The sequence below is a fragment of the Dactylosporangium sp. NPDC051541 genome, from assembly GCF_044454505.1.
Lineage (GTDB): Bacteria > Actinomycetota > Actinomycetes > Mycobacteriales > Micromonosporaceae > Dactylosporangium.
On record NZ_JBITDU010000002.1, the window covers coordinates 657,828 to 771,755 of the forward strand.

The 113,928-nt window shown below is 72.8% G+C and carries 101 protein-coding genes (2 of these 101 running past the window's edge); 47 read left to right on the forward strand and 54 right to left on the reverse strand.

The genetic code is table 11. The annotated features are described in order from the left end of the window. On the forward strand, nucleotides 1–949 hold the 3' portion of the coding sequence (locus ACIA8L_RS11140; RefSeq protein ID WP_395902956.1) for an RDD family protein. The gene continues 584 nt to the left of window position 1, outside the view; only the last 949 of its 1,533 coding nucleotides appear in the window; its start codon lies beyond the left edge, outside the window; its stop codon occupies nucleotides 947–949. Nucleotides 950–961: 12 nt separating this feature from the next. Here the strand turns inward: ACIA8L_RS11140 and ACIA8L_RS11145 are convergent, their stop codons facing one another. After that, a complete protein-coding gene (locus ACIA8L_RS11145) occupies nucleotides 962–1,513 on the reverse strand; it encodes an AAA family ATPase (RefSeq protein ID WP_395902958.1) in 552 nt (183 codons plus the stop codon). Between the two features lie 57 nt (nucleotides 1,514–1,570). On the opposite strand from ACIA8L_RS11145, the gene ACIA8L_RS11150 reads away from it, so the two are divergent. Next, nucleotides 1,571–2,131 carry a TetR/AcrR family transcriptional regulator gene (locus ACIA8L_RS11150; protein ID WP_395902960.1) on the forward strand — a complete coding sequence of 187 codons (561 nt, stop codon included), beginning with the start codon at nucleotides 1,571–1,573 and terminating at the stop codon, nucleotides 2,129–2,131. Between the two features lie 55 nt (nucleotides 2,132–2,186). Here the strand turns inward: ACIA8L_RS11150 and ACIA8L_RS11155 are convergent, their stop codons facing one another. Beyond that, a complete protein-coding gene (locus ACIA8L_RS11155; RefSeq protein WP_395902962.1) occupies nucleotides 2,187–2,978 on the reverse strand; it encodes an SDR family NAD(P)-dependent oxidoreductase in 792 nt (263 codons plus the stop codon). A gap of 62 nt (nucleotides 2,979–3,040) precedes the next feature. Here ACIA8L_RS11155 and ACIA8L_RS11160 point away from each other — a divergent pair, with 62 nt between their 5' ends. Beyond that, nucleotides 3,041–3,556, forward strand: a complete 516-nt coding sequence (locus tag ACIA8L_RS11160; RefSeq protein ID WP_395902964.1) for a DUF2199 domain-containing protein — start codon at nucleotides 3,041–3,043, stop codon at nucleotides 3,554–3,556. 205 nt (nucleotides 3,557–3,761) lie between these two features. Continuing rightward, nucleotides 3,762–5,411: a methyl-accepting chemotaxis protein gene (locus ACIA8L_RS11165; RefSeq protein ID WP_395902966.1), complete on the forward strand. Its 1,650-nt coding sequence runs from the start codon at nucleotides 3,762–3,764 to the stop codon at nucleotides 5,409–5,411. Nucleotides 5,412–5,413: 2 nt separating this feature from the next. Here the strand turns inward: ACIA8L_RS11165 and ACIA8L_RS11170 are convergent, their stop codons facing one another. Continuing rightward, nucleotides 5,414–6,313 (reverse strand): zinc-binding dehydrogenase, encoded by a 900-nt coding sequence (locus tag ACIA8L_RS11170; RefSeq protein WP_395902968.1) that lies wholly within the window; start codon nucleotides 6,311–6,313, stop codon nucleotides 5,414–5,416. On the opposite strand from ACIA8L_RS11170, the gene ACIA8L_RS11175 reads away from it, so the two are divergent. Beyond that, a complete protein-coding gene (locus ACIA8L_RS11175; protein WP_395902970.1) occupies nucleotides 6,306–6,758 on the forward strand; it encodes an SRPBCC family protein in 453 nt (150 codons plus the stop codon). The genes ACIA8L_RS11170 and ACIA8L_RS11175 overlap by 8 nt on opposite strands. Before the next feature lie 30 nt (nucleotides 6,759–6,788). Beyond that, nucleotides 6,789–7,586: a TetR/AcrR family transcriptional regulator C-terminal domain-containing protein gene (locus tag ACIA8L_RS11180; protein WP_395902971.1), complete on the forward strand. Its 798-nt coding sequence runs from the start codon at nucleotides 6,789–6,791 to the stop codon at nucleotides 7,584–7,586. A gap of 106 nt (nucleotides 7,587–7,692) precedes the next feature. Here ACIA8L_RS11180 and ACIA8L_RS11185 read toward each other — a convergent pair whose 3' ends face one another. Beyond that, nucleotides 7,693–9,159, reverse strand: a complete 1,467-nt coding sequence (locus tag ACIA8L_RS11185) for a cryptochrome/photolyase family protein (RefSeq protein WP_395902973.1) — start codon at nucleotides 9,157–9,159, stop codon at nucleotides 7,693–7,695. Between the two features lie 160 nt (nucleotides 9,160–9,319). On the opposite strand from ACIA8L_RS11185, the gene ACIA8L_RS11190 reads away from it, so the two are divergent. Further along, nucleotides 9,320–10,123: an RNA polymerase sigma factor SigF gene (locus tag ACIA8L_RS11190; RefSeq protein ID WP_395902975.1), complete on the forward strand. Its 804-nt coding sequence runs from the start codon at nucleotides 9,320–9,322 to the stop codon at nucleotides 10,121–10,123. Between the two features lie 225 nt (nucleotides 10,124–10,348). On the opposite strand, the gene ACIA8L_RS11195 is transcribed toward ACIA8L_RS11190, so the two are convergent. From ACIA8L_RS11195 to ACIA8L_RS11205, 3 genes are all read right to left on the reverse strand, one after another. After that, nucleotides 10,349–11,539, reverse strand: coding sequence for a right-handed parallel beta-helix repeat-containing protein (locus ACIA8L_RS11195; protein ID WP_395902977.1), 1,191 nt, complete (start codon nucleotides 11,537–11,539; stop codon nucleotides 10,349–10,351). Between the two features lie 77 nt (nucleotides 11,540–11,616). Further along, complete coding sequence (locus tag ACIA8L_RS11200) at nucleotides 11,617–12,045, reverse strand: carboxymuconolactone decarboxylase family protein (RefSeq protein ID WP_395902979.1); 429 nt, start codon at nucleotides 12,043–12,045, stop codon at nucleotides 11,617–11,619. Nucleotides 12,046–12,112: 67 nt separating this feature from the next. Then, a complete protein-coding gene (locus tag ACIA8L_RS11205) occupies nucleotides 12,113–13,303 on the reverse strand; it encodes an NAD(P)H-binding protein (protein ID WP_395902981.1) in 1,191 nt (396 codons plus the stop codon). 59 nt (nucleotides 13,304–13,362) lie between these two features. On the opposite strand from ACIA8L_RS11205, the gene soxR reads away from it, so the two are divergent. Both soxR and ACIA8L_RS11215 read left to right on the forward strand, forming a co-directional pair. After that, nucleotides 13,363–13,758 carry a redox-sensitive transcriptional activator SoxR gene (gene soxR, locus ACIA8L_RS11210; RefSeq protein ID WP_395902983.1) on the forward strand — a complete coding sequence of 132 codons (396 nt, stop codon included), beginning with the start codon at nucleotides 13,363–13,365 and terminating at the stop codon, nucleotides 13,756–13,758. Beyond that, a complete protein-coding gene (locus ACIA8L_RS11215) occupies nucleotides 13,755–14,957 on the forward strand; it encodes a nucleoside 2-deoxyribosyltransferase domain-containing protein (RefSeq protein WP_395902985.1) in 1,203 nt (400 codons plus the stop codon). Before soxR ends, ACIA8L_RS11215 begins: the two co-directional genes overlap by 4 nt. 232 nt (nucleotides 14,958–15,189) lie before the next feature. Here the strand turns inward: ACIA8L_RS11215 and ACIA8L_RS11220 are convergent, their stop codons facing one another. From ACIA8L_RS11220 to ACIA8L_RS11240, 5 genes are read right to left on the reverse strand one after another with little or no spacing between them, the layout of a single operon-like run. Beyond that, nucleotides 15,190–16,986 (reverse strand): hypothetical protein, encoded by a 1,797-nt coding sequence (locus tag ACIA8L_RS11220; protein WP_395902987.1) that lies wholly within the window; start codon nucleotides 16,984–16,986, stop codon nucleotides 15,190–15,192. Beyond that, nucleotides 16,977–17,297: a hypothetical protein gene (locus ACIA8L_RS11225; protein WP_395902989.1), complete on the reverse strand. Its 321-nt coding sequence runs from the start codon at nucleotides 17,295–17,297 to the stop codon at nucleotides 16,977–16,979. Before ACIA8L_RS11225 ends, ACIA8L_RS11220 begins: the two co-directional genes overlap by 10 nt. Before the next feature lie 20 nt (nucleotides 17,298–17,317). Continuing rightward, nucleotides 17,318–18,313, reverse strand: coding sequence for a PfkB family carbohydrate kinase (locus ACIA8L_RS11230; protein WP_395902990.1), 996 nt, complete (start codon nucleotides 18,311–18,313; stop codon nucleotides 17,318–17,320). A gap of 47 nt (nucleotides 18,314–18,360) precedes the next feature. Continuing rightward, nucleotides 18,361–19,563, reverse strand: a complete 1,203-nt coding sequence (locus ACIA8L_RS11235; protein WP_395902992.1) for an NAD(P)-binding domain-containing protein — start codon at nucleotides 19,561–19,563, stop codon at nucleotides 18,361–18,363. Then, nucleotides 19,556–20,104 (reverse strand): OsmC family protein, encoded by a 549-nt coding sequence (locus ACIA8L_RS11240; protein WP_395902993.1) that lies wholly within the window; start codon nucleotides 20,102–20,104, stop codon nucleotides 19,556–19,558. Before ACIA8L_RS11240 ends, ACIA8L_RS11235 begins: the two co-directional genes overlap by 8 nt. Before the next feature lie 56 nt (nucleotides 20,105–20,160). Between ACIA8L_RS11240 and ACIA8L_RS11245 the strand changes: the two genes are divergently transcribed. From ACIA8L_RS11245 to ACIA8L_RS11280, 8 genes are all read left to right on the forward strand, one after another. Then, entirely contained in the window at nucleotides 20,161–21,336 is a 1,176-nt protein-coding gene (locus tag ACIA8L_RS11245) for a homoserine O-acetyltransferase (RefSeq protein WP_395902995.1), read from the forward strand. After that, entirely contained in the window at nucleotides 21,333–22,700 is a 1,368-nt protein-coding gene (locus ACIA8L_RS11250) for an O-acetylhomoserine aminocarboxypropyltransferase/cysteine synthase family protein (protein WP_395902997.1), read from the forward strand. The genes ACIA8L_RS11245 and ACIA8L_RS11250 overlap by 4 nt, the downstream gene beginning before the upstream one ends. After that, nucleotides 22,700–23,179, forward strand: a complete 480-nt coding sequence (locus ACIA8L_RS11255) for a CoA-binding protein (protein WP_395902999.1) — start codon at nucleotides 22,700–22,702, stop codon at nucleotides 23,177–23,179. Before ACIA8L_RS11250 ends, ACIA8L_RS11255 begins: the two co-directional genes overlap by 1 nt. After that, nucleotides 23,176–24,444: a PhzF family phenazine biosynthesis isomerase gene (locus tag ACIA8L_RS11260; RefSeq protein ID WP_395903001.1), complete on the forward strand. Its 1,269-nt coding sequence runs from the start codon at nucleotides 23,176–23,178 to the stop codon at nucleotides 24,442–24,444. The genes ACIA8L_RS11255 and ACIA8L_RS11260 overlap by 4 nt, the downstream gene beginning before the upstream one ends. Before the next feature lie 12 nt (nucleotides 24,445–24,456). Next, entirely contained in the window at nucleotides 24,457–25,782 is a 1,326-nt protein-coding gene (locus ACIA8L_RS11265; RefSeq protein WP_395903003.1) for a DNA polymerase IV, read from the forward strand. A gap of 19 nt (nucleotides 25,783–25,801) precedes the next feature. Next, on the forward strand, nucleotides 25,802–26,854 hold the full coding sequence (locus tag ACIA8L_RS11270; protein WP_395903005.1) for a spore photoproduct lyase family protein: 1,053 nt from the start codon (nucleotides 25,802–25,804) through the stop codon (nucleotides 26,852–26,854). 15 nt (nucleotides 26,855–26,869) lie between these two features. Continuing rightward, entirely contained in the window at nucleotides 26,870–27,541 is a 672-nt protein-coding gene (locus tag ACIA8L_RS11275) for a GPP34 family phosphoprotein (RefSeq protein WP_395903007.1), read from the forward strand. 141 nt (nucleotides 27,542–27,682) lie between these two features. After that, nucleotides 27,683–28,696, forward strand: a complete 1,014-nt coding sequence (locus tag ACIA8L_RS11280; protein ID WP_395903009.1) for a serine hydrolase — start codon at nucleotides 27,683–27,685, stop codon at nucleotides 28,694–28,696. Nucleotides 28,697–28,777: 81 nt separating this feature from the next. Here ACIA8L_RS11280 and ACIA8L_RS11285 read toward each other — a convergent pair whose 3' ends face one another. Together ACIA8L_RS11285 and ACIA8L_RS11290 are read right to left on the reverse strand one after the other, a co-directional pair. After that, complete coding sequence (locus ACIA8L_RS11285; protein WP_395903011.1) at nucleotides 28,778–29,524, reverse strand: class I SAM-dependent methyltransferase; 747 nt, start codon at nucleotides 29,522–29,524, stop codon at nucleotides 28,778–28,780. 90 nt (nucleotides 29,525–29,614) lie between these two features. Next, nucleotides 29,615–31,609: an AAA family ATPase gene (locus ACIA8L_RS11290; protein ID WP_395903013.1), complete on the reverse strand. Its 1,995-nt coding sequence runs from the start codon at nucleotides 31,607–31,609 to the stop codon at nucleotides 29,615–29,617. A 105-nt stretch (nucleotides 31,610–31,714) separates the two neighbouring features. Between ACIA8L_RS11290 and ACIA8L_RS11295 the strand changes: the two genes are divergently transcribed. The 3 genes from ACIA8L_RS11295 (at nucleotide 31,715) to ACIA8L_RS11305 (ending at nucleotide 35,529) form a co-directional block, all read left to right on the forward strand. After that, nucleotides 31,715–32,734, forward strand: coding sequence for an NAD-dependent epimerase/dehydratase family protein (locus ACIA8L_RS11295; RefSeq protein WP_395903015.1), 1,020 nt, complete (start codon nucleotides 31,715–31,717; stop codon nucleotides 32,732–32,734). Beyond that, nucleotides 32,731–33,237, forward strand: coding sequence for a hypothetical protein (locus ACIA8L_RS11300; RefSeq protein WP_395903017.1), 507 nt, complete (start codon nucleotides 32,731–32,733; stop codon nucleotides 33,235–33,237). Before ACIA8L_RS11295 ends, ACIA8L_RS11300 begins: the two co-directional genes overlap by 4 nt. A 66-nt stretch (nucleotides 33,238–33,303) precedes the next feature. Beyond that, complete coding sequence (locus ACIA8L_RS11305; protein WP_395903019.1) at nucleotides 33,304–35,529, forward strand: helix-turn-helix domain-containing protein; 2,226 nt, start codon at nucleotides 33,304–33,306, stop codon at nucleotides 35,527–35,529. A 173-nt stretch (nucleotides 35,530–35,702) separates the two neighbouring features. On the opposite strand, the gene ACIA8L_RS11310 is transcribed toward ACIA8L_RS11305, so the two are convergent. Further along, the gene (locus ACIA8L_RS11310) at nucleotides 35,703–36,257 is read right to left on the reverse strand and encodes a hypothetical protein (protein ID WP_395903020.1); all 555 of its coding nucleotides are present in this window, start codon (nucleotides 36,255–36,257) and stop codon (nucleotides 35,703–35,705) included. A 154-nt stretch (nucleotides 36,258–36,411) separates the two neighbouring features. On the opposite strand from ACIA8L_RS11310, the gene solA reads away from it, so the two are divergent. Beyond that, nucleotides 36,412–37,503 (forward strand): N-methyl-L-tryptophan oxidase, encoded by a 1,092-nt coding sequence (gene solA / locus ACIA8L_RS11315; protein WP_395903022.1) that lies wholly within the window; start codon nucleotides 36,412–36,414, stop codon nucleotides 37,501–37,503. Continuing rightward, nucleotides 37,503–38,945: an MFS transporter gene (locus ACIA8L_RS11320; RefSeq protein WP_395903024.1), complete on the forward strand. Its 1,443-nt coding sequence runs from the start codon at nucleotides 37,503–37,505 to the stop codon at nucleotides 38,943–38,945. Before solA ends, ACIA8L_RS11320 begins: the two co-directional genes overlap by 1 nt. On the opposite strand, the gene ACIA8L_RS11325 is transcribed toward ACIA8L_RS11320, so the two are convergent. The 3 genes from ACIA8L_RS11325 to ACIA8L_RS11335 all read right to left on the reverse strand — a co-directional run bounded on the left by ACIA8L_RS11325 (nucleotide 38,878) and on the right by ACIA8L_RS11335 (nucleotide 41,930). After that, complete coding sequence (locus tag ACIA8L_RS11325) at nucleotides 38,878–39,282, reverse strand: VOC family protein (RefSeq protein WP_395903026.1); 405 nt, start codon at nucleotides 39,280–39,282, stop codon at nucleotides 38,878–38,880. The two genes, ACIA8L_RS11320 and ACIA8L_RS11325, sit on opposite strands and share 68 nt — an antisense overlap. A gap of 104 nt (nucleotides 39,283–39,386) precedes the next feature. Further along, on the reverse strand, nucleotides 39,387–41,264 hold the full coding sequence (locus ACIA8L_RS11330; protein WP_395903028.1) for a hypothetical protein: 1,878 nt from the start codon (nucleotides 41,262–41,264) through the stop codon (nucleotides 39,387–39,389). Between the two features lie 324 nt (nucleotides 41,265–41,588). Beyond that, nucleotides 41,589–41,930 (reverse strand): ArsR/SmtB family transcription factor, encoded by a 342-nt coding sequence (locus ACIA8L_RS11335; RefSeq protein WP_395904188.1) that lies wholly within the window; start codon nucleotides 41,928–41,930, stop codon nucleotides 41,589–41,591. Nucleotides 41,931–42,102: 172 nt separating this feature from the next. Between ACIA8L_RS11335 and ACIA8L_RS11340 the strand changes: the two genes are divergently transcribed. Further along, nucleotides 42,103–42,921: an LLM class flavin-dependent oxidoreductase gene (locus tag ACIA8L_RS11340; RefSeq protein WP_395903030.1), complete on the forward strand. Its 819-nt coding sequence runs from the start codon at nucleotides 42,103–42,105 to the stop codon at nucleotides 42,919–42,921. A gap of 190 nt (nucleotides 42,922–43,111) precedes the next feature. Then, nucleotides 43,112–43,270 carry a hypothetical protein gene (locus ACIA8L_RS11345; RefSeq protein ID WP_395903032.1) on the forward strand — a complete coding sequence of 53 codons (159 nt, stop codon included), beginning with the start codon at nucleotides 43,112–43,114 and terminating at the stop codon, nucleotides 43,268–43,270. A 60-nt stretch (nucleotides 43,271–43,330) separates the two neighbouring features. On the opposite strand, the gene ACIA8L_RS11350 is transcribed toward ACIA8L_RS11345, so the two are convergent. The 3 genes from ACIA8L_RS11350 to ACIA8L_RS11360 form a co-directional block, all read right to left on the reverse strand. Further along, nucleotides 43,331–44,290 (reverse strand): AraC family transcriptional regulator, encoded by a 960-nt coding sequence (locus tag ACIA8L_RS11350; RefSeq protein ID WP_395903034.1) that lies wholly within the window; start codon nucleotides 44,288–44,290, stop codon nucleotides 43,331–43,333. Nucleotides 44,291–44,340: 50 nt separating this feature from the next. After that, the gene (locus ACIA8L_RS11355; protein ID WP_395903035.1) at nucleotides 44,341–44,541 is read right to left on the reverse strand and encodes a hypothetical protein; all 201 of its coding nucleotides are present in this window, start codon (nucleotides 44,539–44,541) and stop codon (nucleotides 44,341–44,343) included. A gap of 140 nt (nucleotides 44,542–44,681) precedes the next feature. Beyond that, entirely contained in the window at nucleotides 44,682–46,445 is a 1,764-nt protein-coding gene (locus ACIA8L_RS11360; protein ID WP_395903037.1) for a thiamine pyrophosphate-dependent enzyme, read from the reverse strand. A gap of 117 nt (nucleotides 46,446–46,562) precedes the next feature. Between ACIA8L_RS11360 and ACIA8L_RS11365 the strand changes: the two genes are divergently transcribed. Beyond that, nucleotides 46,563–47,906 carry an MFS transporter gene (locus ACIA8L_RS11365; protein WP_395903039.1) on the forward strand — a complete coding sequence of 448 codons (1,344 nt, stop codon included), beginning with the start codon at nucleotides 46,563–46,565 and terminating at the stop codon, nucleotides 47,904–47,906. On the opposite strand, the gene ACIA8L_RS11370 is transcribed toward ACIA8L_RS11365, so the two are convergent. Continuing rightward, entirely contained in the window at nucleotides 47,903–48,565 is a 663-nt protein-coding gene (locus ACIA8L_RS11370; RefSeq protein WP_395903041.1) for a tetratricopeptide repeat protein, read from the reverse strand. The genes ACIA8L_RS11365 and ACIA8L_RS11370 overlap by 4 nt on opposite strands. A gap of 47 nt (nucleotides 48,566–48,612) precedes the next feature. Here ACIA8L_RS11370 and ACIA8L_RS11375 point away from each other — a divergent pair, with 47 nt between their 5' ends. From ACIA8L_RS11375 to ACIA8L_RS11400, 6 genes are all read left to right on the forward strand, one after another. Then, entirely contained in the window at nucleotides 48,613–49,389 is a 777-nt protein-coding gene (locus ACIA8L_RS11375) for an inositol monophosphatase family protein (RefSeq protein WP_395903043.1), read from the forward strand. A gap of 49 nt (nucleotides 49,390–49,438) precedes the next feature. Next, the gene (locus ACIA8L_RS11380) at nucleotides 49,439–49,870 is read left to right on the forward strand and encodes a hypothetical protein (RefSeq protein ID WP_395903045.1); all 432 of its coding nucleotides are present in this window, start codon (nucleotides 49,439–49,441) and stop codon (nucleotides 49,868–49,870) included. Next, a complete protein-coding gene (locus ACIA8L_RS11385) occupies nucleotides 49,867–51,096 on the forward strand; it encodes an NRAMP family divalent metal transporter (protein ID WP_395903047.1) in 1,230 nt (409 codons plus the stop codon). The genes ACIA8L_RS11380 and ACIA8L_RS11385 overlap by 4 nt, the downstream gene beginning before the upstream one ends. A gap of 2 nt (nucleotides 51,097–51,098) precedes the next feature. Further along, the gene (locus tag ACIA8L_RS11390) at nucleotides 51,099–51,509 is read left to right on the forward strand and encodes a hypothetical protein (RefSeq protein WP_395903049.1); all 411 of its coding nucleotides are present in this window, start codon (nucleotides 51,099–51,101) and stop codon (nucleotides 51,507–51,509) included. Beyond that, nucleotides 51,496–51,792: a PRC-barrel domain-containing protein gene (locus ACIA8L_RS11395; protein WP_395903051.1), complete on the forward strand. Its 297-nt coding sequence runs from the start codon at nucleotides 51,496–51,498 to the stop codon at nucleotides 51,790–51,792. Before ACIA8L_RS11390 ends, ACIA8L_RS11395 begins: the two co-directional genes overlap by 14 nt. A 62-nt stretch (nucleotides 51,793–51,854) precedes the next feature. Beyond that, the gene (locus ACIA8L_RS11400) at nucleotides 51,855–52,505 is read left to right on the forward strand and encodes a hypothetical protein (protein WP_395903053.1); all 651 of its coding nucleotides are present in this window, start codon (nucleotides 51,855–51,857) and stop codon (nucleotides 52,503–52,505) included. Here ACIA8L_RS11400 and ACIA8L_RS11405 read toward each other — a convergent pair. The 9 genes from ACIA8L_RS11405 to ACIA8L_RS11445 all read right to left on the reverse strand — a co-directional run bounded on the left by ACIA8L_RS11405 (nucleotide 52,439) and on the right by ACIA8L_RS11445 (nucleotide 61,868). Continuing rightward, complete coding sequence (locus ACIA8L_RS11405) at nucleotides 52,439–53,812, reverse strand: FAD-dependent oxidoreductase (RefSeq protein ID WP_395903054.1); 1,374 nt, start codon at nucleotides 53,810–53,812, stop codon at nucleotides 52,439–52,441. The genes ACIA8L_RS11400 and ACIA8L_RS11405 overlap by 67 nt on opposite strands. 104 nt (nucleotides 53,813–53,916) lie before the next feature. Further along, nucleotides 53,917–54,873 carry an NAD(+)/NADH kinase gene (locus ACIA8L_RS11410; protein WP_395903056.1) on the reverse strand — a complete coding sequence of 319 codons (957 nt, stop codon included), beginning with the start codon at nucleotides 54,871–54,873 and terminating at the stop codon, nucleotides 53,917–53,919. 4 nt (nucleotides 54,874–54,877) lie between these two features. Further along, nucleotides 54,878–55,528: a phosphoribosyltransferase gene (locus ACIA8L_RS11415; protein ID WP_395903058.1), complete on the reverse strand. Its 651-nt coding sequence runs from the start codon at nucleotides 55,526–55,528 to the stop codon at nucleotides 54,878–54,880. Between the two features lie 109 nt (nucleotides 55,529–55,637). Then, nucleotides 55,638–57,149 (reverse strand): hypothetical protein, encoded by a 1,512-nt coding sequence (locus tag ACIA8L_RS11420; RefSeq protein ID WP_395903060.1) that lies wholly within the window; start codon nucleotides 57,147–57,149, stop codon nucleotides 55,638–55,640. Nucleotides 57,150–57,308: 159 nt separating this feature from the next. Continuing rightward, a complete protein-coding gene (locus tag ACIA8L_RS11425) occupies nucleotides 57,309–59,036 on the reverse strand; it encodes an Hsp70 family protein (protein ID WP_395903062.1) in 1,728 nt (575 codons plus the stop codon). A gap of 21 nt (nucleotides 59,037–59,057) precedes the next feature. Continuing rightward, nucleotides 59,058–59,948 carry a Ku protein gene (locus ACIA8L_RS11430; protein WP_395903064.1) on the reverse strand — a complete coding sequence of 297 codons (891 nt, stop codon included), beginning with the start codon at nucleotides 59,946–59,948 and terminating at the stop codon, nucleotides 59,058–59,060. Nucleotides 59,949–60,015: 67 nt separating this feature from the next. Next, nucleotides 60,016–60,741 (reverse strand): hypothetical protein, encoded by a 726-nt coding sequence (locus ACIA8L_RS11435; protein WP_395903066.1) that lies wholly within the window; start codon nucleotides 60,739–60,741, stop codon nucleotides 60,016–60,018. Next, on the reverse strand, nucleotides 60,734–61,252 hold the full coding sequence (locus ACIA8L_RS11440; protein ID WP_395903067.1) for a SigE family RNA polymerase sigma factor: 519 nt from the start codon (nucleotides 61,250–61,252) through the stop codon (nucleotides 60,734–60,736). Before ACIA8L_RS11440 ends, ACIA8L_RS11435 begins: the two co-directional genes overlap by 8 nt. A gap of 4 nt (nucleotides 61,253–61,256) precedes the next feature. Then, nucleotides 61,257–61,868, reverse strand: a complete 612-nt coding sequence (locus ACIA8L_RS11445) for a TetR/AcrR family transcriptional regulator (protein WP_395903069.1) — start codon at nucleotides 61,866–61,868, stop codon at nucleotides 61,257–61,259. A 71-nt stretch (nucleotides 61,869–61,939) separates the two neighbouring features. Between ACIA8L_RS11445 and ACIA8L_RS11450 the strand changes: the two genes are divergently transcribed. After that, nucleotides 61,940–63,376, forward strand: coding sequence for an MDR family MFS transporter (locus tag ACIA8L_RS11450; protein WP_395903071.1), 1,437 nt, complete (start codon nucleotides 61,940–61,942; stop codon nucleotides 63,374–63,376). Here the strand turns inward: ACIA8L_RS11450 and ACIA8L_RS11455 are convergent. Continuing rightward, the gene (locus ACIA8L_RS11455) at nucleotides 63,264–64,514 is read right to left on the reverse strand and encodes an MFS transporter (protein WP_395903073.1); all 1,251 of its coding nucleotides are present in this window, start codon (nucleotides 64,512–64,514) and stop codon (nucleotides 63,264–63,266) included. The genes ACIA8L_RS11450 and ACIA8L_RS11455 overlap by 113 nt on opposite strands. Before the next feature lie 74 nt (nucleotides 64,515–64,588). Here ACIA8L_RS11455 and ACIA8L_RS11460 point away from each other — a divergent pair, with 74 nt between their 5' ends. Continuing rightward, nucleotides 64,589–65,506, forward strand: a complete 918-nt coding sequence (locus ACIA8L_RS11460) for a LysR family transcriptional regulator (RefSeq protein WP_395903075.1) — start codon at nucleotides 64,589–64,591, stop codon at nucleotides 65,504–65,506. A gap of 171 nt (nucleotides 65,507–65,677) precedes the next feature. Next, entirely contained in the window at nucleotides 65,678–66,454 is a 777-nt protein-coding gene (locus ACIA8L_RS11465) for an ATP-binding protein (RefSeq protein WP_395903077.1), read from the forward strand. Here ACIA8L_RS11465 and ACIA8L_RS11470 read toward each other — a convergent pair. The 4 genes from ACIA8L_RS11470 to ACIA8L_RS11485 are packed head-to-tail and all read right to left on the reverse strand — an operon-like array spanning nucleotide 66,445 to nucleotide 69,927. Then, nucleotides 66,445–66,597, reverse strand: a complete 153-nt coding sequence (locus ACIA8L_RS11470) for a hypothetical protein (RefSeq protein WP_395903079.1) — start codon at nucleotides 66,595–66,597, stop codon at nucleotides 66,445–66,447. The two genes, ACIA8L_RS11465 and ACIA8L_RS11470, sit on opposite strands and share 10 nt — an antisense overlap. A 2-nt stretch (nucleotides 66,598–66,599) precedes the next feature. Beyond that, nucleotides 66,600–68,219, reverse strand: a complete 1,620-nt coding sequence (locus ACIA8L_RS11475; RefSeq protein WP_395903080.1) for an ATP-binding cassette domain-containing protein — start codon at nucleotides 68,217–68,219, stop codon at nucleotides 66,600–66,602. Further along, entirely contained in the window at nucleotides 68,216–69,247 is a 1,032-nt protein-coding gene (locus tag ACIA8L_RS11480; protein WP_395903082.1) for an ABC transporter ATP-binding protein, read from the reverse strand. The genes ACIA8L_RS11475 and ACIA8L_RS11480 overlap by 4 nt, the downstream gene beginning before the upstream one ends. After that, nucleotides 69,133–69,927: a hypothetical protein gene (locus ACIA8L_RS11485; protein ID WP_395903084.1), complete on the reverse strand. Its 795-nt coding sequence runs from the start codon at nucleotides 69,925–69,927 to the stop codon at nucleotides 69,133–69,135. The genes ACIA8L_RS11480 and ACIA8L_RS11485 overlap by 115 nt, the downstream gene beginning before the upstream one ends. 246 nt (nucleotides 69,928–70,173) lie before the next feature. Between ACIA8L_RS11485 and ACIA8L_RS11490 the strand changes: the two genes are divergently transcribed. Next, the gene (locus ACIA8L_RS11490; protein WP_395903086.1) at nucleotides 70,174–71,526 is read left to right on the forward strand and encodes a serine hydrolase domain-containing protein; all 1,353 of its coding nucleotides are present in this window, start codon (nucleotides 70,174–70,176) and stop codon (nucleotides 71,524–71,526) included. A gap of 285 nt (nucleotides 71,527–71,811) precedes the next feature. Further along, nucleotides 71,812–72,342, forward strand: coding sequence for a hypothetical protein (locus tag ACIA8L_RS11495; protein WP_395903088.1), 531 nt, complete (start codon nucleotides 71,812–71,814; stop codon nucleotides 72,340–72,342). A 560-nt stretch (nucleotides 72,343–72,902) separates the two neighbouring features. On the opposite strand, the gene ACIA8L_RS11500 is transcribed toward ACIA8L_RS11495, so the two are convergent. Together ACIA8L_RS11500 and ACIA8L_RS11505 are read right to left on the reverse strand one after the other, a co-directional pair. Then, a complete protein-coding gene (locus ACIA8L_RS11500; protein WP_395903090.1) occupies nucleotides 72,903–75,713 on the reverse strand; it encodes a hypothetical protein in 2,811 nt (936 codons plus the stop codon). After that, nucleotides 75,710–78,556: a hypothetical protein gene (locus ACIA8L_RS11505; RefSeq protein ID WP_395903092.1), complete on the reverse strand. Its 2,847-nt coding sequence runs from the start codon at nucleotides 78,554–78,556 to the stop codon at nucleotides 75,710–75,712. Before ACIA8L_RS11505 ends, ACIA8L_RS11500 begins: the two co-directional genes overlap by 4 nt. A 145-nt stretch (nucleotides 78,557–78,701) precedes the next feature. On the opposite strand from ACIA8L_RS11505, the gene ACIA8L_RS11510 reads away from it, so the two are divergent. The 5 genes from ACIA8L_RS11510 to ACIA8L_RS11530 are packed head-to-tail and all read left to right on the forward strand — an operon-like array spanning nucleotide 78,702 to nucleotide 82,507. After that, nucleotides 78,702–79,598 carry an ATP-binding cassette domain-containing protein gene (locus ACIA8L_RS11510; protein WP_395903094.1) on the forward strand — a complete coding sequence of 299 codons (897 nt, stop codon included), beginning with the start codon at nucleotides 78,702–78,704 and terminating at the stop codon, nucleotides 79,596–79,598. After that, nucleotides 79,595–80,356, forward strand: a complete 762-nt coding sequence (locus ACIA8L_RS11515) for an ABC transporter permease (RefSeq protein WP_395903096.1) — start codon at nucleotides 79,595–79,597, stop codon at nucleotides 80,354–80,356. Before ACIA8L_RS11510 ends, ACIA8L_RS11515 begins: the two co-directional genes overlap by 4 nt. A 17-nt stretch (nucleotides 80,357–80,373) precedes the next feature. Further along, entirely contained in the window at nucleotides 80,374–81,525 is a 1,152-nt protein-coding gene (locus ACIA8L_RS11520) for a sensor histidine kinase (protein WP_395903098.1), read from the forward strand. After that, the gene (locus ACIA8L_RS11525) at nucleotides 81,522–82,199 is read left to right on the forward strand and encodes a response regulator (protein ID WP_395903100.1); all 678 of its coding nucleotides are present in this window, start codon (nucleotides 81,522–81,524) and stop codon (nucleotides 82,197–82,199) included. The genes ACIA8L_RS11520 and ACIA8L_RS11525 overlap by 4 nt, the downstream gene beginning before the upstream one ends. Before the next feature lie 38 nt (nucleotides 82,200–82,237). Then, a complete protein-coding gene (locus ACIA8L_RS11530; RefSeq protein ID WP_395903102.1) occupies nucleotides 82,238–82,507 on the forward strand; it encodes a hypothetical protein in 270 nt (89 codons plus the stop codon). Here ACIA8L_RS11530 and map read toward each other — a convergent pair whose 3' ends face one another. Next, nucleotides 82,508–83,281, reverse strand: a complete 774-nt coding sequence (map, locus tag ACIA8L_RS11535; protein ID WP_395903104.1) for a type I methionyl aminopeptidase — start codon at nucleotides 83,279–83,281, stop codon at nucleotides 82,508–82,510. It abuts the gene before it with no gap. A gap of 66 nt (nucleotides 83,282–83,347) precedes the next feature. On the opposite strand from map, the gene ACIA8L_RS11540 reads away from it, so the two are divergent. Further along, nucleotides 83,348–83,608: a helix-turn-helix domain-containing protein gene (locus ACIA8L_RS11540; protein ID WP_395903106.1), complete on the forward strand. Its 261-nt coding sequence runs from the start codon at nucleotides 83,348–83,350 to the stop codon at nucleotides 83,606–83,608. Here the strand turns inward: ACIA8L_RS11540 and ACIA8L_RS11545 are convergent. From ACIA8L_RS11545 to ACIA8L_RS11570, 6 genes are all read right to left on the reverse strand, one after another. Next, nucleotides 83,600–84,646, reverse strand: a complete 1,047-nt coding sequence (locus ACIA8L_RS11545; protein WP_395903107.1) for a radical SAM protein — start codon at nucleotides 84,644–84,646, stop codon at nucleotides 83,600–83,602. The genes ACIA8L_RS11540 and ACIA8L_RS11545 overlap by 9 nt on opposite strands. A 10-nt stretch (nucleotides 84,647–84,656) precedes the next feature. Further along, nucleotides 84,657–85,145, reverse strand: a complete 489-nt coding sequence (locus ACIA8L_RS11550; RefSeq protein WP_395903109.1) for a carboxymuconolactone decarboxylase family protein — start codon at nucleotides 85,143–85,145, stop codon at nucleotides 84,657–84,659. A gap of 82 nt (nucleotides 85,146–85,227) precedes the next feature. After that, nucleotides 85,228–87,282, reverse strand: a complete 2,055-nt coding sequence (treS, locus tag ACIA8L_RS11555) for a maltose alpha-D-glucosyltransferase (protein ID WP_395903110.1) — start codon at nucleotides 87,280–87,282, stop codon at nucleotides 85,228–85,230. Nucleotides 87,283–87,349: 67 nt separating this feature from the next. Continuing rightward, nucleotides 87,350–89,890, reverse strand: a complete 2,541-nt coding sequence (locus ACIA8L_RS11560; protein WP_395903111.1) for an ATP-binding protein — start codon at nucleotides 89,888–89,890, stop codon at nucleotides 87,350–87,352. Between the two features lie 189 nt (nucleotides 89,891–90,079). Continuing rightward, nucleotides 90,080–92,200 carry an ATP-binding protein gene (locus tag ACIA8L_RS11565; RefSeq protein ID WP_395903113.1) on the reverse strand — a complete coding sequence of 707 codons (2,121 nt, stop codon included), beginning with the start codon at nucleotides 92,198–92,200 and terminating at the stop codon, nucleotides 90,080–90,082. A gap of 45 nt (nucleotides 92,201–92,245) precedes the next feature. After that, nucleotides 92,246–93,757: a GGDEF domain-containing protein gene (locus ACIA8L_RS11570; RefSeq protein ID WP_395903115.1), complete on the reverse strand. Its 1,512-nt coding sequence runs from the start codon at nucleotides 93,755–93,757 to the stop codon at nucleotides 92,246–92,248. Nucleotides 93,758–94,076: 319 nt separating this feature from the next. Here ACIA8L_RS11570 and ACIA8L_RS11575 point away from each other — a divergent pair, with 319 nt between their 5' ends. Next, nucleotides 94,077–95,054: a glycoside hydrolase family 5 protein gene (locus ACIA8L_RS11575; RefSeq protein ID WP_395903117.1), complete on the forward strand. Its 978-nt coding sequence runs from the start codon at nucleotides 94,077–94,079 to the stop codon at nucleotides 95,052–95,054. A gap of 54 nt (nucleotides 95,055–95,108) precedes the next feature. On the opposite strand, the gene ACIA8L_RS11580 is transcribed toward ACIA8L_RS11575, so the two are convergent. Further along, nucleotides 95,109–95,432: a hypothetical protein gene (locus ACIA8L_RS11580; protein WP_395903119.1), complete on the reverse strand. Its 324-nt coding sequence runs from the start codon at nucleotides 95,430–95,432 to the stop codon at nucleotides 95,109–95,111. Between the two features lie 281 nt (nucleotides 95,433–95,713). Between ACIA8L_RS11580 and ACIA8L_RS11585 the strand changes: the two genes are divergently transcribed. Further along, nucleotides 95,714–96,304, forward strand: a complete 591-nt coding sequence (locus tag ACIA8L_RS11585) for a hypothetical protein (protein ID WP_395903121.1) — start codon at nucleotides 95,714–95,716, stop codon at nucleotides 96,302–96,304. Nucleotides 96,305–96,351: 47 nt separating this feature from the next. Here the strand turns inward: ACIA8L_RS11585 and ACIA8L_RS11590 are convergent, their stop codons facing one another. The 3 genes from ACIA8L_RS11590 to ACIA8L_RS11600 all read right to left on the reverse strand — a co-directional run bounded on the left by ACIA8L_RS11590 (nucleotide 96,352) and on the right by ACIA8L_RS11600 (nucleotide 99,022). After that, nucleotides 96,352–97,554, reverse strand: coding sequence for an MFS transporter (locus tag ACIA8L_RS11590; RefSeq protein ID WP_395903123.1), 1,203 nt, complete (start codon nucleotides 97,552–97,554; stop codon nucleotides 96,352–96,354). A 105-nt stretch (nucleotides 97,555–97,659) separates the two neighbouring features. After that, nucleotides 97,660–98,067, reverse strand: coding sequence for a DUF3224 domain-containing protein (locus tag ACIA8L_RS11595; RefSeq protein ID WP_395903125.1), 408 nt, complete (start codon nucleotides 98,065–98,067; stop codon nucleotides 97,660–97,662). A 22-nt stretch (nucleotides 98,068–98,089) separates the two neighbouring features. Next, nucleotides 98,090–99,022, reverse strand: coding sequence for an NADP-dependent oxidoreductase (locus ACIA8L_RS11600; protein ID WP_395903127.1), 933 nt, complete (start codon nucleotides 99,020–99,022; stop codon nucleotides 98,090–98,092). Between the two features lie 86 nt (nucleotides 99,023–99,108). Between ACIA8L_RS11600 and ACIA8L_RS11605 the strand changes: the two genes are divergently transcribed. Together ACIA8L_RS11605 and ACIA8L_RS11610 are read left to right on the forward strand one after the other, a co-directional pair. Continuing rightward, on the forward strand, nucleotides 99,109–99,678 hold the full coding sequence (locus ACIA8L_RS11605; RefSeq protein WP_395903129.1) for a TetR/AcrR family transcriptional regulator: 570 nt from the start codon (nucleotides 99,109–99,111) through the stop codon (nucleotides 99,676–99,678). After that, the gene (locus tag ACIA8L_RS11610) at nucleotides 99,675–100,940 is read left to right on the forward strand and encodes a CoA transferase (protein WP_395903131.1); all 1,266 of its coding nucleotides are present in this window, start codon (nucleotides 99,675–99,677) and stop codon (nucleotides 100,938–100,940) included. The genes ACIA8L_RS11605 and ACIA8L_RS11610 overlap by 4 nt, the downstream gene beginning before the upstream one ends. Here the strand turns inward: ACIA8L_RS11610 and ACIA8L_RS11615 are convergent. After that, complete coding sequence (locus ACIA8L_RS11615) at nucleotides 100,930–101,862, reverse strand: RNA polymerase subunit sigma-70 (protein ID WP_395903134.1); 933 nt, start codon at nucleotides 101,860–101,862, stop codon at nucleotides 100,930–100,932. The genes ACIA8L_RS11610 and ACIA8L_RS11615 overlap by 11 nt on opposite strands. Beyond that, nucleotides 101,859–102,779 carry an alpha/beta hydrolase gene (locus tag ACIA8L_RS11620; RefSeq protein WP_395903136.1) on the reverse strand — a complete coding sequence of 307 codons (921 nt, stop codon included), beginning with the start codon at nucleotides 102,777–102,779 and terminating at the stop codon, nucleotides 101,859–101,861. The genes ACIA8L_RS11615 and ACIA8L_RS11620 overlap by 4 nt, the downstream gene beginning before the upstream one ends. 62 nt (nucleotides 102,780–102,841) lie before the next feature. On the opposite strand from ACIA8L_RS11620, the gene ACIA8L_RS11625 reads away from it, so the two are divergent. Next, on the forward strand, nucleotides 102,842–102,988 hold the full coding sequence (locus ACIA8L_RS11625; RefSeq protein ID WP_395903138.1) for a hypothetical protein: 147 nt from the start codon (nucleotides 102,842–102,844) through the stop codon (nucleotides 102,986–102,988). Here ACIA8L_RS11625 and ACIA8L_RS11630 read toward each other — a convergent pair. The 3 genes from ACIA8L_RS11630 to ACIA8L_RS11640 all read right to left on the reverse strand — a co-directional run. Then, nucleotides 102,978–107,708, reverse strand: a complete 4,731-nt coding sequence (locus ACIA8L_RS11630; protein ID WP_395903140.1) for a LamG-like jellyroll fold domain-containing protein — start codon at nucleotides 107,706–107,708, stop codon at nucleotides 102,978–102,980. The genes ACIA8L_RS11625 and ACIA8L_RS11630 overlap by 11 nt on opposite strands. A 111-nt stretch (nucleotides 107,709–107,819) precedes the next feature. Next, nucleotides 107,820–108,257 (reverse strand): hypothetical protein, encoded by a 438-nt coding sequence (locus ACIA8L_RS11635; RefSeq protein ID WP_395903142.1) that lies wholly within the window; start codon nucleotides 108,255–108,257, stop codon nucleotides 107,820–107,822. Continuing rightward, nucleotides 108,258–113,928: the 3' portion of an RHS repeat-associated core domain-containing protein gene (locus tag ACIA8L_RS11640; RefSeq protein ID WP_395903145.1), read on the reverse strand. The gene runs 884 nt beyond the window's last position; 5,671 of the gene's 6,555 nt are visible here — the last part of the coding sequence; its start codon lies beyond the right edge, outside the window; it ends in the stop codon at nucleotides 108,258–108,260.

A 113,928-nucleotide genomic window follows, 5' to 3' on the forward strand; every position in this document is an offset into this window, starting at 1 on the left:
AGTCTCCTTCGGCGCCCTCATGCTGAGCGTCGCGGTCGTCGTGTGGTGGGTCAACGTGCTGCCCGCGCTCGGTCCCGGGCATCGCACGGTCGCCGATCGGCTCTGCGGGACGGTCGTGGTGCGCGCGAAGGTCTACGCGCAGGTCGCGGCCCGCACGGCGGAGCTCGCCCGGCGCACCTCCGACGCGGTCGTCGCCGGCGGCCAGCGTGGGGTCGTGGTCGCCGCCGCCGCCGGGCAACGCACCGGCGACGCGGCGGTGGCGGCCGGCCGGATCGGCGCCGACGCGGCGGTCGTCGCGGCTCAGGTGGCGGCCGAGGCCGCGGCGGCCGCCCGGCGCCGCGCGGCCGAGCACCTGCCGGAGGCGGCCCGGCGCACCACGGACGCCGCGGTCGCGGCCGCGCGCGTGACGAGTGCGGCGGCCGCGGACGCGGCCGCCGTGGCGGCGCAGGCGGCCCGGCAGGGCGCCGACCGGCTGAAGCAGACCGCGCCGGTGCAGAAGGCGCTCAACTCCGACGGCGCCAAGCGGGCCCGCGAGGTCGGCGAGCGCACGGCGGGTCTGGCCCGCAAGGTCGGCGGCCGCACGCAGCAACTGTGGCAGGAGCGCCAGGCCGCCCGGGCCGAGCAGCGGCGGCCGGATCAGCCGGAGCCCGAGACGACGGAGCCGGAGACGACGCGCGCGCCGGTTGAGCAGGCCGCTCTGCCACCCTCGCCGCCGGCGACCTTCGCCTGGCCACCCGTGCACCAGTGGCAGGATCAGCCGGAGCCGGAGCCGACGCCCCAGGCTGGGCAGGCCGCTCTGCCACCGTCGCCCCCGGCGAGCTTCGCGTGGCCGCCCGAGCAGCGGCAGCCGGAGCCGACGCCGATTCCCCAGGCTGAACAGGCCGCTCCGCCACCCTCGCCGCCGGCGAGCTTCGCGTGGCCGCCCGAGCAGCGTGAGCACGAACGGTAGGCCTGCCGCGCCTCAGCGGCCGGCGTTGGCGAAGGCGACGATCTCATCCAGGCCCGGGCGGTAGCCGTCGCCCGTGTCGACATCGAGCACCGGCACGTCGAGCCGCACGCGGTCGAACGCCTCGTGGCCGGCCGCGTGCGCGGCGCGATCGCCCAGGTGCGCGTCCGCGTGCGCGCGCCGCGCCGGGTTCTCCGCCTGCCGCCGCCGGATTCGCGCCCGGGCCGTCTCGGCCGGGACCTGGCAGTGCACCACGCGGATGTCCGCGACCGCGCGCAGCGGCTCCAGGTGCGGGCGCCACACCCGGTCCTGGAACGCCGCCTCCGCGACCGTGGTGACGCCCGCGTGCAGCAGCAGCTCCAGCACCCCGAAGAACGTGGGCAGCGTACGCCGGGTCAGCTCGTCGGACGGCGCGGCCACGAACGTGTCGGTCGCGTGGACCATGCCCTCCTTGATCTCGTCGCGGCAGATCGCCGGGCAGCCGATCCCGCGGGCCAGCCGATGCGCGAGGGTCGTCTTGCCGGCGCCGGGTGGGCCGCTGACGACGACGAGGGTCGGTTTCCGCACCCGTCAGTTGTATCCGGTCGGGAGAGCTCCCTAACAATCGACGGGTACGCTGGGCGCATGAGCCGTCGCACCGGCGCCGAGACCCGCGAACACGTGCTGAGCGTCGCCCACGAGCTGTTCTACCGCGACGGCATCCACGCCACCGGCATCGACACCGTCGCCGCCGCGGCCGGGGTGGCGCCGACGACGCTGTATCGGCAGTTCACCTCCAAGGACGAGCTCGTCGGGGCGTACGTCGAACGGGCCGACCAGGCCACCCGGGCCGACCTCGAGGCCGCCATCGCGTCCGCGCCGACACCACGCGCGGCGGTCCTCGCCCTGTTCGACGCGCAGATTTTGGCAATGCGGCAGCGGGGGTACCGTGGCTGCGTCTGTCAAATGACCCTCGCCGAATATCCGGGCCATCGCGCCGCGGTGACCGCGAAGGCCTGGATGCGCGACCGGCTCCGCGCCCTGCTGCGGTCCGCGGCCGCCACCGACGCCGACGTCCTCGCCGATCGCCTGCTGCTCCTGCACGAAGGCGCGATAGCCGCGACCCCGAGCCTCGGCGCGGACGGCCCCGCCGCCCAACTCCGCCCCCTGGTCGAGCTACTCCTGGACGCACACAACGTCACGTGACGCGCACACGTCGCCGCACGCACACCACGTCGCTGCACAAACGTCTTCGCGCCGGCTACACGTGCTTGACGATGCCGCCGTCGATCGCGAACTCCGCGCCGGTCACGTTGCTCGGGGACGCGGCCACCGCGACCAGCCGGGCCACCTCCTCCGGCGTCGAAATGCGGCCGGTCGCGGCGCCGAGCGCTTCTTGAGCCTGGGCCGCGAACTGGGAGTACTCCAAACCCTGGACCTTGGCGAGCTGCCCGATGAACCCGTCGGGGTCGGTCCACACCGCGGTCGCCACCGGGCCCGGCGCCACCGTCACCGCCCGCACCCCACGGGCGCCGTACTGCTCGGCGACGACCTTCGTGAGCGCGTTGAGCGCCGCCTTGGCCACGTTGTAGGGCACCGGCCCGGCCGTCACCACCCGGGCGCCGGACGAGGACACGTTGACCACGACGCCGCCGCGCTCGACGAGGCTGGGCAGCGCGGCCCGGGTCACCCGCAGCGGCGCGTAGAACGTGAGGGCGAACGTCTGTTCCCAGGCCGTGTCGGGCAGCGCGGCCAGGTCGAGCACGGCCCCGTCGACGTGCGGCGCCCGATCCCCGATGCCCACGTTGTTGACGAGCACGTCGATGCCGCCGAGCGCGGCCCGGGCCCGCTCGACGAGTTCGGCCGCGCCGGTCGCGGTGCCGAGGTCGACGGTCACCGGGATCGCCGCGGTCGCGGCCAGTTCGGGTGTGACGGTGCGGGACGCCGCGACGACGCGCATCCCCTCGTCGAGCAGGGTCCGCACGACGGCGAGCCCGACGCCCTTGCTGCCGCCGGTCACCACGGCGGCCTTGCCGGCCAGCTGAAGGTCCATGCCGCCACCGTATCAGAGATAGGGAACGATCCCTAACATTGCGCGGGCACTATCGTCACGGCGTGATCGTTCAGGGATACGAGTGCCGGTGCTGCGGGCAGCGGCACGAGGGGCTGCCGTTCTCCTACGGCTCCCCGGCCCCCGCCTACTGGCGCGACGAGTTCGCCGCCGACACCGAGCGCAGCCTGCTCGAGCAGGAGATGTGCATCATCGACGCCGAGCACTTCTTCGTGTACGGCCGGATCGTCATCCCGGTGCTCGACGCGGCCCGGACGTTCGAGTGGACGGTGTGGGTGACGCTGAGCGGGCCGAACTTCGCCCGGGCGCTGGACCTGTGGACGACCGAGGGGCGGGAGCGGGAGCAGCCGTACTTCGGGTGGCTGTCCACGGAGCTGCCCGTCTACGGCGAGTCGACCCTCAACCTCAAGACCCACGTGCACACGCAGCCCGTCGGCACCCGGCCCCTGATCGAGCTGGAGGCGACCGACCACCCCCTGGCCGTCGAGCAGCGCACCGGCATCACGACGGACCGGGTCCAGCAGTTCGCGGAGCAACTTCTGCACCCCGACGCCGTGTGAGCGGACGCATCGGTGGGCATTAGGTGGGCCATGCCATGGGTCCTGTGGGTGTTCGCCGGTGCTGTCGCCCTCCGCGGTGTCGCGGGACTGCTGCTCGTCTGGGACAAGCGTCAGGTCAAGCGCTGATCTCAACTCGGCCCCGCGGCCGCCGATAAGCCGTTTGGCGCTCTTTGTGCGCCGTTCGGCGGACGTCGGAGGTACAGCGGTGGCGCAGCAGGGTGTCCAGGTCACGGTCGCACGCGGGAGGCTCACCGGAGCCGTCGCCGACCGCGGGGTCATCACCAAGGCGTTTCTCGCCCTGATGCTCGTCGCCCTGGTGGCGGCGGCGGTGGCGGTACTGTCGCTGGACCGCATGTCGCGGCTCAACGGCGACCTCCACGACATCAAGACGCGGCACCTCGACAGCGCCCAGGAGCTGGGCCAGATGCGCTCCGGCCTCACCGACATGTACCGCTACACGCTGCTGTGGGTGCTGTACTCGAGCAGCCCCGACAAGAGCGTCCTCACCCCGGTCCGCGGCCAGATCACCACCGCTGAGCAGCGCATCGACGCGGCCTCGGACAAGTACCACACCCTCGCGGCCGGTGACAGCACCCGGCTGGCGGCGCTGGCCAAGGTGACCGACGCGGTGACGCAGTATCGCAACCTGCGCAACACCGCCCTGTTCCAGGAGGCCCCGCCGGCCGGCTACACCCTGCCCGCGGCCGACCAGATCGTCGTCGTGTCGGGCAACCTCGAGAAGACCGTGTCGGACTCGCTCAACAACCTGCAGGCGCTCGAGGACCGGGAGGCCAGCGCGACCGCCGCGCAGGCCGACAAGGAGTACAGCAACGCCCGCCTGTACATCATCCTGCTGCTCGTCGGCGGGCTCCTGCTCGCCCTCGCCGCGGGCGCGTTCGTCGCCCGGATCCTGCGCCGCCAGCTCGGCAGCGTGTCCGCCGCGCTGCGGGCGCTGGCCAACGCCGATCTGACCAGACCGGCCGAGGTGTACTCCCGCGACGAGCTCGGCGAGATGGCGTCCGCGGTCAACGACGCGCGGGAGGGCCTGCGCGGCACCGTCCAGGCCATCTCCACCGGCTCCCGCACCCTCGGCGACAGCTCCCAGCAGCTCACCGCGGTCAGCGGCCGCATCGCCGCCAACGCCGAGGAGGCGGCCCGCCAGTCCGACGTCGCCGCGGGCGCGGCCGGCACCGTCTCCCACAACGTGCAGACCGTCGCCGCGGGCGCCGACGAGATGGGCGCCTCGATCCGCGAGATCGCGCAGAACGCCAACGACGCCGCCCGGGTCGCGTCCGAGGCCGTCGGGGTGGCCGAGCAGACCAACCAGACCGTGTCGAAGCTCGGCGAGTCGAGCACCGAGATCGGCAACGTGGTCAAGGTGATCACCTCGATCGCCGAGCAGACCAACCTCCTCGCCCTGAACGCGACCATCGAGGCGGCCCGGGCCGGCGAGGCCGGCAAGGGCTTCGCGGTCGTCGCGAACGAGGTCAAGGAGCTGGCCCAGGAGACCGCCCGCGCGACCGAGGACATCTCCCGCCGCGTCGAGGCCATCCAGGCCGACACCGGCAACGCCGTCGAGGCGATCGGCCAGATCAGCCGGATCATCGCCCGGATCAACGACTACCAGCTCACCATCGCCTCCGCGGTCGAGGAGCAGTCGGCCACCACGAACGAGATGACCCGCAGCGTCGGCGAGGCCGCCCACGGTGCCACGAACATCGCCGGCAACATCGCGGGCGTCGCCCAGGCCGCCCAGGCGACCTCGGCCACCCTGGCCGAGGCCGACACCACCGTCACCGAACTGTCCCGCCTCGCGACCGACCTGCAGCGCGAGGTCGGCCGCTTCAAGGTCTGACGTCAGCGCCGCGGGCGCAGGAGCACCTTCGTCCAGCCGGCCTCGCGGCGGTCGAAGTGGTCATAGCCCTCGGCCGCCCGGTCGAGCGGCAGCTCGTGCGAGACCAGGAACGACGGCTGCGCGCGCCCGGTCACAATCAAATCGCGAAGCTGCCGGTTGTACCGCATGACGGGGCACTGTCCCGTGCCCATCCGCTGGCCCTTGCTGAAGAACGTGCCGTAGTCGAACGCGACCCGGCCCTCCTTCGCCGCCGCGGTCGCGGCGCCCGGGTCCGACGGGACGTACACGCCGACGACCCCGATCCCGCCGGTCGACCGCACGACCTTGACCAGGTTGTCGAGGACCAGCTCCGGGTGCTCGTCGCCGCTGGGGTCGTGGGCCTGGTAGCCGACGGCCTCGACGCCGCAGTCGGCCCCGCGCCCGCCGGTCGCGTCGAGGATCTGCTCGGCCGGGTCGGCCTGGCTGAAGTCGACCGGCGTCGCGCCGATCTTCCCGGCCAGGTCGAGCCGGTCGCGCTCCTTGTCCACGACGAACACCTCGGACGCGCCCCGGATCATCGCGCTGTGCGCGGCCATCAGCCCGACCGGCCCGGCCCCGAACACCGCGACCCGGTCGCCGGGCCGCATCCCGGCCAGCTCCGTCCCGTGCCAGCCGGTGGGGAAGATGTCGGACAGCATCGTGAAGTCGTTCTCGTGCTCGGTCCCGGGCGGCAGTTCCAGCAGGTTGAAGTCGGCGTAGGGGACCCGCAGGAGCTCCGCCTGCCCGCCGTCGTAGGGGCCCATGTTCGCGTACCCGTAGGCCGCGCCGTCCACTCCGTCCGTCGGGTTGGTACGCAGGCAGAAACTGGTACCGCTACCCGGCCCCGGACGCCAGTAACGGCTATCGTCGACAGGGATGGCCACCTTCACCACCTCCGCCGAGGTGCACGCGCCCGCCGAGCAGGTCTGGGCCGCGCTCACCGACTGGCGCAACCACGCCCGCTGGGCCCCGCTGACCACGGTGCGCCTGACCACCGAGCGCATGGACGGCCTCGGCGCCGGCTTCGTCGCCCGCTCCGGGATCGGCCCGCTCGGCTTCGACGACCCGATGACGGTGGTGCGCTGGGAGCCACCGACCGCTGCGACGCGAGGGCGCTGCGACGTCGACAAGCACGGCCGGGTCATTCGGGGCAAAGCGTGGTTCGAGGTGGTACCCCTGGAAGCCGGACGATGCCGCGTGGACTGGTCCGAGGACGTCACCGTCGTGCCGCACCGCCTCGACAAACTCACCGGCGGGCTGGTCGCGCTGGTCGGCCGGGCCGGGTTCGGGCAGGCGCTGCGGAAAATGGCGCGCGAGTTCGACCGGTAGACTGCGCTCGGCAGGGGTCGGGAGGCAGGGGTGACGCGGTTCGCGGCCGACATCGTCGCCGACCTGCGCGCCCGCATCGTCGCCGGTGACCTGCGGCCGGGTGAGTTCCTGCCGACGGCCAAGGAGATCATGGCCGAGTGGGACGCGACGATGGCGACCGCGTACAAGGCCATGGAGCTCATGCGGCAGGAGGGCCTGGCCGCGAAGGTCGTCCGCGGCGTCGGCCTGGTCGTCACCGCGGACGCGCCCGCCGTCGCCACCGCCTGGTCCCCGCCGCCGGCACACGGCGACGTCGTGCGGGCCCGGATCGTCACCGCCGCGGTGGACCTGGCCGACCGCGACGGCCTGGCCAACCTGTCGCTGCGGGTCATCGGCGAACGCGCCGGCGGCCTGGTCAGCGGCACCTTCTACAAGTGGGTCCGAGACCGCGCCGAGCTGGAGATCCTGATGGCCGACGCGGTGTTCGCCAAGCATCCGCCGCCGAAGCCGGCCGGGTCCTGGCGGGCGCGGCTGGAGCGGCTGGCCCGGCTACAGTGGCGGATGTACCGCCGCCACGCCTGGCTGGCCCTGACCGTCTCCTTCACGCGGCCGGACCTGAGCCCGCACGTGGCCGCGCACACCGAGTGGGCCGCCCGGGCCCTGGCCGACCGCGACCTCTCCCCCGCCGAAGCAGCGACCTGGGCGACCGCGGCGGCAAGCTTCGTGCGCGGCTCCGCCCTGGCGCTCGAAGCCGAGGACCCGAAAGCCCGCCGCACGGAGGCCGAGGCGGAGGAACCGCTGTTCGAGTTCGGCCTGGCCCGCCTCCTGGACGGCTTCGAGCATACGTAAAACCGGCTCCAAGCCAAACCAAACGCATTCCGCGCGCAGGCAAACGCATTCCGCGCCAGCAAACGCATTCCGGCGCGGGGGAGAACGTGTTCCGGCGGTGCGCCATTCAGAAGTTGCGGCGTCGCGCCTCTATGGCTGCCACCTCGTCGGCGTCGGGCAGGCGGTCCAGCAGTGCGAGGGGCTGGCGCATGCGGTGGTTGGCGGCGAACGCGTCGCGGTGCCGGTGCAGGAACGCCCAGTACCCACCGGTGAACGGGCACGCGTCGGCGCCCGCGCGGTGCTTCGGGTCGAACGGGCAGCCGCCGCAGTAGTCGCTCATCCGGTTGATGTAGGCCCCGCCGGCCGCGTACGGCTTGGTCGTCATCCGGCCCCCGTCGGCATACTGGCTCATGCCGATCACGTTCGGCGTCATCACCCACGGGTAGCCGTCGACGAAGCACCGCGCGAACCAGTCGGCGACGTCGGCCGGGTGCCAGTCGCGCTGCAGGGCCAGGTTGCCGAGGACCATGAGCCGCTGAATGTGGTGCACCCAGCCGGTGTCGCGGACCTTGGTCAGCACGTCGCGCAGGCACGCCGCCTCGACGTGGTCCGGGTCCAGGTCCGCGAACCACGCCGGCAGGCGGCGCCGGGCGTGCAGGGCGTCGCGGTGCTCGAACGAGGGCCCGAAGTACCAGTAGCAATGCCAGACGTAGTCGCGCCAGCCCAGGATCTGCCGGACGAAGCCCTCGACGCTGTTGATCGGTGCGGCGCCCCGGCGGTATTCGTGTTCGGCCCGCTCGACCACGGCCAGTGGGTCCAGCAGCCCGAGGTTGAGCGACGCCGACAGCAGCGAGTGCGCCATGAGCGGGTCGTCGCGCAGCATCGCGTCCTCGTGCGGCCCGAACACCGGCAGCCGGTGCTCCAGGAAGTGCGCGAGCCGGGCCTCGGCCTCGCCGGCGGTGACCGGGAATCGCCGTGGCCCGTCCCGCCCGACGAAGCGGATGCCGTCCTCGCGCTCCCACCGGTCGAGTTCGGCGCGCACTTCGCCGTCGATGTCATCCTCAAAAAGATCGGGCGGCGGGGGTACAGCCAGAGCCCGCACTCCGCGTGGCGGTGGTTCCCGGTTGTCGCCGTCGAAGTTCCAGCGTCCACCGGCGGGCTCCGCCGCGTCCATGAGGATGCCGTGCCGCCGGCGGGCGTCGCGGTAGAAGTCCTCGAGGAGCAGCCGCGGCCGCCCGTCGGCCCAGCGGACGAAGTCGGCCGGTGCGGTGATGTATCCGCGCGGCGGCAGCATGGTCACGTCGGGCAGGGACCGGATCAGGTCGCGGGCCGCGCGCGACGTCGGGTGGCAGACTTCGACGGGGCCTTGGACGGCGTCACGGTATCGCTCCGTGACGACGAGCTCGGCCCGGTCGCCGAGCTCGGCCGCCCGGTGGCGCAGGGCGGACAGCACGAGGTGGGCCTTCTGCCGGTGGTACACCTTGCGGCGGAAGACACCTTTGCTGATGACGAGCAGCACGGGTTGCCGGGCTTCGTCGTCGAGGAAATGCGGTCCGAGCTGGTCAGCGAAGAGCCAGCGCCGCCTTGTGGCCATTAGCCGAACCCTACCACCGAGTGTGAATCGACGCACGAATCGACGCAAAATTTGTCATGCGGCAACTTCGGGGCTACGGTCATGTTCGAAAGGGCGCTCAAGCAGCGGGCGTCACGCTCAGCAATCCGTGAACGTTCTCCGCTGCCAGGGGTCTGCCACCATGACGATCGAGATCAACGCCCGCCGTACCGCTCAAGATGCTCGCAACGCGCAGGACGCCGAGGCGCGCGCACTGCTGAGCCTCCTCGCCGACCTGCCCGCCGGCCCCGACCGGGCGCGGGTGCGGGGGCGGGTCATCGAGCTGTACCTCCCGCTCGCCCAGCACCTGGCCGGCCGCTTCCGCAACCGCGGCGAGAACCCCGACGACCTCGTCCAGGTCGCGACCGTCGGCCTGATCAAGGCGGTCGACGGGTTCGACCCGGACAACGGGGCCGTGTTCATCGGCTACGCCATCCCCACGATCACCGGCGAGCTCAAGCGCCACTTCCGCGACAAGTGCTGGGACGTCCGCGTCCCCCGGCGCATCCAGGAGACCCGCCTGCGGGTCATGCGGGTCACCGGCGAGCTCACCCAGCGCCTGGGCCGCTCCCCCACCGTCGCCGACCTGGCCGCGGAGTTGGAGGCGTCCGAGGAGGACGTGATCGAGGCCCTCGACGCCGGCCGCGCCTACCGCAGCCTGAGCCTCGACGCCCCGTCCGTCACCAACGACGCCGACGCCCCCACCGACCTGGCCAACATGCTGGGCGAGACCGACGCCGACATGGAGCAGGTCGAGGCCCGCGAGGCCCTCCGCCCCCTCCTGGCCCGCCTCCCGGAGCGCGAGCAGAAGATCATCGCGATGCGCTTCTTCGGCAACCACACCCAGTCGCAGATCGCCGCCGAGCTCGGCGTCTCCCAGATGCACGTGTCCCGCCTGCTGAGCAAGGCCCTGCAGACGCTCCGGGTGCAGCTCACCCGCGGCTGACCGCCGGAGCCGAGGTGGCGGCCGCGCTCCCGCCGCGGCCGCCACCCAGAACACCCGGGCCCCCGCCGCGGCCGCACGCAAAGCGGCCGCACGCAAAGCGGCCGCACACAAAGCACCCGCGCCTCGCCGCGGCCGCACACAAAGCGGCCGCACGCAAAGCGGCCGCACGCAAAGCGGCCGCACGCAAAGCGGCCGCGCCCCCGCCGCGGCCGCCGCTCCAACCGGCTAGATCTTCGCGCCGACGGCCTGGCCGTTCGCCGGGACCAGGAAGTTCGACGAGGCGATGGCGCCGCTCGCGGTGCGCGGGCCGGTGATGACGGACTGGTCGGTGCTCTGCAACGTCCAGGTGCCGCCGATGTTCCACGAGTTGCCGGAGGCGGTCGAGGAGCCCAGCGCCACCGTCGTCTTGTTGCCCACGGCCAGGTTGGCGGTCAGCTTCGAGGTGGAGCCGCCGTCGAAGTCGAAGCCGGTCTTGGCGTTGTTCCAGGCAGTGTCCCGGTTCACCGTGATGGAGCCGGTGTTGCCGTTGTCGGTGAAGCCGTGCGCCGCGTTGGCGAACGACATGCTGTTCGTCACCGAATGGCTCGCCGCCGGACCGGTCCCGCCGCTGCCCCCGAGCTTGAAGCCGTTGCCGTCCCCGGAGAAGTTCGGGATGTTCCAGCGGTTGTACCCGTTGCCGTACGCGATCGTGCCGACGATCGTGACGGGCGAGGTGAACAGCCACAGGTCCAGGCCGTCGTCGATGTTGTTCCAGACCCGGGCCCCGCGGACCACGTTGCCGGAGCCGCTGCCCTCCTTGATGCCAAGGCCGTCGGCGCTCTCGCCGTTCTTGCGCGGGTCGCGGTTGTTGTAGCTGTCGAGGTTCAGGATCTGGTTGTTCGCCGACGCGCCCTGCAGCTGGAAGCCGGTCTCGTAGTTGTCGTGCGTGGACAGCCGCTCGAACGTGTTGTTGTTGCAGTTGTTGCAGTAGAGCGCGTACGGGCCGTGCACGATCTCCAGGCCGGTGATCCGCCAGTACGACGCCTCCATGTGGATCGCGCCGCGCTGCCCGCTGGGGATCGTCGAGCCGACCGCGCCCGGCGTGTAGCCGAGGGCCTCGCCGTCCACCGCGACCTTCTCGCCGTTGTACGCGGTGAGCGCGATCGGGGCGGACGACGTCCCGCTCTTGGTGATCTGGATGTTCGTGGTCAGCGCGTAAGTGCCGCCGCGCACGGCGATCGTGCCGCCCGCCGTGACCAGGCTGACCGCCTTCTGGATGGTCGCGAGGGGCGCGGCCAGGGTGCCGGCGTTGCTGTCGGAGCCGTTGGTGGCCACGTAGAGCGTCGCCGCGGCCGCACCGGCGGGGGCGGGAGCGGCCATCGTGCCCGCGGCCGTCGCCAGCGCGGCGGCCGCGAGCACGCGAAGGTACCGATGCATGCTTCTCCTCCTCAGGAAAACGCTTTCCTGCACGGAGGCTAAGCCAGACATCGACTGCGGTCAAAGGCCGGGGAAACTTACAACGGCGGCGTCGCGCGCCGCGAGGCGACCGAGATCCGGTTCCACACGTTGATGATGCCGATGGCCAGGACCAGGTTGGCCGCCTCCTCCTCGGACCAGTGCGCCCGGACCGCCGCCCACACGTCGTCGGGCACCCCGTCGTCGCCGAGCCGGGTCAGCGCGTCGGTGAGCGCGAACGCCGCCCGCTCCCGCGCGTCGAACAGCGTGGACTCCCGCCAGGCGGCGACCGCGAACAGCCGCCGCTGATGCTCGCCGTCCTGCAGCGCCTCGGTGGTGTGCATGTCAGCGCAGAACGCGCAGCCGTTGACCATCGACGCCCGGGTCTTGATGAGGTGCAGCAGCCCGGGCTCGACCGTCTTGCGCCCGTAGCGCTCCAGCTGCGACATGACGTGGTAGGCGTCGGGCACCACGGTCGCGAAGTTCATTCGTTGCTCCATACCGCCACGACCGGCCGGACCCCTCCGGACGTGACAGTCGGGGCTGTGACACCGATCACGCGGGCGGGTCGAAGTAGTGCACCTCCTCGCGGACGATGACCCCGTTGGCCACGGTGAGCAGGGAGATCTTCGTCGTCCCGGCGAGCGTGAACCGCACCGCGAACCCGTCCGCACCGACGTACGGCCCCTGCACGCGCACCTCGCCGGCCTCGAGGTCACCGGCGCGCCGCCGCCCGTTGGCGAGGATCTCCGGCAGCCCCCGCAGCTCGCCGCCGCCTTCGAGGGGCGCCACCCGCACGACGCCCGGGTCGTACAGCTCCAGGGCCAGGTCGAACCGCCCGGCCCGGAACGCCTCGACGTACCGCGCGGCGACCTCCGCGACGTCCGCGACGGACGCGACGGACGCGACGGACGCGACGGACGCGGGCGGGCGAAAGTCGTCGGCGTGGTCGGCCGCCCACTGCGCGAACGACCGCGCCGGATGCCCGGTCACCTCCCGCACTCCCTGATGCACCGGTTCGGGTGCGTCCACGAGGGAGGCCCAGTAGCCCAGCGCGGCGTCGGCGAACTCGGGGGAAGCCCACGCGAGCATCTCCGCCCGTGCGGTGTCGCGATCGACCTCCACGGCCGCCGCCGGCACGCCCGCCGCCTCCCCGATCAGGCGAACCTGGTCGGCCTGCGCGATCGCCGCCGGTCCGGTGAGTGCGTAGGTCCGCCCGGCGTGCCCCGGCTCCGTCATCGCCACGACCGCCGCCTCGGCGAGGTCCCGCTCGTGCACCAGCGACCGCGCCGCCCGCAGGTACGGGATCCGCACCGGCTCCCCGGCCCGGACCGCCGCCGCCCACTGCAGCGCGTTGGTCGCGAACCCGCTGGCCCGCAGGAACGTCCACGCGGCCGGGGTGCGCCGGATCGCGTCCTCGACCTCGCCCCACACGCCGCCGTGCTCGGCGCTCAGGGCCGAGACGTACACCACCCGCCGCCCCGCGAACACGCCCGCCACCTCGTCGATGCCGTCGGCACTCATGAACGGCCAGATCAGCAGGACCGCGTCGACACCGTCGACGGCCCGCCTCAGCGCCGCACCGTCGCGCACGTCGGCACTGACCGCCTCGACCCGCTCCGGCCGCTTCGACGCGGTCCGCGCCATCCCCCGCACGGCGACCCCCCGCTCCAGCAGCAGCTCGACCGCGATCCGCCCGATGTTCCCCGTCGCCCCGATGACCAGGGCCGTCCCGATGTCACGCATACGCTCCAGGCAACAGGTTGAACCAAGGTTCACGTCAAGGCCGCGTTAGGCTCGCGGGCATGACCGGCGCGACGAACATGACGATCGGTGAGCTGGCGAGCCGGAGCGGCGTCCCCGCGTCCGCGCTGCGGTTCTACGAGCGCCAGGGCCTGATCAGCAGCGACCGCAACGCCACCAACCAGCGCCGCTACGACGACGCCGCCGCGAAGCGGGTCGCGTTCATCCGCGCCTCCCAGCGGGTCGGCATCCCCTTGGCCCAGATCGCCGAGGTCCTGGCGTTCCTCCCGGCGGGCCACCCGCCGACGGCCGCGTTCTGGCGCCGCGCCTCCCAGTGCTGGGGCCAGGCGGTCGACGAGCGGATCGCCCGCCTGGAGCGCGACCGCGAGCAGTTCACGGCCTGCGCCGGCTGCGGCTGCCTCACGTTCGGCGAGTGCCGCCTGGTGACGCCGGCATGACGACCGAGGTCATCGTGGTGACACCCACCGAAGAGCCCCCGACGTGGTGGGACGCCGCCGTGTTCCTGGCCGGCCCCAACCCGAGGGTCCCGGAGGTCAAGAGCTGGCGCCCCGAGGCCCTGGACCTGATCCGGGCCCGCTGGACCGGCGGCCGCCTGGTCGTCTTCTCCCCCGAGCCGGCGACGGGCGCGGTCCGCGACTACTACGGCCAGATCGAGTGGGAGGAGGCCGGCCTGCACTACGCCGACCAGATCCTCTTCTGGGTCCCCCGCGACCTGGCGACGATGCCCGCGTTCACGACGAACGTCGAGTGGGGCACCTGGCACAAGAGCGGCAAGGCCGTCTTCGGCGCCCCGCCGGAGGCCCCGAGAAACCGCTACCTGCGCGCCGCCGCCGAGTCCGAACAGGTCCCGGCGGCCGACACCCTGCCGTCCACAGTGGACCTGGCCCTGGCCGCCCTGCGTCCCACCGCCCGCCGGACCGCCGGCGAGCGCGGGGTCCCCTTGCTGATCTGGCGGACCCCGAGCTTCCAGCAGTGGTATCAGACCCAGCGAACAGCCAACAACACACTGCTCAAAGCGAGAGCCGAGTGGGTGTACCGCCGGGGCCCGGGCAAACGCCAGGTCGTCTACTGGGCGCTGCGCACCGACATCCGCGTGACCGCCGAGGACCGCACGAAACCCAACCAGATAGTCCTGTCCCGCCCGGACCAGTCGACGGTGGTCCTCTACCATCCCGCCCCGACGCCGGACGACACCGTGGTGGTCCTGGTCCGCGAGTTCCGATCGACCGCGACGACGAGCGACGCCTTCATCCGCGAACTCCCGGGCGGCGCCGGCCCGGACCACACCAGCCCGAAAGACCAGGCCGCCGCCGAGGTCCACGAGGAGACCGGCCTGGACCTGGACCCGTCCCGCCTGATCGCCCACGGCCGCCGCCAGATCGCCGGCACCTTCTCCACTCACCGGGCCCACCTCTTCTCAGCCGAGCTCACAGCAGCCGAGGTGGCCACCCTCCGAGCCGCCGCCGACACCCCGAACGGCGAGCCCGGCACCACCGAACGCACCTGGGTCGAGCTGCACACCTACGCCGAGATCAGGGACGGCAACCTGGTCGACTGGCCGACGCTGGGCATGCTCGCTCAGGTCCTGTCGCCGCGGCGGTCCGCGGACGGCGCGCTCCAGGAGGCCCAGGAGTGAGCCGGTGGCCTTGCCCAGCAGGGCCAGGAACAGGATGGCCAGGAGCATCACGTCGTGCGGCCGACCTCGACCAGGTGCGAGTCGACGAGGGCGGGGGCGACGTTGGTGTCACGGGGACGAACGCGCGATGCTCACGGAGGCCTGCCACAGAGGTAGACCGGAGGATTGACGGTCTTCTCCGCGGACGTCGCCGGCGACGCTCCCAAGTTCTGTGGCACCGGCTCACCGGCGGTCAGCGAAGGTAGTCGAGCTCCGGGAACGCCTGCCGGTAGGCGGTGAGGAGGCGGCCGGCGACCTCGGCCGAGCCGACGAGCGGGTGGAGCGCGAACGCTTGCCGGGCCGCGGCGGCGGAGCCGGTCGCGGCCGCCTCCAGGATCGCACGCTCGCTGGCCTTGACCGCGGCCGTGAGGGCAGCGGCGCCGGGGTCGAGCGGGGACACCGGGCGCGGGCGCGCTCCCCCGGCGTCGACGTCGCACGGGACCTCGACCACGGCGTCGGGGTCGAGATGGGGCAGGGTGGAGCCGTTGCGGACGTTGAGGATCAGCCGGGCCGGGCCGTGCCCGGTCAGGGCGCGCATCAGGTCGAGGGCGACGTCCTCGTACCCGCCGGACACCGCCTGGTCGCGCTCGCCGGACATGTACGTCGCGTCCCGCTCGGCCCGGACGGTGTCCCAGGTGGACAGTGCATCCCGCGACGGGTCGGCCAGGCGGCGGTACAACTCCTCCTGCTGCGCCCGGAGGAACTCGCCCCGGGTCGGCCCGGCCGGCTGGTGAACCGGTTCGTAGTAGTAATGCAGGTACTCGTTCGGGACGACGCCCAGGCCGCCGCCGAACATCCGCCCCTCCTCGAACGACGCCACCCCCGCCGGGTCCCCGAGCAGCCCCGGCAGCAGATCGTCCCCGCCGTCCGACCGGACATGCCGCAGCCAGCCCAGGTGGTTCAGCCCGGCGTAGTCGAACTCGAGCCCGTCCACCGGCCGGCCGAGCACGTGCGCGACCCGCCGGCAGAGCCCGGCCGGCGAGTCGCAGATGCCGATGACCCGGTCGCCGAGGACCCCGGCCATCGCCTCGGTCACCAGCCCGGCCGGGTTGGTGAAGTTGACGACCCAGGCATCCGGCGCCACCGCCGCGATCCGCTCGGCGATGGCCCGAACCACCGGCACGGTCCGCAGCCCGTACGAGATCCCGCCGGCCCCAACGGTCTCCTGCCCGAGCACACCTTCACCGATCGCGACCCGCTCGTCGAGAACCCGCCCGCCGAGCCCGTGCACCCGGATCGCCGAGAACACGACGTCCGCCCCGGTCAACGCCGACTCCAGATTTTCGTCAACGTTGACGCTAATCAACCTCGGTCGTGCAGAATTTAGTTCGTCAACACCCGTCAACGACCAGCCACGCGAACTTTGTTCGTCAACGTCCGACGACGACCAGCCGCGCGAACTTTGTTCGTCGCCGCTCAGCAACTGCCGACGCGACCGACTGCCCGAACTTTGTTCGTCAACGTCCGACGACGACCAGCGGCGCGAACTTTGTTCGTCATTGCTCGCCGACTGCCTGCGCGACCGCCTGCGCGAACTTTGTTCGTCAACGTCCGACGACGACCAGCGGCGCGAACTTTGTTCGTCGCTGCTTGCCGACTGCCTGCGCGACCGCCCGCGCGAACTTTGTTCGTCAACATCCGGCGACGACCGGCCGCGCGAACTTTGTTCGTCGCTGCTCGCCGACTGTCGGCGCGACCGACCGCGCGAACTTTGTTCGTCAACATCCGGCGACGACCGGCCGCGCGAACTTTGTTCGTTGTTGCTCAGCGACTGCCGGCGCGACCGACTGCGCGAACTTTGTTCGTCAACGTCCGACGACGACCAGCGGCGCGAACTTTGTTCGTCGAGCACGCGGGCGATCGCCGACGCGCGTGCCGCATCGGCGTCGTGCAACGTGATCGTGATGGGGCCGACCGACGGGTCCCGCAGCAGCGCCCGGTGGATGAGCGGTACCCGGAACCCGCCGCCGCCCAGAATCGTCAGCCGCACGACCGCCCCAGCCCTTCGTCACGGCGCCGGCCCCGTCCCGGGCCCTGCGCAGCCCATCGCGGCCGGGTGCCGCCGTTGGAGCCGGCGAAGTCCCACAGGATCGCCTGGGCGTCGTTGGCCGCGCGGCGACCCGACTGCCCCGCGGACGGCACCGCCCCGGCCGGGGCCAGGAACCCGTAGCCGGACAGGACATGGCACCGGCGACCCATCGGGCCCCGTCCGGCAGTCCGGGTGATGGTGGCTGCGGCCCGGCGGACCAGGCTCACGTCACGGGCCGGAATCAGCCCGCCGAGGAACCCATAGCCGGACAAGGCATCGCACCGGCGGCGCATCAGGCGGCGTCCGGCAGCCGGGTGATGGTGGCCGCGGCCCGGCGGGCCAGGCGCGGTTCGCCGGCCGGGATGAGCTCGTCGAGGAAGCCGTAGGCGCGGTGCCGGGTGGCGCTGCGCCAGGCGGCGATGTCGCTCCAGCCCGGTGCGGACAGCGACCCGCCGAAGTGGCGCACCGACAGCGCGGCGACGAGGTTGGCGAACGCAACCCGCTGCCACAGTGGCCGGCCCCACAGGGTCGCGGCGATGAAACCGGCGTTGAAGACGTCGCCGGCGCCGGTCGGGTCGAGGGCGTCGACGGGCACGGCCGGGACGCCGACGACCTCGCCGGTGCCGGCGTCGATGGCCATGGCCCCGTCGGCGCCGCAGGTCACCACGGCGAGGGGGACCCGCTCGGCCAGCCGGTACAGCGCCGCCCGCGGGCTGTCGGTGCGGGTGTAGTGCATCGCCTCGACCGCGTTGGGCAGGAACGCGTGGCAGTCCTCGAGCAGGTCCAGGGCGGCGGCCGGCCAGGCGGCGGTGTCGTCCCAGCCGACGTTGGCGAAGACCAGGGTGCCGGACCGGGCCGCGCGGCGCACCCACGGCAGCCGTTCGCCGGTCAGGCTGACCGCGGCGGCCGTGGCTGTCGGCAGCTCGCCGACCAGGCCGTCGGGGCGCGCCGGGGCCGGGTGGGCGTGGGTGATCATGCTGCGGTCGCGCTCGACCGCGAGGGAGACCGTCACCGGCGAGTGCCAGTCCGGGAAGGACCGCGACGGGGTCAGGTCGACGCCCTGCTCGCGCAGCACGTCCTGGCAGAACTCACCGTAGGCGTCGGTGCTGAAGGCCGCGCCGAGCCCGGTCCGCACGCCGAGCCGGGCGGCGGCGACGGCGAGGTTGGCGATCCCGCCCGGCGACGAGCCCATGCCCGGCGCCCAGGTCTCCTGCCCGGGCTCCGGCAGCCGCCGCAGCCCGGTGAAGACGATGTCCAGGTACACGTCGCCGGACACGAAGAGGTCCATGCCGACACCATATGTGCACTAAGACCATCGGAACAGTAGGAATCCGATCACAGCTGCCGGGCGAGTTCGGCGATGACTTCCCGGGCGTCGTCCTCGATGCCGTGGATGAACGTGGACTTGCGCCGCCGCAGCACCGGCAGGCCGAGCGCGTAGAGCCCGGGCGCGTCGACTACCCCGCCGGTGTGCCGCAGCCGGCCCTTGGAGTCGAGGACGGGCACGTCCAGCCAGTGGTACGAGGGCCGGAAGCCGGTCGCCCACACCACCGTGCGGATCTCGCCGCCGGTCAGGTCCAGCTGCAGCCGCGGCTTCGCCGGGACGCGCGTCGGCTCCGGACGCTCCCCCGGACCGCCGCCATCGAACGCGTCGAAGGTGTCCAGCAGCCGCACGAGCTTGAGGTCGGCCAGGGCGAACAGGTTGCGCAGACCGCCCGAGAACAGCGCCCGGCCGTCGCGCAGCGCCGCGAACCGCCCGACGAGCCGCACGCCCATCGCACTGAGCACGTTCAGGTCCAGGTCCAGCCGCTCCGGCGACCCGACCAGCTGCGGCGAGGCGAGGCCGCGGGCCCGCTCCACGTCGTCGATCTCGTGGGCGCGCTGGTCCCAGACCCCCGCGGCGTCCATCCACCACAGGATGTCGCGGCCACGGTACAGCCGCGGCATGCGCACGTGCTCGCCGACGGACAGGGTGACCGGCCGCCCGGACCGCTGGATCTCGGCCGCGAGCTGCACGCCCGTGGCCGAGGCCCCGACGACCAGGACGCCGCCCTCCGGCAGCTCGCCGGGGCCGCGGTAGTCAAGCGGTGTGACCTGCGCGATGTCCGGCGGCAGGGCCGCGGCGAACGGCGGGACGACGGGCTGGTTGCAGGCGCCGCTGGCGATGACGACCGACCGCGCCCGCAGCTCGCCGCTGTCGGTCACGACCCGGTAGCCGTCCCCGTCGGGCCGCAGCGACGTCACCGCGGTGGCGGTCCGGACCGGCGCCGGCTTGGCGAAGCGGTCGAGGAAGGAGGCCACCTCGTCGCTGGTCATGTAGCCGTCGGGGTCCGGACCGTCGTACTGCTGCCCGGGCAGGCGGGTCAGCCAGTTCGGGGTGAGCAGCCGCAGCGAGTCCCAGCGCTCGCGGCGCCACGAGTTCGCGACCTCGCCGCGCTCGAGCACGACGTGGTCGATGGAGCGGTCACGCAGGAAGTGACTCGCCGCGAGGCCGGCGTGACCGGCCCCGATGACGACCGCGGGGTATGACTCAGGCAACTTCGACTGTCACGTCGGTCGGGTTGGTGAGCGCGTCGAACACGGCGGAGCGCTTCTGGGACTGCGCGACGAGGGCCTCGATCTCCTGGCGGGAGGCGTCGGCGTCGATGTGGAAGGTCACCTTGATGCCCTCGTAGCCGTTGCGCACGTCACTGTCGGCGCCGAGGATGCCGCGGATGTCGTGGCTGCCCTCGACCACGGACTCGACCTTGCGCAGCTGGATGCCGCGGTTCTGGGCGACCGACGCGACACCGGCGGTGAGGCAGCCGGCCAGGCCGACGAGCAGGTACTCGATCGGGGTGATGCCGTTGTCCTCGGCCGCGAACACGGCCGGGTGGTCGGACTCGAACGTCGAGGAGGCCTTGTGGGTCTGCTCGGCGCCGAGGCCGTGGAACTTCTCGATCGTCGTGGTGCTGTGCACGCCGTGGTCCCACGTCGAGGACGCGCGCCAGGTGAACAGCGCCGCCTCGGGCGCGTCCTTGAGTGCCTGGCGGGCGTCGAGCAGCGCCTGTACGTTGACCCCGTTATCCGCTGACGTCATCTCGCGTAATCTCCTTAGAATCCTTGGTCCGCTTACCTATAACACCTACTAGGGCGATGGACAATACACTCTACGTCGAGACGCAGTACCACGACCTGCAGGTTCCCATCAGGCTGGACTGCGGCCGTGACCTGCACAGCGTCCGGGTCGCATATGAGACATACGGCAACCTGTCCCCGGAGCGCGACAACGTCATCCTCGTGTGTCACGCGCTGAGCGGCGACGCGCACGCTGCCGGCGTCTCCACCAGCCCACAGGGGGCCGGGACCCGGGACGGATTCGCGGCCGAGGACCGCGACGGCTCGGCCGGCAAAGCTCTCGGCTGGTGGGACGGCATGATCGGGCCCGGCAAGGCGTTCGACACCGACGAGTACTTCGTCGTGTGCACCAACCTGCTCGGCGGCTGCCGGGGCACGACCGGCCCGTCGTCGATCGACCCGGCGACCGGGAAACCGTACGGATCGGACTTCCCGGTCATCACGGTGGCCGACATGGTCCGCACCGAGCGGGCCCTGCTCGACGAGCTCGGCATCGAGCGGCTGGCGGCGGTCGCGGGCGGCTCGCTCGGCGGCATGCAGGCACTGCAGTGGGCGGTCGCGTACCCCGACCAGGTCGACAACATCGTCGTGATCGCGAGCACGCACGCGCTGCACCCGCAGGGCGTGGCCTGGAACGCGATCGCCCGCGAGTCCATCATGGGCGACCCGGCGTGGCAGGGCGGTCACTACCACGGCACGGGCCGCGCGCCCGAGGCCGGTATGGGCGTGGCCCGGATGGTGGGGCACATCACCTACCTGTCGGCGCCCGCGCTGGAGGACCGCTTCGCCCGCCGCCTGCAGGGAAGCGACGACCTGCGCTACACGATCACGGAGCCGGAGTTCCAGGTCGAGAGCTATCTGCGGCACCAGGCCAAGTCGTTCGTGCGCCGCTTCGACGCCAACACGTATCTGTATCTGTCGCGGGCGCTCACGTATTTCGACCTCGGTCGCGAGCATGGAACGCTGCGGAACGCCCTCAAGGCAGTACAAGCGAAAACGCTCTTAATCGCTTTCAGTAGTGACTGGCTGTATCCGCCGGCGGCCTCGCGGGACATCGAGCAGGCCCTGGCGGCGGAGGGCAAAGCGGTAGAGTTTCACCTGATCGAGGCGCCATACGGGCACGACTGCTTCCTGCTCGAAGAGGCCCGCCAGACGCCGATCATTCAACGATTTTTGAGGGGTACTGCCCAGTGACCGACGAGTTCGATCAGGCGACACAGGCCACGTCTGCCGAGACCGAGTCGGCCGGTGCGACCTTGCGTGTTGAAGAAGCCCGCGACTTCGGGTTCGAGACGCGGCAACTGCACGCCGGACAGCGCCCGGACCCCAACACGGGCGCACGGGCGGTGCCGATTTTCCAGACGACGAGCTACGTGTTCGAGGACCCGGAATCGGCCGCCGCCTACTTCAACCTGCAGGAGTACGGCAATACGTACTCGCGCATCATGAACCCGACGGTCGCGGTGTTCGAGGAGCGGGTCGCCAACCTCGAGGGCGCCATGGGTGGCGTCGCGTTCGCCAGCGGCATCGCCGCCCAGGCCGCCGCCCTGTTCACGCTCCTGCAGCCGGGCGACCACGTGGTCAGCTCGTCGGCGCTCTACGGCGGCACCGTCAACCAGCTCAAGCACCTCCTGCGCAAGATGACCGTGGAGCTGACCTGGGTCGACCCCGACGACCCGGACGCCTGGCGGGCCGCGGTCCGGCCCAACACGAAGGCGTTCTTCGCCGAGACGATCGGCAACCCCGGCGGCAACGTGCTGGACATCGAGACCGTCGCCGCGATCGCGCACGAGCACGACCTGCCGCTGATCGTCGACAACACGTTCGCGACGCCCTACCTGTGCCGGCCGATCGAATGGGGCGCCGACATCGTCGTGCACTCGGCGACGAAGTTCATCGGCGGGCACGGCACCAGCATCGGCGGGGTCGTCGTCGAGGCCGGCACCTTCGACTGGTCCAACGGCCGGTTCCCGGTCATCGCCGACCCGTCCCCGGCCTACCACGGGCTGCAGTTCCACGAGACGTTCGGCACCTACGGCTACCTGATGAAGCTGCGTGCCGAGACCCTGCGCGACCTCGGCGGGGCGATGTCGCCGTTCAACGCGTTCCTGTTCCTGCAGGGCCTGGAGACGCTGTCGCTGCGCATGGAGCGCCACGTCCAGAACGCCCAGGCCGTCGCCGAGTTCCTCGACGCGCACGAGCTGGCATCCAACGTCACCTATGCCGGGCTCGCCCACAGCAAGTACCGACCCCTGGTTGAAAAGTATCTGAGCCGGGGCGCGGGGGCGGTGTTCTCGTTCGACTGCGCCGGTGGCCGCGAAGGCGGGCAGAACCTCATCCGGGGCGTCACGCTGTGGTCGCACCTGGCCAACGTCGGCGACGCCAAGAGCCTCGTCATCCACCCCGCCAGCACCACGCACCGGCAGCTCAGCGACGCCGAGCTCGAGGCCTCCGGGGTCCGCCCGGGCACCGTGCGCCTCTCCGTCGGCACCGAGTCCGTCGAGGACCTGCTGTGGGACCTCGAGCAGGGCCTCACCTACGTCAGCAAGGCGGCCTGATGGACCTCCAGCCGTATCAGAACCCGACGACGATCCAGCGCGTCCTGCACTCGGCGCGGACCATCGCGATCGTCGGGCTGTCCCCCAACGAGCTGCGGGCCAGCTACTTCGTCGGCTACTACCTCAAGCGGCACGGCTACACGGTCATCCCGGTCAACCCGCGCGAGTCGTCGATCCTCGGGCTCACCTCCTACGCGTCGCTCTCGGACGTGCCCGTGCCGATCGACATCGTCGACGTCTTCCGGGCCCCGGCCGCGCTCCCGGCGATCGCCCAGGAGGCCGTCGCCGTCAAGGCGGGCGCGCTGTGGTGCCAGTTCGGCGTCATCAACGAGGAGGGCACGAAGATCGCCGAGGAGGCCGGCCTCCCGGTCGTCGTGGACCGCTGCCTGAAGATCGAGCACGCCCGGTATGTCGGGCGCATGCACTGGCTCGGCTTCAACACGTCCCGCATCACGTCGGTCCGCTCCGGCCTGCAATGACCGAGTTCGCCTACGTCGACGTGTTCGCCGCCGCGCCGCTGACCGGGGCGCCGCTGACCGTGGTGCCCGACGCCGACCACCTCACCGACGAGCAGATGCGCGCCATCGCCCGGGAGTTCAACCAGTCCGAGACGACGTTCATCCTGCGCTCGGCGAAGGCCGACCGGCGGCTGCGCTCGTTCACCCCGATCGGCGAGGAGGTCGGCGGGGTCGGGCACAACGTGCTCGGGGCCTGGCTGTGGCTGGCCTTCGCGGGCGAGTCGGGCTCGTTCACGCAGGAGATCGGGGACGAGCTGCTGCCGGTGTACGTCGAGCACGCCGACGACGGCCGCGCGGTGGTCACGCTGGAGCAGTCGCCGCCCGTCTTCGGCGACGTCGTGACCGACCTGTCTTCGCTCGCCGCCGCCCTCGGCCTGGGCCCGGAGGACCTGGTCACCGACCGCCCGCCGCAGGTGGTGTCGACCGGCGCCGGGCACCTGCTGGTCGGGGTGCGCGACCGGACCGCTGTGGACCGGGTGGTCGTGGACGCCGACAAGCTCGTGGCCGTCCTGCGGTCCGTCGGCGGTGAGGGCTGTTATGTGTACTGCTCCGCGGAAACCGCCTATGCCCGGTTCTTCAATCCCGCCATGGGCATCCCTGAGGACCCGGCCACCGGCACGGCCGCCGGTCCCCTCGCGGCGCTGCTGGTGGGCGATGGCGTGCTCACCGTCGAGCAGGGGCGCTCCATGGGCCGCCCCAGCCGCATCACCGTCACCGTCGCCGGGGACCGGGTGCGTATCAGCGGCTCCGGCGTCCTCACCGGGACCGGGACGCTGCACCTCGACGAGCCGGCCCCCGCGCTCACCGGGGCCGACGAGGGGTTCCTGCGCCGCGCGATCGACCTGGCCGTGCGGGCCCGGACCGGCGGGGAGGCACCGTTCGGGTCGCTGCTCGTCGACGCGGCCGGCGAGGTCCTCGCCGAGGAGCAGAACACGGTCCGCTCCGACGGCGACATCACCGCCCACCCGGAGCTCAAGCTGGCCCGGTGGGCGGCGCGGCACCTGAGCCCGGAGGCGGCCGCCGGCACCACCATGTACACCAGCTGCCAGCCCTGCGGCATGTGCACCGGCGCGATCGACCGCTCCGGCCTGGGCCGGGTCGTCTACGCGCTCTCCACGGCCCAGCTCGACGCGCTCAAGGCCGGCGGCGGCGTCCCCGCGGCCGCGCAGGTGGGCCCGGCGCTGCGGGACGCGGCGCGGGCGGCCGTCGAGGGGTACTTCGCCTGACAGAATGGGTGGGTGCGGCGGGCGGCTTCGATCATGCATCTGGACCTCGACGCCGCCTTCGCCAGCATCGAGCAGCGGGACAAGCCGTCGCTGCGGGGGCGGCCCGTCGTCGTCGGCGGGATCGCCGGGCGCGGGGTCGTGGCGACGGCGTCCTACGAGGCGCGGACGTTCGGGGTGCGCTCGGCCATGCCGATGGCGGAGGCGCGGCGGCGGCTGCCGTCCGGCGCGGCCTACCTGGTGCCGCGGTTCGAGGCCTACCGGCGGACCAGCCAGGTGGTGATGGAGCTGCTGCGCGAAGTGTCGCCGCTGGTCGAGCAGGTGTCGATCGACGAGGCGTTCGTGGACCTCGCGGCGGGCGGGCACGACTGCGCGGTACCCCCGGTGACCGCTCTGGCTCGTCAGATCAAGGACCGGATCGCGGCCGCGACCGGTGGCGTGACCGGGTCGGTCGGGATCGGCAGCTCGAAGCTGGTCGCGAAGATCGCCTCCGACCTCGACAAACCGGACGGCCTGACGGTGGTCGGGGCCGGCCGCGAGCTCGACACGCTGCACCCGCTGCCGGTCACGAAGCTGTGGGGGGTCGGGCCGGCGACCGCCGAGCGGCTCCGGCAGGCCGGCATCCGGACCATCGGCGACCTGGCCGCGCGGGAGCTCGTCGACCTGCTCGCCTGGTTCGGGCAGGCCCACGGCACCGGCCTCTACCGGCTCGCCCGGGCCGACGACGACCGGGCCATCGTCCCGGAGCGCGACACCAAGTCGGTGTCGGCCGAGGAGACGTTCGGCACCGACGTCGCCGACCGCGCCGTCCTCGGCCGGGAGCTCGACCAGCTGGCCGAGCGGGTCGCCCAGCGGCTGCGCAAGGCCGGGCTGTCCGGGCGGACGGTCACGGTCAAGGCCCGCTACTTCGACTTCACCACGATCACCCGCTCGGCGACCCGGGACCAGCCGACGGACGAGCCCCGCACGATCACCGACACCGCGCGCCGCCTGCTCGCCGACATCGACGTGACGAGCGGGCTGCGGCTGCTGGGCGTCGGCGTCTCGGCCCTGTCGGAGTTCGCTCAGGACGGCCTCTTTCCGGTGGGTACAGCCGAAGCTCCCACGATCCCGGCGACCGCTCCGGCCCCGGTGGAGCCCGCTCCGCCGCCGCCCGACACCGAATGGCGCACCGGGCAGGACGTGCGGCACGACGAGCACGGCCCCGGCTGGGTCTGGGGCGCCGGCCTGGGGCGCGTGACGGTCCGGTTCGAGGGGCCGCTGACCCCGCCGGGCCCGGTGCGCACGTTCAGGGCCGACGACCCGGCGCTGCACCGCGCCGACCCGCCGGCCTGGCGCTGACACCGCGTTACATTGGAGTGTGCTCCTGGACATTCGCCGCATATACGTCGAACCGGCGGCCGCCGCCCTCCCGCGCGGCCAGGCGGTGCTGGCCCGGTTCCCGGACGCCGAACGGGTCGAGGTGGACAGCCACCACCGGATCCCGGAGCTCTACGGCGACGAGACCAACGTGGCCCGCTGGGTCCGCATCAAACGCGGCGCACTCGTCCTCGGCGTGAAGAAGTCGCTGACGGCGCGGCCCAACGGGCGGTCGGCCGACTTCATCGCGCCGTCGGCGGCCAACGGCTGCGCGATGGCGTGCGCGTATTGCTACGTGCCGCGCCACAAGGGGTACAGCAACCCGATCACGGTCTTCGCGAACATCGACAAGATCACCGGCTACCTGCGCCGCCACGCGGGCCGTCAGGGCGTGAAACCGGAGCCGAACGAGTGCGACCCGGACCTGTGGGTGTACGACATCGGCGAGAACTCCGACTGCGGCCTCGACGCGCGGGTCAGCGACAACGTGCGGGACCTGGTCGAACTGTTCCGTGACCTGCCCAACGCCAAGGCGTCGTTCGCCACCAAGCACGTCAACCGGGACCTCCTGGACTGGGACCCGCGGGGGCACACCCGCGTCCGGTTCTCGCTCATGCCGGCCGCCGACGCCAAGCTCCTGGACATCCGCACCACCCCGGTCGCCGAGCGGATCGCCGCCATCGACGACTTCGTCGCCGCCGGCTACGAGGTGCACGTCAACTTCAGCCCCGTCGTCGTCCGCGACGGCTGGCTGGCGGACTGGGCCGAGCTGCTCGACCAGCTCGACGCCGGCATCGGGGCGGCGGCGAAGGCCCAGCTCGCGGCCGAGGTCATCTTCCTCACCCACAACCGGGACCTGCACGAGGTCAACCTCGGCTGGCACCCGAAGGCCGAGGAGCTGCTCTGGCGGCCGGAGCTGCAGCAGGGCAAACGCTCCGAGAACGGGTTCTGGAACGTGCGGTACCGCACCGGCGCCAAGGGCCAGTACGTGTCCGCCCTCCGCTCCCTCATCGCCGAGCACACACCCTACTGCCGCGTCCGATACGCGTTTTAAATCTACGGTTGCGTCATGCTGGCTGACGATTTCCTGCTCCTCGCCCTCGCCGACGACGGCACCAACCGGGCCGGTGAGGTGCAGCTCCACTACGGGCTCGCCGGGGCCGTCCTGCTGGATCTGGTCCTCGCCGGGCGGATCGACCTGGACGGCGAGCGGATCGCGGTCCGGGACGCCACACCGACCGGCGACCCGATCGCCGACGACGCGCTCGACCGGATCGCCGCCGCCGACCAGCCCCGCACGCCCGACGAGTGGCTGCGGCCGCTCACCGACGGCCTGCGCGACCGGGTCATCGAGCGGCAGGTCGAGGCCGGGGTGCTGCGCCGGCAGGACGACCGGGTGCTGTGGGTGTTCCCGCGCACCCGCTACCCGTCGGCGACCGGCACCGAGCCCGCCGCCGAGACCGAGGTCCGCCGCGAGCTCGCCGCGGCCGTCGACGGGGCCGGGGCGGTGCCCGCCCGGGCCGCCGCGCTGCTCGGCCTGGTGCAGGCGACCGGCCTGGTCGGCGAGGTGCTGCCGGGCCGGCCCGGACCGCAGCTGCACGCCCGGTTGGCCGAGATCGCGGACGGCAACTGGGCGGCGGCGGCGGTCCGCGTGACGATCGCCCGCATCCAGGCCGTCGTCGCCTCGATGGCGGCGATCACCGCGGCCACGGCGGCGACGACAACCATCATCACGTCCTGAACCGTCTTACACGCGTACGGACGCCGCAGCGTATCGATCGGTTGTCACATTTGTACGCTTGAATCACGGTAACGGTAGCCATTAGCCTCCGTGGGAAGCTTGCCCGGTTCGTCGGGCTCGCCGAAACCACGGGAGGAAACCATGGCCAAGGGCATGAGCCGCCGCTCGGCGCTGGCGGCCGGTGCGGGCGCGACCGCGGCGCTGGTCGCCGGCGGGACCGCCGCCGCCGCGCCGGCCGATTACGGCATCGCGGAGCTGCCGCCGGCCGAGAAGATCCGCAATGTGTACGCGCGGCAGAAAGCCAAGGCCGGGGGCGTCTGGTACTCCAACGTCAGGCGGGTCGACGCCGCCGGCACGCTCCAGCACGTGCTCGAGGACGACGCGGACCACGTCGTGCACGGATACAGCGTGCAGAAGCTGGCCGTCGCGACCGCCGTCATGGACAAGATCGACCGGGGCCAGCTCACCCTCGGCACGAAGCTGGACCTGCAGGCCGACATCATCCTCGGCGGGACCGGCATCTACTTCCTGCACACCGTCTGGGGCGACGACATCACGGTCGCCAACTTCCTCACCGCGATGCTGCTCGTCTCCGACAACACCGCGGTGCGCATGTGCGGCCGGGTAGTGCCGGCCCTCGAGGTCAACGACATCCTGGCGGCCAAGGGCTTCGTCAAGACCCGCGTCGAGCCGGTCGCCAACCCCAACCGCTTCTTCCTCGGCGTCACCACCCCGCACGAGATCACCGACCTGCTGACCCGCCTGGCCAACAAGACGCTGCTGTCGCCGAGCTCGTGCACGTTCCTGCTGAGCATCCTGCGCTGGATCAACGGCTACCACGACGGCGTGCGCCGCAACATGTCCTCGGAGGAGCGCAGCCGGGTCGCCACCAAGTACGGCGCCGACTTCAACGACCTCGGCGGGGCCCGCCACGAGGCCGGCATCATGTTCGCCGCCGACGGGGCACCGGCCCTGGTCTACGGCTTCTTCGCCGAGGGCCTCGCCGACCTCGACAACTACGGCGCCACCCACCCCGCGGTCGAGGCCCACGCGGTCCTGGGCCGCACGATGTTCGACACCATCAAGAACACGACCGTCGCCGGCGCCCGGGCGAAGACCGTCGTGCCCAAGTTCCAACCGAACGACGGCGGCTGAGGTACTGCCACAACCGCGAGACGGCCCCGGACGCTCTGCCGCCGGGGCCGTCGCCGTGCTCCCGGCCGCCGTCCGGCGCCGTCACTTCGTCGCGAGCAGCGCGAACGTGTTGGGCAGGCGGCCGCGGAACGCCGCCGCGTCGAGGCCGTCGAACCGCCAGAACGGCTCGGCGTGCTCGGACAGGTGCCGCACGGTGAGGCCGGCCTCGACGACGGCGGTGACGATCTCGCCGAGCGTCCACAGCCACAGCGCCGCCCCGGCGCCCGGGAAGGTGTCACTGACGTAGGTGCGGCCGAAGTACGAGCGGTCGCCACGAATGCGGGGCTCGTCCAGATCCCAGGTCCACAGCGGGTGCGCCGGGTGCTCCTCGTAGACGAACAGGTGGCCGCCCGGCCGCAGCAGCCGGGCGGCGTCGCGGGCCCACCCGGCGATGTCCGGTTGCCAGATCAAAGCACCCTTCCCGGTGTACAGCACGTCGGCGCACGAATCCGCCAGTGGCGCGCCGGGCAGCAGCCCCACCACGTAGGAGCAGGCGACGCCGAGCTCGTCGGCCCGCCGCTGGGCCGCCGTGGCCGCGGTCGCGCTGAAGTCGACGCCGATCACCCGCCGTGCCCCGCCCCGTATCATGGCGACGTCATCGAGGCCGTGTCCACTTTGGAGATGTACCACCACCGGCCCGTCCTCCAGCAGCGGTGCGAGCAGCTCGGCCTCGGCCGGGAAGAACGGCGAGCGGGACCGTGCCTCGTCGAGCAGCTCGTCGTATTCCGACACGTGTTTCCGCGAGGCGGCCTCCCAGATCTCCCGGTTGCGCCGCGTCACCGAATCCATGCCGCCATTCTGCCGCCGAGCCGGCCGGCGGTCGCGGAATTTCCGCCGGCCGCGGCGACGACGGCCACCCGGTCGCAGAGGCCCCCGGCATCACGGTGACCTGGCCGCCCCGCCGACCTCGATCGTCCACAGGATGTCGGTCAGGTGCTGGACGGCCTTGGCCAGATAGCGGCGGTAGGTGCTCAACGGCAGGTCGAGCACCTCCGCCGCGGCCTCCTGGGTCGGGGCCGGCCGCACGTAGGTGCGGTGCAGGACGGCCTGGAGCGGGCCGCCCTTCGGGAGGTCGCCGACCTGGGCGACGGCGGCCTCGATCGCCGCGCGCAGCTGGGCGGCGTCGGCGGCCAGGGCGGTGCCGAGCAGCGGGCTGGCCGCGAGCTGCTCGGGGCGGTGCAGGGACTGCAATGCGGTCCGGACGGCGGCGTCGAAGCGGGCGCGGTGCAGTGGCGGCGGGCGCAGCAGCGCGGCCGGGGCCGGGCCGGTGCCACCCGAGTGGCCGCGCTCGTACATCAGGTCCAGCCAGGCGCCGACCGGCAGGCGGCGCCAGTCGATGCCGAACGCGACGTGCGGCAGACCACCGACCTCGACGCGGACCAGGGGCGCGAAGGCGAGGTAGTCGAACTTCGGCGCCCAGAACGCCGCATCGACCACGACCACGAACGACCACGCCAGCGGGCGGGTGAGCCACTCGATGAGGCTCGACACCGGGCCCGCGACCACCATGTAGGGGTCGCGCTGGTGTTCGCGGGCCCCGGCGGCGAAGCGGTTGATCAGCACCTGTTCGCCGGGGCGGATCGGGGCCGCCCGCGCGACGTGGTCGAGCACGGCGCGGACGACCGGGTCGCGGTCCTCGAGGGGCGAGCCGCTCGGGCACAGCACTTGGTGGGCGAAGCCGGCCACGCGGTCGCCGGTGCGCACCACCGACAGCCGCTCGGGCTGCTCGGACAGCCAGGCGCGGGCGAGCTCGGCGCTGGCGGGTCCCTCGAACCGGTCGATGGTGGCGCAGACCTGCTCGTGCTCGTCGGGGCGGGCCGGTACCACCGCCGCTGAGCCTTTGGTCCGCAACGCCGCGATCACGCCGCCGAACGGCCCATGACGGTGGATGAACAGCAGCTGGCGCGCCTCGGGCTGGCGGTGCCGGCCATCGGCGGTGCGCAGGGCGGCGACCGTGTGGTCGAAGACGAGACGCTCGTGAGCCCGGTGCTGCTCCGGGACGCGGCGCCGGAACTCGGCGTTGAGCACGTCGCGGGCCAGGTCGTGGACGGCCAGCCCGCCGGGGCCGCTGGTGACGAACGGGAGCCGGGCCAGCCACTGCCACACCGCCGGGGCGTCGGCGCCGACCGTCCGGGCGAGCAGCTCCTCGGTCGTCGACCAGGCGATCGCGCAGGTGGCCAGGCCGGTCAGCCGGGGCTGGGTCGCGACCTCGCCGACGAACGACTCCACCAGGGTCGAGATCAGGTCCGGCGCGTCGGCGAGTGTATCGGGCACCTGCCCGCGGACGGCCAGGTCGGCCAGCAGCGCCATGGTCAGCGGATGCCCGGCGCCGAGCGCGGTCAGGTGCGGCCGCACGGATGCCTCGACACCGGCCTGCGCCAGCAGCTGCGCGGTCTCGTCGGGGCCGAAGACGTCCAGGCGGTACACCCGCAGCAGCTCTTGCCACCCGGTGTCGCAGCGCCACGGCGCGGCCGGCGGCTCCCGGCCGGCCAGGACGACCACGGTGTCGGCGCTCAAGCCGGGCAGGAACTGCTCGCGCAGCCACCCGTCGATCGGGGTGAGTTGCTCGTAGCCGTCCACGAGCAGGACCGCACCGGAGGGCAGCGGCCATCCGGCGGCCGTTCGCAGCCCGTCCGGGGCCGGGTCGACGTCGCGCCCGTCGACCTGGACCACGGCCCGGCCGGCCGCGCGCGCCCGGGCGCCGAACTCGGCCAGCAGCGTGGTCTTGCCGATGCCGCCCTGACCGTGCACGAACAGCACCCGCCGCGCCGAACGCCCGGCCACGGCCGCGTCGAACCCGGCCAGCTCGGCCCGGCGACCCACGAACCGTTGCCGCCGCGCGGTCTCCAGCACGTCGCCGAGAGACGTCGACACCTCGCCACCTCCACCTGCACTCTCCCCCGCCACGGGCCGGTTTGGACAGCGATTAGCAACTATTTGACCTGGCAAGTGAGCACCGCCCGGCCCGATGCTCGCAGCATGAAGATCCTGGTCACCGGGGGTACCGGTTTCGTGGGCTCGCACAGCGTGGCGGCACTCGTCGCCGCGGGCCACGACGTCCGGCTCCTCGTCCGCTCCCCCGACCGCATCGGCCCGGCACTGGAGCCGCTCGGCGTGCGCACGACGGTCGACCACGTCGTCGGCGATGTCACCGACCCCGGCTCGGTCGCCCGCGCGCTGCCCGGGTGCGACGCGGTCCTGCACGCGGCGGCCGTGTACGACCTGGACGCCCGGGCCCGGCCGGCGATCGCGCGGACGAACGTCGCCGGTGCGCGCACGGTGCTGCGGGCCGCCGTCGACGCCGGCTGCGACCCGGTCGTGCACGTCTCCAGCACGGCCGCGCTCCTGCGGCGGCGGGCCACGGTCACCCCGGACTCCGCGCTGTCGAGGACGCGGGGGCCGTACATCCAGTCGAAGGTCGCGTCCGAGGCCGTCGCCCGCGAGCTGCAGGGCGCCGGCGCGCCCGTGGTGATCGTGCAGCCCGGCGCCGTCCTCGGCCCGGACGACCCGCACTGCGGCGACCAGGCCCGCCGGCTGCGGGACATCCTGCGCGGGCGGTACCCGGTGTGGCCGAGCGGCGGCCTGCACGTCGTCGACGTCCGTGATGTCGCCGACGTGCACGCCGCCGTCTTCACCCTCCAAGCCAAGCCGGCCCGCTACCTGGTCCCCGGCCACTTCGTCGACGGTGCCACCATGTTCGCCACGCTGCGCGTGCTCACCGGCCGCCGCCTGCCGTGCCTCGTCGTGCCGTCCCCCGCCATGCTGCCCGTGAGCTGGACCATGTCGGCCCTGCAGCGCATAACCCCGTTCCACCTGCCGGCCGACCATGAAGGTGTGGTGTTCATCGGTACCGCGACCCGCTGCGACGACACCCGCGCCCGCGACGAGCTCGGCGTCGAGCCGCGCTCCCTGATCGAGACGTACGGCGACACGATCCGATGGCTGCACCGCACGGGCCGGCTCACCGACAGCCAGGCCGGCGCCCTGGTCCCCCGATGAGCGGATGGACGGCCAGCATCGCCGCGACCGCCGTGTCGAGCTACGCGCTGGACGCCTGGGCCGCGGCCGCCGGTGTCGCGCTGGTCGCGTCGGGCCTGCTCGCCGGCGTCGGACGGCCGTGGGCGGTGACCCTGCTCGCGGGCACCTACCTGGCCTGGGGTCTCGGCCTGCGCACCAACCTGCGGGCGAACTGGTCCCTGCTGGCGAGTACAGGGACGAGTACCAATGTCATCTCCAAAGCCGCCCACGACCTCACCCGGCGCGTCACGCCCAGCCCCCGCGCACGGCGGCTGGCGGCGGCGGTCGGCTACGCCGGCACGCAGGTCGCGGCCGAGGTGCCGTACTACGCTGGCGCCTTCGGCACCGCCGCCCTCAGCGACGCCGTCAGCACCGACGAGGCCGTGGTCTTCCTCGCGGGCGCCAACCTCGCCGCCGGCCTCTACGAGTACGGCCTCGCCCGCCTCACCCGCGCCTTCCTGGCCCGCCGCCCGTCCGCGCCCTAGCGTCGCCGTGCGCTCCGGGCCGCGCCGGGGCCGGTGCCGGCACTTCGACGTTGGTATATATGGAGGATGCTCGGAGCGAGGGTCGCCCATCATCGGCGCCGGCTGGCGCTGACCCAGGAGGAGCTGGCCGACCGGACCGGGCTGAGCGTGCGGACCATCCGCCGGCTCGAGGCCGGCGAGGGCCGGGTGCCGCGCACCACGTCGCTGCGGCTGCTGGCCGACGCGTTCGCGCTGGCCGGGGCCGAGCGGGAGGCATTCCTCGGCGGGGGTGCCGCGGCGCTCCCGGCACCGGCCCAGCTGCCACCGGACATCGCCGGCTTCAGCGGCCGGGCCGCGGACCTCGCCCGGCTGGACGCGCTCGCGTCACCGGGCGAACCGGCCGTGATCGCCGTCTCCGGCAGCCCCGGCGTTGGCAAGACCGCCCTCGCGGTGCACTGGGCGCACACCGCCGCCGACCGTTTCCCGGACGGCCAGCTGTACCTCGACCTGCGCGGCTTCGGCCCGGCCGGCGCGGCGATGAACGTCGCGGAGGCGGTGCGCACATTCCTGCAGGCGCTCGGCGTGCCCGCGGCGTACCTCCCCGACACGATCGAGGGCCAGACCGCCCTGTATCGCAGCGTGGCCAGCGGCCGGCGGCTGCTCGTCGTGCTCGACAACGCCCAGGACGCCGAGCACGTCCGCCCGCTGCTGCCGACCGGGCCGGGCAGCGCAGCCGTGGTGACCAGCCGCCGCCGGCTGACCGGGCTCGTCGCCCACGACGGGGCCGAGCCGCTCGACCTCGGCCTGCCGTCGGCCGAGGCCGGACTGGCGCTGCTGGCCGGGCGGCTCGGGACGCGGCCGGCCGCGGCCGAACGGGCCGCGGCCGCCGCCGTCGTGACGGCCTGCGCCCGGCTGCCGCTCGCGCTGGTCATCGTGGCCGCCCGGGTCCGCTGCAGCGGCGCGAGCCTGACGACGGTGGCCGCCGAACTGGCGGCGGGCGGCCCGGAACGGCTCGACGCGCTGGACGGTGGCGAGCCGGCCAGCCGGGTCCGCAGCGCCTTCTCCTGGTCGGTCGCGGCCCTCGAACCGGCCGCCGCGGGCCTGTTCCGCCGGCTCGGGCTGCACCCCGGCACCGCGGTCGGGCTCCCGGCCGCGAGCAGCCTGGCCGGTGAGCCCGCGGCGGCGGTCCGGCGCCGGCTGACCGACCTGGTCCAGGTCGGCCTGGTCGGCGAGCGCCCCGACGGCCGGTACGTGCTGCACGACCTGGTCCACCTCTACGCCGCCGACCTGGCCCGGGCCGAACCGGCCCCCGCCCGGGCCGCCGCGGTTCGCCGGGTGCTCGACCACTACCTGCACACGGCGATCGCCGCCGACCGCCGGCTGGCACCGTTCCGGGAGCCGATCGGCCTGCCCCCGGCCCCGCCGGCACCGGGGGCGACCCTGGAGCCGATCCCCGACCGCGACGCCGCCCAGGCCTGGTTCGCCGGCCACGACGACGCGCTGCTCGGCGCCGTGCACCTGGCCGCGGCCGAGGGCCTGGACGAGTACACCCTCCGGCTGTCCTGGTCGCTCTTCAACCACCTGGGCCGCCGGGGCCGCTGGCACGACCTCGCCGCGATCGCCGCCGTGGCCGTCGCCGCGGCCGGCCGCCTGGACCACCCGCTGGCCCGCCCGCAGGCCGAGTACCTGGCCGCCTACACCGACCAGGTGCTCGGCCGGTTCGCCGCCGCGCACCGGGGCTTCACCGCCGCGCTGGCCGGGTTCGCGGCCGCCGGCCACGAGCCGGGGCTGGCCATGACCCACAAGGGCCTGACGCTGCTGTACGACCGGGAGGACCAGCCGGCCGCCGCCCTGCACCACGGACGCCGGGCGCTGGCGTTCTACCAGGGCCTCGGCGACCGGCACGGCGCGGCCCACAGCCACAACGCGATCGGCTGGTCCCAGGCCCGGCTCGGCGACCACACCGGGGCCGAGGCGTCCTGCCGCACCGCGCTGACCCTCTTCGAAGCCCTCGCCGACAGCAACGGCCTGTGCAACACGTGGGACAGCGTCGGCTACCTGCAGCACCGCCAGGGCCACTACGCCGAGGCCGTCGCCTCGTATCGCCGGGCCCTGCACAGCGCCCGCGCCCACACCGCCGACCGGCACTGCGTCGTGGACCTGCTCGACCATCTCGCCGACAGCTACACCGCGCTCAACCGCCCCACCGAAGCCGCCGCCGTCTGGTCCGAGGCCCTCGACATCCTCGACGACATCGACGTCGACCCGGCCGTGCGCCGGGCCCTGGCCGGCAAATGCACGCCGCCGCAGTAGCGATGCGCACGACATCGCCCTGTGGCGCCGCCGGCCCGGCAACGTCACGGCGGGCACGACACCCCGGCCCCGGCGGGACGTAGGCGCCGGCGGGGTGTTAGGTGTCGCCGGGCGGAGCCGCCGGTCGACCGGCTGGTCGGCGGGGTCGCGGTCGCCCGAAACGCCACCGGGTCCTAGTCCGCGGACTCCTGCGAGCTCACGTGCCGATCGTGTTCGGAGATCCGGGCGTTGCGGAACGTCGCCGCGAGCAGCTCCCGGGTGCCCGCCGTCCCGGACCGGGCCTGGTCCGGGGTGCTGTACCAGGTCAGACCGGCGCGCAGGGTCAGCCGGGTCAGCGAGTAGCCGTGCCACTCGATCCGCTCGCCGGGGCGCTCGTCGCGGTATGCACCGGATGTGTGCACCAGCCGGATCCGGCGGACCCGGGCCGGGTTGAGGGCCCGCACGGTGCCGCCGGTGCGTAGGAGCACGACGCCGGGCCGGGCCGGGTCCGTCCACACGCGGGTGATCGTCCGGCGGCGCGTCCGAAGGAAGTGCCAGAGCAGCAGTGCGGGCCCGGCGAGCAGCGCGAAGGCGACCACCGCCGCAAGACCGGCCGAGTGTACGCCGACGGCCATCCCGATCAGTGCCACCGCGAGCAGCACCGCCCCGGCCGGCAGCGCCCAGGCCCGCCGCGCGGCCGGCCCGTCGGCGCGGTGACTCCACAACACCCGCTCACCATCGACCGTCACCGGTCCATCCTGGACGGTCGACACAAGCGCCGCAAAGCGCCGCAAGACCTCCCCACGGCCAGCGCCGACCGGGCTGAGCCGCGAGGCGTGGCTGCGAGCGGGGAGGTGATCGAGCGTACTCCTATTATCCCGATCAGTTTGATAGATTTTGGGCATGACGCACGAGGGTGTACTCGACGCGGTGGTGGTCGGCGGGGGTGCCATGGGGTCCGCGGCGGCCTGGCGGCTCGCCCGGCGCGGCGCCGCGGTGGTGCTGCTGGAGCAGTTCGGGCCCGGGCACACCCGCGGCGCCTCGCACGGGGCTTCGCGGATCTTCCGGCTGGTGTACCCGGAGCCCGTCTACATCGACCTGGCCCGGCGCGCGCTGCCGCTGTGGCGGGAGCTCGAGGCCGCCACCGGGCACGTCCTGCTGACCGTCACCGGCGGTGTCGACCACGGTGACCCGGCCGCCATCACCGCGCTCGACCAGGCGACCCGGGCGGCCGGCGTCCCCGGGGAGCTGCTGTCCGCCGCGGCGGCGGGCGAGCGCTGGCCGGGGCTGGCGTTCGACGACGCCGGGCCGGTGTTCTTCCACCCGGCCTCGGGGCGGCTGCACGCCGACCGGTCCGTGATGGCGCTGCAGGTGTCCGCGCGGGCGCACGGCGCCGAGGTGCGCCACAACGCGGTGGTGCGCGGGATCGAGGTGCTCGGCGACGACCTCGTCGAGGTGCACACGGACGCGGGGGCGTTGCGGGCCCGCCGGGTCGTCGTCGCGGCCGGGGCGTGGTCGGCGAAGCTCCTGGCCGGGCTGGTCGACCTGCCGCCGCTGCGGGTGACGCAGGAGCAGCCGGCCCACTTCGCGCCCACGGTCGCCGGCGAGTGGCCCGCGTTCATCCACCACGGGGCCGACGGCGGCGTGTATGGCCTGGCCACACCGGGGCAGGGCATCAAGGTCGGCTTCCACGCCACCGGGCCCGAGCGGGACCCCGACGCGACCGCGCCCTTCGACGCCCTCCAGCACAAACGCCTGCAACGGTATGTCGAGCGCTGGCTGCCCGGCGTGCGGCACAGTCAGTACACCCGAATCAGCTGCACCTACACCAGCACCCCGACCGGCGACTTCGTGATCGATCGGGCCGGGCCGGTCGTGGTGGCGGCCGGGTTCTCCGGGCACGGGTTCAAGTTCACGCCCGCCGTCGGTGAGCTGCTCGCCGACCTCGCCGGGCCCGGGCTTCCGGCCCCGCGCCGGTTCGCGCTGGCCAGGTAGTGGATCGCGCGCACCGGGCCGTGCTCGCCGTCTGTCTCGGCGCCGGCTTCACCACCCTGCTGGACCAGTCCGTGCTCACCATCGCCGTGCCGGCGCTACGCTCGTCGCTCGGGGCGGGCCCGGCCGCGCTGCAATGGATCGTCGCCGGGTACTCCCTCGCGTTCGGCCTGGCCCTCGTCCCCGCCGGCCGGGTCGGTGACCTGATCGGGCGGCGGTGGCTGTTCGTGGGCGGACTGGCGCTGTTCGGGGCCGGTGCGGTGCTCGCCGGCACCGCGCGTGACGCGTGGCTGGTCGCGGCGGCCCGGCTGGTCCAGGGTGTCGGCGCGGGCACCGTCAACCCGCAGATCATCGGGCTGTTCCAGGACCTGTTCACCGGCCGGGACCGGGCCCGGGCGCTGGCCGCGTACGCCGCCGTCGGTGGCCTGGCCGCCGCGCTCGGGCCGCCGGTCGGCGGGCTGGTGCTGGAGCTGACCGGGCCGGACCTCGGCTGGCGGATCGTGCTGCTGCTCAACCTGCCGTTCGCGCTCGTCATGGTGCCGCTCGCGGCCCGCCGCCTGCCCGCCGTGCGCCGGCCGGGCCGGCACACCGACCTCGACCTGCCCGGCCTGGCCCTGCTCGGCCTGGCCATCCTCGGCGTGGTGCTGCCGTTGACGGGGACGGCCGGCGGCTGGCGGTGGCTGCTCGGCGCGGTCGCGGCCGGCGCGCTGTTCGTGCTGTGGGAACGGCATTACACGGCCCGTGGCCGGACTGCGGTGTTGCTCCCCGGACTGCGGCGGGGGTACGTCCTGGGCACGCTCGTCGCCATGTGTTATTTCGGGGCCACGCTGGCGCTGGGCCTCGCCCTGTCCCTGTTCCTGCAGAACGGTCTCGGCTACTCCGCCCTGGCCGTCGCCGCCGTCACGCTCCCGGGCGCGATCGGCTTCGCGGCCGCTTCGACCGCGAGCACGGCGATGGTCACCCGCTACGGCCGCCACGGCGTCAGCGCCGCCCTGGCCGCGGCCGCCGTGAGCGTCGCGGCCGAGGCCGTCGCCGTCACGTATCTGCCGGCCGGCGCGATCGTCGTCGCCCTCGCCACCACCCAGTTCCTCACCGGCGCGGCCGGCGGCCTGGTCAACGCGCCCAACCAGGCCCTGACCCTCAGCCACGCCCCGCCGGGCGCCAACGGTCTGAGCGCGGCCGTCCTGCAGCTCTCCCAGCGCCTGGCCGCGTCGGTCTCCGTCGCCGCGGTCGCCGGTGTCGTGCTCGCCGCACCCGCCAACCTCGCCGGTCACCGCACGGCGCTGCTGCACGGCCTGCTGATCTGCCTGCTGCTGGTCGTGCTGGCCCTGGTCTTCGCGCTGGCCGACGGCCGCGGCCCGCGCCGGCCGGCCCCGGTCAGCGCGGGAACGGACCCAGCGGTGACCGGTCTCCGACCGACCACTTATGACCGAACGGGTCGATGAAGCCGCCCTGGCGGTGCGTCCCCCACGGCGCGTCGTGGTCCGCGATCGCCGGGCCGGCGGCGGCACCGGCCGCGACCGCGCGCTCGATGACGGCGTCGGGGTCCTCGACGAACAGCTCGATGCGGGCGCTGGTGACCCCGGCCCGGCCCGGGCTGGTCTCGGCCGGGTTCGCGGGGTTGACCTCGTGCACGAAGAAGGCGGCCCCGCCGACGTCGAGACCGGCCACCCCGCCGAGGTTCCACCGCTCGGTGGCGCCGAGCGCGGTCTTGTACCAAGCGACCGCCGCGTCCGCGTCCGCGACGATCAGCATCACCGAGATCACCGGTTGCTCAGCCATGCCCTGAACCTACGCCTCTCGGCCGGCCGGGACCCGCATCGCCCGCCGGTCGCGCAGGATAGCGACGTGCGCGTCGACGGCGGCCCCGGCCCGCGGATCGGCGTTCAGCGCTCCGCCACGACGATCACCCGGTCGTCGGGGCCGAACGTCATGGTGGCCGCCTTGGCCGGGTTCAGCGTGATCCCGTAGGCCGGGGCGGTCTGGGCGTGCGCGGCGAGGCGGTAGCCGATCGCCGACTCGCCGCGCAGCCGGGCCGCCTCCACCACCGTCTGGAAGTTGAGCGTCTGGCCGGTGCGCACGTACAGCGGGGCCGGCTTGAGGTAGATCTCGCTGCCGCCGGCGTCGAACAGGCCGCTGAACACGTCGGCGAGGTGCGGGTTCTCCGAGATCTGGGTCGTCATCAGGCTCAGCAGCTTGTCGCTGACGATGAAGTCGTCGGCCTGCGTGACCTGGGCGAGCTGGCGGTTGCGGTCGTCACCCATCTCGCTCACGATGGAAAACTTGCCGTCGAGCTTCTGCTCCATGTCGCGCAGGTGCAGCAGGGTCACGAGGGTCCGGGAGTCGGCCACCTGCCGGTCGACGTCGTCGTAGCACAGGGCGATGACGTGGTCGAAGCCGTTGATGCGCAGGGACTCCAGCACGGTACGGTCGGCGCTGTCGTCCTCGATGAGCGACAGCGACAGGTTGCGCACGTCGGCCGCGAGCCGCTTGAGGCTCAGCGACACCTCGTGGTGCCGGGCCACGACGACGACCTCCGAGCCGGCCGTGAGGTACTGGTCGAGCTGCTCGACGACGCCGACCGCCCGCTGGTTCCAGCCGAGGATCAGGGCCCGCTTCGGCGCCGCCACCGGGTCCGGGCCGGCGACGATCAGCTCGTGCTGGATCGGCGCGGGCGGGGCCATGACCACGGTGTCGTCGTCGGCGGAGATGGCCAGGAGGTCGTCGTCGGCGGCGATGCGGTAGTCGCCCGGCGGGTTCAGCAGGACCGTCCCGTCGCCGCGGCGCACGCCGATGACCGCGGACGTCGGATACGCGTGCAGCGCTGTGGAGTACCCCCGCCCGGTCAGGCTTGTCTCACGCCGCACGTAGATCTCGTCGCCGCCGAAGTCCAGCAGGTCCGTGTAGACGACGGAGAGCCCGGACTGCAGGCAGGTCTGCACGATCAGGCGGGCCGCGACCGTCGTCGCGTCGATGAGGTAGGCGTCCGGGCCGCCCGCCAGCCGCGCCGCCGGGAGGTTCGCCTGGTCGGAGACGCTGCCGACGACCGTGCACCGGTTCTCCGCCTTCGTGACGGACAGCAGCATCTTCACGAGGTGCGCGTCGCGGTCGCTCCCGGTGCCGGTGAGGATGACGACGGACCGGGCCTCGGCGATGTTGACCAGCGCGATGTCGTCGGGGTCGAGCGGGTCGCCGGTGCGGCACACGACGTCCGTGGTGCGCAGGTCGCCGACCTTGGCCCGGATCTCGTCCTCCATCTCGACCTTGTCCTTCGCGGCCAGGACGGCGACGCAGGCCTTGCGCTTGTTGCCGTTGGCCTCGACGAGCTCACCGATGACCGTGAACACCTGATCGGACCAGCCGAGGATGACGGTGTGCCCGGTCTCCAGGACGATCGAGCGGCCCTTGCGCAGCTCCTGCAGCTTGGCGTCGAGGCCGGTGGTCAGCACGCCGATGAACGCGGTGACGATGAAGATGCCGCCGATGGTGATGAGGAACGCGACCGCGACGAAGTACCAGTGCCCGCCGTCGCCGGCGACGGTACCGGGGTCGAGCGCGTGCAGCACCGCCTGCCACACCGAGTCGAGGAACCCGCGCTCGCTCCCGTCGGCCGGCCGCCGGTCGATCAGCCACAGCAGCAGCCCACCGGCGACGACGACCGCGACGGAGGCCAGCCCGAGCCACGCGACGAGCGCCGACACCCCCGCGGACATCGTCTTGTCGAACCAGTAGCGGAAGCGGCGACGGAGCGTGGCGGTGGCCATGAGCACCTCGGCTGGAGGGGAAATCGGAAGATCGGCGCACAATATAGCTCTTCGTCACCCCACCGCTGTCACATGTCTGTCGTAAACGCATCTGAGCAGCCCACTTATAGCGTCGGCACCGTGGCGATGGACGACGCACCAGAGCACCGGGTCACGACATGTCGCGGCCGCTCTCGACTTGGCCCACCCGGAAGCGCTCCCCGGCGATCCGGTGAGTAGGTGGCTACGGGATGTCGCGGCCGGTCGCATGATGCCCGCCGCCGGTGCCGGCGGCGTGGCGAGCGGGCGGTTGTTCGGCCCGTTCGCCGGCGGCGGCGGTGCCGTTCAGCGGGTCCGCTTCGTCGCCCGCTTGCGCGGCGGCGTCAACAGGTCGGCGATCGCCGCGATCGCGGACGGCACCAGGCTGTAGTACGCCCAGACGCCGCGCTTCTCGCGCTCGAGCAGGCCGGCCTCGGTGAGGATCCGCAGGTGATGACTCACGGTCGGCTGGGACAGACCGAGCGGCGCGGTGAGGTCACTCACGGACGCTTCGCCGTCCGGAGCGGACTGGATAAGGCTGAGCAGTTGCAGCCGGGCCGGGTCGGCGAAGGCCTTCAACACGCCGGCGAGCCGCTCGGCATCGGCACGCGCAATCGGCTCGCCGGCGACCGGCGAGATGTCGGGCATGGCAGTCGTCGCAGTTCTCACGCCCTCGATCGTTCCACCAATGTCATCGATAGGCCGGTAAAACCGGGATAAATCGCCCCCACTGCCGTGCCGATCCGGCGGGCCATCGTGTCGGATCCGGTTGGGGCTGTTCGTAGGTGGGTCAAAGAAGTCGCTGAGGAAGGTGGACGTCATGGCTACAGCGTTGCGGTTCGGGGTTGTCGCGCCCGTCGACAACGGGATGGGGGCCTGGCGGGATCAGGTTCGCGAGCTGGCCGACACCGGCTACTCGACGATCCTCATGCCCGACGTGCCGGAGTGGCAGCCGGCGCCCGCGGTGGTGTTGGCCGCCGCGGCCACGCTGACCGGCGCGCGGGTGGGGACCTGGGTCTACGCGGCGCCCGTGCGGCCGGCGTACATCACGGCCTGGGAGGCGCACTCGCTCAGTGTGGTGACCGACGGGCGGTTCGAGATGGGCATCGGGACCGGGCGGCCCGGGATCGCGGATCAGCTGCGCCGGCTGGGATTGCCGGACGTGCCGGCCGGGCAGCGGGCGGAGCTCGTCCGGCAGGTCATCACGACGCTGCGGGAACTTGATGGGGACGAGCGGCACACGCCGGTGGCGATGGCTGTCGGCGGACCCAAGGCACACGCGGTCGCGTCCGAGCTGGCCGACATCGTGAACTTCGTGATGCCGCACATCGAGACCCGCACGCAGACGGCGCAACGGGTGCGGGCATTCGACAACCGGCACGGGCTGGAGCTCTCGCTGCATGTGCCGGTCATCGGAGACGCCGTCGCGCCGTTCATGGCCGGGCCCGACACCGACATCGAAGCTGTTCGAGCGGCAGACTCGGTGTCATACCTGCCGAGCGATCCCGGCGCGGCCAAGGAGGAGATCCTGCGGCGGCGGGAGGAGATGGGGTTCACGTACTTCGTCTTCGGAGCAAGCGTCGCCGGCGCGCTCGCTCCGGTCGTCGCCGAGCTGGCGGGGCAAGAGACCGGCGGGTGATCGCGACCGCCGCGCACCGGAACACGAGCCGGGCTGAGCACTCGGCGGGCACCCGCTGCGCGGGACGTGCCTGACCAGCATGGCCGGGGCGCTGCTGGACCGCTACGAGTCGACGGGTGCGCCAGGCGACCTGGACACCGGGAACAGATGCTGCACAACGAGGCCGGGCTCGCCAACGACGCCGCGGCGTGTGCCGTCGCGCAGGGGCCGGACCGGCCGCGGCATCGAGCTGCTCGACCAAGGCCGGGGCGTGCTGTGGGCGCAGCCGCTGGACACCCGGGTCGACCTCGACGCCGTGCGGTTGGCCCTCGACGCTGACGCTGACGCTGGATGGTCCCGTGAATCATGACGTCGGGACTACGTCCACGCTACGGTCGCCGCCTCGGCCCCCGACACCGCCGGGGCGGGCTCAGGTGCGCAGGGTGTGGCTCGGGGGGCGGCCGTAGGTGCGGCGGTAGACGGTGGCGAAGTTGCCGGCCTTGGCGAAGCCCCAGCGGGCGGCGATCGCGGCCACCGTGGCGCCGGTGGTCGGGTCGGCGGACTGGAGGTCGCGGTGGGCTCGTTCCAGGCGGATCTGGCGCAGGTAGGCCATCGGGGTGGTGGCGTGGTGGCGGGCGAAGCCCTGCTGGAGAGCGCGCGGGGTGATGCCGGCGGCGGTGGCGACCGCGGTGACGGTGATCGGCTCGCCGGCGTGGTCCTCGATGAACGTCACCGCCCGGCGCAGGGCGGCCGGGCGGACCGGGGTGGGCGGGCGGCCGTGGTGGGTGGTCATCGTCGTGTTGGGGAAGACCGTCAGCAGTGCGGTGGCGGCGGTGTCGACGAGCTGGTCGGCGACGAGCGGCGGTAGCTCCGGGGTATCGCGGTCCATGAGGGTGCGGTGGACGAAGGCCAGGACGTACGTCCAGTAGCGGGCCATCGCCGCCGAGATCGGGGTCGTCGACTCGAAGCGCAGGTCGCACGCGTCGAGTTCGGTGCGGGTGGCGGCGGCCTCGGCGACCCGGGCCACCGGCAGGCACACGAGGGCCACGTCGAATTCGGCCAGGGCCGCGTGGGTCCGCGTGCCCAAGGGCTGCAGGTAGCCGTCGCCGGGGCCGAGGCGGACCTCGTCGCGGCCGGCGCGCAGGGTCATCTCGCCGCGCAGGAGCTGCTGGGCGCAGATGTAGTCGAACGGGTCGCCGTCGGCTTCGAAGCGGAACGAGTTGCGGAGCCGGTCGGCGCGCAGGGGCCCCGCGGTGGCGGAGGTGAGGGCCAGCTCCGGTGGTGCCTGGCGGGCGGCGAAGCGGGGCCGGTGCCCGACGTACATCTTCCGGATCACATCGGTGACCTCGTCTGTGTCCCGCGTGTGCATCGCGATGCGCTCCACCCGCATTTCGGCACGGTACCTCGTCCACCCGGGCCGCCGCCCGGGACACGCGGCGTTTACACCCGACGGCCGATCCGCCGCCGGACCCGTTCCAGGGCCTCGTCGGCGAAGCACTTGGCCTCGGCCACATATGACTGTGCCTCGGCCGCCCGGACCAGCAGCCGGTCGGCCGACTTGAGCTGGTCCTCGGCCCGCCGCACGGCCTGCGAGCAGTGTTCCTGAATCCTCCGCACCCGTTCGGCCGGCGTCTCGTCCATGCCATCCAGGAACCCGACAACCGTGCCCCCGGGCAATGACCGCCACGCGGCCGGTGCGCGAATCGGGCAACCGCTTCGTTTTCGCGGACATCGGCCGGGCGGTGCACGACCGCGTCACGCGAGCGGTACCACGGCCATCTTCAGCCCTTCAGCTGTTGGATCTTGTCCTTGAACAGCGTCGTCGCGATCGCGGCCGGATGGGGCTGGCCCTTGAGGAACGACGTGGCGAACTTCTTGGCCTGCTCGTAGGTGACGCCGGCCGGCAGCGGCGGCTCGTTGGGGTCCACGGCCACGTCGACCACGGCCGGCCCGTCGTGGGCGAACGCCTCCCGCAGCGCGCCCGGCAGGTCGCCGGGCGCGGCCACGTGCACGCCGAAGCCGCCGCAGGCCCGCGCGACCGCCGCGTAGTCCGGCACCGGCTCGCCGAAGCGCACGCCGTGCTCCGGGTAGCCGAGCACCATCTGCTCCCACAGGATCTGGCCCAGCGAGTTGTTGTTGTTCACAACGATCTTCACCGGCAGGCCGTAGCGGACGGCGGTGTGGAACTCGGCCATGAGCATCGCGAAGCCGCCGTCGCCGATCAGCGAGAGGACCTGGCGGCCCGGGTGCGCGTGCTGGGCCGCGATCGCGTAGGGCAGGCCCGGGGCCATCGTGGCCAGGGTGCCGGAGAGGTAGAACTCGCGGCGGCCCCGGATCTGCCAGTGCCGCGCCGCCCACGTCGCGATCGTGCCCGAGTCGCAGGTCAGGATCGCGTCGTCGGTCGCGAGCGCGTCGAGCTGGGACGCGAGGTACTGCGGGGCGATCGGGTCACGCTCCGGCGACTCCAGGGCCGCCATCCGCTCCCGCCAGTCGCGCACCTTCTCCTGGTACCCCCGCAGATGCTTCTGGTCCTTGCGTTCCAGCAGTGGCAGGAGTGCCTCCAGGGTGGCCGCGACGTCGCCGACCAGCGGCACGTCCGTCGCGATGCGGGTGCCGGCCCGGCTGGGTTCGATCTCGACCTGGACGACCTTGGCCGCGCCGGGCTTCGGCAGGAACTTGGTGTAGGGGAAGTTCGTCCCGAGCATCAGCAGCGCGTCGCAGTCCTCCATGAGCTCCTCGCTCGGCTTGGTGCCGAGCAGCCCGAGGCCGCCGGTGACGTACGGCGAGTCGTCGGGCACGACCATCTTGCCCGACAGGGTCTTGACGATCGGCGCGCCGAGGGTGTCCGCGACCCGCTCGATCAGGGCCCCGGCCCCGCGCGCGCCGAACCCGGCCAGGATCGCGACCTTCCCGGCCGCGTTGAGCACACCGGCGGCCACCCGCAGGTCCTCGTCGCGGGGCCGGACGGCGGGCGCGAGATAGATCGGCGCGGTCGTCGGCGCCACGACCGGCGCGACCGTCTGATACGGGTCCTTGCCGGCCGGCGCGACCTGGATGTCGTTCGGGATCGTCAGGTGCGCGACGCCGCGGCGGGCGTAGGCGGTGCGGATCGCGACATCGACGAGCGCCGGCAGCTGGGCCGGGTTCATGATGATCTGGTTGTACTCGCTGACGTCCTCGAAGAGCCGGTCGAGGTTCACTTCCTGCTGGTAGGCGGTGCCCAGGACACTCGACTCCTGCAGCCCGGTGATGGCCAGCACGGGCGCGTGGTCGAGCTTCGCGTCGTAGAGCCCGTTGGCCAGGTGAATCCCGCCCGGCCCGGACGTGGCCAGGCAGACCCCGATCCGGCCGGTCACCTTCGCGTAGGCGGTCGCCATGAACGCGGCCGCCTCCTCGTGGTGCACGAGGACGAACCGAATCTTGTCCCGATTGCGGCGCAGCCCTTCCATGATGCCGTTGATGCCGTCGCCGGGCAGCCCGAACACGGTGTCGACGCCCCATTCGGCCAGCCGGGAGACCAGTACCTCAGCCGTAATCTCGCCCATGTCGTTGGCGGCTACCCGCCCGCCGCCCGGCCAAACTGCCCCGCGCCACGTTCCGGTTCGAATTGCCGGTCCGATACCCGCCAGCCTTTGTTCCGCGGGCCCGGTAGCAAGAGCACAATGCCTTTGCTGCTCATTGTCTGCGCGCAATTCCTCATCATCCTCGACTCGTCGATCGTCACGGTCGCACTGCCGGACATCCAGCGCTCCCTGCACTTCGGCCCGGTCGGCGTGCAGGGCGTGGTGACCGCCTACAACGTGGCGTTCGCCGGCGTCCTGATCCTCGGCGGCCGCGTCGGTGACCGGGCCGGGCGCCGCCGCGCGTTCCAGCTCGGCCTGGCCGCGTTCGCGGTCACGTCGCTGCTGTGCGGCCTGGCCGTCACCCCGGCGATGCTCATCGCGGCCCGGGCGCTGCAGGGCCTCGCGGCCGCCGTCATCGCCCCGACCGGCCTCGCGCTGCTGGCCACCGCGTTCCCCGAGGGGCCCGCGCGCAACCGGGCGATGAGCACGTTCGGCGTCGCCACCGTGCTCGGCTTCGTCGGCGGTCTCGTGCTCAGCGGCCCCCTCACCGCGTGGCTGGGCTGGCCGAGCGTCTTCTACGCCGCGGTCCCGATCGGCTCGGTCGCGGCCGTCCTGGTGCCGCGGTACATCACGCCGGTACCGGGCCGCCGCGGCCGCGTGGACGTGCTCGGGGCCGTCCTGGTGACCGCGGCCGTAGCGGTCGTCGTGGTCGCGCCGGGCCAGGGCGCCACCCACGGCTGGACCTCGGCGCGGTTCCTGCTGACCCTGGCCGCCGGCCTGCTCCTGCTGGCCGCGTTCGCGCTGGCCGAGAACCGGGCCGCGGAGCCGCTGGTGCGGCTGGACTTCTTCCGCGCCCGCACGGTCCGGGCGGCCAACGCGGTCACCCTGGTCGGCGGCGCGATGAACGGCGCCGGCTACCTGTTACTGACCCTCTACCTGCAGGGGGTCCTGCACTACACCCCGACCCAGGCCGGTCTCGCGGTCGCCCCGACCGGCGTGGCCAACGTCCTGCTGGGCCGGTTCGCGGGCCGCCTGGTCACCCGCTTCGGCGTCCGCGCGACGATGACCGCGGCGACCGGGCTCGGCGCCCTCAGCATCGCCGCCCTCGCCCTGGCCTTGCGCCCGCACCGGAGCTACTGGCTGCTGGCCGCCCCGATCGTGCTGATGGGCATGTGCTTACTGATGACCACGGTCAGCGCCACCATCGGCGCGGTCGCGGGCGTGCGCGACACCGACCAGGGGCTGGCCGGCGGCGTCCGTCAGACCTCGCTGCAGCTGGGCATCGCGCTGGGGGTGGCGGTGTTCGCGTCGATTGCCACCGGCCGATCGTTTCCGGTCGCCCTGTTCGCGCTGGCCGCGTTCGCCCTGACCGGCGCGGTCATCGCCTGGACGGGGTTCCGGCCCGCCCGCCCGGGTCGGCCGGCTCCAGTATCGCGGGCCTAGATCTCGGTTCTGGCCTGCTCGATCTGCCGCACGACGGCGTGGGCGCCGTGCGCTCGGGCGATGGCGTGCGCCTCGTCGAGGGCCGCGCGCGCGTCGGCGTGGCGGTCCTGGGCGGCGGCGATGTAGGCCAGGCCGACCAGGTTGGCGGCCACGCCCGGCAGTGCGCCCAGCTCCCGGCGCAGCCGGGACGACTCCTCCAGCCGCTCGCGCGCCTCGTCCAGCCGCCCGGCCATGTGCGCGGCGATGCCCAGGTGTCGAAGGGCCTCGGCCTCGGTCGGCCGGTCGCCGGACCGCGCCGCCAGCCGGCGGGACCGCTCCAGGAGCGGGACCGCGGTCTCGTTGTCGCGCCGGATCACCTGATACAGGCAGCCGATCCAGAACAGCGCCTCAGCCTCGCCGCGCGGATCGCCCAGCGCCTGGTACAGCTCGCTCGCGCGCTCGAACAACGGCAGCTCGGCCGGGTCCTCGGCGGGTGACGAGCCGCTGCGGGCGCGTTCGTCGAGGAACCGGGCGTGCAGGATCCGGCCGCGGGCCAGCGCGGTGTCGGCCTCCACCGCGTCCAGGTCGCGTTCGGCGTCGGCCAGCGCGCCGGCGTCGCCGCCGTACACGGCCTGTTCATAGAGCGTTCTGGCCCGTTCGATGCGATCTTCGCCGCTCATCGGTGCTCGCTCCCTCCGTCCCGACGTCGGACTGTAGCGTGAGCCGCATGGATCGGGATCTTCGGGCGGCTCGGAAGCTGGCGGCGGAGCTGGCGGTTCGGGCCGGGCGGCTGCAGCTGGAGCGGCGGGACACGTTGCGGGTCGGTGCGCCCAAGGCGCACGCCAACGATGTCGTGTCCGACGTCGACATCGCCAGTGAGCGGCTCATCGTCGAGGGGATCCGGGCGGTCTGGCCCGACGATGCCGTGCAGGCCGAGGAGGGGCAGGGCGGCGACGGCACCTCCGGCTGGAAGTGGGTCGTCGACCCGCTCGACGGGACCCGCAACTACATCAGCCGTACCGGCCCGTGGTCCGTCTGCATCGCGCTGTACGAAGGGGACGAGGCCCGGGCCGCGGTCGTGCACGAGCCGGTGGCGGGCGAGACGTTCAGCGCCGTCGACGGCGGCGGGGCCGAGCTCAACGGGGACGGCCTCGCCGTGTCCGGTGGGGCCGCCCTGGCCGAGGCCCTCATCGGCGTCAGCTTCCAGCCCAACCCGGCCACGAAGGCCCGGGCCGGCCAGGTCATCCGGGAGCTGCTGCCGGTGTCGGGTGACATCCGGCGGGTGCCCGCGGCGCTGAACCTGGTGTATCAGGCGGCGGGGCGGCTCGACGGCGGGCTCGCGCTCGACACGAACCTGTGGGACATCGCGGCCGGTGCGCTGATCGCCCGCGAGGCCGGAGTGGTGCTCGCGGGCCGCGGGGCGCGGTTCACCACCGAGCTCACGATCGGCGCCGCCCCGGCGCTGTGGGACGAACTGGCGGCGGCGGTCCGGGCGGCCGCCTGAGGATCGCACGACGTTTCGGCCCCCGGTCACGTGGGGTAACGACGCTGGCATGCGACCTCGGATCATGGCCGCCACATTGGCCGGGGTACTGGTTGTGGTGTGCGGCCTGCTCGGGTACTGCTCGGTGCGCCCGCCGGACTTCCACGACTTCCGGGTGGCGGCCGTCACCACCGCGCAGACCGCGCACGACGCGCTGCTGACCGCGGACCTGACCGGCGGGGCGGTGCGCGACGGCAAGGCGCCCGGGCCCTACGCGTCGGTGCAGCTCGACGCCGGCGCGAAGAGCCTCGGCACCGCGGTCGGTGACTTCGCCGAACTGCCCCCGCCCGACGCCGCCGCCACCGCGCTGCGGGACCAGCTCCTGCCGATGCTGAGCGAGGCCGTGGCGCGGCTCGGGGACGCCGCCGCCGACCCGGCCCGCACCGACGGCATGCGCGCCCTCGCCGAGCGGCTCGACGCGTTCAAGGCGAGCAACGGATGAAGAAGGCGTTCGCGATCACCCTGGGCATCCTGACCGCGATCGGCGGGTTCGTCGACATCGGCGACATCGTCGCGAACTCGCAGGCCGGCGCCCGCTTCGGGATGTCCCTGGCCTGGATCGTGGTCGTCGGGGTCATCGGCATCTGCGTGTACGCCGAGATGGCCGGCCGGGTCGCCGCCGTGTCCGGGCGCCCGGTGTTCGACCTGGTCCGCGAGCGCCTCGGGCCGCGGGTGGGCCTGGTCAACCTGGTCGGCTCCTACCTGGTGACCGTGCTGACCCTCGGGGCCGAGCTCGGCGGGGTCGCCCTCGCCCTGGAGCTGGCGACGAGCGTCAACTACCTGCTGTTCGTGCCGGTCGTCGGGTTCGTGGCCTGGGTCGTGCTGTGGCGGACGAAGTTCGAGACGATCGAGCGGGTCTTCGGCCTGCTCGGGCTGACCCTGGTCGTGTTCGTCGTGGCCCTGCTCAAGCTCGACCCGCCGTGGTCGGAGTTATGGCACCAGGCCGCGCACCCGGGCCCGGCCGGCGACGAGAACTGGGGCACCTACTCGTTTCAGGCCGTGGCCCTGTTCGGGGCCGCGCTGACGCCCTACGAGGTGTTCTTCTTCTCCTCCGGCGGGGTCGAGGAGCCCTGGACGGCCAAGGATCTGACCATCAACAAGGCCAACGTGTTCATCGGCTTCCCGCTCGGCGGCATCCTGTCGCTGACGTTGATGGCGACGGCCGCGGTCGTCTACCACCCCCTCGGCATGCGCCTGGACACGCTCGGGCAGTCGGCGCTGCCGGTCGTGCTCGCGCTGGGCAAGCTCGGGCTGGCGGTGGCGATCCTCGGGTTCTTCGCGGCCACGTTCGGGGCGGCGATGGAGACGGGGCTGTCGGCCGGGTACACCGTCGCGCAGTACTTCGGCTGGGCGTGGGGCAAGCGCCTGGCCCCGGCCCGGGCCGCCCGGTTCCACACGGTGGTGCTGGTCAGCGTGCTCATCGGGGTGGCCGCCCTGGCGACGATGGTGGACCCGGTGCAGCTGACCGAGTACACCCTCATCTTCAGCGCCGTCGTCCTGCCCCTGACGTATCTGCCGATCCTGGTGGTCGCCAACGACCGGGATTACCTCGGCGACCGCGTCAACGGGCGGCTGTCGAACACGCTCGGCCTCATCTACCTCGTGATCATCGTGGTCACCGCCGTGGCCGCGATCCCGCTGCTCGTCATGACCGGCATGGGAGGCTGAGGATGTCGATCCTCATCGGGTTCGACCTGCTCGACCGGCAGATCGTCGACCTGGCCGGCGAGGCGGTCGGCAAGGTCGACGACGTCGAGCTCACCGTCGACGTCGGCGAGCACGGCGAACGGGTGCCGCGGATCACGGCGCTGCTGGTCGGGCCGCAGGCGCTGGGGCGGCGGCTGGGCGGGCGGCTCGGGCGCTGGATCTCCGGCGTCGCCGGGCGGCTGCATCCGGCCGCGAACCCGGACCCGCTGCGCATCCCGTGGGACATCGTCGCCGAGCGTGAGCATCCCGTCGAGAGCGGCAGCGCGGTCCGGCTCACCGTGCGCCGCGAGCTGCTCACCGAGCCGGCCCTCGAGGAGTGGCTGCGCGAGCACGTCATCGAGCACATCCCGGGAGCCCACCGTGCCGGCAACTGAACCCGCCCCGACCGGCCTGCGCGCCAGTGACCTGCTCGGCCGGCCCGTGACCGGTGCCGACGGCCGGGACCTGGGCCGGGTCGCGGATCTCGTCGTCGACGGCGACCGGATCGTCGCCGTCGTGGCCGTCCGGCGGCCGTGGGGGCGGCTGCTCGGCTACGAGCGCGAGCAGGCCGGTGGGCCGTGGCTGGTCGAGGCCCTGGCCCGGTGGATCCTGCGCCGCGACAGCACCGAGATCCCGTGGTCCGAGGCCGCCCCCGGCCTCCTGCGCGGGTTCGAATAGATTTGACCCGCCCGGCGACTGGGTACAGCCGGAGCATGGACAGGGGTGGGAGGACAGCGGCGTTGACGGATGCGGTGACGCGCCGGTGGCAGGAGGCCGACGACGCCGTCGAGTCGCTCATCGCGGCGCTGACGGCGGCGGTCGTCCGGGCCGAGGAGCGCAGCCGCAAACGGCCCCGCGGCCGGCGGCCGAAACGCCAGAGCAAAAGCACGCGTCGGTACCTCGCGGAGGTCATCCGGTCCCGGCGACTCGCACCGGGTCTGACGGTGGACCGCAACATGATCGCGGCGCTCTTCACCGGCCACCGGGAGCTGATCGGCAACCCCGTGCTCGTCGCCGCCGTGGCCGAGGCCTGCGGGATCATCGCCGGGCGGAAGCTGAGCGCGAAGGAGCTGGAGCGGTTCCGGGACGCGAGCCGGCGCACGGCCCGCCTGATCGCCCGGGCCCAGGCCGCGGGCCCGGCCGCGGAGACGCCGAAGCCGGACCCGGTCCCACCGCCGGCCACGGTCGTCGCCCGGGCGGCGATCCCGGCACCGGCCCCGCCGCCGGCCGCCGAGCACATCCCGGCGCCGGTCGACATGCCGGCGCCGGTGGACACGCCGACGCGGGAGATGCGGGTCCTCCGGCCGCGCCGGCGCCGCCGCTCCTACTGGTGGGTCATCGCCTTCACGGTGCTGGTCGTGCTGGTGATCGTCTTCTGGCTGACCCGCTGACGGGACCCCCGCAGCACGCGGGCCAGGATCGGCGGGGCCATCAGCGACTGCGGCGGACGCATCAGGTTCGTGACCTCCAGGAACCGCCGGCCCACCACCGCGTCGTGGCCGCTCGCGGCCTGGACCCGGGCCACGTAGGCGTTGAGGAACTCGGTGCGGCGGGTCCGCGGGCCCTCGACGTGCGGGTAGGCCAGGTCACCGCCGGCCGACATGTCCCACGGCACGTCGATGATCCGGGCCGCCCGCGCGTAGTATCGCCGCGGCAGCCCGTCCAGGCCGTCCCGGGCGACGAGGCCCAGCTCCCGGGCCTGGGCGACGGCGACGGTCATGCCCTGCGCGTAGGCCGGGTTGAAGCTGCACACCGCGTCCCCGACCGACACGAACCGCTCCGGGAGCCGGGTCAGCCGCTCGTAGCGCCGCCGGACGCTGGCGGGCAGCCGCAGCCGCATCGGGTCGCCGAGCGGCTCCGCGTCGCACAGGAGCCGGTGGAAGCGCGGGTCGGGGAACTTGGCCGCGAAGTCCCGGTAGCCGTCGGGGTCGGTCGGCGGGGCCTGGTCGGCGCCGACACCGAGGAGGGTGACCATCCACCGGTCCCCGTCGACGCCGATGACGACGCCGCCGTAGGGCCGGGCCGCGCCGCCGGGCGAGCTCAGGATGCCCGCGAAATCCTGCTCGCCGGGGACCCGTCGATAATCGCGGGAGACATAGACGGTACCGCTGTCGATGCGCTCTTCCCGCGGGCGCTCGAAGCCCAGCTCGGCGAGCCACGCCGGACCGCGGTTGCCGCGCCCGGTGGCGTCGACGACCAGGTCGGCGCCGACCTCCTGCCCGGCGCCCCCGGCGACGGGCCGGACCGTCGCCCCCGTCACCCGGGTGCCGTCGAAGGACAGCCCGGTGGCCTCGTGGCCGTCGATGATCGTGACGCCGGGCAGCGCCGCGACCCGGCGGCGCAGCGCGGACTCCAGCAGGGGGCGGCTGAGTGACAGGCCGGCCAGGCCCGACTCGACCCGGGGAACGGCCCGGTCGCCGAAGACCCACAGGAAGTCGCGCTGGATGTCGAGCGGGACGGCCCCGGCCGCCGCGAGCTCGGTGACGATGCCGGGGAAGAGCTCCTCGATGACGGCCCGGCCCCGGGCGAGCAGGCCGTGGGCGTGCTCGGACTGGGGCACGCCGCGGCGGTGCCCCGGCCCGTCGGGCAGGGTGTCGCGGTCGAAGACGGTGACGCGGTCGCATATGTCGTGCAGCGCGGCGGCGGCCGTCAGGCCCGCGATGCTCGCGCCGAGAACGATGGCGTGATGGTGAGGCACGGACACGATCTTCGGCTACGCGTCGGCCGGCGGTGGTCGCCAAGCGGACACTGTCCGTTACCGCGCACGATGTATCAGCGGGCGGCGGGTCGGCCGGCGGCGGATCAGTCCCCGGCCCGGCGGGTCAGGGCGTCGGCGCGGTCGCGCAGCTCCGGCGGGATCAGCTCGAGCAGCTGATCGGGGCGCAGCGGCAGGTCGAGGAGACTGAGCTTGATGCGGCTGCGGCTGGCGTGGTCGGTCGCGGACAGCCGGACGATCTGGGCGGCGTCGCGGCGCAGCGTGGCCGTGATGGCGTCGCCGGGGGTGAGGGTGCCACTGGGGGTACCGTCGACATCCACCGCCAGTGGCGAACTGTCCGGCGCCACCGTCAGGGTGACCCGGTCCCCGGCCCCGAGGACGACGGCGCGGCTGATGCCGGACATCGGGGCGACGGGCGTGACGACGACGGTGTCCGAGGACGGCGACAGCACCGGCCCGCCGGCCGCGTAGTTGTACGCCGTCGAGCCGGTCGGGGTCGCCACGACGACGGCGTCGGCCCGGTAGTAGCCGTAGCGCACGTCGTTGACGGACAGGTCGACCGACACCGCGCCGGTGCGTGACGCCCGGGCCAGGACCAGGTCGTTGAAGCCGAACCGGGTGACGAGCGCGGCCCCGCCGGCGCGCACGTCGAGGCCGGCGTGCCGCTCGATCGTGAACTCGCCGGTCGCCAGCCGGGCCAGGGCGGCGGGCAGCTCGGGCGGGGAGATCTCGGCGAGGAAGCCGAGGTTGCCGTGGTTGACGCCGAGGATCGGCACCGGCCGGTCGGCCATGAGCCGCATCGCGCCGAGCATCGTCCCGTCCCCGCCGAGGGCGACGATCCCGTCGACCTCGTCCGCGAACCGGTCGTCCGGCACCGTCTCGACCGCGTCCGGCAGCCGGTCCCGGTCGCTCGCCCGGGCCAGGACCCGGACCGGATGGCCCTTGCCCTTGACGGCGGTGAGGATCGTCTCGACGGAGCCGGCGACGGGCTTCGTCGGGTGCAGCACCAGGCCAACCGTGCCGACTTTCGGCTCCAGACTCATGGCCCTAGTGTGCCTGGGCCCCCCGCGGCCGGCGCAGGGCGGTGTCCACGTCGACGTCGGTGAGCTGGGCGAAGTCGTCGTACCACTGCCCGACGGCGGAGAACTGCGCGGGCGCGTGCAGGCACACGACCGTGCCGGCCGCCGCGGCCAGCCGGGCCCGGGCCTCCTGCGAGCCGACCGGCACGGCCACGACCAGGCACTCGGGGCTCTGGGCGGCCAGCCAGCGCACGGCCGCGTGGGCGGTGACGCCGGTGGCCAGGCCGTCGTCGACGAGCACGACGCGCCGGCCGGTCACCGCCGGCGCCGGGCGGTCGCGCCGGTACCGCCCCACCCGCCGCGCCAGCTCGGCCCGCTCGGCGGCCACGATCGGGGCCAGGTCGTCCGGGGTCAGCCGGAGGTAGCGCAGCGCGGCGTCGTCGAAGACCGGCGGCCCGTCCTCGGCGATGGCGCCGACACCGAACTCCGGGTGCCGGGGCGCGCCGATCTTGCGGACCAGGACGATGTCCAGCTCGGCACCGAGCCGCTCGGCCACGGGCACCGCGACCGGCACCCCGCCGCGGGGCAGCGCCAGCACGAGCCCGCCGGCGCCGAGTCCCTGCCGCACCAGCCGCTCCGCGAGCGCCCGGCCGGCCTCCGTGCGGTTCGCGAAGATCATGGCGCCTCCCCTTTCCGGCGCCACTACCCCGGCGGAGGGCGTTTCATGCGTTGCCACCACCACGGCGGTGCCCGGCGCTGTCGCGACGCCGGGCACCGCCGCCGGGGCGTCAGCTCGCGAAGGCCTTCACCTCGAGCAGGCCGACCGAGTTGGTGCCGTTGGACTGCAGCAGCACCCGCAGGCGCTGGGTGCTCACCTGCGTGAACGTGACCGTGATATACGCGTTGGCGGTGACCGGGTAGCCGCTGGCCCCCGGCACGTCGACGTAGGCGCTGCCGTTCCAGTACTGCAGCTTCCACGAACTGGGCACGTCGATGCCCTGGTTGTCGTCGAACAGGTACACCTGCGCGCGCTTCAAGGTTTGCGCACTTGACCATTGGAGCTCGGCCCACTGCTGGCCGCTGTTGGGCCACGTGCCCCAGCGCGGGTTGACGGTGTCGTTCGACGACGACGGGTCGATGCCGTCGTTGATCGCGTTCACCGACTCCCACGACGAGGTGTACGAGGCCGACGGTGTGGCGGTCAGCGCCAGGTTGCCGTCGGTCGGGTTGCCGCCACCGCCGGTACCCTTGATCAGGAACAGGTTGTCGGCGACGTTGTAGTACTGCGACAGGTAGGAGCCGGCCGCCGGGTTGGTGCTGTAGTAGTCGTCGTGGTTGCAGTCGAGCCGGTTGTCGTGCGACTGGGCGGTGCAGACCGTGCGGACCGTGACACTGGGGTCGTCCTTGTAGCACATGACGTCCCACTCGTCGGTGCAGTGGCCGAAGCCGGACGCGTTGGGCGCGTTGTTGTTGACCGCACCCAGCGTGTGCCCGAGCTCGTGCGCGGCGACACCGGCGGTCCAGCAGCCGTTGTCGGCCCGGGCATACTCGGGTCCGACGTTGGACCGGTTGGCGTCGCTCTTCTTCGTGTCACCCGCGAGGCCGCCGATGCCGCAGTAGACGTTGGCGTCGACGAACTGCAGGTACTTGCGGTCCGTGCGGGTGTAGCCGGCCGCCTTGACCGCGTTGAGCAGCGGCGCCCAGTCGTTGGCGTTGAGCGCCGAGTCGGCGATCTGCACGTCCCGCACGACCGGCCGGCAAGCGCCGTTGACGGTCTCGGTGACATACCGGACGTGCCGCTCCCCGCCGGTCTCCTTGGCGCTCTCGTTGAAGATCGTGTCGACACCCTCGGCGAGGCTGCGGAACGTCTCCAGGTACTGCGAGTAGCGGCTGGAGGAGCCGTGGATGTACAGCACCTCGACCCGCTTGCCGCTGGTACCGTCGCCCTCGCAGACGGCCAGCGCCGGCGCGGGCGCCGCGGAGTAGGTCTGCACCAGGGCCGGCACGCTGTCCTTGACCGACAGACCGGCCGGGGGCGCGTCCGGTCCGTGTGTGCACATGACCGGGCTGGTGCCCTTGACCTCGAGCAGGCCGGCGGCGCAGGGCCCGCCCGGCTTGCCGCGCTGCAGCCCGTTGTAGACGAGCCCCTTCGCGGCGTCGTTCGCCGGCACCGCGGTCAGGTCCGCGGTCTGGCTGGTGCGGTCCCCGGCGAACGCCGTGCCGGCGGACACCCCGGCGACGACGAGGCCGAGCGTGGCGACGGCGGCGACGATGATCCGGGGCGGAACGGATCTGGGCATTGCGTCGGGCTCCTTCCGTAGTTACGAAAACCTTTTCGTAACCCTGCGGGCCCGCATTGTCGTGAGTCAATGCTTGTGACGAGTTGTGCCAAGACTTAAGACGGAACACAAAGAATGCGCGGCCCCGAAAACCTTTCGGAGCCGGACGATGTGAAACATTCAGGCGATCCGCTCCGAGTCCGCCGACCACTCACCCAGCGAACTGGTCTCGATCAGGCGGGTGGCGGTGCACGTGTACTTCTCCGTCTCCAGGTTGAAGATCGACGCCGCCTCGTTGTTGAGCTTGCCGTTGCGGTTCAAGGTGTAGCGGACGTTGGTCGAGGTGATCGTCGCCTGGATCTCGCCGTTGGCCGCGAAGTAGTGCGACGTCGTCTGGCCGCGGAACTTCGCCTCCCAGATGACGCCGCCGACGTTGGCCGTGTCCGGGGCGGACGGGTCGTAGTCGTTGATGACGGTGCCGTCCTCGCGGAACTCGGCGACCACGCCGCCGGGGCCGGTGTACTGGACCTTCTTGCCGTCGATGGTGCCGTAGTTGCGGTGCGCGACCGAGCGCCACCGGCCCAGCAGGCACGGGTCGACGCCCGCGGGATAGGTGCGGGGCGGCGCGGCCGACGGCTCCGGCGAGGCGGAGGACGCGGACGCCGACGGGGCCAGGGCGCCCGGCTTCGACGGGCCGTCGGCCAGGGCGACGGCGGTGATCGCGGCCGCGACGGCCAGGCCGGCGCCGGCGGCCAGCAGCAGGCGGGTGCGGCGCGGGCGGGCCGGGGCCAGGGCCGGGAGGGGCTCGACGCGCGGCCAGTCGCTGCTGTCGTCGGCGGCGTCGACCGCGGCGTCGCCGGCCCGCAGGCTGCCCTCGGCCACGGCGAGCTCCGGCTGGTCGAGGTTGAGCGGCTCGGTGCCGAACTCGCGGTGCAGGGTCGCGGCCACGGCCGGCATCCGGCTGGCCCCGCCGACCAGCAGGATCACCAGCCCGGCGGAGGGCTCGACGCCCGCGTTGGTGAGGACGGCCCGGGCCGTGTCGGTGCACCGGGCGAGGATGGGCGCGGCGAGCGCATCGAGCGCCTCCCGCCCCAGTGGTACCTCCACATCGAGCACCGGCACATGGATCAGCGTGCTCCCGGCCCGGGTCAGCGACTCCTTGCCCGTGCGCACGTTCTCCCACAGCTGCGCCCGCGCCCGCCGGTCGGCCGGCGTCGCGGGCTCGTTGAGCCTGGCCCACGCCGCCGCGTCCGGCACCGCCGCGGCGACGTGCGCGACGATCGCCGCGTCGATGTCGAGGCCGCCGGAGTCGGGCCGCCCCTGCGTGGCGAGGACCGCGAAGCCGTCGCCGGAGCGCCGCACGACCGTCGCGTCGAAGGTGCCGGCGCCGAAGTCGTACACGAGCGCCGTCCCGCCGTCCGGGAGCCGATCGGCCGCGACCGCCACCAGATGGTGCGCGGCGGCGACGGGTTCACTGATGAGCCGTACCGATGCCGGGGCAATGGCCTGTCGCAGCACGGCCCGGCGCTCGCCGCCCCACGCCGCCGGATGCGTGATGACGACGTCCCCGGGCGCGGCTCCGGCCGCCCGGGTCGCCTCGTCGAGCACGCGCCCGAGCACCGCCCCGAACAGCGCGGGCACGGTGCATTCGGCGTCGCCGAGCAGCACGGTCCCGTCGTCGACGCACCGCTTCGGATAGCGCTCCACCGACCCGGGCGCTCCGACCGCGGCGTGCAGCGCGTCCCGGCCGACGACCAGCCGCCCGGTGGGGTCGACCCCGACCGCGGACGGCAGCAGCGGCGACCCGTCGAACAGCAGCGGCCGCGGCTCCCGGCCGGGCAGCGCGAGCACCGCCACGGTGCTGGACGTGCCGAAGTCGATGCCCAGCCGGATATCGGCGTCCGTCACGCGACCAAGGTACCGGACGCGTTACGCCGCCTTCTTCTTCGCCGCCGTCTTCTTCTTGGGCGCCGCCTTCTTCGCGGGCGCCGCTTTCTTCTTGGCCGTGGCCTTCTTCGCCGGGGCTTGCTCACCCCGTCGGGAGCGGGCCGCCTCGACGCTGCGGCGCAGTACCTCCATCAGATCGGCCGCGGCGGTGGGCTCGGGGGCCTCCTCGGCCAGGGTGAGCTCGTTGCCGGCGACCTTCGCGTCGATCAGCTCGTGCACCCGCTCGGTGTAGGTGTCGTGGAAATCGGCCGGCCGCCACGGTCCGGCCATCGACTCGATCAGCTGCTTGGCCATGCGCAGCTCCGGACGGCTCAAGGACAGCTTCGGGGGGTACCGGTCCAGCTCCTTTTTGGCGTCGCGGATCTCGTCGGCGAAGTACATCGTCTCCAGGACCAGCAGGTCGCCGTCGGGCCGGATGGCGGCCAGGTACTCCTTGCCGCGCATCACCAGGCTCGCGATCGCGGCCCGGTTGGCCTCCGCCATCGCCGCCCGCAGCAGCACGTACGTCTTCTTCGTCTCGTCACTGCCCGGCTCGAGATAGTAGGTCTTCTCGTAGTACACCGGATCGATCTCGTCGAGGTCGACGAAGCGGAGGATGTCGAGGCTGCGCGACCGCCCGGGCGCGATCTCGTCGAGCTCGTCGCCGTCGAGCATGACGTACTGCCCGCTACCCACATCCGCACCCTTGACGATGTCGTCGGACTCGACGTCCTTGCCGGTCCGCTCGTTCACCTTGCGGTAGCGGATACGGTCACTCGTACCCTTCTCGAACTGGTGGAACGACACCTGATGCTCGCGCGTAGCCGGGAACATCGCCACCGGAACCGACACCAGCCCGAACGAGATCACTCCGGTCCAGATCGACCGCGCCATCGCCGCCACCTCCGTCTCGCCCCTGGTCATACCCACCCCGGCCGCCCCGAACCAGCCCCCGCCGGCCTCATGAGCCGCCGTCGGACGGGAAGCTCCACGAGCTCGGCTGGCGCACCACGACCGTGATCGGGGCGCCCGGGCCGTAGCGGGCCGGCACCAGCTGCCGGGCCCGGTCGAGGTCCTCGGCCGTGGTGCCGAACTCGACGATGCCGGTCTCGAACCCCCACGTCATGCCGATGAGGACGACGCCCTGCGACCGCCAGTACTGCAGGTCGGCGGCGATCCGGTCCATCAGGGCGTCGAGTTCGGCCTTGGCCCGCGGCGTGTCGACCAGCACCAGGCAGGTGGACGGATGGGTGGCCCGCAGCCAGCGGTCGAGGTCGGGGTCCGGGATGCGGTACACGGTCACGACGTCGTGCTCGGTGTCGATGGCCACGCCGGTGTAGGACTGCGGGAACTTCGCGAGGGACGCGATCTCGACCTGGTTGGCGATGCTCTGCAGTTCCAGGTTGTTGGCCGGCATCGGCGTCCCGCCGGGCGTGCGGTCGGCGGTGCTGAGCCGGGTCGCGCAGTCCGAGGTGCCCGGCGCCGGTGTCGGGGCGGCGGGCCCGTCGAACGGCACCACGACGGCGGCGAGCCCGACGACCCCCAGGGCCAGGGCCGCGGCGAGGGTGCGGCGAAACCGGCCGAGCCGCAGCGCCCGGGCCCGAATCCGCGGATACGGGTCCCCGGTCGGCACCACGTCCTCGGTCAGCTGCCGCAGCGCCGCCCGGACCCCGTCGGCGTCACCCATGGCGGACCTCCTGCTCTTCCCGCGGTACCGGCAGCACGCCCCGCAACTGGCCGAGCCCCCGGGCGGTCAGGCTCTTCACCGTGCCGACCGAGCAGCCGAGGATCTCCGCCGTCTGCGCCTCGCTCAGGTCCTCGTAGTGGCGCAGCACGACGGCCGCCCGCTGCCGGGCCGGCAGTGCCCGCAGGGCCCGGAACAGCGCGTCCCGTTCGGCGACCCGCCCGACGTCATCGGGCGCGGCCGGTGTGTGCGGCCGCTCGGCGACCCGGCCGGTCGGGATCTCCCGCCACCAGTGCCGGCGCCGCGAGCTGACGAACTCGTTGTGCATGATCCGCCGCACGTACTGGTCGGCCGTGTCCCGCCGGATGCGGTGCCAGGCCAGATACGTCTTCGCGAGCGCGTTCTGCACCAGATCCTCGGCCTGGTCGCCGCAGAGCAGGTAGCCGGCGCGCACCAGCGCCGGATACCGCGCCGCGACGTACTCCCGGAAGTCCCGCTCGGCCGCTGCGTCCACGCTCTTATACGCGCCGGGGACCGTCCGTGGTTGCCTGGCCGTACAGCAGCGGCAGCCAGACCACGTCGACGATCTCCACGATCGCCTCGTCCGGCACCGGGCGCATCGTCATGAGCAGGTCGTGGCGCAGCAGGTCGAACGGCAGGTCGACCACCCGCGCCGGGCGCGGGCCGGGTGGGAGTTCGCCGCGCCGCACGGCCCGGGCCACGATCGTGTCGAAGCCGCCGACGTGGCCGGGCGGGCGGATCTGGTCGCGCAGCTCGGTGAAGCTGGAGCCGGTCTCGCGGAAGTACTCCATGAGCTGCCCGACGATGAGCGTCATCATCCGCCACCGGCCCTCGTCGGCGTTGCGCAGGTAGCCGAGCGCGTCGTCGCGGAGGTTGCCGGTGTCGGGCACCGGGATCGGCTGCGACCACCAGTGCTGCTTGACCGTGGCCAGGAGCAGGTCGCCGCGCTGCGGATAGCGGCGGTACAGCACCGGGCGGCTCGTGCCGGCCAGCGCCGCGATCGCCTCGTAGGTGAAGCCGTGGTAGCCGCGCTCGACCAGGGTCTTCCAGGCCGCCTCGAGGATCGCGTCCTCGAGCTCGGCGCCGCGCCGACGGGTCTTAAGACTCACTTGCGTATCTTATCGCACCGGCGTACCGTCGGGAAGCGAAGATACAGTCATGTACCTTAAGGCGGCCTGGAATGGCGACAGCTCCCATCGACCGGACCGCCCTGCGCACCGCCATCGCGGTGCTCGTGGGCGGCATCACGGTCATCCTCGACTCGACGATCGTCAGCGTCGCGCTGCACGACCTGCAGGCCGACCTCGGCGCCGACGTGAGCACGATCCAGTGGGTCAGCACCGCCTACCTGCTCGCGCTCGGCGTCGTCATCCCCGTCGTCGGCTGGCTGCAGGGCCGCCTCGGCGCCAAACGGCTCTGGCTGGTCGCCCTCACCGTGTTCCTGCTCGGTTCGGTCCTGTGCTCCTTCGCCTGGGACGCCGGGAGCCTGATCGGATTCCGGGTGCTGCAGGGCCTCGGCGGCGGCGCGATGATGCCGCTGATGACCACGATGATCATGCAGTCGGCCAGTGGACCCGACCGCGCCCGGCTCATGTCGACCGTCGCGCTGCCCGCGGCCGTCGGGCCGATCCTGGGCCCGGTCATCGGCGGGCTGATCCTCGGCGCCGGCGACTGGCGCTGGCTGTTCCTGGTCAACGTGCCGCTGTGCCTGGCCGGCCTGGTCCTGGCCTGGCGCCTCATCCCGGCCGACGCGCCCGCCCGCCGCATCCGCCTGGACGTCATCGGCCTCGCCCTGCTCTCCCCCGCCCTGGTCGCGCTGCTGTGGGGGCTGTCCAACGTCAGCCGCGACGGCGGCTTCGGCCGCGCGGACGTGCTCGTCCCGATAGCCGGTGGCGCCGTGCTGCTGGCCGCGTTCGTCCTGTGGGCCCGGCGCCGGGGCGGCGGCGCGCTGGTCGACCTGGAGGTGCTGCGCTCCCGGCCCACGTGGGCGGCGACGGCCCTGCTGTTCCTCTCCGGCGGCGCACTCTACGGAGCAATGATCATTCTTCCGTTGTACTGGCAGCAGCTGCGCGGTTTCGACGCGCTGGGTGCCGGCCTGCTGCTGATCCCGCAGGGTGTCGGGTCACTGTTGAGCCGTACCATCGCCGTGCGTCTGCTCGAGCGGTTGAGTGCCCGCGCGGTGGCGTTGCTCGGTTTTGTCATGGTCGCGGCGGCGACGGTGCCGTTCGCGTTCACGGATGCGCACACCCCGATCTGGTGGCTGCTGGTCGCCCTGTTCGTGCGTGGCCTGGGCCTGGGCGTGGTGTTCATCCCGCTGATGACCGTCGCGTTCGTGGGCCTGGAGCAGTCGCAGGTCCCGCACGCGAGCATCGTGACCCGGATCGCGCAGCAGATCGGCGGCTCGGTCGGCGTCGCGCTGCTGGCCGTCATCCTGGCGTCGTCGGCGGACGCGACCGGCTCGGCCGCGAAGGCGTTCGACATCACCTTCTGGTGGACCGTCGGCTTCACCGCGACGGCGATCCTGTTGTCCTTCGTCCTGCCGGGTCGCTCGAAGACTCCGGCCCAGCCGCTTGAGCCAGGTCGGCCCGCCACAGCAGCAGCGGGGTCAGCACGATGAGCAGCCCCGCGACCGCGATCGCCGTGCGCGGACCCGTCAGTGCGGCCAGGAGGCCGCCGAGGGCGGTGCAGACCGCGATCGCCGCCGCGCTGCCGATCGACCAGGCCGTGAGGGTGCGGGCGACGCGGTCCGCGGGGGTGTGCTCGAGCCGATACGTGGCCAGGACCGGGTTGAACAGGCTCATGAACACGATGATCAGCAGCTCGACCGCGATCACCGTGACCAGCCCCGCGGTGCCGGGGCCGACGAGGACAAGACCCAGCGGCCAGATCGCGCGCAGCGTGCCGACGACCCGCAGCATCCACCCCGGCCCGAACCGCCCCACCACCCGCCGGGCCAGCCGCGACCCGATGAGCCCGCCGACGCACGGTGCGGCGAACGCGAGCCCGTACTGCCACGGCGCGAACCCCAGCTCCCGCAGCAGCAGCACGGCCAGCAGCGGCTCGGTGGCCATGATCAGCCCGGCGACGAGCAGCTGGTTGAGGTACAGCGGCCGCAGCCCGGGATGGCTGAACACGAACCGCCACCCCTCGAGCAGGTCGCCGGCCCGGACCTTCGCCGGGCGCGGTGGCGGCTCGCCGGCGGCGCGGATCGCCGCGATGCCGAGCGCCGACAGCAGGTAGCTGACCGCGTCGGCCACGACCGTCGTCACCGGCCCGAACAGCCCGATCGCGGCCCCGCCCAGCGGCGGCCCGATCGCGATCGAGCTCCAGTTCGTCGACTCGAACCGCGCGTTCGCCCGCAGCAGTTCGCCCGCCGGGACCAGCCGCTTCACCAACGCCCCGCCGGCCGCGTTGAACGCGATCTTCGCCGCCGCGACCAGCGCCGACACCGCCAGCAGGTGTACCAGGGTGAGCGCGTGCAGTGCGTACGCGACCGGGATCGAGGCCATCGCCACGAACCGGACGAGATCCATGCCGATCATCACCGGGCGTTTGCGGCGATACTCCACCCACGGCCCGAGCGGCACCGCCAGCAGCACACCGACCGCCGGCCCGACCGCCGAGAGCATCGCCACCTCGGCCGGCCCGGCGCGCAGCACCAGCACCGCGATGAGCGGCAACGCCCCGAACCCGAGCCCCGACCCGTACGCGCTGACCGCGTACGCCGCCCACAACCACCTGAAGTCCCGCCCCACGGCAGCGATCTCACCAGCCCGGGCCGCGCCGGGCAAACAACCCGCACCACAACCGGCGGTTGTATCGTCCCCTCGTGGATCTCGAGGCCGTCCGCACGTTCCTGGTCGCCGCCGACACCGGCCGGTTCCAGGAGGCGGCCGCGCTGCTGGCCGTCACGCAGCAGGCGGTGTCGAAGCGCATCGCCGCGCTGGAGAGGGACCTCGGCGTGCCGCTGTTCACCCGCTCCTCCCGCGGCGCCGTCCTGACCATCGACGGCCAGGCCTTCCTCCCGCACGCCCGCGACCTGATCCGCGTCGCCGACCGCGCGGAGGCCGCCGTCCGCCCCGGCCGGCGCACCCTGCGCGTGGACGTCGTCAACCGCAGGATCGCGGCGGCGGTGCTGCTGCAGGACTTCCACCGCCGCCACAGCCACGTCCCCTTGGACGTGCTCACGCTGGACGTCCCGGCCGCGGCCGCGGTCGCCGAGGTCGAGGCGGGCACGATCGACGCCACGTTCCACGCCCTCAAAACCCGCCTCGAGCCGCCGCTCACGGCCACCCGCGTCATCTCCGAACCGCACGAGCTGCTGGTCGGCCCGCACCACCCGCTGGCGAACGCGAAGTCGGTGACCCCGAAGGAGCTCGCGCGCCACCCGATCCAGATGCGGGGACTGACCCCGGGCACCGAGTGGGCCGAATACTACGAAGCGTTCGCGGCCGCGTTCGACCTGAGCATCGACCTGACCGCCCCGGTCTTCGGCAACGAGGCCTTCCTGGACGAGCTGGCCACCTCCCCGACCCTGTCCACCCTCATCGGCGCCCGCTCCCGCTACCTGTGGCCGGACCGCTACGACCTGCGCCGGGTCCCGATCCGAAGCCCTTCGCCGGTGTACCCGATGTGGCTGATCACCCACCGCGACAACCCCCACACCGGCCTCACCCGCCTGCGCCACTACCTCGCCGAGCGCCACACGCCGATCGCCGGCGCCTGGCTGCCCGCCGCGTACGCATGAAAGATTTCACTTCACCCGGGCGGCTTCCCCCGAACGAATGAATCGGAGCACACGAATGGCCATCGGTCCAAGTCAGCAACGTATGCGCAGTCCATGCCGTTGACACCGCGATTCCTACCGGTCAAGACTGCAATTGCGACGCGACCGGCGGGGCGGCCCTAAGGAATCGACATGCTGGAAACAGCGATCACGGTGCGCGACAACGTCGACGAGGCGGTGATCGAACTCGTCGCTCTCGGACGCTGGACCCGGCAGCTGCGGGTCGACCTGATGACCGCGGTGCGCAAGGCGCTCGCGCAGCGGCCCCGAGCGCTGCTGCTCGACCTGTCCCGGTTGGCGGGGGCCGAGCCGACCCTGGCCGCGACGGTGCTGCTGGCCGAGGAGCACAGTGCGGCCCTGCTGCCGCCGACCCCGCTGCTGGTGGTGGCGACCGAGTCGCAGGCACAGCGGCTGCACCGCAGCGGCGCGGCCCGGCGCATTCCCGTCCACCCGCACCGGGCAGCGGCCCTGGCCCAGCTGGCCGGGACGCCGCCGCTGCTGCAGCGGGCCCGCCTGCACCTGCAGCCGAGCCCCCTGGCGGCGGCCGAGGCCCGCAACCTCATCGGCGACACCTGCGTGGCCTGGGACCTCGTGCCGCTGCTGCACCCGGCCCGGCTGATCGTGTCGGAGCTCGCGGCGAACGCGATCGAACACGCGGGCACGCCGTTCACGGTCACCATGACGCACCGGCGCTCCGACCTGCTGCACCTGGCGGTCGAGGACGGCCACGCCGCCCTGCCCCGCCTGCGCCAGCCCCTGAGCGAGCCGGACGCGCCGCTGCTGTTCCGCGGCAACGGCCTGCGCCTCGTCGCGGCCGCGGCGACGGCCTGGGGCAGCGCGTACACCACGAACGGCAAGGTCGTCTGGGCGACACTGTCCGTCCACACGTCCGGCCGCCGTCACGCGTAGGCGGTGGCCTGGATGGCGTACAGCTCGGCGTAACGGCCCCTGGCCGCGACGAGCTGCTCGTGGGTGCCCTGCTCGACCAGCCGCCCGCGGTGCAGGACCAGGATCCGGTCGGCGCCGGCGACGGTGGAGAACCGGTGCGACACGATCACGGTGATCGCGCCCGTGCGGGCGGCCAGTTCGCGGGCCCGGGCCAGGTACCGCTCGAAGATGGCGTGCTCGCTGGGCGCGTCGAGGGACGCGGTCGGCTCGTCGAGGACGAACAGCAGCGGCCCGGTGCGCATCGACGCGCGGGCCAGGGCCGTCTTCGCCACTGCCCCTCCGACAGCTCGACGCCGTCGAACTCGCGGCCGAGCTGCGTGTGCAGCCCGTCCGGCAGTGTCCGCGCGAGGTCGGCGGCGTCGGCGGAGCGCAGTGCCGCGCCGATCCGGGTGGCGTCGGTGCGGCGGTCCAGGTCGCCGAGGCCGACGGTGTCGGCGAAGCGGAGGTGGAACCGCCCGAAGTCCTGGAACGCGGCGCTGGTGCGGGCCCGCCAGGCGGCCGCCGACAGGTCGGCCAGGTCGACCCCGTCGAGGCGGATCCGGCCGGTGTCCGGGGTGTAGAACTTGGCCAGGAGTTTCACGAGCGTCGTCTTGCCGCTGCCGTACTCCCCCACGACCGCCACCACCGAGCCGCGCTCGAGGCGGCAGCTGAAGTCCCGCAGCGCTGGCCGTGCAGTCCCGGGGTACGCGAACCCGATCTGCTCGAACGTGATCCCCGACCGCAGCCGGTCCGGCGGCGCCATGGTCCCGGCGGCGGCGCCCGCCCCGGCCGCGTAGTCGCGCAGCCACAGCAGCGGCTCGGCGCCGACCCGCCCGTCCGCGGCCACCCGCACACCTTCCAGGGTGTCGGCGAGCGCGTCGCGCAGCGTCACGGCCACGGTGATGGCGAGCACGAGCCCGCCGAGCGACCCTCCACGGTGGACGATGAGCCCGAGCCCGGCCCCGAACCCGAGCGTGAACACCGCCCACCCGGCCAGCCGCAGGCCCGCGGCCCGGACCCGCGCCCGGTACCGCCCGCGCACCGCCTCCTCCCACGCCGCCCGCTGCCGCCGCGCGAGCTCCGGCCCGGCCCCGGCGACCCGGATCTCCTTGCCCCCGGCCGCGCTGGTGGCCAGGTTGAACAGGTGCCGCTGCAGCCGGAACGCCTCCGCGGTGGCGACCTCGGCCGCGGCCACGATCCGCTGCCCCCGCTGGTCCGACCACAGCGGCACGGCCGCGAACACGACGAGGACGGTCAGCCCCGGGTGCACCGCGACCCCGAGCAGGGCCAGGAGCAGCCCGAGCCGCACGGCCCCGCAGGCCGCCCGGATCGCGAAGAACGGCGCGTGCCCGAGCGGGTGCCGGGCGTGCTGGACGGCGGTCACCCGGTCGAGCAGGTCGGTCCGCTCGAGGTGCCCGAGCCCATCGAGCCCGGCCAGGGTGGTCATCACCTCGCGGTTGAGGTGCACGGCGCTGAGATGGTCGACGGTCACCTTCTCGAGGACGTCGGCGACCCCGCGCAGGCACCGGTCGAGCGCGAACGCCAGGGCCGCACCGACCGCACCGATGACGGCCAGCCGCCGATCGCCGCGGGCCAGCCCGTCGACGGCGGCCCGCAGGGCGAGGGCGAGCGCCGGGGTCGACCCGACCGCACCGACCAGGGCCGCGACGATACCGGCGGTAGCGCGCGGGTAGTGCCGCCAGGACGTACCCAGCAACTGGCCCAGCAGCCGCAGATATCGCTTCACCGGAACCGAGCCGCCTGGATGGCGAACATCGCCGCGTATTTGCCGCCGAGCGCCATCAACTCGTCGTGGGTGCCCTCCTCGGCGATCCGCCCGTCGTCCAGCAGCACGATCCGGTCGGCCTGGCGCACGGTCGACAGCCGGTGCGAGATGAGTACCACGGTGGCGCCGCCCCGGTGCCGGCCCAGTCGCTCGAACGTCTCGAACTCCGTCCGCACGTCCAGGTGCGCGGTCGGCTCGTCGAGCACCAGCAGCCGCGCCCCGGTCCGCACCGCGTACAGCGCCCGCCCCAGCACCACCCGCTGCCACTGCCCGCCGGAGAGGTCCACCCCACCGGTCCGGGCCCGGGCCAACGGCGTGTTCCACCCATCCGGCAGCGACTTTCCAAACCCGGCCAGCCCCGCATCGTGTACTGCCTGTGCGAACGCCGCCGCATCGCGCGGAACGGCGGCGTTGCCGAGCATGATGTTGTCGGCCGCGGAGAGCTGATACCGCACGAAGTCCTGGAACACGACCGAGATCCGCCGCCGCCACTGCTCGACACCGATGTCGGCGATGTCGACGCCACCGGCGGTGATCGTGCCGGCCGTCGGCGTGTACAGGCCCGCGAGGAGCTTGATGAGCGTCGACTTGCCGGCGCCGTTCAGCCCGACGATCGCCAGCCGCTCACCGGGCCGCAACTCCAGGTTGATCTGCCGCAACACGGGTTGACCGGTCCCCGGATACGTGAAATCAACCTGGTTGACGACAATCAACGTGTCGTCGCCATCGGCAAGTCCACGTTGATTTTCGTCAACGTTGACTGCTTCGCCACGCGCAGGCCTGAGCAAGCCGCGCCCGTCGCGCCCGTCGCGCGGCTCCCCGAGCTCGGTGCGGAGCGCTTCGTAGGCGGCCAGGCCGGTCAGGGCGTTGATGGTCAGGTGGGACTGATGGGCGTCGACCGGGAAGACGGCCATGGCGGCGGCGAAGACGGCGGCCGCGACACCGACGGCGACGTTGTCGAGGACCACGGCCAGGAAGACGGCGGCCAAGGGATGCCGATGAGCGGCAGCTGCCACCACTGGCGGGCCAGGACCCGGCGGCCGGCTTCGCGAACGGGGTCGAAGGCGGCGCGCATGTGCTCCTCGATCCGGTCGGCCGCGTAGTCGCCCAGACCGAACACCCTGACGTCCTTGCCTTCGGCCGGGGAGATCAGGGCATCGGACCAGACCTCGGCGCGGCGGGCGGGTCCGGGGACGTGACGCCAGACCCGGCGCCAGTCGCGCCCTTCCTGCTGGATCAGCCAGGCCGACCCGGCGGCCGCGGACGCCAGGAGGATGAGGGGCCACGGGGAGTACACCAGCAGCACCGCGCCGGAAGCGGTCAGTGCGATGGCCCGGCCCAGGATGTCCAGCTGGGCCAGGGCGCCCGGGCCCGGAGTGCCGTCCATGAAGCTCTCGGGGTCGGCGCGGGCCCGGCGGATCAGGGCCTGGACGTCCGGGCGTTCCAGGGCGCCGATCGTGGGGCTGGTCCCGGTCAGCCCGGCGACGTCCGCGCGGTGATCGCCGTCGATGCGCATCTGCGCTCGATACGACAGCGGTTCGCGAACAGTGGCCAGGGCCTGGCCGAGCAGGGCGACGCACAGGTAGGCCAGCAGCGGGGCGACGGCCGTGCGACTGATCAGATTCGCGAAGGTGATCGCCGTGGCCGCCGGGATCAGGCTCCCGGCCACCGTCGTGGCGATGAGGGCGGACAGCAGTCCGGGGCCGGCTGACCGCAGGCGCTTGAGCAGCGCGACGCGGTCGGCCAGGCTGGGCCGACATAGCGGTTCTCCGGTGGGTCGAGGAGGGAGGTCGTCGACGCGGAACCGGTGGCTACATCATGACCCGATTCTGGATCGAGCCGCCGCGGTCCGGCAACCGCTTTCCCGAAAGCTTGCCCTCCCGGGGAGCCGGTGCGGGTGGGTACGGTGCTGGACATGACGCCGCTTGCGGATCTCCAGGGGTTGATCGATCGGGCCGCTCGCCGGCACGGTGTTCCGGGGGCGGCGGTCGCGGTCGGGACCGGCCGGCAGGTGGTCGAGGCGGCCACCGGGGTCGTCAACGTCGACACCGGCGTGGAGGCGACCGTCGACAGCGTGTTCCAGATCGGTTCGGTCACCAAGGCGTGGACGGCCGCCCTGGTGATGCAGCTGGCCGGGGAGCACCTGGTCGATCTCGACGAGCCGGTCCGCGGGTACCTGCCCGAGTTCGGCGTGCTCGACACCGCCGCGTCGGCGAGCATCACCGCACGGCAGCTGCTGTCGCACACCGGCGGGTTCGACGGGGATCTGCTCGAAGACACCGGGCGCGGCGACGACGCGGTGGCGAAGCTGGTCGCGTTCATGCGCACCAACGCCCGGCAGCTCACCGACCCCGGCACGCTGTTCTCGTACTGCAACGCCGGCTACTGCGCGCTCGGCGCCCTGGTCGCCCGCCGGCGCGGCCGCACGTGGGAGGCCGCCATGCGTGACCTGCTGATCGACCCGCTCGGGGCCGGCCACATGGCCCTCTACGCCGAAGAGGCGATCATGTTCCGGGCCGCGGTCGGCCACGTCGGCAAGCCGCCGCGACCGTCGCCCCGGCGGCTGCTGCCGCAGGCGGACGCGCCGGCCGGGTCAACACTGAGTGCCGCACTGCGCGACCTGGTGCGGTTCGGCCGGATGCTGCTGGCCGACGGGGTGGCGGACGACGGGACGCGGGTGCTGCCGACCGGCACCTTCGCCGAGATGTGCCGCCCGCAGGTCACGCTCCCCCGGATCGGCGACCGGCCCGCGGCCGCCTGGGGTCTGGGCCTGATGCTGTTCGACTGGGACGGCCGCCCCGTGGTCGGCCACGACGGCAGCACCCCGGGCACATCCACGACGTGGCGCATCGTGCCCGACCGCGACCTGGTGTTCGCCATCCACGCCAACGGCGGCCACCTGGCGGCCTTCATTGACGACGTGCTGGCGGAGATCATCTCGACCACGGCCGACATCCGCCTCCCGCCGCGACTGTCACCCCCACCCACACCGGTCCCGTTCCACCCGGACACCTACACCGGCACCTACGCGGCCCCGCGCATCACCTACAACGTCCGAGCCGACGCCGACGGCCTGGCAGTCACCGAAATCCCGTCCGGCCTGGCCGCCCAGTTCCGCCCCGGCAAGACGACCACCCGCTACGTCCACGTGGGCGACAGCCACTTCGTCGGCCTCGAGCCGCCCCAAGGGCCGCACCCGATGATCGCCTTCCTCCAGGACGGCCGCTTCCTCTACAACCTGCGCCTCGTCCCCCGCGTCACGGACTAGCCGGGTCTCGTAGATCTTGCGGTTCGGGATGATGGATCCGCACCGACCAGCCAGCCAACCGCCGCAAACGCGGCACCGCCTGAAAGCAGCAGGTGGAGCCTTCTCGTTCGACCGATTCCGTCGCCGGAACGTGTCTATCGATGGCTCCACGCCCACGCCCGACTCCAGCACCGCCCGATACGGCCGCGATGCCCGTGCCGTCCCTGGGGAAGGGCCATTCTTCGTTGCGATCACGTGAAGAAAATGGGTAGTGTAGTTGATCTCCGGGTTTGCGATAATGGATTCATGCGGGGGCAGATGGGTCTATTCGGCAAATGCGAAACGGCGACGATGCGTGATCGGACCCGGTCGCGGAAATACAGCCCGCTGATGGAAGCGTTCCGCCGCATGCATCAGGAGCAACGCGACTGGGGACTCGAACAACGCCACGCCGCCAAGCTCCGCCGGATCTATGGCGACAACGTGCCGGTGACCAAGGAGGAGTGGCTCCAGGCCCGGGCGGTCCGGCTTGCGCAGGCCGCCGAGCCGCCGGAGCGGGTCGAAGAGACGCAGGCCGCCGAGCCGCAGGAGCAGACCAAAGAGCCCATGCGAGCCCCGGCGCTTGATGTCGATGCGGTTGCGGATGCCTGCGCCGCTGAGCCGGAATTTGTTGAGCGGACCGGCCCGGTGCATCGTGGCCCGTCGCGGTCGGCGCGTCCGGTTGTTCGCCGGGTGTCGCGCTCGTGGGTGGCCAGGTGCGCCAGGTGCCGGCTGGAGGGGCACCGCGTTGTGGGCTCGGCCGATGGTAACTACCGGGTAGCGTGGTCCGGACCGTAGTTTGGGTGCGGTTTGTTGGTTGCGGTTCGTCTGTCGCTGCGCGATCCGTCGTGGTCATTTTTCGGTGGGCGCTATTCGTGGCGCCTTCGGCGGGGGAATGATTTCGGTTCGTGGTTGTCATACGGTGGTCACGCACATCTCATTGCACTGATTCATGGAGGGAGGAGTTGCGCCGGGCGGCCCTCGCAGAAGATACAGCGCCGCCAGTGTCCCGCGCCTGAAGTCCGAAGGTTTTGGTGGCGGTCACGAAGGAGCGGCGGGCGGTGACCTCGATGTAGGTGTTCGCGTTGCGGTGCCGGATTGGCTGGCGTGTGCTGTTCCGGATGCGGCGGGCGCGGATATCGCTGCGGAGTTGGGTGTGTCGGTGCCGACGATCGTGAAGTGGCACAGTCGTTTGTTGCGCACGGGAGGGCGGGGCTGGTGATGGGCCTTGGCCCGGCCGGCCGGCCGGTCGCTGTCGATCCGGCTCGGTCGGGTCGAGGAGGTGGTGGCGCTGGCCCTCGAAACGGTGCCAGTAACGCCACGCACCGGTCGCGGGACACCGGAGCATCTAGGCGGGACTAGCCGTTGACGCGCTCGCGGAGCAGGGCGCTCAAGCACAGGACAACGGCCGCACTGCCAAGAGCCGCAAGCAGGGGACCCGGCGGGGGTACCGTCCCCGCGTCCACCCTCGGCAGGTAGCGCCCGATCGCCACCCACGCCACCGCGGCCGCGACGGTGCCGGCCACGAGGGCGACGGCGACCAGGGACAGGGTCGCGGCCGGTTCGACGCGGCGGGTCACGCGGGCCGGCACGCCCTGGTGGCGCAGGGCGGTCAGGTCGGCGCGGCCGCCGCCGAGGGCGGTCGCGACGAGGCCGGCCGCGCCGAGCAGGACGGCGGCGATCGCGGCGAGGAGCGAGAAGCGCATGCCGAGCGCGCCGCCGGAGCGGTTGCGCAGGGCCCGTTCGCCGGCCACGGTGCGCTCGCCGGTGACGGTCAGGCCGCCGGCCACCAGGGCGTCCACGATGGACTGCGGGGTGGAGGGGGCGAGCCACACCTCGGCGCCGTCGGTGACGCCGGAGTCGGCGGCCAGGCGGTCGGCGTACTCGAGGTCGACCAGGGTGCCGCTGGTGCCGAGGCGGGGCAGGGTGTGTGCGGTGCCGACGGCGGTCACCGGCATCGGGGTGCTGTCGAACGTGCCGAGCAGGCCGTCCACCGGTGGCGGACCCGTGGACAGGACCGGGATGCGGTCGGGGACGCCGGCCGGGCGGAGCAGGCCCGCGTCGAGGCGGCCGGCGGCCTGGACGGTGAACGTGACACCGTCGCCGGCCGCGGTGACCGCGCCGTCCGGTGGGGTCCGCCAGTCCCGGGTCGGCGGGTTGTGCAACGTGAACGCCACCGTGGGGCCGGACGTGCGGGGCAGGTCGAGCCGCAGGTTGGCCAGGCGGCAGCCGGTGGCGCAGGCGGCCGCGGCCGCGTAGGTGCGCCGGCCGGTCCGCAGGCGGCCCAGGTGGACCTCCAGGCCCTTGGTCCCGTCGACGGGGTTGAGGAAGGCGATGAGCTCGGGGCTGAGGTCGTCGAGGCGGGTGACGGTGATGTCGAAGGCCAGGGTGTCGCCGCGCACGATCGTCGGGGCGGCGGCCGGTGCCGGGTGCAGGGCGCGGGCCACGTCGGCGGCGGACCGGTCGGCGTAGCCGGGCCGCCAGATGGCCACGGTGGACAGTCGCGGGGCGTCGACGGCGAGCAGGTCCGGGGCCGGTACGACCGCCATCGCGTAGCGACCGTCCGGGTCCGCGGCCCGGGTGACGTCGAGCAGGTGCCGGCGGGTCACCGGGCCCAGGGTCAGCACCCGGTCGGCGCCGACGGCGGCGTCGGCCCGCGCGTCCTGGGTGGTGGCGGCGACGGTCACGCCGGTGGTGGCGAAGCCGAGCAGGGCGACCGCGACGACGAGGACGATGAGCAGGCGGCGGCCGGACGGCTGGCGGGCCAGGCGCAGCGCGGCGAGCGCGGTGACCGGGCGGCCCCGGTGCAGCGCGGACCGGGCGACGCGGGTGGCGAGCAGGGGCATGGCGCGGGCCGTGAGCAGGGCCGCGACCAGCATGAGCAGCGCCGGGGTCAGCGGGGCCACGCCATACACGGTGTCGCCGGAGGTGTGGAAGTGCACGACGGCGACGACGGCGAGCAGGCCGGCCAGGCTCTCGAAGGTCGCCGAGCGCCACCGGGCGCCGCGCCGGTCGACCCGGCGCAGGAGGTCGTGCAGCGGCGCCGACACCGAGCGGACGGCGACGGCGGCCCCGGCGAGCACGGCGGCGGCGGTGAGGGCGGTGCCGTACCGCAGCGCCGACGGTACCCCCGAAGCGCCTAAAAAACTCCCCACCAGGCCACCGGTCAGGACCGGAACAGCGGGCTCGGCCACGGCCAGCCACCAGCGGGTCGTGCGGTGCGCGCCCCGCAGCGCGACGATCCCGTGCTCGAACCGGTTGCCCCGGGCGCCGGTCGCGACCGCGAAGACCAGCACCGCGCCGCCGAGCAGCGCCACCGGGATCGCCGCGAACGGCACCGGCGCGCGGGCCGCCTCCCGGGCCGCGTCGATGCGGTCGAGCAGGTCGCCGAGGCCGATCGTGGCCTGGCCGGCGCCGTCCTCGGTGCCGGTCTCGTCCAGCCAGGCCCGCAGCCGGGGCAGCGTCTCGGCCCGGATCGCGCCGGGCTGCGGATACGCGTCGATCGTCTGCAGCTCGGACCTGCGCGCGAAGCCCTCATAGGTGCGCCGGTCGACAAAGACGGTGCCTTCGACGGTACTGCGGCCCCAGTACGGCGACGCCGCCGGCCGCACGATCCCGACGACCGTCAGGTAGCCCGGCGGTCCTTCCGCCACGAACTGGGACGTCTCGGCATTGTAGGAAGACGCACGCAACGACAACGGATCCCCGAGTTGTACGCCCAGCCGGCGCGCGGTCTCAGGGGTGACGACGGCATCGCCCTGACCCATCAGGCACCGCCCCGCGCGGAGCTCGAGGTGCTCGCAGAGGTCGTCGCGGTATGCCACCGTGCGCGTCCCGTCGAGGAACACCGCGGGCGTGTCGGCCGGCTGGGCGATGAACGAGGCCGAGAAGACGCGGGTGAAGCCGGGCGCGTCGAGCAGCCGGGAGCCGCCGCGCTCGAACCGGTCGTCCATCGCACCGGCCCCGTTGCGCTCGACGGTGTCCGAGACGACCATCGTCCGCTCGTCCGGCCGGGCCGCCGCGACCTGGTCGGCGACGAGCCCGTCCGCGGTCCGGGCCAGGTACTGCGGTGCGAGCGCGACCCCGGCCGCGGCGAGCGCGGCGAGCACGAACAGCGCGACGGCCGGCCGCCACCGGGCCCGCAGCATGGCGAGGATGAGCACGGTCATCGGGCACCTCGGGTCCGGCCGGAGGCGAGGGCGGCGGCGGCGAAGCACACGGCCGCGACGCCGACCCCGGCGAGCAGGGCGGGGACGGCGACGGACGGTTCGGTGACCGGCCAGCCGTCGGTGAACGGCCGCACCGGCGAGCGCAGCAGCCATCGCGCGGCCGCGGCGGCCGCGAGGCCGACGGTCAGGGCGAGCGCGACCGGGGCGAGGGCGGACCAGCGGCCGGCCGCGCGCAGGACCGGTGCCGGGACACCCTGCCGGCGCAGGGCCGTGACCTCGGCCCGGCGTTCGCGGCGCCCGACGGCCGCGACCGTCGTCAACGCGGCCCCGGCGAGGAGCAGCGCGAGGGCGGCGGCGAGGAGGTGGAAGCGCAGGGCGGCGGCCGGGCCGAGGCGGGCCAGCCGGTCCTCGCCGGCCGCGATCGAGTCCTCGCCGATGACCCGCAGGCCTTCCGCCGCGAGCCGGTCGACGAGGCCGGGCGGGGCGTTCGCGGCCAGCCACACCTGGTCGAGGTCGCCGGCGACGGCCGCCCCGGCGGTGATCCGGTTCGCGTACTCCAGGTCGACCAGGATCACCCCGCCGGTCCGGGCCGGCAGGTCGTCCACGGTGGACGGGCGGACCGGCACCGGCAGGCCGGCCACGTCGAGCACGGCGGTGCCGCTACGGTCGGGCGCGCGCACGGCCCCGGCGGTGGCGAGGGCCGGCAGGGGCAGCGGGGCGTCGACGACGTAGGTGTGCCGGTCGACCCGATCGGCGCCGGCCGGGTTGGTGGCGGCCAGGCGCAGGCCGCCCTCGCCGCGCAGCCGCTGGACGCCGGTGGTGGCGTCGTCGCGGATCGTGCCGCGCCACCGGGCCGGATCGGCGAACCCGGGGCCGTCGACCGCGACCTTCCCGTCGGCGCGCAGCTCCGTGAGGTCGAGGACCGCGCCGGGATCGCCGTCGAGGTCCACGGCCACGAGCCGGCAGCCGGCCCGGCAGGCGGGGGCCTCGGTGCGGTACCCCCGGACGGCACTGACCGCACCGAAGTCGGCCCGGACCGGCTCCCCGGTCCCGGCCACGACCAGCGTCAGGCCCACGCTCACCGGCGCGGACGCGGCCGCCCGCAGCTCGAGGACCGTGCCGGTGACCGTCACCGGGGCGGGGGCCGCGGGGTGCAGCCGCGCGGCCGTGTCATGCGCAGCGACGGCGGCGACCGCGGCGAGGCGGGGCGTGTCGGCGGCGAGGACCCGCGGCCCGGGACCGTTCGCGCCGGTGACGACGACGGCCATGGCGCTGCGGCCGTCGGGGTCGGCGGCGCGCACGGCGGCCAGGAGGCGTTCGCGCGGTACCGGTGCGACGGTCAGCACCCGGTCGGCGCCGACCTCGGCCTCGGCCCGGTGCCGGCGGGCGGCGTCGGCCCGGGCCCAGTCCTGCCCGGCGACCCCGCACAGGCAGGCGGCCGCGGCGAGGACCGGCACGATCCGATACGCCGACGTGCGCCGGGCCAGGAACAGCGCGGTCAGCCCGCCGGTGAGCCGGCCCCGGGCCAGGGCCGCCCGCCCGGCCGCGACCGCCGGTGGGAGCAGCAGCCGGGTCAGCAGCACGGCCCCGGCCGTCGCGAACAGGACCGGGGTGAGCAGCTCCAGGCCGTAGCCGTCGACGGGGGCCTCGCCGGTGACCGCCGACTGGTAGCCGGCCGCGGCCGCGAGCGCGACGACGGTCAGGTCGAGCACGGCCGCGGCGAGCGGGAGCCGGTGCGGCGGCGCGGACCGCAGCAGCCGCTGGACCGGGGCCCGGGTGAGCCGCCAGTCGGCCAGGACGATCAGCGTGAGCGCCCCGGCGGCCACGACGGCGGCGGCGGTGACCGGGCGGTGCAGGAGGTAGGCGAGCAGCCCGGCGGCGAGGGCGGCGCCGGCGATCGCGGGCAGGGCGCTCTGGCCGGAGGTGGCGACGAGGACCCGGCGGCGGCGGGCGCCGCGCAGGGCGATCCGGGCCGCGTCGGCGCGCCGGGCCTCGGCCGCGTACCAGGCGCTGACCCCGATGGCGATCCACCCGACGGCGACGAGCTGGACGGCGGCGCCGATGATCCCGTGCGTGACCGCGTAACGCTCGTCGTCGACCGCCTGACCGAGGGCCGCGGCCTGCGAGCCGACCTCGGGGAAGTCGCGCCGGAGCCGCTCGACGGCGGCCGGGGCGCCCGCGCGGTCGCCGCCGGTGAACTGCGCGGGGGCGAGCAGCAGGTCGAAGGTCGCGTAGGCGGGGACGGCGGCCGCGGCGATCGTGTCGAGGGTGGTGTAGGCGGTGTCGCCGGCCGGCTGCGAGCGCCACCACCAGCCGAGGGGGTCGCGGGGTTCAAAGGTACCGGCGACGGTCAGGGTGAGCGGCTGCCGGCTCAGCGCCGGGCTGTGGGTCAGCGTGGAGCCGACGGACGCGCCGAGGCGCCGGGCCAGCGCCGCCGGGAGTGCGACCTCGCCCCGCCGGGCCGGGCAGGCGCCGGTGAGCTCCATGGAGGCGCAGGCGTCGTCGCGGTACCGCAGCTCGACCTGGCTCTTGTCGATGCTGCCCGGCAGCTGCACGCCGGCGACGCCCCGCTCGAGCGGCAGCCCCGCGGCCGTTTCGACGGCCGACCGGAAGCGCCGCACCGCCTGGCCGGGCTCGGCGCCGAGCGTGATGTTGCCGCGGACGGCGACGGTGCGCTGGGCGACCGGCGCGGTGGCGATGACCGCCTCGGTCGCGGCCGCGACACCCCGGTCGGCGAACCACCCGGCCGCCCCGAGCCCGCCGGCCGTGACCGCGACCAGGATCGCCATGACGACGGCGGGGCCACGACGGGCCCGCAGGGCGCTCCAGATGACGGCCAGCACGCCGCGACCCTAAACGCTTCCGCCCCCGATTTGGGAACGCTCCCACAGAGTGGTCGGCCACCACTGCGACTACTGCCGATGGTGTACCGCGAAGCCCGCCGGACGACGACGCGGAGCGGGACCGCGCCGGGCCATTGTGGTCGGCATGATCGAAGTGCGGGAACTCACGAAACGCTACGGTGACAAGGTCGCCGTCGACGGGCTGACGTTCACGGTCCGGCCCGGCATCGTCACCGGCTTTCTCGGGCCGAACGGGGCCGGCAAGTCCACGACGATGCGGATGATGCTGGGCCTGGACCGCCCGACGTCCGGCTCGGCCACCGTCAACGGCCGCCGCTACGCCGACCTGGCCGCGCCGATCCGGCAGGTCGGCGCGCTCATCGACGTGAAGGCGGCGCACGCCGGACGGTCGGCCTACCACCATCTCGCCGCGCTGGCCGCGACGGTCGGGCTGCCCCGGGCCCGGGTCGAGGAGGTCATCGACATCGTCGGGCTGCGCGAGGTCGCCCGCAAACGGGCCGGCGTCTTCTCCCTCGGCATGGGCCAGCGGCTCGGGATCGCCTCCGCGCTGCTCGCCGACCCGGAGGTGCTCATCCTCGACGAGCCCGTCAACGGCCTGGACCCCGAGGGCATCCTGTGGATCCGGCGGCTGATGCAGGGCCTCGCCGCCGAGGGCCGCACCGTCTTCGTCTCCTCGCACCTGATGAGCGAGATGGCGCTGACCGCCGAGCACCTCGTCGTCGTCGGCCGCGGGCGGCTCATCGCCGACGTCTCCGTCACCGAGTTCATCGAACAGGCCGCCCGCACCGTCGTGCGGGTCCGCTCACCGCGCGCGGCCGACCTGCACGGCCTGCTCAGCGGGCCCGGCGTCACCGTCAGCAGCACCACCCGGGGCACGCTCGAGGTCGCCGGCATCGACGCCGAGGCGGTCGGCGACCGCGCCGCGGCGGCCGGCATCGCGCTGCACGAACTGACCGTGCAGCGGCCCTCACTGGAAGAGGCGTTCATGGAACTGACGAAGGATGCGGTGGAGTACCGATGAAGCTCACCCAATGGCGCGTGGTCCGCTCCGAGTGGATCAAGTTCTGGTCGGTCCGGTCCACCACCTTCGCCCTGCTGACCGGGGTGGCGCTGCTCATCGGGGTCGGCCTGATCACCGCCTCGGTGACCCGGTCCGGCGGCCGGGTCGGCGACGACGCGCTCGGCGCGGCCGACGCCAGCCTCGGCGGGGTCATGTTCGCCCAGCTCGCCTTCGGCACCCTGGGCGTGCTGGTGATGGCCGGCGAATACGGGACCGGCTCGATCCGCTCGTCGCTGGCGGCGGTACCGAAGCGGCTGCCGCTGCTGTGGGGCAAGGCCGTCGTGTTCACCGCCGTCGTGTTCACCGTGGGGCTGGCCGCCACCGCGATCGCCTTCACCGGCGGGCAGGCCATCATCGGCGAGCACGCGGCCCGGTGGTCGGACCCCGGCATCGCCCGCGCGATCGCCGGCACCGCCGCGGTCCTGACCGGCTCGGGCCTGTTCGGCCTGGCCCTCGGCGGGCTGCTGCGCTCCACCGCCGGCGCCGTCACCGCCCTGTTCGGCGGGCTGTTCCTGCTCGACAACGTGGTGGGCGCGATGATCCCGACCGCCTGGGACCGGGCCCTCGAGTACTTCCCGGGCGCCGCCGGCTCGGCCGCGGCCGCGGTCGTGCAGGCCCCGGACGCGCTGCGGCCGGGCCCGGGTCTGGCGGTGTTCCTCGGTTACGCGGTCGTGCTGGGCGCGGGCGCGGCATGGAGATTGCGGCGCAGCGACGCGTGAGTGCGTACCGTCGCACCGTGCCCCGAATCGTGCGGCTCCCGCTGGTGCGCGACGCGGCGCTGGGCCTCGCCCTCGCCGCGTTCGCGCTGCTGGTGCTGTGGTTCGATCCCCACGACCGGCCGGCCCGCGCGGCCGGGTGGCCCGACCTGGCCGCGTTCGCCGTCACCGTCGCCGCGGTGACCGCCCGCCGCCGGTGGCCCCGCACGGCGATCGCCGCGACGACGGCCGCGTCGGTTGCGCTGACCGTCGCCGGTCACGAACAGCCGATCCTCACGGTGGTACTGCTCTTCCTGTTCCACACCTACGCCCAGCGGGGCGGGCGCCGGGCCGTCCGGCTCGCGACCGCCGCGGTCGCCGCACTGCTGTACGCGGCCGCGCTGGGCTGGGCCGACGGCAGCTGGTGGGCGCCGGAGAACCTCGGCGTCATCGCCTGGCTCGGGCTCGGCACGGCCCTCGGCGACGCGCGCCGCAGCCGCCGCGCCTACCTGGCCGAGGCCGAGCGGCGGGCCGAGCGGGCCGAGCGGACCCGGGACGAGGAGGCTCGCCGGCGCGTGGCCGAGGAGCGGCTGCGGATCGCCCGGGACCTGCACGACATCGTCGCCCACCACATCGCCGTCATCAAGGTCCAGGCCACCGGCGCCCGGCACGTCCTGCACCAGCACCCGGAGCACGCCGGCCCGGCCCTGGAGCACATCAGCCGCTCCTCCGACGCGGCGCTGCGGGAGCTGGCCGCGGTCATCGGCCTGCTCCGGGACCCCGACCGCGACGAGCCCGCGGGCCCCGCCCCGGGCCTGGCCGGGCTGCCCGAGCTGCTCGACGCGTTCGCCGGGACCGGCCTGCGGGTCGAGCACCATGCGGCCGGGGCGGCCCGGGACCTGCCCGCGGTCGTCGACGTCACCGCCTACCGCATCCTGCAGGAGGCGCTGACCAATGCCCACAAACATGGCTCCGGTACCGCGAAGCTCCACATCACCTACGCCGAGGAGTCCGTGACCGTGCAGATCACCAACCCGATCGCCGCCGCCGGGCCGGACGCCCCCGGCTACGGCCTGCTCGGCATGCGCGAGCGCGCCACCGCGGTCGGCGGCCGGCTGAGCGCGGGCCCCGACGGCGGCCGCCGGTTCACGGTCACCGCGACCCTGCCGGCGGCACCGGCGGACCCGCGGTGACGATCCGGGTCCTGCTCGCCGACGACCAGCCGCTGATCCGCGCCGGCTTCCGGATGTTCCTCGACCCGGAGCCGGACGTCGCCGTCGTCGGCGAGGCCGGCACCGGCCGGCAGGCGGTCGACCTGGCCCGCACCACCCGCGCCGACGTCGTCCTGATGGACCTGCGCATGCCGGACCTGGACGGCCTCGAGGCGACCCGCCGCATCGCCGCCGACGACGACCTGGCCGGCGTCCGCGTCCTGGTCCTGACCACCTTCGAGGAGGACGACAACGTCGTGCTGGCCCTGCGCGCCGGCGCGAGCGGCTTCCTCGGCAAGCACGTCGGCCCGCCGGAGCTGCTGCACGCGATCCGGACCGTGGCCGCCGGCGAGGCGCTGCTGTCCCCGGCCGCCACCCGCGCGCTGCTGACCCGCTTCCTCAGCCGGGCCGACCCGGCGCCGCTCCCGGCCGCACCGCAGCTGCCGCTGCTCACCACCCGGGAGCGCGAGGTCCTGGCCCTGGTCGGGCTGGGCCTGTCCAACGACGCCATCGGCGAGCGCCTGCACCTGTCGCCGCTGACCGTCAAGACGCACCTCAACCGGGCGATGACGAAGCTCGACGCCCGCGACCGGGCGCAGCTCGTCGTCTTCGCCTACCAGAGCGGCCTGACCCGCCCCGGCCAGACCCTGGAGTGAATTCCCCGCCCCGTGCAACGCTGGACGCCGGTGGCTTCGTGAGGGAGGCATGGCTCTGGATCGGCGTGCCCAACGACCTGACGATCTCGTGCGGCCCCCGGCAGCTGCAGCGCGTGTCCCTGGAGCACTTCACCCGCCGGCGCGTCCGCGGCCACGACGGCTTCGTGCGCGACGACCGCGCCTCGGTGGCGGCGGCACTGCCCGGGTACGACGTGGTCGCCTACAGCCCGGCGAACGTCGACCTGCCGGCGATCGTCGAGGCCGCCACCCTCGGCCCGGTCCCGGACGTGTCGTGGCTGCCCCGCTGACTAGGGCTTCGGCAGGGTGAGGATCTCGGCGCCGTCGGGGGTGATGGCGATCGTGTGCTCGCTGTGGGCGGTCCGGCAGCCGGTGGCGCTGCGCAGGGTCCAGCCGTCGTCGTCGGTGACGAGCTTCGCCGTGTCGGCCATGATCCAGGGCTCGAGGGCCAGGAGGAGGCCGGGGCGCAGGGTGTAGCCGCGGCCGGGGCGGCCGGTGTTGGAGACGTGCGGGTCCTGGTGCATCGTCGAGCCGACGCCGTGGCCGCCGAACTCGGTGTTGATCTGGTAGCCGGCCTCGCTCAGGACGGTGCCGATGGCGTAGGAGAGGTCGCCGATGCGGGCGCCGGGGCCGGCCGCGGCGATGCCGGCCCGCAGGGCGCGCTCGGTGGTGGCGATCATCGCGAGGTCCTCGGCGGGCTGGTGCTCGCCGACGATGAAGCTGATGGCCGAGTCGGCGACGACGCCGCCCTTCTCGACGGCCAGGTCGAGGGAGAGCAGGTCGCCGTCGGCGAGGGTGTAGTCGTAGGGGCGGCCGTGCAGGACGGCGTCGTTGACCGACGTGCAGATGTAGTGCCCGAACGGGCCGCGGCCGAACGACGGCGCGTAGTCGACGTAGCAGGAGGTCGCGCCGGCCTCGGCGATCATGGCCTGGGTCCACCGGTCGATTTCCAGCAGGTTCGTGCCGACGGCGGCGCGGCGCTTCATGGCCTGCAGGATGCCGGCCACCACGGCGCCGGTTTCGCGCGCGCGGGGCAGGTCGGTGGGGTCCAGGATCTCGATCATGTGACAACTTCCTCGCGGCGACCAATAACTATCCCGGCCATATTATCCCGGTACTAGAATTGGTCCATGGTCAGGTTGCCCCTCACTCCCGACGAGGTCGAACGCGGGCAGCGCCTCGGTGCGCTGCTGCGCCGGGCCCGGGGTGACCGCTCGATGCTGGAGACCGCCCTGCACGCGCGCGTCTCGCCGGAGACCCTCCGCAAGATCGAGTCGGGCCGGGTGGCGACCCCGGCCTTCCCGACGATCGCCGCGATCGCCGACGTCCTCGGCCTCTCCCTCGACACGGTGTGGGCCGAGATGAAGCAGCCGGACCCGGCCTTAAAATAGTGTCGGCTCCGCCGGTGGCGGCGGGGGGCGGCGCTTGCCGAGCAGGGCGAACTTGTCCTCCGTGCTGTCGTCGGGCACGGGCAGGCCGTGGCGGTGCAGGGCCTGGTGCACGCGGGCCTTCACGGTGTCGCGGTAGGCGCGCGGGGTGCGGGAGCCGTTCGCATACAGCTCGGTGTAGGCGGGCAGCAGCTCCGGGTATCGCCGCCGCAGCCAGGTGAGGACCAGGTCCTTGACGCCCGGCTGCAGGTACAGCGACGTGGGCAGCACATTGGCCGCACCGGCCGCGGCGAGCTCCGCGATCATCGCCTCGAGCCGCTCCTCGCTGTCGGTGAGGTACGGCAGGATCGGCGCCAGGAACACCGTCGGCGCGAACCCGGCCGCGCGCATGGCGCGCAACGTGTCGAGGCGGGCCGCGGTCGACGGCGCGCCCGGCTCGAGGGTGCGCTGCAGGTCCTCGTCGAGGTACGCGATCGACAGGCCGAGCTCGACATTGACCCGCGTCGCGGCGTTCGCGAGCCGGTCGAGGTCGCGGCGGATCAGCGTGCCCTTGGTGAGGATCGAGAACGGAATCCGTTTCCCGGCGAGCGCGTCGATGACCGAGGGCATGATGTGGTACCGCCCCTCGGCGCGCTGATACGGATCCGTATTCGTGCCGAGCGCGACCCGCTCCGGCAGGACCCGTTTCGTGGCGAGCTCCCGGCGCAGCACCTCGGCCAGGTTCACCTTCACGATGATCTCGGTCTCGAAGGCGGTACCGATGCCGAGTCCCAGGTATTCATGCGTCGGCCGGGCGAAACAATATGCGCACGCGTGGGTGCAGCCGCGGTAGGGGTTCAGGGTCCACTCGCCGGGCAGCATCGCGCTCGTGGCCGGCACATGGTTGAGCGCGCTCTTCGTCAGCACCTCGTGGAACGTGACACCCTCGAACTCCGGCGTGCGCACGCTGCGGACCAGGTTCTGCACCCGCTCCAGCCCGGGCAGCGCGCCGGCCGCGATGGCGTCGACCCGCTGCCCGTCCCAAACGCTTGGGGTATTCACCCACTGGAGATTACTTGCTGTAGTTCTGCCCGACCGGCCGGCCGGGGATGGGCTTGGCGATGGCCGCGACCGGCACGAAGAACATGAACTGCCCGATCGCCACCGTGAGCGTCCACAGTGCCTTGTCGTCGAAGTGCGCGGCGGCCTCGGCGAACAGCGCGTCGCTCACCCGCTCCCCGGCCGGGTCGGGCGCGAGGACGGCCTCGACGAGCGCGAGCGCGGCCCGTTCGGCGGCGGTGAAGTACGGCGAGTCCCGCCACGACGGCAGCGAGTCGAGCCGCTCGGCCGTCTCCCCCGCCGCCCGCAGCAGGGCCGCCTGCCGGACGGTGTGATAGGTGCTGCCGACGATCTGCCCGGCCCGCAGGTGCACGAGGCCGATGGTCTCCTTCGGCACCGCGCCGTTGTCGACGAGCTTCGACAGGCCGGCCGCGATGGCGGGCATCTCCGGGAACAGCTCGAGCGGGTCGGGCAGCCGGGACGTGAGCGCTTCGGTGGACATGGCTTCATTCCTCTCCGGGAAGACTTCACCACGTCCGACGACACAGCGTTCGCGGATGTCTGGGCCGATCTCGGCGACCGAGTCAGCCGAGGAGCAGTGCCCGGCCCTCGTGCGGCCGCAGCACCACGCGACATCCGTGCTCCGCGTCCATCTCCCCCACCAGGCCGCCCGTCAGCGCGTCGTGCACCGCCGCGCCGGCCGGGAGGTGCTCGGAGCGCAGCCGTGCGGTCACGGCCCGGCCGGCGAAGTTGAGCACGGTCGCCTGTGCGCGGCCGCCGTCGAGCCGGTGGACCATCACCAGGACGGCCGGGTCACCGGCGGGTGGGACGTCGAGCTGGACGGCGGCGGCGAGCCCCAGTTCGGCGCGGACCCGCAGGATCGCGGCCAGCTGGGCGACGAACGAGTCCGGGTCGGCCAGCTGCTGTGGCAGTGAGCCGTAGAGGCTGGCGCCGCGCGGGATCCGCGACGGCGACTCGGTCACCTCGGGCCGGTAGTCCATGAGGTCGTACGCGGCCCGGTTGATCCAGCGGGTGTCGCCGGTCGCGAGGAGGCCGGGGATGCGCGCCGCGGGTAGCGTCAGCATGCCGCACAGGTCCCAGCCGGACACCGCGAACACGCCGGGCTGCCACGCGTTGAACATGGCCAGCAGCAGGTGCGCCCGCCGGACCCGTGCCACCTGGTCCGCGGTCAGGCCGGCCAGGTCGCGGTGGCCGAGGACGGCGGCGGCGATCGTGGCCATCGTGGCGGCGATACCGTTGGTGGTGAAGATGCGGTTGTACGGTGCGGCCGCTCCAGTGAGCCGCTCGACCAGGTCCGCGCGAACGGTGGCGGCCAGGTCGGTGCCGGAGAGCTCGGTGCCGCGGAACGTGAAGGGCTCGTCGCGGTGCGGGCCGGCGAAGTGCACGAGCTCGTAGGTGAGCTCGTCGTGGTTCTGCAGGGCGTGCACCAGCCGGGCCGGCGGCAGACCGAGGCGCAGCGCGAGGTTCAGCGTGAGGCGCAGGAACTCGGTGTCGGCGGTGGCGAGGGCGTGCACGTACGCCGGGCGGTTGACGAAGTCGTAGGACAGGTCGGGGCCGCGGGCGGAGGTCTGCCGGATGTCTTCGATGGAGAGGTTCAGCTCCTGGAACGTGAACCCGCCGACCTTGCGCACCATGCTGGCGATGAGCTGGTTGACCGCCTCCGACAGCGGGTGGCCCTCCGACCACGCGGGGGCGCCGGGCCGGCCGCCGCGCTCCACGCCGAGGAAGCCGTTGGCGTCCAGCCGCAGCGCGCTCGCGCCGAGCTGGTCCAGGGAGTGCAGGGCGTCGCCGATCACCAGCCGCATCCCGGCGAAGGTGGGGTCCAGCCAGTTGATGGAGGGCTGGCCGTCCTTGAAGTAATGCAGGTACACCCACCGCCGCCGCACCCCGTCGACGCCCTCGACCTCGGCCGTCGCGCTCCAGTTCGTGTCCTTGACGCCGCCCTCCTGGAACAGCACCCGCTGCAGGCGTCCGACGATGTACCCGGCCTCGTGCAGGCGGCGCTCGGCGTCGGCGGTGAGGTTGACCGAGTCGTGGCCGGGGGCGACCGCGGGCAGCAGGTGCCAGTCGGCGGGCGGGATCTCGACCATGTGGTAGATGCCGGGGTAGTCGCCGACCTTCATCTCGGCGAGGCGGAAGTCGGGGCCTTTGCCGGTGTGGCCGGGGACGATGTCGTCGATGACAATCCCGCCGTGCGCGGCCGCGACCGCGCACAGCCGCCGGAACTCGTCCTCGGTGCCGAACACCTCGTCGATCTCGGTGCCGATCCGGTCGAAGTGCCCGTCCACGCTCGGCGTCGGCTCGCGGCCGAACAGGCCACCGGCCCGCTTCAACGGGCCGGTGTGCACGGCGCTGATCCCGATCGCCGCGAACGCCCGCCACAGCTCCTCGTCGCCGAGGGTACCCAGGAACCCATGCCCTGGCTTTGTGATCATCGAGGGCGGGTAGGCGGTGAACCACACGGACGAGCGGCCCACCACCCCGGACGGGTTCGGCCGGCCGAACGGCGTCTGCCAGACCGACGAGACGCCGGAGAACCCGCCCGAGATCCGCTCCGCCTTCGCCAGCATCGAGCGGTCGCGCAGCCACTCGACGTATCCGTCGCCGTCGTCGCCCATGCTTCGTCACCGCCCGTCCCGTATGTTCCGATGCCCAGGACGGGGCGCGGCGCAAACCAAGCGTCGGTCAGCGGCCGGACATGGCGCGGCGCAGGGCCCGGGCGACGGTGTGCAGCAGCTGCTCGGCGCTGACCGGCTTGCTGAGCAGGGCCGCGCCCGCGGGGATGGTGCTGCGGGTGGCGAGGATCGTCTCGGTGTACCCCGAGAGGTAGATGACGGGCACGCCGGGGTGCACGGTGTGCACGGCGGCGGCCAGGGCGGGCCCGTGCCGGTCGGGCAGGATCACGTCGGTGAGCAGCAGGTCGAGGCGGTCGCAGGCGGTGGCCAGCCGCTGGGCGTCGGCGGCGGTGGTCGCGGACAGCACGGTGTACCCGTCGCGCTGCAGGACGCGTTCGGTGATGGCGCGCAGGCTGTCGTCGTCCTCGACGAGCAGGATGGTCTCCCCCGCGCCGGGCCGGTGCCGCCCGGCCGGGGCGGCGTCGGGCTCGGCGGTGGCGTCGGCGGCCGGCAGCAGCGCCGTGATGGTGGTGCCCTTGCCCAGCGCGGAGGAGATCTGGGCGTGGCCGCCGGCCTGGGTGATGATGCCGTAGATGGTGGCCAGGCCGAGGCCGGTGCCGTGGCCCTTGGGTTTCGTGGTGAAGAACGGCTCGAAGGCCCGTTCCAGGGTGGCCTTGCTCATGCCGGTGCCGGTGTCGCCGACCCGCAGCCGCATGTATCGCCCGGGCCGCACGCCCGGGTGCCGGCCCGCGTAGCGCTCGTCGATCGTGACGGGGGCGGTGTCGATGGTGAGGGTGCCGCCGCCGGGCATGGCGTCGCGGGCGTTGACGGCCAGGTTGAGCAGGACCTGCTCGAGACGGCCGGCGTCGGCCCGGACCGGCCAGGGCTCCGCGGTGCGGTCGGTGACGAGCGTGATGTCCTCGCCGAGGGCGCGGCGTAGCAGGGATTCGAGGTCGGTGACGACGTCGTTGAGGTCGAGGACGCGGGCCTCCGGCGCCGGGTCGGCACGGGCGAAGGACAGCAGCTGCCGGGTCAACGCGCTCGCCCGGTCGCCGGCGGCGACGATCTCGTTGAGGTCGGCGTGCAGCGTGCGCAGGGCCGGATCGTGGGCGGCGGCCGGCTCGAGGTCGGCGGCGGCGACGCTCGCGTAGCCGTTGATGATGCCCAGCAGGTTGTTGAAGTCGTGCGCGACGCCGGCCGCAAGGTGACCGAGGCTCTCCAGGCGGTCGGACTGGCGCAGCCGACGCTGCAGGTGCTCGCGCTCGGTGACGTCGGTGATGACGGCGCAGCTGACCTTCCGCCCGGCGAACGACGTCGGGTAGGTCGTGACGCTCACCTCGCCGATCGTGCCGTCGCCCTTGACGTGGCGTTGCCGCCGACCGCCGTCCTCGGGGCGCTCGTCCGGGGCGAGCAGGTCGGCGTATGTGTCCCGGCCCGGCCCGTAATAGGTGGCGGCGGCCGCGTTGGCCGCGACGATGGCGAGGGTGTCGGCGTCGTACAGCACGATCGGGTTCGGGCTCGCGTCGAACATCTGCCGGTAGTTGCGCTCGTGCTCGCGGGCCGTGTCCTCGGCCCGGCGGCGCTCCGCCAGCTCGGCCTCGACGGCGGCCAGCAGCGCGGTGAACTCGGCGCCGAGTTCGGCGACCTCCCGCGGCCCGGCGAGCGGAAACCCGGTGTGCAGGTCGCCGGAGGTGGTGGCGGTGCGCACCGCGGCGCGCAGCCGGCCGATCGGCCCGGTGACCCGCCGCTGCACGAGCACCGTGGCCAGCAGCCCCGCGACGAGGCCGAACGCGACGATGAGGGCCTGCGTGCCGGCCGTGCGGTCGGCGTCGGCCAGCGCGGCGGTCCGGTCGGCGCCGGCGAAGACCAGCCAGCCGGTGCCGCCGACGGCTTCCTGCCCGTAGAGCCGGGGCCGGCCGGTCACGTCGACGCCGGTGCCGGTGGCCGTGAGCCCCGCGTCCCGCAGCGGGCGGCCGGCCCACCGCAGCCCGTCGGGCCATCGGGTCAGCACGGTCGCCCGGTCCGCGGTGGTGATCACGAACTCGAGCCGGCGGGCCCCGCCGAACAGCTTGCCGGCGGCCGCCCCCAGCGTGGCCAGGTCGACGAACGCCGCCACCAGCCCGAGCCCGGGCATCACGGCGGTGACCACGAGGGCGGGCCGCCCGGTGCGCGGGTCCGGGACCGGCGCCGCCTCCTGCGGCCCGCGCAGCGCCGCGGCCAGCCACCGGGCGCCGGCGTAGGAGCCCGGCGCCCCGCCGAGGCTGGAGCAGGCCACGGTGCCGTCGTTGCGCAGCACGTCGAGGTGCCCGTCCTGGGTCCCGCCGAGCGAGAAGGCCAGGCGGCAGGCGGCCGGGTCGGCGAATATCCGCTCCGCGCCCGGGCTGGAGGCGACGGACTCGACGGTGCCGCGGACGACGGCGAGGTTCTCGCCGAGCTGCCGCGCCGCCAGCCCGGCCGCCGTCGACGCGTCGACGCGCGCGGCGGAGACGGCGGTGCGGCGGGCCTCGGCCCAGCCCACGACGATCCCCGCGGCGGCCGTCGCCACGAACAGCACCAGCAGCCCCACCAGGTACGACCGCAACGGCCAGGGCCGCGGCTTCCGCACGCTCATGTGGCGGCCACCTTCCCGGCATCCACATCGAGACCGTACGCCGATGGTCCGCCCGGCGGACCGGATCCACCGAACTGCGCGGGCGCTGCGCCGCCGTAGCGTGGCGTCGTACACCGCACCGCTCGCCGGGGCCGACGCGCAGGACGCCCGCCGGTCGGGACGCCGGTCCCGGGCACCAGGACGCAGCGCTCAGCAGCCGGTGACCGGGAGCTCGACGGTGATCCGCGCGCCCGGGCCCGTGGTGGGGACCAGGCGGATGGCGCCGTGGTGGCGCTCGACGACGGCGCGGCTGATGGCCAGGCCGAGCCCGGCGCCCGGGATGCGATGGTCCCGGGTCCGGGTCGAGCGGAAGAAGCGCGTGAACAGCTGATCCCGCTCGTCCGGCGGGACACCGAGGCCCGTGTCGGTGACGGTCAGTTCGATGGTGTCGTTGCCGGTGCGGCTCAGGGTGACGCTGACATGTCCGCCGTCGAGACTGTGGCGGATGGCGTTGTCGAGCAGGTGCGTGACGACCTGCGCCAGTCGCCGTTCGTCGCCGTCGAGGATGGTGCGGGGCTCGATCGCCAGGTGCAGGGTGACGTCGGCGGCCGCGGCGGCCGGCTGTGCCGCCGCGGCGGCGGCGTGCACCACGGCGGACAGGTCGAGCGGCTGGCACGCCAGGCCGGCATGGCCGCTGTCGAGCGCGGCCAGGTCGAGCAGTTCGTCGACGATGTGCCGGACGGTGTCGCCGTTGCGGGCGGCGACGTCGAGCAGCTGCGAGCTTTCGGCCGCGGCGGTGTGCGGGCCGAGCTCGCGCAGCAGTTCGATGCACGTGATGACGGAGGTGATCGGGGTGCGCAGTTCGTGGCCGACGAGGGCGAGGTATTCGTCCTTTGTGCGGGTCAGCGCCAGGGCCAGCCCGTCGGCCCGCCGGCGCTCCAGGAACTGCCCGAGGTGGGCCGCGATGCCCGACAGCAGCGCGACGAGCTCGTCCTCGGGGTCGTCGAGGGTGTCGGTGAACAACGCCAGCACGGCGTGGACCTGCTCACCGGAGCAGATCGGCAGGGCGAGGGCGATGGCGGGGCCGCCGGCCGGCGGTCCGGTCCGGGTGGCCGTTGTGCCGGGCCGCTCGCGCGTCCACTGCGGCGCCCGCGCCTGCCAGGCCCGCCCGGCCAGGCCCTGGCCGCGCGGCAGCCGGTGCGGCATGGGCGGGGCCTCGTCGTGGCCGCTGGTGTGCCGGGCCACCGGCACCAGCACGTCCTGCTCGGCCAGCCACATCTCCGCGTGGGGCCAGCCCAGCGCCTCGGCGACCGCCCGCACCACGACCGGCGCGGCGTCGTGGATGCTGTGCGCGCCGGCGAGCACGGCCGCCACGGTCTGCTCGGCCCGGGTGAACCGTTCGGCCCGGCGCTGCTCGGTGATGTCGCGCATCGCCAGGACCGCACCCAGCGGCGGGCCGCCCGGGCCGGTGATCGGTTGCGCGTCGGCGAGCATGACCGCCGGCCGGCCGCCGGGCCCGCGCAGCCGCAGTTCGATGTCGCGGAGTCGTTCCCCGTGCAGCGCCCGCACCAGTGGCAACCTGTCGGCGGCCAGCGGGACACCCTCGCTGTCGCTGACCGGCACCCGCTCCAGCCACGCCTCGAGGTCGGCGTCGTCGGGCAGCCCGTCGGCGCAGGCGCGCATCGCGGCGTTGACGAACACGGGCCGCCCCGCGGTGTCGCAGGCGGCCACGCCGACGTGCAGGCTCGCCAGCAGCGCGTCGAGGAACCGCCGCTGCCGGTCCGCTTCGGCGCTGGCCTGCCGCTGCTCGGCGAACGCGGTGCACGCCTGTGCGCCTTCGTCGACACCGGCCAGTTCGCCGACCGTCCAGTCGCGCGGGCTTCGATCGAGCACGGCGCAGACCCCGACGACCGTGTCGTTGTGGTCGTGGATCGGGAAGCCCACGTAGGCGCGGATTCCCGCTGCCCGGACCGGTGCGTCACCGGGGACCCGCTGGTCCGAGCGCACATCGTTGACGATCATCGGGACGCCCTGCTCGATCACCCACCCGGCCAGCGTCGAGCGCGCCGGCACCGGATGCCTCCCATCCCATCCGCCCGGCAGGCTGGACCCGCCCGCGATCCACAGCCGCCCGGCGTGCGCCAGATGGATCATGCCGGTCGGTGCGTTCGCGGCCCGGGCCGTGACCGCCGCGAGCTTGTCCGCCGCGCTGCGGCTCAGCGCGCTCGGCGCCAGCTCCAGCTCGTCGACCGGGACGCCGCGCACCAGCGGCCCCAGGAGGCCCGGCCGCCCCGTCGTCTCGCCGCTGCCGCGGCGTTCACCCTTGGTCATGGGATCACCCCTGAGCGTGACGGTACCCGGATCAAATCCCACGATTCAGGCAATATTGTCGATGCGGTGCAGGGCCGCCCCGCCGGAGGCGCTCGGGATGCCCGCCGGCCGTTGCCGGGTCGATGCGGCCATCGTCCGGTTGCGGCCCGCGCCTTTGGCCTCATACAGGGCGGCGTCGGCGCGGGCGATGAGCTCGTCGGACGCCTCGGTCGTGTTCCAGGTGGCGACCCCGCAGGAGAACGTCTGCGCCGCGGGGGTGACCGGCCGGAGCCGTTCGACGACGGCGCAGGCCGCGTCGACATCGCTGCCGGGCAGCAGGATGATGAACTCCTCACCGCCGTAGCGGGCCAGGACGTCCGACTCCCGCAGCTGACCGGTCCAGGCGGCGGCGGCCTCCTTGAGCAGCCGGTCGCCGGCCTGGTGGCCGCGGGTGTCGTTGAACGCCTTGAAGTGGTCGAGATCGACCATGCAGACGCTGACCGGCCGCCCGCTCTGCCGGGCGTGTTCCAGGGCCCGCGGCAGCTCGTCGGCCCAGGCCCGCCGGTTGGGCAGGCCGGTGAGCTCGTCGCGGCGGGCCAGTTCACGGACCTGGTCGCTCTGGCGTTCCACGAACCGCAGCAGCACCGTGAGCCGGGTGACCACCAGCACCGACATGATGGTCGAGCCGGCGGCGATGGCCCCGCCGTGGCGGAAGCCGTTGTGCGACATCTGCAGCAGGATGACGGCCGGGGCCATGAGCAGTGCCAGCAGCAGCATCGACATGAGCGGGATGCCCGGCGGCCGCGGTGTGGCGGCGAGGCGCTGCTCGTCGGTGGCGGCGGCGTGCCGCGTGGCGTATCCGAGGACCGCGAACGCCGCGAAGTACAGCACGTCGATGGCGCGGCTCACCCAGCCGGGCACGCTGTGCTCGCCGACGAGCAGCCAGGCCAGGTCACCGCCGAGGAAGCTCAGCAGGCCGGTGGCCAGCCAGGGTGGCGTGGTGCCCCATCGCGCGGACCGCGGCCCGGCGCCGCTGTTGCCGCGCACGAGGATCAGCGCCAGGAAGATCAGCAGGAGGTCGCCGACGGGGTACGCCACCCGCACGAGCTGCCCGAACGCGGAGTAGCTGCCGTCGCGCAGGGCCGGGTCGATGGCGTACACCCAGGCCAGGACCCCGATCCCGGACGTGATCGTAGCCGCGTCGAGCATGGCCGGCCGGATCAGCCGCGGCGGCCAGCGCCGGATCATGAGACCGATGCTGGTCAGCACGGCCGGATAGAACAGCAGGTAGAAGGCGTCGGCGATGGTCGGGTAGGCGTCGCTGCGCAGCACCTCGGACACGATGGTGTTGGGCACGACGGCGGTGCCGTTGGCGAGAATGCCCAGCGCGAGCAGATACCAGGCGGCCCGGTCGGTGCGCGGCAGGCGGGTCGCGGCGGCGGCGATCGCGGCGGCCGGTCCGAGGGCGTTGACGATCGACCAGCTCAGCGCCGTCCACGGGCCGAGCGGGGCCACGACATACCCGGCAATGGCCAGCATCATCGCGGCGAGGTACACCCGCCACCACCCGACACGCATGCCCCCAGAACACCCCATCGGGGCCACGCGCCAAGCCGAATACAGGTGCAAAACGGTTGTAATGCCACCATGGCCCCGGAGCCCGCCGGCCGCCTGGTGTTCGTTTACGTTCGCTTGTGATCGGGCCCGTTCGAAAAATCGCGCGCGCCTTGGATTCCCATTACGAAGGAGTCGCTGCCGTATTCAGGTAGGGAAGGACGAGGCATTGACCAATCGACAGAGCAGACCAGCCGAAGCCACCGACCGCACGCGCGTCGATGACGCCCCGACGCCTCGCCGGCGACGCCTGCGCCGGGCGCTCCTGCGCACCCTGGTCGCGGTGACGCTGATACCGCTGGCCGCCGTCGCCGGCGCGGCACCGGCGAGCGCGGCCACCAACGGGTTCAAGGGGATGAACTGGGCCCGCGTCGGCGACAACTTCACCACCGGCACCCACGTCCTCGAGGGGCTGAGCAGCTCCGACAGCTACGCCACCGTCAAGGCCAAGGCCACCTCGATGTACACCGCCATGGCCGCCATGGGCGTCAACACCGTGCGGTTGCCGATCAACACCCAGGACGTCGGCACCAGCTGGTGGAGCGCCTACCGGGGCACGATCGACGCCGCCACCGCCAAGGGTTTCAAGGTCATCCTGGCCTACTGGGAGGACGGCGCCGCCTCCGGCGGCAAGATCACCAACACGGGCGCGTTCAATACGATGTGGAGCACGGTGCTGTCCGCGTACGCCGCGAACGCGTCGGTCTACTTCGAGGTGATGAACGAGCCGCACGGCTACAGCTCGGCGGACTGGCGCAACTTCGCCGCCTCCTGGCTCGGCTCCCACACCAACGCCCCGAAGAGCCGGGTCCTCATCGCCGGCACCGGCTACAGCCAGGACCTGCGCGACGTCTGCAACGACAGCCGGTTCAGCGGCACGCTGCTGGCCTACCACTATTACGCGTTCTTCTACGGCACGAAGACCTACAGCCAGTGGCTCGCCGACTTCGACACCCGCCTCGGCGGCTGCGCGTCGCGGGCGGTCATGACCGAGTACGGCGCCCAGATGGACAACGGCCTCAACTACGGCGACGCGAACGCCACCGACAACTTCGTGCGGTACCTCCGCGCCGTCACCGAGCGGGAACGGGCCCTGGGCATGGGCGGGGTCTACTGGCCGGCGGTCGGCGGCAAGATCGCGTCCGGCAAGAGCTGGGACCCGTACTCCATGTACTCGCGCACGAGCAGCGGTACCAACCAGACCCTGACGGTCCGCAACAACTCCGGCCGGGACCGGGTGCGGTACGGCTGGGGGCTCTGAGCGTCGACGGCTCCGGGCCGGTCGCACCGGCCCGGAGTACCCCGTTGGGACTGACTAGTTGTTCTCGACGACCGTGTGGCCGTTGGAGGCGTAGTAGCCGGACTGGCACAGGACCTTCGAGGTGCCGCCGATGACCGCGCGGGGGCCGTTCGCGTTGTAGGACGAGCCGCTGCCCTGGGGCTTGCAGGTGGCCGCGGCGTGCAGGTGGAACGTCGACGGGTAGCCGGTGCAGGGGCCGCCGCGGTAGCCGCGGCCCGAGTCGGTGTAGGCGCCGCTGCAGCCCGAGGCGAAGGCCGGGGCCTCGGTGACGACCAGGGTGCCGGCGCCGACCGCGGCGACGACGGCGACGACCCGCAGGGCCTTGGTGAGTGCGCGCATGGTGTTCCTCTCATTCGTGGGACGGATCGGGCCCGGTCACGGTAAGCGCTCTCTCAACAGCCGATCAAGGGTTATACACGTCGATGCGACAGGCCGCTGACCCGTTCGTGAGGATAAATGTCTCGTCGCACTTCAGTCGCTTCTTATGCTAGTTGAAGTAAGTCTCGAAGCGATTCGATGACGCACATGCTGTACCCCCGGAAGCGCTCTCTCGATCGTCGCCTTGGGCATGGTCACGGTACGGTGTCATCGACCGTGGTCCAGGCGTGTATGGGGGGAACGTGGCGGCATCGGTGTGGCGGGTGTGGATCGGGCGGGGGCTGGCCGCGGTCACCGCGATCGGCGCGGCGGTGGCCCTGGTCGGGCTGACCACCGGCGCGTGGGCGAGCGGGACCTTCACCGGCGACAGCGGCGACGGCACGCGACACCTGGTCGTGAACCTGTACCCCGACGGGCGGCTGACGGTCCGGGCCGGCGGCGACCAGGGGCTGCGGGAGCTGTACGACGCCGGCCAGAACGTCGCTTTGCGCTCCGCACTCGAGCACGCGATCCCGGGGACGCTGGACGGGTTCGCGAATGTCCTCGTGATCGCCCTCGGCCTGCTCGCGATCGCCGGGATCGTCAAGCGGCTGCCGACGTACCTGTGGGCCGTGGGCTGCGCCGTCGCCGTGGGCGCCCTCACCGCGGTGACCGTGCTGCGCTTCGAGGTCCTCGCCGCGCTGGGGACGTTCATGGCGCAGATGCATCTCACGTCCTCGACTCAGGTGGAGGACTCGGCCCTGGCCGGGCAGACCACCGCGGCGCTCGTGGTGTCCCTCGTCGCGGCGGCCGCGGCCGGCAGCCCGTTGCTGCGCCCGGCCGCCGACGACTGAGGTTGCGCGAGGCCGCCGCGCTGCCGGTGCGGCGGCCTGCGCTCGTGCTATCTCTGGGGCGGCCGCCGCATGGCCGACGGGGCCTGAGCCAGGACCACCGCCGAGGCCGCCCCGACCACGGCGGCCAGGACCAGGATCAGCCCGGGGGCGCCGACCGTCAGGCCGTAGGCGAACACCGCGGTCGCCGCCGCCGGCACCCCCGCCTCGGCGATCGCGGCGATCCCGGTCAGCGCGCCCTGCACGGCGCCGTGCTCGTCGGCGCCGGTGCGGGTGGTGATCCACGTCTGCGTGGCGGTGCCGCCCAGCGCCGCGACCGAGCCGAGCACCATGAACGGCACGATGTACGCCGAGCCGGCCAGGCCGAACCCGGCCAGGCTCACCGCCCCCGCCCACGCCGACACGATTGCCGCGCGGCGCACCCCGAGGCGCCGCACGTACGGACCCGACAGGGTCGCGGACACGACCGCGCCGAGCAGCGCACTGGCCGCCATCACACCGCCGACGACCGCCGGTGACCAGCCGAAGCGGTGCATCATCACGAACGTCCACGTGCACTGATTCGTCATCCGCGCGATGTCGCCGAGCAGCCGGGCGGCGGTGAGGTGGCCGAGGCCGGGGCGGCGGGCCAGGCCGAGGATCGCACCGACCGGGTTCGCGACCCGCCAGGCCAGGCTCGTGGACCGGTCGCCGGGCCGCGACTCGGGCAGCACCAGCGCGCCGTAGAGCGCGTTGACCCCGGCGAGCGCGGCCGCGGCGAAGAACGGCAGCCGCGGGTTCACGGCGCCGAGCAGGCCGCCGATGACCGGCCCGGCGACGAACCCGACGGAGAACGCGGCACCGACATACCCGAATCCTTTCGCGCGGTGCTCCGGCTCGGTGACGTCGGCGATGTAAGCGTTGACGACCGTCACCGTCCCGCCGAGCGCACCGGCGAAGGCGTGCGCGGCGAGCATCGTCAGGGGCCGGCTCGCGGTGGCGTGCGCGAGCCAGTCCAGGCCGAGGGCGAGCATGGCGCCGACGAGGACGGGCTTGCGGCCGTACCGGTCGGAGAGGCGGCCGAGCAGCGGCGCCCCGACGAACTGGGTGACCCCGAAGCTGGCGCCGATCCAGCCGGACCAGAGCGCACCGGTGGCGGCATCGCCGGTGACGGTGCTGAGCAGGGACGGCAGGACCGGCACGACGAGCCCGAGGCCGAGCATGTCGACAGCGACGGTGACGAGCAGGAACGCCAGTGTTGGCGTGCGTGACACGAGGGTGCTCCTTCGAACGAGGTGGGCAACCCCACCCGTTCGGAAGCACGGAGGATCAGATTATCGGTGCCGTCAAATGGTTTTATTCGGGCGGCCGTGACGGCGCTACGACAGCTCGTAGTCGAACCAGATCCGGTGGGTGCCGTCCTCGTCCACCCGCAGGCCGCCACCGCCCGTGATACCGGCCAGTTCGCCGGTGCCGCTGCTGGCGACGATCAAAAAGAATTCGCCGGTACGGTCCCCGCCCGCGGTAGACGCCGAGTGCACGAAGTTGAAGGTCCCGGTGCGGCCGCCCACCGACCCTTCGAAGGACTCCATCGCCACGTAGGTCCCGGCCCCCGTCGCCTGGTCGAACGCGGCCGTGAACAGCGTCGCGGCGCGCCCGTCGACCTCACCCTCGAAGTGCTTCTCCAGCCACGCGACGCCGACCGGCAGCGCGGTTGTGATCGCCGGCTCGGGGGTCACGTCGGTCGGGGTGAAGCTCTTGACGCTGAAGGTTCCACTCGCTCGCATGCCACGACACTACTGAAGCGCCTCACTCGCGCATCCGCAGCACGACCTTGCCCCGCGCGTGCCCCGACTCACTCTTCGCCAGAGCGGCCCGCCAGTCGTCGAGCGCGTGGACGGCGACGACCGGGATCGTGAAGCGGCCCTCGGCGGCCAGCGCGGCGTACTCGGGTATCGCGAAGTGACACATCCGCAGGCCGGCACCGGTGCGGACACCCAGCGGACCGGCCGCCGCGGGGTCGCTCAGGGTCACCACGTGACTGGGCTCGGCCACGGTACGCACGAGCTCCGGCAGCACCCCGCTCGGCGGCGCGAAGTCCAGGGCGGCGTCGACCGGCCCGCCGGTCAGTGCCTGAACCCGTTCGGCCAGACCGGCACCGTAGCGGGTGACCAGCGCGCCGGCCGACTCCAATGCCGCGGCGAACGTCTCGCCCGCGGTGGCGATGACCCGAGCGCCCTGGTGCAGCGCGATCTGCACCGCGGCGTAGCCCATCATCGTCCCGGCCCCGCTGATCAGCACGGTCCGGCCGCCCTGATCACTTTCGGCCCGGACACCGAGCGCGTCCAGCCCCCGGTACGCGGTCTCGACAGCCATCGGCAGCGCGGCCGCGTCGATCGGATCGAGCTTCTCGGGCCGCGGAAACCAGATGTCGAGCGCAGCGTAGTCGGAAGCACCCGCGGTCGGCCCGGTGAACGGGGCGGGCCCGAACACCTCGTCCCCGACCGCCGTGTCATCGACCTCCGCACCGACGGCGTCGACGGTCCCGGCGACCTCGAGCCCGACACCGCGCGGCAGCGCACCGCGAAACAGCCCACCGCACAGGGCCCAGTCGGCCGGGTTGAGCCCGCAGGCCCGCACGGCCACGCGGACCTGCCGCGGCCCGGGCGCCGGCGGTTCCGCGGCCTCGAGCCGCAGGACGTCGGCCGGAGCACCGTGCTCATGGAATCGCAGCGTGCGCATAGGGGACCTCCAGGGGTGACGACAGAACCTGTCGTCACCGACCCTACCACGGTGATGACAGCATCTGCTGTCGCTAGACTGGCGGCATGGCACGGTGGGAGGGCGACACGCAGGGCCGGCTGGAGCGGGCCGCCTTGGAGCTGTTCGACGAGCAGGGCTACGACCGCACGACGGTCGCGCAGATCGCCAAGCGCGCGGGCCTGACCGAGCGCTCGTTCTACCGCTGGTTCACCGACAAGCGCGAGGTCCTGTTCGGCGGCCGCGCCGACCTCGAGTCGCACCTGCTCAAGGCCGTGGCCGCGGTCCCGCCCGGCACCGCTGCCCTCCCGACGCTGCTCGCCGCCTTCGCCACCGCCCCCGAGGTCATCCGCCCCCGCGAGTTCCTGCTGGTCCGCTCGGCCGTCATCGCCGCCAACCCACCGCTGCGCGAGCGCGAACTGATCAAACTGGCCTCTCTCGCCGAAGCCCTGACCGCCGCCCTGGTGACCCGCGGCGCCGATCCCCAGACCGCGCGCCTGGCCACCGATGTCGCGATGGCGGTCCTGCGCCTGACCGGCCAGCGCTGCCTGGCCGACGAGCGCGCCGACTTCCACGCCACCCTCACCCAGGCCACCACCGACCTGCTCACCGTCGCCACCGAAGCGGTCCGGCCATGACGCCGCTCGCCGTCGACGAATGCGCGCTGGAAGCGGTCACCGCGTGCCTGGACGCGGCCGCGGACCTGGCTGAGGCGCGCGGTGGCCGGCGGCCGCTCGTCGAGCTCGACCCCGGACACGCGCTCGCCGCCGTGCGCAGCGAGGCCCTCCTGCGCGACGCGGACGGACGCGGGATCGGGGGCTTCGCACCGTTGTCGCGACTGTGGCGGGCCGCGGACGGCTGGGTCCGCACGCACGCGAACTACCCCTGGCACCGGCAGGCGCTCCTGGCCACCCTCGGCCCCGAGGACGGCCTCGAGCGCGCGATCGCCGCGCTGCCCGCTCTGGAGGTGGAGCGCCGGGTGTACGAGGCCGGCGGGCTCGCCGTCGCCGCCCGGACCACGGATCAATGGACGTTCGAACCCGGCCCGCTCATCAGCATCGAGCCGACGGGACAGGGGCAGCCTCCAGCACCGCTGAGCCCGGTGCCGAACGCGGCGCGGCTGTCGTCCCGCCAGCCGAAGTCCGCGCTACCGGCGTCCGCGCTACCGGCGTCCGCGCTGCCGGCGTCCGGGCTGCGGGTGCTCGACCTGACCCGGGTCATCGCCGGCCCGGTCGGGACGCGAATGCTGGCCGCCCTCGGCGCCGAAGTGCTGCGGGTCGACTCGCCGCGCCGCCCGGAGCTGTCGTTGCACGCGTTCGACGGCGTCATCGGCAAGGCGAGCACGCTGCTGGACGCGGACACCCCCGACGGCTACGCGGCGCTGCAAAGGCTGGCCGGCCAGGCCGACGTCATCGTGACCGGTTACCGGCCCGGGGCGATGCGGCGACTCGGTCTGGACACCGACCGGTTTCCGGACAAGGTGGTGGCAACACTTTCCGCATGGGGTACCGCCGGCGAGTGGGGCGATCGCCGTGGGTTCGACAGCCTCGTCCAGGTCGCGACCGGCATCGGCTGGGCGTGCGGCGTCGACGGTGCGCGGCCCGGCGCGTTGCCGTACCAGCTGCTCGATCACGCCACCGGCTACCTGCTCGCCGCCGGTGTCCTCACCGCCCTGGCCCGCGGCGGCGGTGCGCACGTGTCGGTCTCGCTCGTCCGCACCGCCCGCTGGCTCCTCGACCACCCACCCGGCCGGCCCCAGGGTGAGCCCGGCGACTTCCGCACCGACCTCGGCAACGGCTGGTCCGGCATCACCCCGCCCGGCCGGCTCGACGGTGTGCCGCTGCGCTGGCCGCGCCTCCCGCCCGCCTACGGCCAGGCCCCGCCCGCCTTCACCGCTTGAGCAGGTCCGGAAACCCGAACGCCACGATCCGCCGGATGCCGGTCGCGGTGGTGCTCAGCACCGCGGCGCCGAACGGATGCTCCTGGTACCGGACCAGGGCCGCCGGCTGGCCGTTCATCCACGTCGGCTCCATCCGCCAGTCGCCCGGCCGCCCCAGCACCTGGGCCAGGTAGGGGATGCAGGTCGTCTTCCCGGCGAACCAGGTCCGGGACGGCAGGAGCTCCAGGGACGCGTCCGTGCGCAGGGCCTGTTCGAGAATGGCGATGTCGCTGCGTTCGAACGCGGCGATGTACTGGTCCAGGAGGGCCCTCGCGGCCGGCTCGACCGGCTCGGTCAGCGCCTCGTCGTCCTCGGACGGGCCCACCTCGTCCAGGCGGGCCCGGGCTCGTTGCAGCACGCTCTTCACGCCCGCGACGGTGACGCCCAGCATCTCGGCCACCTCGGCCGCCGGGAAGCCGAGGACCTGGCGCAGGATGAGGACCGCCCGCTGCCGCGGTGGCAGGTACTGCAGGCCGGCGATGAGCGCGAGGCGCAGGCTGGCCCGCACCGCCACGACCGCGGCCGGGTCCGCGGACTCGGGGGTGACCAGCGCGTCGGGGATCGGGCGGAGCCAGGGCACTTCCCAGTCGGCCTCGCCGGGCGGTGCGTGCGGGTCGTCGGCGGGTGCGCCCAGGCCCGACGGGAGCGGGCGGCGGGCCCGGCTCTCCAGGGCGCTCAGGCACACGTTGGTGGCGATGCGGTACAGCCACACCCGGATCGAGGCGCGCTCCTCGAACTGCGGGTAGGCCCGCCAGGCCCGCAGGTAGGTGTCCTGCACCAGGTCCTCGGCCTCCTCCGGCGAGCCGAGCATCCGGTAGCAGTGTGCGAGCAGCTCACGCCGGAACGGTTCGGTCCGGGCGGCGAAGGCATCCTGGTCGGTCACGCGCACAGTCCCAGCTTGGGCCGTAGCCAGGCCGCGGCGCGAGCGATCGCGGCATCGGCCACTGCGGTGCGGCCCGCGGACATCTGGAACGTGTGCTGCTCCCCCGGCTCGACATCCAGGGTCGCGTCGACGCCGTGCTTGCGGGCCGCCTGCTCGAGGCGGACGGCGTCGTCGAGGAGCATCTCGCCGCCGCCGGCCTGGATGTACATCGGCGGGAACCCGGTCAGGTCGGCGAACAGCGGGCTGACCAGCGGGTCGGCCGGTGAGACGGTCGGCAAGAGCAGCATCCACACGAGGCCGTCGATGTCCATCTCCTTGTCGCCGCCGAAGAGCAGGTCGGTGGCCCGGTTCCGCCGGATCGACTCGCCGCTCTGCGTCAGGTCCGTCCACGGCGAGATCGGCACCAGCGCCGCGGGCAGCGCCAGCCCGGCCGCGCGGGCGCGCAGCACCAGGGAGAGGGTCAGCCCGCCGCCGGCCGAGTCGCCGGTGATCGCGATGTGCTCGGGCCGCGTCCCGGTTTCGTCGAGCAGCGCCCGGTAGACGGCGGTGACCTCGTCGAGCTGGGTCGGGTACTGCCGCTCGGGGGTGTGTGAGTAGGCCGGCAGCACCGCCCGGGCGCCGACGGCCTTGGCGAGGTGTGCGTACAGCTTGCGGTGGGTGTGGATGGAGCCGCCGACGTACCCGCCGCCGTGGATGCACAGCAGCACCCGGTCCACGGCCGCGGCCGCCGGCTCGGCCCAGAGCACGGGCACACCGCCGAGTTCGCGTTCGCGGTAGTCGACGCCGCCCGGCTCGGCGGTCACGTCGCCCCAGTGCGAGTCGATGACCCGCCGCTGCTCCAGGGTGAGCGGCGGGTCGAGCTCGCCCAGGGCGTTGCTGCGGCGGTAGAAGGCGTTCAGCGAGTAGATGTCGTCCATACCCCGTGTAGACCGCCGCCGCCGGAAAAGGAATCGGTCCCCAGCGGTCGAGGTGCAGGACCGTGTCGAGGGCTTCGCGGGGCGCGGGCTTGCCGATCAGGGGCGGCGACTGGATCGCCGTCCGCACCGCCGGCCGCGTCCGCGCGGTCCTGCGCCGCCCCGGCACCGAGGCCAGGGCGGCGCAGTCCGCCTCGGACATCAGCCGGTGATGGTGATCTCGTCGATGAAGCCCCGATATCCGCCGAGGTTGGCGGCCTGGTCGTAGCCGATGTTGATGCTGCTGATGGGCTGGCCGTTGCTCACGGCACCGATGTCGATGGTGACGAAGTTCCAGGTGTCAAGGGTCAGGTTGTTACAGGCACTCCTGGGATGGACCGAACGACCGTGTTGTTCGACGGCGGTGCCGTCGCGGAGGTTGTTGCTCGTGCCGTAGATGAGGTCGATCGCGACGCAGGTGCTGTTGGTGCCGTTGGCGAGGTTGCCACTGTTCGCCGCGCTCTGCGGGAAGATCCAGTACGACAGCGTGGTACCGGCCTTCACGGTGACGTTCGCGCCGGTCAGGTCGATGGCCTTCGTGTACGCGTATGAGCTCGCGGTGCTGGTGTCGTAGCCGGAGTACATGATCTGCCCGCCGTCGCCGAGGCTGTGGGCCGGACCGGCGTTGGTCCGCAGCGCCTCGGGGCCGGTGAGGCTGCAGCAGACGCCTGTCACATTCGCCAGCCCACCGTGCGGCCACGCGCCCGTGTCAACGGTGCTCGTCCAGGTCAGCTGGGGCTGGCCGGTCTCGAGGGACGTGTCGAACTGTGACTGCTGCAGCGTCGCGCCCTGCAGTGCCACGCTGCTCGCCGGGTCGGTGAAGGTCGATGCCTGCCAGGTCACGGTGAGGACCTGGTTGGGCAGGGGCGAGCGGAAGGCGATGGTGAACACACCCGTGGCGGTCCCGGCCGGGCTGGACAGGGTGTTGCTGATGTAGCCGCCGCTGCCGTCGCTGAGTGTCGCCGTGAGGATGCCGGTGGTGTGCTTGGCGACGGCGTAGACGCGCAGGACCCGCAGGGTGGTGCGGGCCGGGACGGTGAACTGCAGGTCACTGCCCAGACCGGTGACGGCGACACCGTTGCCGGCGTTGGTCGCCGAGGCCACGGGGGTGCCGTTGGTCCACGTGAGGGTGGCGCCGCCGGACGAGCGGGTCTTGCTCGCGCCGTTGGCCGTGGGGTAGCTGATCTCGCCGCCGGCGTTGGCCTTGTGGTCGGAGCTGGTGGCGCTGCTCTGACCCCAGCCGGCCCAGTCGGTCATGCCCTGGCGGGTCATGTCGACGTTGCCGATGACGTTGTCGAGGTTGCCGGACACGTTGTGGTCGCTGCCGAGCGTGCCGGTAGTCACCGGGTTGAGCAGCGAGCCGCGGGTCTCGACGCTGGCCACCTGGCCGGAGAAGAAGTACGCCGGGCTGCCGTTCTCCAGGCCGGAACCGATGCGGAACTTGCCGATGTCCGTCCAGGTGCTGCTGTGGTTGGCGATGGCCACCGTCTGGTCGTCGATCGCCAGGCTGATCGTGTTCGTGGTCTTCTGGAAGCTCGCCGTGAGGTGCATCCACACGCCGACGTTGACTGCGTTGGGCGCGGATGCGGCCACATCCCACGTGGCATGGTCCGCCCGGAGCATCGCGAACCGCCATGAGTGGTCGGTGTCGATGTAGAGCCAGAATCCGCCGTTCTCCTGCGACAGCATGACCGCGTGATTGTTGCTCGCCGGCTTGACCCACACGGAGAGCGTGAAGCTCTGGTCGGTGGTCACGGCGGCCGAGGCGGTGCTCAGCGTCGCCGATCCGTCGAGCAGGACATCGGGACTGTACAGATCACCGGTGTTCCATTTGGCGTTGCCGGCGGCGGTCACGTTGAGGCCACCCGAGGTGTCGGCCGCGGTCGTCACGGTACCGCCGCTGTCGTCGTCGCTGAGCGACCAGGTGTGCGCGGTGGTCGTGAGGCTCTGGGCCGGCCGGGCGGTGAGCACGCCGGTCGTGCCGGACAAGCCGGAGACCAGCCACGGTGTCACCCCGCCGACGGCATCGATGCTCCACAGGTCCGGGATGTCATTGCGGTCGGCGTCGGCGGCGCGCAGCGTGATTCCGGCACCGGTGTTCCAGCCCGTGACGGCGAGGGTGTACTGGGTGTAGGCGATGGTCAGGGCGGACGTGTCGAACGTGAGGTTCTTCCACAGGTATAGGCCACCGGTGGTCTTGTTCCACAGGAACAGCCAGGTCCCGGAGGACGTGAGGGCACTGGAGATGGTCCAGTTGTTCCAGTCCGCGCCACCGGTCGGCGTCGGATTGGCCACCGCCGACGGGAAGCTGTAGTTGGTGACGCCTCCGCCGGCCTGCTCCGCATAGTAGTCGAGGTAGTACCCGTCGGTGGCACTGCCCGCGATCGCGATGAGGTCCGGGTAGGCGGTGGTCTGCCCGGAGGCGTTGCCCGCGTTGGCGATCTGCAGCGGTGTGTAGCCGAGCTCATCGGCGCTCAGCGACTTCTTGTTGGTGACCCCGCTCAGCTTGGCGTTAGGTGTCGGGGTGCCGTCGCCGTTCTGCCGGATGACCGTGAACTTGCCGGTGGCCGGGTAGTAGGCGCCGAGGTCCTGCAGGGGGCTACCGGCGAAGCGGCCGGTGATGATCTGGGCGCCGTCGAAGTCGGCCGGGACGTTGTTCACCGCGGCACCGTTGACACCGATGTCCGCGGCGGCGGGAATCAGCGTGCCCGTCCGGCGGCCGGGGGCCAGCCAGACACCGGCGGGCAGGCCGTTCGCCCCGCCGGCGGCGACGAGGTCGGCCGACCCGTCGCCGGTGAGGTCCTGGTCCACGCGGGGAGTTGACGGCGGACTCGCGTTGAACACCAGGCTCTTCGTGTCACCGATATTGTTGCCGGCCGAGAGCCCGGTGATCGTCAGCACGTTCGTGAACCGGTTCGGGGTGATGGTGATGCTCGCGTCACCGTTCGTCGCGGGTGCCTGCTGCGGTGCGGCGCCATTGAGCTGGTACGTGTAGGACGTGGGCACGGTGCCGTCGGCCGGCTTGGATACCGGGATCGTTATCGGCTGCCCCATCGCGGCACCCTGCACCTCGTTGACGGCGGGGGCGCCGGGACGGGTCGGATCGAAGTTGAACGAGCACGTTGTCGACCAGGCGCTGGTGCCGCTGTTGGCGCTGTAGTCGGTCACGTACACGGCCCAGGAGAACTTCGTGACGGTGGTGCCGCCACCCGATGCCGCCCGCAATGTCGCGCTGTCCACTTGCAGGACGGCCGTGGTGCCCGAGGCCGCGGTGAGCACATTCGGGTCGGAGGTCTTCTGCACCTGCCCGTCGCTGGTGCGCCAGATCTTGAACGCGACGCCCAGGTTGCCGCCGTCGGCGTCGGACACGGGCGCGTACAGCGACACGAGGCCGTCCCCGACGGTGGTCGTGGTGCCCGTGCAGTTGGTGGTCGGCGAGGTGCTGAGCCCGCTCGGCACGTTGGGCGTGTGGTTGTAGACGATGGACATCGACGGGGCACTGCTGCCGGTGGCGAGAAACTCCTTGTAGTTGAACAGGTCGTTCTCGTTGGCGGTGCGCAGCCCGAAGGTCTGCACCGACTTGCCGGCGTTCACCGCCCCGATGACCGCGCCGGTGACGTCGGCCGCGACACCGGCCCCGTTGGGGCAACTGCTGTACCCGGTCTGGGTGGACACACTGCCGACCGCGTTGCCCCAGCCGACCGCGTCCCAGCTCGTCCAGTTGGCGTTGCCCGCGGTCAACGTCGTCGACGGCGCGTAGATGTTCGTCGTGCGGGCGGTGCAGTCGGAGGAGTACACCTCGAACAGGAAGATCTTCGCCTCGGAGATGCTCGCGCCGCTGAGCGCGCTGATGTTGATCGGGAAGTTCAGCAACGTCCGCGAGTGGATGCTGCTGTTGTGCCCGGCCTGCAGATGCCCGTCCGGGTCGGGGGTGCTGTTCCAGTACTTGGTGCTCGAGAACGAGCTCGTCACCGTGGCGTAGGCGCTGGCCGACGGGTTCCAGGACGGGTCGATGTACACCGGATATACGGTGTCGGCCGCGTTCAGCAGCTTCGCGTCGGGCGTGAGCGTGAGGGTGTTCTTGGTGATGTCGACGCCGATCGGCGCGGAGTGCGCCGCCCGCCCCGGTCCGGCCGCGCTGGAGGCGGCCGGCGGCCCGCCGGCCGCATCGGCGGCCTTCGTGCCATCGGCCATCGCCGACGCCGACGCCGACGACACGGCCGCGTCCCACATGGTCGGCGCGTTGGCGGTGAACACCGCACGCCCGATGCGGTCCACAGCCTGGAGGTTCCCGGCCGCGTCCGCGCTGACCGTGAGCCCGCTGGTCGTCACCGGCATGGCCAGCCGCCGCACCGCCGGGTTGGCGGCCGCGGCGGCGGTACGCACGACGAGCACCTCGCTGAAGCCACCCTGATCGTTGGCGGTGACCTTCAGATCGACATCCGGCAGCACGTTGGCGTAGGTCGCGGTCGCACCGGACAGCGTCGGGGCCGGCAGCGCGAACGCCAGATCGAGCCCGAGCGTGGTGCCTTGGCGAGCCATCCGGGCCAGCGCCCTGTCGCCGCCACCGGACAGCTTCAGGTCCGATGTGGACACTTTGGGGCTGAGGCTGCCGTCCGTGTTCACGTGCAGCGTCGCGTCCACCGGCGTCCAGACCCCGTTGACCTGCTTGCGCACCGGCACGACGGTCCGGTTCGAGGTCAGCGTGCCGTTCGGGTTCGCGGTGAGCGTGTCGGTCGCCGTCGTGGCCGCCGGCACCGGCACCGCGGTCCTGGTCAAGCGCGCCTTGGCGAGGGCCTGCTCGGTGCTCAGCGGCTTGTCCGCCACGGGTGGCGGACCGGCCGTCGCGGGCGTGGCCGACTGCGGACCGGCGACGGCGACGGCGCTACCCAACAGCGCCAGGATGAGCAGGCCAGATTTCCGTCGGACAGCAACCGGCAGCCGCCTCATAACAATCCTTCCGTGCTGGTCAAGAGGTCATCGCGATGACGAGAAGCCGCGAGGTCACACGACTCCGGCGCCCGGTTCGGCAACGCCGTTGAGATATCCGTCCGCATACATCATCGCCTCGGCGATGTGCTTGATCGCCGTCGGGTCATTGCTGTCGATGAATTCCTTCAGCCGGATCGCCACCCGCCCGACGAGGCTTGCCGCAATGTAGAGGATGTTGCGGTCCTCGTCGTATTCCAGCGGCAGCGCTCCGGCCTCGAATGCCGCCACTGCGGCGTCGAAGTCGATGGCGGCCGTGCCGTCCGGGTCCACGATGACGAAGTCCAGGAACCGCTGGTTCTTGAGCAGTGCCCCGTGGCGGATGATGAGCCGCATCGCGGCCTCCACGACCCACACGCCCACGGCGCCTTCCATGAGCCCGGCCGCGAGCTGGTCGTGATCAAGGCGATCGACATCACGCATCGTAACTTCATCCCCTCTTCGAAAGAGCATCTACTCGAACGGAATTATCGGCTCTTCGACGAAGGGCTCCACGACCGGTTCGGGAATCGATGGGAGGCGCCAGTTCGAAATCGGGCCGGGCGCGCTGCCGGTGAAGCCGGACTCGGGATTGGGATTCCCGTCCAGGGGCACTCGCACAGCTCCGTTCCCACCCGACATCTGATATTTGAGATACGGGCCCCGGTGGGTCGGGTCGGTGCTCGACGGATCACCCTTCTCCCACATGATCATCACACTCTTGTCGTTCGGATTCTGGTATCGGACCCCTTCACCGCCGGTTGTGCTGGTCGGCTTCATCGGCACGGCGTCCAGGCCCGCCTCCTTGGCCATACGGTCGACCTCGTCGATCGTCGCACCGCGCATGGACGTCGGGTCGCGCAACGAGCGGAGCTTGTCCCCACCCTGCTCGATCAGGACACTCTCGCCGTCCTCGCCGAGCGTGTCGATGAAGGCGTTCGCCAGCGCCACCCGCCGCTGCAGGTCGGCGGGGCAGGCGCCGACGGCGATCTGATTGCAGACCTTCCACCATCGCTGGTCCTCGTTGAGCATGTGCTCGTTCCACCACCCGGAGGACGCCTGCTCGTACGCCCACTTGAGTGCGGCGTAGCGCTTGTCCTTCGTGTGAATCATCACGTGGTCGCCGAGGGTGACGATCTTGTCGGGCTTGTCGTCGTCCGTGCAGCTGTCGGTCTGCCGGCAGTTCGTGACCTTGGGCGGGGCACAGTATTCGCCGGCCAGGCCGCACGGGCCGTAGCGCTTGTCGTCGGTCATCAGGCCGCTCGGATCGCTGGCATTGACCGGCGCGTTGTGGGCGTAGCTGTACCCGTTGAGCTGCTGGGTGTCGGCCGCCGTGCGGACGGGATCGACGCTGGTGAAGCGCCCGGTGGCCGGGTCGTAGTCGCGGGCGCCGAGCCGGGTGAGGCCGGTGTCGGCGTCGGCCGGTGCGCCCAGGAAGCCGTGGTTGTCAGGCCAGCTGCCGGCTGAGCCGCGTGGCTCCCCATACGGGGTGCTCTGCCGCCAGGTCGCCGTCTGCAGGTTGCTGCTCAGGTAGAGGCCGGGCGTGCCGTGTTGGTCGGCGACCTGGAAGGTGTAGGCGCTCGCGGCGGTGCCGGTGCGCACGGCCACGACGCCGCCGGGCAGTGGGTAGTACCGGGTGCCGGACACCGCCTGCGTGGAGTTGTTGAGCACCAGCTGCTCGCCGGGCAGGTAGAGCGTGGTGGTGCCGATGTCGTGCTGGACGAGCAGGCCGCCGTCGGCGTTGTACTTGAAGGTGCTCGTGCCGCTCGCACCCAGTACACTCGCCAGCTGCCCTTGGTCGTTCCACGTCAGGGTCTGCGGGCCCTTGTCCGGCGTATTGCGGTAGACCATGTTGCCGGCGCTGTCGTAGTGATACGTCGTCGTGCCGGTGGCGCCGCCGGTGGTCGCGGTGCCGGTCAGGATGTGCGGCTGGTCGGAACCGTCGCCGTCGTAGGCGTACTCGGTGGTCTTGTCGGCGCCGCTCGTCGTGCTGTGCTGGACCTGCTGGGTGCGGTTGCCGAGCGGGTCGACCGTCCACGTCGTCCAATACGCGCTGGACGCGCCCAACGTGTCGCCGACGGTACCGTGGCTGCCGGCGGTCGGCGTGGCGGTGCAGTCGTCGGTGGCCGTCCAAGCGGCGGACAGCCGGGCCAGCCCGTCGTAGCGGTAGCACTGCGTCTCGGTCGCGGAGCTCGCCCCGAGCCGCGTCGAGGTCTGGCGCAGCCGGTTGCCCACGAGGTCGTACTGGTAGTGCTCCTGGTCGACGTCGTTCGGTGTTGCGTTGGGGCGGGTGACCTTCTGGTCGAGCAGCCGGCCCGTGTGCGCGTCGAACTGGTTGGTGACCTGCGCGTAGTCCGGCTCCGCGCCCAGCTTCGTCACGCTGACCCGGCCCCAGTCGTCGTAGGCGGTGTTGTCCTCGTACGCCCCGAGACCGCCGACCGAGTCGACAAGGTCCAGCGTGCTGGTGTAGCCGTAGTTGACCGTTTCGGCCGGCAGGCCCCCGGCGGCCGGGTATACGTCCGAGCTCGGCAGACCCGTCAGGGCCGAGTACGCGTGGGTGTACACATAGGACCGCCCGAGGACCGAGCCCTCACCGGTCGACCCGGACGGGATAGTGACGGTCTCGCCGAGGGACTCGCCGAACTTGTTGAAGTTCCGATACTGGATCTTGTACCCGTTGCCGTTCCAGAACGCCGTCGAGCTGGTCAGGTGGCCCAGCGGAAACTTCATGTTCGCGATCGCGTTGTCGGAGTTGTCATACACCCAGGCCGCGATCTGGTTCGCGGGCGCCTGACCGGTCAACGAAGCGTTGTAGGCGGCCGTCTTGCGGCTCAGCGCGTCGTAGACGAACGAGGTCGTCTTGTTCCGGCTGTCGGTGGTCTGCGTGAGGTTGCCGAGGTTGTCGTACTCGAAACCGCTGTCGCCGCCGTCGGGATCGGTCTTGGCCACGACCCGGCCGAGCAGATCGTAGGTGCTGGTCCACACTGAGCCGTCGGCGTCCGTGACCGTCGCCTGGTTACCGTGGCTGTCAAAACCGAACTGCGTGGCGACCGCCGTGCCACCGCTGACCGAGTACACACCGGTGAAGGTGTTCGCCGGCGTGCTCAGTGCCGGCCGGGTGCTGTACTGGTCGTTCTCGACGGTACGGCCCAGGGGATCGATTTTGGTCGCGGTGGCCACGCCGCCGAGCGGTGGGATGACCGTGGTTCGGTCGCCGTTGTACACCGTCGTCGTTGTCGACACCACGACACCTGAGTCGGCGCTGGCGTTCACCACGACCCGGCCGAGACCGTCGTAGGTGTACACGTTCTGCACGGGAATCGCCGGTGCCGGGGAGACCTGGTCCGCAGCGACGAGCGTGGTGTTCGGAGCGGCGCCGGGGTTCGACCATGAGGTGTTGGTGGCTCGGGTCCAGCCGCGGCTGTCATAGAAGGTGTCGCTGATGAGCCGGCCGCCGTTGGGGTTGGCGGTCTGCGTCTGCCGGACCCGGAACAGCCCATCGAAGATCGAGGTCGAGAGTACATAGCCGGCGTCGTCGTTGAGCCGCTGCGTCGTCACCGAGACGCGCCCGGCCGGGCCGGTGTTGCTGATCTGATAGGTGTACAGGTAGTTCGCGGGATCGGTGGCCGGGCGCGAGACGAGCCAGACCGCCGAAGCGCGGCCGAGGGTGTCGTACTCGCGGGTGGTGACCACACCGTTGACATCGGTCTCGGTCCGGACCAGCCCGCGGGTCGGATCGATGGTGGTGGACGTATGCGTCTGCAGCGTGTCGTTGGTGACCGTCCCGCCGGTGATGAGGCCGACCGCGTTGGTGGTGTATCCGGTCGTGACGCTGTGATTGCCCGCGTTGAACGACTTGGTGATGCGACCGGCGCTGTCGTATGCGGCTTTGGCGTCGGTCAGATACGTGATTGCGCCGCCGGTGTAGCCCGACGCTTTCTGGGTCAGCGTCGCGTCGCCGTAGGTCGGGGCATTCACCTGGGGGAAGGCGGTGCCGAAGGCCGGGTCGTCATAGAAGGTACGGGTGGCCGTGATCATCTGGGCCGGCCGGTTCACTGCCGCCGGCGCGGTGAGCGCGTTGTACGCCGCCGGGGCCGAGGGGTTCGCGCCGGCCGTGAACCCGCCACAGGCGACGGCGTCGGTCTCGACGGAGGCTGTCAGCGCGACGAGGTTCTTCGCGGTGTTCGCCGGTGCGTACGTGGAGTGCGTACACCGGTCGTAGTCGGCCTGGGCGGGAGCCGTGTGGGTGTACTGCCACACGACAGATCCGTAGGTCGGGCTGGCCGTGTTCGTGTCGTAGGTGGTGTCGGCCTGCGTGTAGCGCCAGGTCGTCGCGCCGGAGCCGGTCACCGCCTGGCGGCTGTAGGTTTCGGCGGGCGCGACCCAGTTCGCGGTCAGGGCCGGCAGGCCGGTGCGGTTGCGGGTGGCGGTGGCCGGCGACACCCAGTACGAGGTGATGGTCGAGTGGTCCACCGGGCCGCCGTCACCGAGATACTCCGTGGACTCCAGAGCCTTCCCGGCGAGCTGGTCCGCGTCGGTGTGGGCGCCACCCTGGGAGTCGCTCAGCGCGCTGCCCATGCCGCGGTAGTACGTCGTCTCCGACAGCGTCCGCGGGTCGTTGGCGAGGTCACCGGTGCGGGTCTTGACGTCGGCGAAACCGCGGAACTGCCCGTAGGTGCGATACTGCGGCTTGATCGTCTCGCCGGCGTCGTAGTGCCAGGCGGCTCCGCCGGAGTACTCGTAGCTCGTCGCCGTTGTCGGTGCCCCGCCGATCGGATCGGACTGCGTGACCTTGGTGACGCTGTAGGCGTTGAACCAGTCCCGCATCGGGTTGGCCAGGCCCTCGGGCGTCCAGTACACCGGGTAGCACGACGTCGTGTTCGTGGCCGGGTCCAGGGTGACCGGCGTGGAGCACGGGTTGACGATCGTGTACGTCGGACTGATGACCGAGCCGGTCTCGGTGGTGATGGATCCGATCCGGTTGCGGTACAGCGCCGGGTACGACGTCGTGTCGCGCCGGTTCGCCAGCGCGATCGGCGTGAATGTGACAGGCGGCATGGTGACCGCCGGGTTCGGGCCGGTGGACCCGCCGGCGCTGGTGTCGCTCGCGGTCCGCACGATCGACGTCAGGAACAGTGTCGGCGACGTGTTGTCGCTCGGCGCGGGCAGGCTGTGCGTCAGCGTGTACGTGTCCAGCGTGACGTAGTCGTTGACGGTCGTCGACCACTGCCGTGTCGTGATGGTCTTCAGCCGGACCGTGGAGAAGAACGACGGGGAGTGCGCGGCGCAGGTCGCGCCCGCGGCGCAGATCGCGTCGAAGGGGACGTCGGGCCAGTTCGCCTTGGTTGTGGCGTTCAGCGGCGAGCACGGCTGGTTGGTGCAGCGTACGTCGGTGCCGAACAGCACCTTGTTGGGCACGGTACCGTAGGCGTTGCCGTCGGTGAAGCCGTAGTCGATGTGCTCGAGGTAGCTGTTGCGGACGTAGGAAACGTTGCTGGCCCCGTTGTGCTGGCCGTAGAAGTTCGGGTCCTGGTGGTAGTAGTACGCCGTCGCGTTGCCGTGAGCGTCCGCGACGTAGTCGAGGTTCCAGCGGTAGGCGGTCGTGCACGCCGTCGTCGGGAACGCGCAACTGCCCCACATCGGGTCCGTCGAATGACCCGCGTAGACCGGCTCGGAATCGACCGAGTTCGTCGCCGCCTTCCCCGACGTCCAGCCGGGCAGATGGTTGCGGCCGAACGAATACGTGATGCCGTCCCGGGTGGTGACCGTCCACCAGTCGTTGTTATAGGTGCCCGAGCCGTTGTTCACGTTCGTCACATGCGTGACCACGGTGCCGTCGTCGTGCTCGGGCTTCCACACCGACTTGCCGGCGTCCCAGACCAACGATGTCGACGAACCCTTCAGCGACATCGTCAGGATCGGTCCGGCGTAGCACAGATCCGGCGTCGCGTTCGCGACCGCCGACCCCTCCGGCGAGTCCTTGCAGGACAGGAAGGTCTGCTCGATGTACGACTGCGGCAGCGACCAGCCATCACCGGCCCACGACGCCTGCGCCTGCGCGAACGACGTCTGCCCGTCAACGCCCGACGAACTGTAGGAGAGACTCAGGTCCGGGCTGGCCCCGGCCGGGACGGGCGGCACGACG

Coding starts and splice junctions, on each gene's coding strand:
- ACIA8L_RS11150 (WP_395902960.1), top strand. CDS start 1,571: ATGAGCCGTCGCACCGGCGCCGAGACCCGCGAACACGTGCTGAGCGTC.
- ACIA8L_RS11155 (WP_395902962.1), bottom strand. CDS start 2,978: ATGGACCTTCAGCTGGCCGGCAAGGCCGCCGTGGTGACCGGCGGCAGC.
- ACIA8L_RS11175 (WP_395902970.1), top strand. CDS start 6,306: ATGGCCACCTTCACCACCTCCGCCGAGGTGCACGCGCCCGCCGAGCAG.
- ACIA8L_RS11185 (WP_395902973.1), bottom strand. CDS start 9,159: ATGGCCACAAGGCGGCGCTGGCTCTTCGCTGACCAGCTCGGACCGCAT.
- ACIA8L_RS11190 (WP_395902975.1), top strand. CDS start 9,320: ATGACGATCGAGATCAACGCCCGCCGTACCGCTCAAGATGCTCGCAAC.
- ACIA8L_RS11195 (WP_395902977.1), bottom strand. CDS start 11,539: ATGCATCGGTACCTTCGCGTGCTCGCGGCCGCCGCGCTGGCGACGGCC.
- ACIA8L_RS11200 (WP_395902979.1), bottom strand. CDS start 12,045: ATGAACTTCGCGACCGTGGTGCCCGACGCCTACCACGTCATGTCGCAG.
- ACIA8L_RS11205 (WP_395902981.1), bottom strand. CDS start 13,303: ATGCGTGACATCGGGACGGCCCTGGTCATCGGGGCGACGGGGAACATC.
- soxR (WP_395902983.1), top strand. CDS start 13,363: ATGACCGGCGCGACGAACATGACGATCGGTGAGCTGGCGAGCCGGAGC.
- ACIA8L_RS11215 (WP_395902985.1), top strand. CDS start 13,755: ATGACGACCGAGGTCATCGTGGTGACACCCACCGAAGAGCCCCCGACG.
- ACIA8L_RS11230 (WP_395902990.1), bottom strand. CDS start 18,313: ATGGACCTCTTCGTGTCCGGCGACGTGTACCTGGACATCGTCTTCACC.
- ACIA8L_RS11240 (WP_395902993.1), bottom strand. CDS start 20,104: ATGACGTCAGCGGATAACGGGGTCAACGTACAGGCGCTGCTCGACGCC.
- ACIA8L_RS11245 (WP_395902995.1), top strand. CDS start 20,161: ATGGACAATACACTCTACGTCGAGACGCAGTACCACGACCTGCAGGTT.
- ACIA8L_RS11255 (WP_395902999.1), top strand. CDS start 22,700: ATGGACCTCCAGCCGTATCAGAACCCGACGACGATCCAGCGCGTCCTG.
- ACIA8L_RS11260 (WP_395903001.1), top strand. CDS start 23,176: ATGACCGAGTTCGCCTACGTCGACGTGTTCGCCGCCGCGCCGCTGACC.
- ACIA8L_RS11275 (WP_395903007.1), top strand. CDS start 26,870: ATGCTGGCTGACGATTTCCTGCTCCTCGCCCTCGCCGACGACGGCACC.
- ACIA8L_RS11280 (WP_395903009.1), top strand. CDS start 27,683: ATGGCCAAGGGCATGAGCCGCCGCTCGGCGCTGGCGGCCGGTGCGGGC.
- ACIA8L_RS11285 (WP_395903011.1), bottom strand. CDS start 29,524: ATGGATTCGGTGACGCGGCGCAACCGGGAGATCTGGGAGGCCGCCTCG.
- ACIA8L_RS11295 (WP_395903015.1), top strand. CDS start 31,715: ATGAAGATCCTGGTCACCGGGGGTACCGGTTTCGTGGGCTCGCACAGC.
- ACIA8L_RS11300 (WP_395903017.1), top strand. CDS start 32,731: ATGAGCGGATGGACGGCCAGCATCGCCGCGACCGCCGTGTCGAGCTAC.
- ACIA8L_RS11305 (WP_395903019.1), top strand. CDS start 33,304: ATGCTCGGAGCGAGGGTCGCCCATCATCGGCGCCGGCTGGCGCTGACC.
- solA (WP_395903022.1), top strand. CDS start 36,412: ATGACGCACGAGGGTGTACTCGACGCGGTGGTGGTCGGCGGGGGTGCC.
- ACIA8L_RS11325 (WP_395903026.1), bottom strand. CDS start 39,282: ATGGCTGAGCAACCGGTGATCTCGGTGATGCTGATCGTCGCGGACGCG.
- ACIA8L_RS11330 (WP_395903028.1), bottom strand. CDS start 41,264: ATGGCCACCGCCACGCTCCGTCGCCGCTTCCGCTACTGGTTCGACAAG.
- ACIA8L_RS11335 (WP_395904188.1), bottom strand. CDS start 41,930: ATGCCCGACATCTCGCCGGTCGCCGGCGAGCCGATTGCGCGTGCCGAT.
- ACIA8L_RS11340 (WP_395903030.1), top strand. CDS start 42,103: ATGGCTACAGCGTTGCGGTTCGGGGTTGTCGCGCCCGTCGACAACGGG.
- ACIA8L_RS11350 (WP_395903034.1), bottom strand. CDS start 44,290: ATGCGGGTGGAGCGCATCGCGATGCACACGCGGGACACAGACGAGGTC.
- ACIA8L_RS11355 (WP_395903035.1), bottom strand. CDS start 44,541: ATGGACGAGACGCCGGCCGAACGGGTGCGGAGGATTCAGGAACACTGC.
- ACIA8L_RS11360 (WP_395903037.1), bottom strand. CDS start 46,445: ATGGGCGAGATTACGGCTGAGGTACTGGTCTCCCGGCTGGCCGAATGG.
- ACIA8L_RS11365 (WP_395903039.1), top strand. CDS start 46,563: ATGCCTTTGCTGCTCATTGTCTGCGCGCAATTCCTCATCATCCTCGAC.
- ACIA8L_RS11370 (WP_395903041.1), bottom strand. CDS start 48,565: ATGAGCGGCGAAGATCGCATCGAACGGGCCAGAACGCTCTATGAACAG.
- ACIA8L_RS11375 (WP_395903043.1), top strand. CDS start 48,613: ATGGATCGGGATCTTCGGGCGGCTCGGAAGCTGGCGGCGGAGCTGGCG.
- ACIA8L_RS11380 (WP_395903045.1), top strand. CDS start 49,439: ATGCGACCTCGGATCATGGCCGCCACATTGGCCGGGGTACTGGTTGTG.
- ACIA8L_RS11385 (WP_395903047.1), top strand. CDS start 49,867: ATGAAGAAGGCGTTCGCGATCACCCTGGGCATCCTGACCGCGATCGGC.
- ACIA8L_RS11390 (WP_395903049.1), top strand. CDS start 51,099: ATGTCGATCCTCATCGGGTTCGACCTGCTCGACCGGCAGATCGTCGAC.
- ACIA8L_RS11410 (WP_395903056.1), bottom strand. CDS start 54,873: ATGAGTCTGGAGCCGAAAGTCGGCACGGTTGGCCTGGTGCTGCACCCG.
- ACIA8L_RS11415 (WP_395903058.1), bottom strand. CDS start 55,528: ATGATCTTCGCGAACCGCACGGAGGCCGGCCGGGCGCTCGCGGAGCGG.
- ACIA8L_RS11420 (WP_395903060.1), bottom strand. CDS start 57,149: ATGCCCAGATCCGTTCCGCCCCGGATCATCGTCGCCGCCGTCGCCACG.
- ACIA8L_RS11430 (WP_395903064.1), bottom strand. CDS start 59,948: ATGGCGCGGTCGATCTGGACCGGAGTGATCTCGTTCGGGCTGGTGTCG.
- ACIA8L_RS11435 (WP_395903066.1), bottom strand. CDS start 60,741: ATGGGTGACGCCGACGGGGTCCGGGCGGCGCTGCGGCAGCTGACCGAG.
- ACIA8L_RS11450 (WP_395903071.1), top strand. CDS start 61,940: ATGGCGACAGCTCCCATCGACCGGACCGCCCTGCGCACCGCCATCGCG.
- ACIA8L_RS11465 (WP_395903077.1), top strand. CDS start 65,678: ATGCTGGAAACAGCGATCACGGTGCGCGACAACGTCGACGAGGCGGTG.
- ACIA8L_RS11490 (WP_395903086.1), top strand. CDS start 70,174: ATGACGCCGCTTGCGGATCTCCAGGGGTTGATCGATCGGGCCGCTCGC.
- ACIA8L_RS11495 (WP_395903088.1), top strand. CDS start 71,812: ATGCGGGGGCAGATGGGTCTATTCGGCAAATGCGAAACGGCGACGATG.
- ACIA8L_RS11500 (WP_395903090.1), bottom strand. CDS start 75,713: ATGACCGTGCTCATCCTCGCCATGCTGCGGGCCCGGTGGCGGCCGGCC.
- ACIA8L_RS11510 (WP_395903094.1), top strand. CDS start 78,702: ATGATCGAAGTGCGGGAACTCACGAAACGCTACGGTGACAAGGTCGCC.
- ACIA8L_RS11515 (WP_395903096.1), top strand. CDS start 79,595: ATGAAGCTCACCCAATGGCGCGTGGTCCGCTCCGAGTGGATCAAGTTC.
- map (WP_395903104.1), bottom strand. CDS start 83,281: ATGATCGAGATCCTGGACCCCACCGACCTGCCCCGCGCGCGCGAAACC.
- ACIA8L_RS11540 (WP_395903106.1), top strand. CDS start 83,348: ATGGTCAGGTTGCCCCTCACTCCCGACGAGGTCGAACGCGGGCAGCGC.
- ACIA8L_RS11550 (WP_395903109.1), bottom strand. CDS start 85,145: ATGTCCACCGAAGCGCTCACGTCCCGGCTGCCCGACCCGCTCGAGCTG.
- treS (WP_395903110.1), bottom strand. CDS start 87,282: ATGGGCGACGACGGCGACGGATACGTCGAGTGGCTGCGCGACCGCTCG.
- ACIA8L_RS11560 (WP_395903111.1), bottom strand. CDS start 89,890: ATGAGCGTGCGGAAGCCGCGGCCCTGGCCGTTGCGGTCGTACCTGGTG.
- ACIA8L_RS11565 (WP_395903113.1), bottom strand. CDS start 92,200: ATGACCAAGGGTGAACGCCGCGGCAGCGGCGAGACGACGGGGCGGCCG.
- ACIA8L_RS11570 (WP_395903115.1), bottom strand. CDS start 93,757: ATGCGTGTCGGGTGGTGGCGGGTGTACCTCGCCGCGATGATGCTGGCC.
- ACIA8L_RS11580 (WP_395903119.1), bottom strand. CDS start 95,432: ATGCGCGCACTCACCAAGGCCCTGCGGGTCGTCGCCGTCGTCGCCGCG.
- ACIA8L_RS11595 (WP_395903125.1), bottom strand. CDS start 98,067: ATGCGAGCGAGTGGAACCTTCAGCGTCAAGAGCTTCACCCCGACCGAC.
- ACIA8L_RS11600 (WP_395903127.1), bottom strand. CDS start 99,022: ATGCGCACGCTGCGATTCCATGAGCACGGTGCTCCGGCCGACGTCCTG.
- ACIA8L_RS11605 (WP_395903129.1), top strand. CDS start 99,109: ATGGCACGGTGGGAGGGCGACACGCAGGGCCGGCTGGAGCGGGCCGCC.
- ACIA8L_RS11610 (WP_395903131.1), top strand. CDS start 99,675: ATGACGCCGCTCGCCGTCGACGAATGCGCGCTGGAAGCGGTCACCGCG.
- ACIA8L_RS11620 (WP_395903136.1), bottom strand. CDS start 102,779: ATGGACGACATCTACTCGCTGAACGCCTTCTACCGCCGCAGCAACGCC.
- ACIA8L_RS11635 (WP_395903142.1), bottom strand. CDS start 108,257: ATGCTCTTTCGAAGAGGGGATGAAGTTACGATGCGTGATGTCGATCGC.